The organism is Amycolatopsis sp. NPDC102522 (genome assembly GCF_055584485.1).
In genome coordinates, this window is the sequence record NZ_JBVJLY010000020.1 from 1 (window position 1) to 114,678 (window position 114,678).

The following is a 114,678-nucleotide window of genomic DNA, read 5'->3' on the forward strand; positions in this document are numbered from 1 at the left end:
AGATGTGTTCTCGGTCACAGATGGAGCCCTTCTGGGTCGCGTTCGACGACCCGATCTTGGTCCATCCATGGCTTACACGGTTGTCATGACACGGCCCGCTGCGCCAGGGTGTTCTCCCCGACCGCATAGGCGCCGACCTCGCCCGCGAGGAACGCGTGTGTGCCGCACTCGGCCAGCGCGACCACCCGCGCCTTCGGGAACGCCGACCGGTTCCTGCCCGATCCGGCATAGCCGAACTCCCCGGCATTGCCCGGAGTGTCGGGCAGATCGACCTCGAACCCGTCGATCGCCAGCAATCGCCACCCACGCAGCCACGCGCCACGGGTGTCCAAAGTCGCCACCGGCGCGGCCACACCCTCGAACACCTCACTCATCACCCTCGGCCCCAACCGTTTCCGGGCCTGGGTGATCCCGCTCGCCGTCGGAACAGTCCACGACGCGTCCCAGCATCCCCACCGTGACAACGAACCCGTGACCTTGGTCGCGACCTCTTCGTAGTCATCATCGGGAAACAAACACATCGCCATCGTCAAATACGCCACCACATGCGGCGGCAGCTTCCCGTCCGACCGCTTCGCCCCCGCCCCGCACGCAGCGACAGCAGCGTCGATCACATCCCGGTCAACAGCCGCCACCAGCACACCCAGCGACACCTGATCCGGACCGGCCGTCACACCAGAGCTCATGACCGACGATCAGAACAGCTCAACCCGGACCAGCCCCGCCGCCACGCCGAAACCCAACCCCACCAACATGATCAACTTACGCTACGCGGCATTGGGTTCTAACCATCCTTATCGCTCACGACCCACCTGTTTCTGAGGCTTCTCTGCTGTATTTATTGGCGCTTTTCTTTCGTGCTTCACCTAAACGTGTAATAGAACATCTGTTCGACTGCGGGTAATGTTGATCTCGTGGCCATCGACAGCGCATCCCCGACGACACCCGCCGAGTGGTGGCGCGTCGACACCGCGATGTTGCATGCCCGCAAACAAGAGTTGGAAGTCCTCAAGCGTCAGCTGGATGCCGAGCAGAACGCGATCCTCGCCGAAATCAACACCCGAGGGATCCGCGGCTGCTCCGGACATTCAACGCTGGCGGCGCTGATCTACGAAGACTTCCTGGTGACAGACAAGGAAGCCAACGACCGTGCCGACCGTGTCCTCGCCCTCCACCCCGGCCCCACCATCGGCGGCGACCCAACCCCACCTCTCGCGCCCCTGACCGCCGATGCGGCCGCGGAAGGCGCGATCGGTGGTTCGCAGATCGACGCGATCATCCGCACCCTCGCCCGTATCCCCTCCACAGTGGCGGAAGGCAAGATTCGAGACGGCGAAAAGATCCTGGTTGATCTCGCTCGTCATACCGGGCCTCGTGCCATCGCCCGAGCCGGACGGCGCTTGTTGGACAGCCTCGATCCCGACGGGAAGGAACCCCGTAATGAGGATCCCAAGGATGTGCGGCCGGAGTTGCGGTTCGTCAAACACCGCGACGGCACCCTCGGCCTCAAGGCGACGCTTGACCTGGAAACCTACGCCCGCCTGAAGTCTGACCTGGATCCCATGGCCAAGCCCCACAAGGCCATCGACGGCATCCGGGACCCCCGCACCCAAGATGAGCGCTATGGGGATGCCTTCACCGACTATGTGCGCCTGAAAACCACCAGCCGCAATTTGCCCGGCCAGGCAGGCGAGGCCACCCACATCCTCGTCACCATGTCGTACGAAGACCTGATCAACGATCTCGGTGAAGCTCACCTGGATCTAGTCGGGCCGATCAGCGCCACCGACGCCCGCATCCTCGCCTGCGACGCTCGTGTCAGACCCGGAGTCCTCGGCACCGCGGGCGAACCCCTCGACATCGGCCGCTCCAAACGCACGGTGTCGCTGGCTCAGAAGTACGCACTCACCATCCGCGACGGAGGCTGCGCGTTCCCTGGCTGCGATATGCCGGTGCCGCGTTGTACGGCGCACCACATTGTTTTCTGGCGTCATCACGGCGAAACGAAAATCGACAATCTCGTGCTCCTCTGCACGAGACATCACCGCCTGATCCACCGCAGCGAATGGAAAGTCCGGATAGCCCAAGACGGACTTCCCGAATTCACCGCGCCCGCCTACCTCGACCCGACAGGAGAACCCAGGCGCAACACCATGCACCTCAGGACATAGGCCGAACCCTGTGAATCCCCAGAACCGAGACGTTCAAGGTGGTCGTGGGTAGGTCGGCGGCCCTGCGCGACGCTCGCTTCTGAGACACCGGCTGCGTGGATTTTGTAGCGTTGGATGATCCGAAATCCACACAGTCTCGCGCTTGTCGTGCCGACCCCCAGGTGGGAGCTGCCTCAGCCGAAGCGCGGCAGGCGGCCTCGCCGATCGCGTTTCGTCGGCTATTGGCTGCCCGTCTCCCGAAGACCCAGAACCTCAACCGCGAGCGGAAGGAAAGGAAGGCCATCCGTGCGGCTTCTCAAGGATCTCGATGGTCGCCTGGTCGACCAGGAAGTACTGCCCGCCGTCCTCGCGGGGGTTCGTGTAGGCCGCAGTCGCGACCAGGCGCTCGAAGTCGGCCATCACCGCGATGGGATAGCCGCCGTCGAAGACCTTCCCGTGCGCGGCTGTCGCGACGGTCCCGGTCTCGTACCAGGTCACGAAGTACTGGGCGGGACCGACGGCGAACACGCGCAGCGTCTTTTCCTTCTGCCGGACGCCGGTGAAGTCGCCGGACACGCCGGTCCAGATCATCGTCGTCCTGTCCGCGTAGTGCTGCTCCAGCACGTTCCCCGAGCCGTAGTGGAAGTTCGCGCGCAGCCCGACGAGGTCGTTGCTGAGCTGATGGGTGCCGGTCACGGGGAAGAAGCGGACATCGAGTTCCACGGGCTGAACCTCCGGAAGGATCGCTGTTTCCGAAGGTTTAGCACCGGGACCTTCCGGAATCGTTGTCCGGCAAGGCAATCCTGTTGTCGGAGAACGCGGGGCTCAGCCGAACATGCCAGGCTGGTAGTCGCCCGCCGGGGTCCCTGCGATGACGTTGAGCCGGTTGTAGGCGTTGATCGTGGCGACCAGCGAGATCAGGGCGCCGATCTCGTCGTCGTTGTAGTGCTTGCGGACCTGGGCCCAGGTCTCCTCGCTGACACCGCCGTGTGCGTCGGAGATGCGGGTGCCCTCCTCGGTGAGCGCCAGTGCCGCGCGCTCCGCGTCGGTGAACACGTTCGCTTCCCGCCAGGCGGCGACCAGGTTGAGGCGCACCGAGGTCTCGCCGGCGTGTGCGGCGTCCTTGCTGTGCATGTCGGTGCAGAAGCCGCAGCCGTTGATCTGGCTGGCGCGCAGCTTCACCAGTTCCTGCGTCGAGTGCGGCAGCGAGGACTCCTCGATCGGGCGGCTCGCGGCGCCGAGACGCTTGACGAACTTGGCGGCGACCTCGTTCTCGAACAGGTTGAAACGCGCTTCCATGATCTTTCCTCTCCGTCGGTTTCTGAACACATGACGATCGGGACGGGGAGGTTGTGACAGCCTTCGAAGTGACGCCGGTCACCCGTGGAGGAGGTCGGCGAGGATCTCCGCGCCGTCGACGACGCGGGGGCCCGGCCGGTTGAAGTAGGCCGGTCCGTCCAGGATGTGCACGGCGGGGATGTCGTCCCAGCCGGGCAGGCCGGTCAACAATGGAAGCTCTGCCTCGGTCCGTTCGGGCGGGAAGCCGCACGGGATGAGCAGCAGCACGTCGGGTCGTGCCTCGACGACGGCGTCCCACGGGATCGGGCGGGTGTGTTCGCCCGCGGCGGCCAGCAGCGGGATGCCTCCGGCGGCTTCGATCTGCTCCGGGACCCAGTGCCCGGCGGGCCAGAGCGGATCGAGCCATTCGATGGCCGCCACCCGCGGGCGAGGCCGTCCCGCGACCCGGGCGCGAACCGCCGCCAGGCGTTCCTGAAGACGGCGAGTCTCAGCGGCTGCCCGTTCGGGGACACCCAGCACTTCGCCGAGCGTGGTCAAGCAGGTGAAGACGCCATCGAGGGTTCGCGGTTCGAGGCTGATGACCCGGGTGTCGCCCTCCATCGTCCGCACGGTCTCGGAGACCTGTCGGTAGGAGACCGCGCAGACGTCACAGAGGTCCTGGGTGAGGACGACGTCGGGCCTGGCGGCGGAGAGCAGGTCGGCGTCGAGGGAGTACAGGCCCGAGCCGCGATGCTCGCCGCCGACGGCCGCCGAGATCTCCCGGCTCGACAGCACGTCGTGGTCGATCGCGCTGCTCGTCACCACCGGGACGTCGTCCAGGGCGCCCGGCGGCCAGTCGCATTCGTGGGTCCGGCCGGCCAGTGACGGCAGGAGCCCGAGGGTCGCGACGAAGTCCGTCGCGGCCGGGAGCAGCGAGACGATTCGCATCCGTCCACGGTAGGCGACCAGCGCATCCTGCACATCTGCGCGGAACATTTGCGTGAAAGTGCGCTAATAGAGCATTGACGTTGCACAAAACTGCACCTAACGTGACAGCTACTGCGCACAACTGGCACGGATGGGGAGTTCATGAGCGGGACCTTCATGGCGGCGGAGATCGCGAGCCAGCCCGGACGATGGCGGGACGCGGCGGCACTGGCCTCGGCGAACAGTGAGCTGCTGCCGCAGCCGGGCGCGCGGGTCGCGATCGTCGGCTGCGGCACGTCGTGGTTCATCGGCCAGGCGTACGCCGTCCTTCGCGAGTCCGCGGGGCTCGGCGAAACCGACGCCTTCGCCGCGTCGGAGTTTCCGGAGGGCCGTGGCTACGACCACGTCGTGGCGCTGACCCGGTCGGGTACGACGACCGAGGTCCGCGCCCTGCTGGCGAAACTGCGGGGGAAGACGCCGACCATCGCGATCACCGGTGTTCCCCGCGAGATCGAGGACGCCGCGGACACGATCGTCGACCTGTCCGTCGTGGACGAACGCTCGGTCGTGCAGACCCGCTTCGCCACGACGGCGCTGGCGATGCTGCGCGCGCACCTCGGCGAGGATCTGACCGTGGTCGCCGACCAGGCGGAACGCGTGCTCGCCGAACCGCTGCCCGACGAACTGGTCGGCGCGGAACAGTTCAGCTTCCTCGGCACCGGCTGGTCGGTGGGCATCGCGAACGAGGCCGCGCTCAAGTTCCGCGAGGCCTGTCTACTGTGGACGGAGTCGTACCCGGCGTGGGACTACCGGCACGGCCCGATCAGCATCAGTGAACCCGGCCGCGTGACCTGGATGTTCGGGCAGGCGCCGGAGGGCCTGGCCGAAGACGTCGCCCGCGCGGGCGGCCTGTTCGTCGAGAGCGGCCTGGACCCGCTCGCCGACCTGGTCCGCGCGCAGCGCGTCGCCGGGGCGATCGCCGCCCGCAAGGGGCTCGACCCGGACAACCCCCGCAGTCTCACCCGTTCCGTCGTCCTGACCTGAGGCCGCCATGATCGTCACCGTCACGCCGAACACCGCGCTGGACGTCACGTACACAGTGGACGGTCTCCGGTCAGGTGGGGTGCACCGGGCGAGGAACGTGCGGCACCGGGCGGGTGGCAAGGGCGTCAACGTCGCCCGCGTGCTGCACACGCTCGGCGCCGACGTCCGCGCGATCCTCACGGCGGGCGGCGCGACGGGAGTCGCCGTCGAGGGTGACCTCGCGGCGGCCGGTATCCCCGCCGACATCGTGCCGATCGGCGGGGAAACCCGGCGTACCACCACGGTCCTGGCGGACGACGGATCGGTCACGCTGCTGAACGAGCCCGGGCCGCGGCTGACCGAGGCCGAGTGGCAAACGCTTGCGGCGGCCGTCCGAACCCGGACACCGGACGTGCTCGTCTGCTCGGGCAGCCTGCCGCCGGGCGCCGGGGGTTACGCCGGACTGCTCGGCGACACACCATCCATCTTGGACACTTCTGGCGAAGCGCTGCTCGCCGGGCTCGCCGCAAAGCCGTCCGTCGTCAAACCGAACGCCGACGAACTGCGCGAGGTCACCGGCCTGCGGGATCCGGTGGCCGCCGCGATGGAACTCCGCAAGGCCGGGGCAAGTGCTGTCGTCGTCTCGTTGGGCCCAGAGGGGCTGCTGGCGGTGACCGGATCCGGCACCTGGCACGCGGCACCGTCCACTGTGCTCACCGGCAACACCACCGGCGCGGGTGACGCCGTCGTCGCGGCGCTCGCGCTGGGACTGAGCCGCGCCGAAGCCTGGCCGGACATCCTGCGCCGGGCCGTCGCCCTGTCCGGGGCGGCCGTGCTCGGCCCGCTCGCCGGGGACGTCGACCTCGCGCACTACCAAGCGGAACAGGGGCTGGTCGCCGTGCGCGCCCACCCGGATTAGGAGAAACAGTCATGCCTCTGGCAGGAACCGGGGAGATCGTCGGAGCCGCCGCGGCGGCCCGGTACGGCTGCGGCGCGTTCAACGCGATCCAGCTCGAACACATCACCGCGATCATCGATGGCGCCGCCGCGGCGGAAGCACCGGTGATCGTGCAGCTGAGCCAGAACGCCGTGAAGTACCACGGCTCGCTGGCGCCGGTCGGCACGGCGGCGCTCGCCGCGGCCAGAGGAGCCGCCACGCCGGTCGCGGTGCACCTCGACCACGCGGAATCGGTCGACCTCGTCCGCGAGGCCGTCGCGCTCGGGTTCGGTTCCGTCATGTTCGACGCGTCCAAACTGGACTACACCGACAACGTGCGCGCGACCCGCGAAGTCGCCGCGTACTGCCACGACCACGGAGTGTGGGTCGAGGCCGAACTCGGCGAGGTCGGGGGCAAGGACGGCGTCCACGCGCCCGGCGCGCGCACCGATCCGGACGAGGCCGCGGAGTTCGTGGCGTCCACCGGCGTCGACGCGCTGGCGGTGGCCGTGGGCAGTTCGCACGCCATGCTCACCCGTGACGCCGCCTTGGACTTCGAGCTGATCGGACGGCTGCGGGAACGGGTGCCGGTGCCGCTGGTGCTGCACGGCTCGTCGGGCGTGCCCGACGACGGGCTGGCCGAAGCGGTGCGAGCCGGGATGACAAAGATCAATATCGCCACCCAGCTCAACAAGGTGTTCACGGCGGCCGTCGCGGACGATTGGCGTGCCCATCCCGAGCGCGTCGACCCGCGGAAGTACCTCGGTGCCGGACGTACCGCTGTCGCCGTCGAGGTGCGGCGGCTCTTGGGAGTGCTCAAACTTTGATCATGTTGAACCGGTCAAGGTGACGATTGAGCAGACTTTGCGCGATTGAGTGTTGACATGTGCGTGAAACCTCACAAAACTGCGCAAGAACAAGCAGAACTTGTGTGATCTTCGATCCAGGTGGTGGCGGATGCGGGTAGGCAAGCTCACGGCATTGACGGCAGGGGCGGCGCTCCTGCTCGCGGGATGCGGCGGCGGGGACGCGGCCGGAGGCACCGGCGAGAACGCGCTCCCGGGCGTCGACCAGTTCCTCAACGCGCCCTGTCCGGAAGCGGGGGTGAAACCCGCTACGGACAAGGAATTCACGTACTGGTCCATGTGGACGGCCGACGAGCCGCAGGGCAAGGTCCTGCAGAAGGCCTTCAAATGCTTCCAGGAGAAGACCGGCGTGAAGGTCGACGTGCAGTGGCTGGGCCGCAAGGCCTACACCCAGAACCTGGTGCCCGCGCTGAACACCGACGCCGTGCCGGACCTGTTCGACCAGGACGTCAGCAAGGTCGGCGCGGCGATCATGACGCCGGGTGGCACGCAGAGCGTCGACGACGTGTTCGCGATGAAAGTCGGCGAAGGCGACAAGACCGTCAAGGACGTGCTTTCGCCCAGCTCGTACGACTTCCCGCAGAACAAGGACCGCGAGGGCCACAACTTCATGGTCCCGTACACGATCCAGTCGAGCGCCTGGTGGTTCAACAAGGACACCGCCGGTGACGTCCAGCAGCCGAAGACGATGGACGAGCTGATCGGCCTGTTCGACAAGGCCAAGACCGACGGCAAGTCCGCGATCAGCCTCGACGGCGACATCCCGTTCTACAACATGTACTTCTACACCCAGCTCGCCGAGCGGCACGTCGGCGCGGGCGGGCTCTACAAGGCGGCGACCGACAAGACCGGCCAGGCGTGGAAGACCGAGCCCGGTTTCCTCAAGGCCGCCACCGAAACCGCGAAGCTGCCCAAGCACTTCATCGACGGCTGGGACGCGGCGAAGTTCCCGCAGGTGCAGCAGCGCTGGGCCGACGGCGACTCCCGCTTCCTCTACGTGGGCAGCTGGGCGCCGAGCGAGACCCGTGAGTACCTGGACAAGCAGGGCGCCGGGACCAAGATCAACTACGGTTCCTTCCAGTTCCCGATGCCGGCCGGCGCGACGCACGACACCGTCGAGCAGATGTCGATCGGTTTCTCGGTGACCAAGAAGGCCAAGCACGCCGAGGCGGCCAAGGCGTTCATCGCCTACTTCCTCAACAAGGACCTGCTTTCCGGGATCCCCGCGGTGGCCGACAATCTCGTGCCGCGCGCCGACCTCGCCGTGCCGGACGACCTCAAGCAGGTCAAGGCCGCGCTGGACGACCCGAAGAAGGAGCACGTCCTGCAGTACGACGGGATCGACGGCATCGCCGGCGGCAAGTGGCAGACCGAAGTCTTCGACCCGGCCGACATCGCCCTGCTGAAGGGGCAGCTCACTCCGGAGCAGTTCGTGGACCAGCTCGCCACCAAGGGCGCCGAATTCTGGAGGAACCAGGGCTGATGGCCACGGTCACGACCAAGTCGGCGCGGGCCTTGAAGGCCGGGGCTCACTTGCAACGCAAGAAACGGCTGTTCTGGCCGTTCGCGGCGCCGGCGCTGGCGCTGTACCTGGCCTTCCTGGTGTTGCCGACGATCGCGACCGTGGTCCTGAGCTTCACCAGCTGGGCCGGGGCGGGGGACACGCCGAAACCCAACGGCGTCACCAACTACACGCAGATGGTGTCGAGCGACTCGTTCCAGTACGCGTTCGGCAACACGCTGATCTACGTGTTCCTCGGCGGGATCGGCACGTTCGCGCTGGCGTTCCTGTTCACCATGGTGCTGCGGGACATGAAGGGCGGGAAGACCGTCCGCGCCATCCTGTTCTTCCCGAACATCGTGGCGCCGGTGGCGCTCGGCATGTTCCTCGGCTTCGTCTTCAAGTACCAGCCGGGGAAACAGGGCCTGGCGAACTACGTGATGGAGAGCCTCGGCGCCGACGCGGCGAAGTTCCTCGCACCGTCCAATGTGACCGGTGTGGTGACGGCTTCGCTGATCTGGGCCAGTTCGGGCTTCTACATCACCATCCTGATGGCCGCGGTCGACCGCATCCCGCCGTACCTCTACGAGGACGCGGAACTGGGCGGCGCGTCGCCGTGGCAGAAGTTCAGGAACATCACGCTGCCGATGACCTGGGACGTCGTCGGTGTCGCCGGGGTGCTGTGGACGATCAACGCGCTCAAGATCTTCGAGCTGGTGTTCGTGCTGGCCGGGCCGGGCACCTACGCCCCGCCCAACGAGGCGTGGACGCTGGGGATCTACGTGTTCGACCGGACCTTCGGCTCGAACGGCACCCCGGACTTCGGTGCCGCCTGTGCCTGCGCGGTGGCGATGATCGCGCTGGTGTCCGTGCTCGTCGTCCTGCTCCGTCGTTTGATGCGCCGTGACGCGATCCAGTTCTGAGGGAGACCCCATGTCCGTCACCGACGTCGAGGCGCCCGCCCGGCGAGCGGCGAAACCGGTGCGCAAGCCGCCACGCAAACCGCGTCCGGCGCCCGGCTCGAAACGGTTCAGCCCGTTGCGCGTCCTGGGTTCCACGATCGTGTGGCTGTTCACCGCCGGCAACATCCTGGTGCTGTACTGGCTGCTCACGGCGTCGTTCAAGACGCCGGTGGAGATCTTCACCAAGCCGTTCGCCCTGCCGTACCAGTGGTTCCATGTCGGCAAGCCGTTCCGGAACTTCATCTACGCCTGGAACAACGCCGGTTTCGGCGACGCCGTGCTCACCACGGTGGTCCTCGTCGGGCTGGCGACGGTCGTCACGGTCGCCGTCTCGGCGCCCTGCGCGTACGCCCTGACCCGCCTCGGTGTCCGCGGCGCCGGGCCGATGACCAACGTCGTCGCGATCGGGATGGGCGTGCCGTTCCAGACCGTGATCATCCCGCTGTTCGTAGTGCTCAGCAAGATCCACCTGGACAACGAGTACGGCCTGTTCGTGCTGTACGTGGCGCTGTCCATCCCGTTCACGGTGTTCCTGATGACCGGCTTCTTCCGGTCGCTGCCGGACGAACTGGAGGAGGCGGCCGCGCTCGACGGCGCGTCGCCGATGCGCACGTTCTTCTCGGTCATGCTGCCGCTGACGCGCGGCGGCATGATCACCGCGCTGACGCTGAACGCCATCGGCCTGTGGAACGAGACGCTGCTGGCGATCGTGTTCCTCAAGGACCAGGCGCATTTCACGCTCTCCCGCGCGCTCTTCACCTTCTACGGGGCCGCGAGTTATCAGTCGGAGTACGGCGGCCTGATCGCCGGTGTGGCGATCGTCGTGCTCCCGATGCTCGTGCTCTACCTCGTGCTCGCCCGCCGGATCATCACCGGCCTGACCCTCGGCGCCGGAAAGTAGGACCTGATGGCCACCGTGACCTTTTCCGACACCACCCGGTTCTACGCGGGGGTGGAACGCCCGGCCGTCGATGGCCTCGACCTCGAGGTCGCCGACGGCGAGTTCTTGGTGCTCGTCGGCCCGTCCGGCTGCGGGAAGTCGACCACGCTGCGGATGCTGGCCGGGCTGGAAGGCGTCGACGACGGCTCCATCCACATCGGCGACCGCGACGTCACCGAGCTGCCGCCGAAGGACCGGGACATCGCGATGGTGTTCCAGAACTACGCGCTCTACCCGCATATGACGGTGGGGGAGAACATCGGCTTCCACCTGAAGCTGGCGAAGATGCCCAAAGACGAACGCGAACGCAAGGTGCGCGAGGCCGCGGCCGTGCTCGACCTGACCGAGTACCTCGACCGCAAGCCCGCGAAGCTGTCCGGTGGTCAGCGGCAGCGGGTCGCGATGGGCCGGGCGATCGTGCGCGAGCCGAGTGTCTTCCTGATGGACGAACCACTGTCCAATCTGGACGCGAAACTCCGCGTGCAGACGCGGACCCAGATCGCGTCGCTGCAGCGGCGGCTGGGCATCACCACGCTCTACGTCACGCACGACCAGGTCGAGGCGATGACCATGGGGGACAGGGTCGCCGTGCTGAAGGACGGGCTCCTGCAGCAGTGCGACACGCCCGTCGGGCTGTTCGCCAAGCCTGTCAACGTGTTCGTCGCCGGGTTCATCGGCTCTCCGGCGATGAACCTGCTGGAGACCACTGTGGACACTGACGGCGCCGTCGTCGGCGGCACGCGGCTGCCGCTGACCCCGGCACAGCGGTCGGCGCTGACCGGTCCCGGCATCGTCGTCGGCGTCCGGCCCGAGGGCTGGACGATCGGGGACGGCGGCTTCGAGGCCGTCGTCGAGGTCGTCGAGGAACTCGGCAGCGATCAGTACCTCTACTGCCGGGACGGCGACCGCGTGCTGACCGTGCGCACGCCGGGGATGGCCCCGTGGCAGCGCGGTGAGCCGATCTCGCTGGCGCCGCAACCGGGCGCGGTGCACCTGTTCGACGCCGCCACCGGCGATCGGCTCCCGGACGCATGACCCGCCTGTACCGCACCGGGCTGGTGCTCCCGGCCGCCGAGCTGGGGCCGGAGAACCCGCTGCCGCCGCTCCGGAAACCCGAAGCGGTGGCCAAGGTGTCCAATGTGGACGAGCTGCCGCCGGATCTGGCGGAGAACATCGGGTACGGCCGCCTGGACACCACGTTGCCGTGCCTGCTGCAGGACGGCTACACCCGGGAGCGCACGGAACGCGAGCTCCCGGCTGTGGTGCTGGAGAACGACCAGCTCCGCGCCACGGTGCTCCCGTCGCTGGGCGGGCGGCTGTATTCACTGGTCCACAAGCCGTCCGGCCGCGAACTGCTCTACCGCAACCCGGTGTTCCAGCCCGCGAACGTCGCGCTGCGGGACGCGTGGTTCGCCGGTGGTGTCGAGTGGAACCTCGGGAGCACCGGGCATACGACGCTGACCTGCGAGCCGATGTTCGCCGCGGAGATCGAGGGCCCGGACGGCACGCCGGTGCTGCGGCTGTGGGAGTGGGAACGCACCCGCGACCTGCCGTACCAGATCGACTTCTGGCTGCCCGACGAATCGGACCAGCTGCTCGTGGCGGTGCGGGTGCGGAACCCGCATCCCTACGACGTCCCGGTGTACTGGTGGTCGAACATCGCGGTGCCGCAGAACGCGGAGACCCGCGTGCTGGCTCCGGCGGCCCAAGCCTGGCACTACGGCTATTCGGGGCGGCTCGACCTGGTCGACGTCCCCGGCGAGCTGACTTACCCGGCCCGTGCCGAAGCCGCGGCGGACTACTTCTTCGAGGTGACCGGAAGGCCGTGGGTCGCGGCCGTCGAGAGCGACGGGACGGGACTGGCCCAGCTGTCCACCGGGCGGCTGCGCGGGCGGAAGCTGTTCCTGTGGGGCGAGTCCTCCGGCGGACGTCGCTGGCAGGAGTGGCTGGCGCCCGAGGCAGGCGGCTACCTGGAGATCCAAGCCGGTCTGGCCCGCACCCAGCTGGAACACCTGCGGTTGCCGCCGGGGGAGAGCTGGGATTGGCTGGAGGCCTACGGTCCGGTCGCCGCGGATCCCGCCGCGGTGCACGGTGACGATTGGGACGTGGCTCGCGAGGCCGTCGTCGCCGGTCTGCCGTCGGCCGAGACGCTGGACGAGTACCACGAAGCTTGGCGGAAGATCGCCGACGTCACCCCGGAATCCTTCCTGGCCACCGGTTCCGGCTGGGGAGCGCTGGAGAACCGGCGGGCGCCGATGTGCCTGCCCGGCACGCCGTTCCCGGACGATTCGCTGGGGCCGGACCAGGAGCCGTGGCTCGCGTTGCTCGACGGGACACCGCCCGACGGGGATCCGCTCGCCGTGCCGCCGCCCACGCTGGTGAACCGGTACTGGGCGGATCTCATGGAGTACGCCCCGAAGAACTGGCTGACCTGGTACCACCGCGGCGTCGCACACTGGGCGGCCGGACGGCAGTCGGACGCGGTCCGCGCCTGGCGCGAGTCCGTCTCGGCGGACGAGAATCCTTGGGCGCTGCGGAATCTCGCGGTCGCCACGTCCGGGCACGAGGCCGCCTGGCTGTACCGGCGAGCGGTCGCTCTCGCGCCGTCGCTGCGTCCGTTGGCGGTCGAGGCGATAGCGGCGCACCTCGCCGCCGGGCTGCCGGACGAGGCGAGCGCGCTGCTGGAAGGGCTTCCCGTGGAAGGGCGGATCGCGTTGCTGACCGCCCGCACCCGGCTCGCCCGAGGTGACCTCGCCGGGGCCAAGGCCGTCTACGACAACGGTTTCGAGGTCGCCAACATCAGGGAAGGGGAAACATCTCTTTCGGACACCTGGGCGGCGGTTTCCGATGAACCGCTGCCGGAACACCACGACTTCCGAATGAAGTGAGCGGCCGGGCCATTCGACCGGCGTGCCGCTCGCGGTGGACAACCGCGATGCAGCATACTGCTCGAAACAGTGGCCAACAGCGCAACGTCATGCGCGATAGGTCGCGGCGAGCTAGGAGGGGCGCGGATGGCCCGGCACGAACGGCTGAGCACCCTGCTGGACCTGCTGGGGCAGCGGGAGAAAATCGACGTCGAGGACGTGGCGGAGGAGCTGAACGTCTCCGCGGCCACGATCCGGCGCGACCTCGATCATTTGGCGGAGCAGCAGTTGCTCACCCGCACCCGGGGTGGCGCGGTGGCCAACGATCTCGCCTACGACCTGCCTTTGCGGTACAAGACCGCGCGGCACGTGCCCGAGAAGCAGCGGATCAGTGTCGCCGCGGCGTCGCTCGTGGCGCAGGGCATGGTGGTCGGCCTCAACGGCGGGACGACGACGGCCGGGGTCGCGCGTTCGCTGGCCACGCGGTCGGATCTGGCGAGCCTGCGTGATTCGCCGGGGCTGACGGTGGTCACCAACGCGCTGAACATCGCGCACGAACTCGCGGTGCGGCCGCATGTGAAGATCGTGGTCACCGGTGGTGTCGCGCGCCCGCAGTCGTTCGAGCTCAGCGGTCCGCTGGCCACCCGCGTGCTCAGCGAACTGACGATCGACCTGCTGTTCCTCGGGGTCGACGCGTTCGATGCCGAGGCCGGCGCCTTCGCACACCACGAGGGTGAAGCGAGTATCAACCGGCTGATGGTCGAGCGCGCGGAACGCGTCGTCGCCGTCGCCGACGGGTCGAAGCTGGGCCGCCGGGCGTTCGCGCGGATCTGCGCGACCACGCAGGTGCATGCCCTGGTGACGGATTCCAACGCCGATCCGAAGGTGCTGCGGGCCTTCGAGGCCGCAGGGGTCGAGGTCCAGGCGGTCTGACTTCTCGTCCAAGTACATGAAGGCCCCCTTCCTTGCGCCTGGGTACAGGAAGGGGGCCTTCATGTACCCAGGCCTTGTTGTGACATAAGGATCTTCGAACGACCCGACGAAAGTCGGCAGCACCGCTTCGGCGGATGACTTTGCGCGAACCGTGCGCTATACAGAGACCCTATTGCGTATTCATGCGCGAAAGGTGTCTTGAATGAGCAGAGTTGCGCAATCCCTGAGTAGTTTGGCCGCAGTGGCCCTTCTCGGGCTTTCCCCGGTCGCCGCCCACGCCGATCCGGCCGCCGCGCCGTCCGGCAAGCTGGGCGATCTGACCGGGATCTCCGCCGAAGGCCCCACGATCACCCTGAATTCGGGAAGCGCCGCGGTCCGCGTCAGCTTCCCGGCCGAAGGCGCCGTCCGCGTCTGGCTGGCGCCGGACGGCCAGTTCACCGACCCGGCCGGGAGCAAGATCGTGCTGCCGCGCACCGGCGAGGTCACGCCGAAGAAGACCGACAAGGGGGACTACTGGGCGGTTTCCACGGCCAAGGCCACGCTGCGGGCGTACAAGCACCCGATGCGGCTCGCGCTGTACGACGGCGCGGACCGCAAGCGGCTCTGGGAGGAATCGGCGCCGCTGTCCTGGACCGACAAACAGACCACGCAGACCCTGGCCCGGACGGCGACCGAGCAGTTCGTCGGCGGAGGCGAGCAGAACGGCCGCTTCAGCCACCGTGACCAGACGATCCGGATCTTCGCCGACTACAACTGGAACGACGGCGGGGCCCCGAATTCGCAGCCGTTCTACGCTTCCACGGCGGGATACGGCGTGCTGCGCAACACCTTCGCGCAAGGCAGTTACGCCTTCACCGAGCCGGTGCGCACCACCCACGACGAGCGCCGCTTCGACGCGACGTACGTGGTCGGCAACGGGCTCAAGGACGTCATCACCGGCTACACCGATCTGGTCGGAAAGCCGTTCCTGCCCCCGCTCTACGGGTTGGAGCACGGTGACGCCGACTGCTACCTGCACAACGCCAACCGCGGCGAGCGGCACACGCTGGACGCGGTGAAGGTCGCGGAGGGGTACACCGAGCACGGGATGCCCAACGGCTGGATGCTCGTCAACGACGGCTACGGCTGCGGGTACGAAAACCTCCAGCAGACCGGCGAAGGCCTGCGCAAGAACAACATGCAGCTCGGGCTGTGGACCGAGAACGGCGTGCCGAACCAGGTCGAAGAGGTCAAGGCCGGGGTCCGGGTCCGCAAACTCGACGTCGCGTGGGTCGGCCCGGGGTACCAGTTCGCGCTCGACGCGTGCGACACCGCGCACAAGGGCATCGAGGACAACAGCGACGCGCGCGGCTTCGTCTGGACGCCGGTCAGCTGGGCGGGCGCACAGCGCTGTGGCGTGCTGTGGAGCGGCGACCAGGCCGGTTCCTACGATTACATCAAGTGGCAGATCCCGACCTACGCCGGCGCGACGACTTCGGGGATCGCGTACAACACCGGCGACATCGACGGCATCTTCGGCGGCAGCCCGCAGACCTACGTCCGCGACCTGCAGTGGAAGGCGTTCCTGCCGGTCTCGATGACGATGGACGGCTGGGCCGCGTCGGACAAGCAGCCGTGGAAGTACGGCGAGCCGTTCACCTCGATCAACCGCAAGTACCTGCTGCTCAAGGAGCGGCTGCTGCCTTACACCTACAGCCATTCGGTGGAAGCGCATCAGACCGGTGTGGGCCAGGTCCGTCCGCTGGCGCTCGAATACCCCGACGACCCGAACGTGTGGAGCGAGAAGGCGAAGTACGAGTTCCTGTCCGGCAAGGACTTCCTCGTCGCGCCGGTGTACGAGAACTCCACCGTCCGGAACGGCATCTACCTGCCGAAGGGCACCTGGGTCGACTATTGGAGCGGCAAGACCTACACTGGACCGACCACTGTGGACGGTTACGACGCGCCGCTCGACACACTGCCGCTGTTCGTCCGCGCCGGTGCCGTGGTGCCGATGTGGGCCGAGGGCACGAAGTCGTGGCAGACCCGGGACAAGGGCGTGCTCGACCTCGACGTCTACCCGCAGGGCAAGGGCTCGTTCACGCTCACCGAGGACGACGGCGTGACCAGGGCGTACAAGAACGGTGACCAGGCGAAGCAGACGTTCACCGTGGACGCGCCGCAGTCGGGGCTGGGCACGGTGACGGTCGGGATCGGCGCGAGTTCCGGTTCCTACGCCGGAAAGCCCGCCTCACGGAACTATCAGGTGGCCGTCCACTCGGGAAGCAAGCCCGCGATGGTCCTTGCCGGGACGTCGATCCTGCGGCAGTACGGCAGCAAGGCCGAACTGGACGCGGCGCCGTCGGGCTGGTGGTTCGATCCGGCCACCGGTGGGGTCGCGCGGGTCAAGACCGGCAAGGTCGGCGCCGGTGACCGGCAGGACGTCCGGCTGTTCGGCACCAGCGCGGTCGGCGGGATCTTCCCCGAAGACCGCAATGGTTCGGTCGCCCTGTCCGTACCGGCGGTCGCCGGTCCCGGGCAGACCGCGACGGGCACGCTGAGCTTCACCAACGGCACCCCGCTGCCGGTCCGGGACGTCACGTTCTCCCTGCCCGCCAACGGCTTCCGCGTCGAGGTGCCCGCTGGGCCGCGACTGGTGATGCCCGGCAAGACCGTGCGGGTCCCGGTCAAGGTGACGCCGGACGCGGGGATCAAGCCGGACGACTACCAGCTCACCGCGTCGGCGTCGTACAAGGCGCGGCTCGGGGAGAACCGGGTCACCGACTCGGTGACGGTCACCGTCCCGCACGGTTCGCTGGCCGCGGCTTACGGCAACGTCGGCGTCACCGACGCGGCCCACGTCGCGGTGGGGGACATCGACGGCGGCGGAAGCAGTCTCCGAGCCGAAGGTCTCGCCGAAGCCGGTCTCAAGCCCGGAGCGGGCTTCACCGCCCTCGGAGCGCAGCTGACCTGGCCGGAAACCGGCACCGGGCAAAAGGACAACGTCCTCGCGTCCGGTCAGACCGTCGCGCTGCGGGGGACGGGCGCCAAGCTGGTGCTGGCGGGAACAGGCACGGGCACGGCGAAGGGCACTGTCGTCGTCCGCTACGCCGACGGCAGCACGAGCCAGGCCGAACTCGGCTTCCCCAACTGGTGCTGCGCCGATCCCGCCCAGTACGGCGCGACGACGGTGGCGACCGTGATGGGCAAGAACACCCGAACCGGGGCGGCCTACCCGACCACGCCGTACCGGGTGTTCGCGAACTCCGTCCCGCTGACCGCGGGGAAGGAGGTCGTCGCGGTGACGCTTCCGTCGAACACCGCGATGCATGTGTTCGCGGCGGGAATCAGCTAGGTAGCCGTTGTCCGTGAAGGACTCCTTGAGGGACCCAGGGACCCTCAAGGAGTTCTTCACGGACTCGCGCCCACGGCCGAGGCGACGAGCGTCATCGGCCAGCGGGCGTCGCCGGTCCGGCGGGCGAGGAAGACGTCCAGCCGTTCACCGGTGAGCCTGCCGCCTGCCGCGATGCATTCCCGCACCAGGGAACGCGTCTCGTCGTCCGCGAAGTCCGGCCCGTGGTCCCGTTCCCAAAGCTTGAGCGCGTGCAAGGCCGCGCGTTCCGGCAGCTTCGGGATCGTCGCGTACCAGTGGCCGCCCATCCTGCCCGGCGGTGGACCGTCGCCCGACGGCAACCGCCTGCCGAGCCGCTTTTCCTTCGAACGCGCGTTTTCGTAGTCGGTGACCTCCGCCCGCCACGCCGCGCGGCTGGCTTCCAACGCCTCCAAAGCACGCAACAGAGCCTTCTCGTGCCGTTGGTAGGGCCCGGCCAATTCCTCGAGAAAGCTCAAGGTCGCCCGGTGGCCGATCGGGTGGTACCGGCTCACGCACGAACACAACGCCGCGACCCGGCGGCCGTGTGCCAGCTTCTCGTTCCGCACCCTGCGCGCCCGCTCGCTGAACCCCATCCGCCCAGATTAAACCTCGTGAGTGGCAGGGACGGTTCTAACCGTCCCCGCCACTCACGACCCCCGCATGGGCGGCCCGCGCTCAGGCCGCCACCGGTGCCCACAGTGCGTCGATGGCTCGTTCGGCTTCGGCCTGGCTGGCTTCGGCCAGCGGGAGCAGGTCCGCCATCGCCGGATTGACCTTCGCCATGGTCAGCTCGGCGGTGACGAACCGCGGTTCGAGCCCCGTCAGCGAAACGCCGTGAGGGATCCAAGACTGCGCGTGGTCCCAGCCTTCGCGCGGGGTGCTTTCGCCGTAACCGCCGCCGCGCGAGGCCAGGACGATGAAGTCGCGTCCGCCCAGCAGACCCTGGTTGGTCTCGGGGTCGATCGACAGTCCAGGCGCGATCAGGTGGTCGACCCAGGCCTTGACCGTGCTCGGCGGGCCGAAGTTGTACAGCGGCAGGCCCAGCAGGACCGTGTCCGCCGCCTTGACCTCGTCGACCAGTTCTTTGATGAGCCGCCAGCCCGCGGCCTGCTCCGGCGTGTGCTGCTCAGGCGGCAAGGTCCTGGAGAAGTGGGTCGCCGCGTCCAGATGCGGCAGCGGCTCGGCACCCAGGTCGCGGTAGGTGACGGTGCCCTCCGGATGCGCGGCGCGCCAGGCCGCGGCGGCCCGTGCGGTGAGACCACGGCTGGTCGAGTGCTCGCCGGTGATGCTCGAGTCGATGTGCAGCAGATGCGTCATGTCTATTATCTTGCACAGATAGTTTGTGTAACGCAAACCATTGGTGCTGTGGTGGTCATCATGTGAGAACGTACACTTGACCTGTGTCCGAACTCCCGGTCGTGAACCAGCCCCCGCACCGCTGCGGCGCGCTGCTCGACCACGTCACCCGCCGGATCCGGCTGCGTAGCGAGTCGGTCCTGGCCCCGCTCGGCCTGCGCCCCCGGCACCTCGTCGCGCTCACCGTGCTGCGTGACCTCGGTGGCTGCTCGCAGCAGGACCTGGCGAAGACGCTGGAGATGGACAGCACGAACGTCGTCGGGCTGCTCAACGACCTCGAGTCCGCGAACCTGATCGAACGCAAGCGGTCCCAGCAGGACCGGCGGCGGCATACCGTCGAACTCACCGACGTCGGCATCAAGCAACTCGTCAAAGTCGAGTTCGCCCTCGCCGCGGTCGAGGACGAGGTGCTCGGCGCGCTCGACGGCGATCAGCGCGAGGCGCTGTACAACCTGCTCTATCAGGCGGCGGGCCACGCCGAGGCCGGCGCCTGTGCCGAAGCGGTCCACGACGACAACTGCTAGACCCCGAGATCGAACAGGTCGTAAAGCTGCTTCGTGGCTTCGGAGCCGTACATGACGCTCCCGACCGGAACCGCTTTCCCCACGGCGTCGATCACCCGCGCCGTCCACACGGGACCGAACGCGCCGCACAGCTCGATCAGTTCCGCTCCTTCGGCCACGAGCCGCTCGGCCGCGGCCACGACCTGGTCCACCTCGCCGACGCCGATCAGCACCGTCAGGCATTTCCCGGTGTCCACCCGGGACACGTCCCGCGCCGGGTCACAGCCGTCGGCCAGGTACACGAAACCCCACTGTCGCATGGCAATTCTCCTTCGTCCTCGAACACCGTGAGGTAATCGCGAAACGAGGAACGTTGTCCACGAGGTGGATCCGAACGGCCGTCCGGGATCGCCGAACAGGGGAGGCCGAGCGGGCGGGCCGTGAATCCGTTGTGGGCGCCGTCATAGCAACGCCGCGATCCGATCCGAAGACTCGTGCGCCGGGTCCCACACCAGCGCGTGCCGGACGACGGGCGCCTCTCGCAGCGGCAGCCAGCGCAGACCTTCGGCCCGTTCTTCGTGGGGGCGCAGGGCGACGACGTCACCGCCGTGCCGCAACTCGGCGACGAAAAGTGACCGCCGAGGCGGTCCGGTCCGCACCCGAGGCGGCCGCCAGCCCACCGCCGCGAGCAGCGCGTCGTGATAGCCCGGGGCCAGGTTCCGGTCGTACAGAAGGAGATCCATCCGGGTGAGGTCGTCCCAGTCAGCCTCGTCGAGCCGGGCCAGTGGATGGGCGTCGGAGACGAGCACCCCCAACGGCCTCTCGCTCACGACGACGACCCGCAGGCCGTCCACTTCTTCCGGTAGGGCGAGCAGACCGGCGTCGAGCGCGCCACGGTGCAGGAGTTCGAGCTCGGCCTCTTCCAGTATCCGGCGGGCGTGGGGGAGCAGTGCCAGCGCGGCACCGGTGGGTGTCATCCCGGCCTGGGTCCGGAGGAACAGGGTCACGTCCAGCTCCCGTTCCAGCGCGATGATCTGCTGGCTGAGCGACGACGCCCGGATGCCGAGGCGCTCCGCGGCGCGAGTGAGATGCCCTTCTTCCACCACCGCGCACAGATATCGAAGTCGTCGTAACTCCACATCCGCACAGTAGCCGTAGGAGAATGGCAAGGTGAGTGACACGAGCGCGCGAGGGCGCGACACCACGCACGACTGGGCCGGTTCCGTGGACCACGACCATCTGAGGGGCATCCGCCGGAACGCGGCCGAATTCGTTCCCGGCGGGGTCGCGCATCTCGTCCTCGAAGTGCTCGCCTATGCGGCGGAGGAGGCGGACAGCACCGGCGGCGGGCATGCCACCGTCACGGTCCATCCCGACGGCTCGGTCTCCGTGGCGGACAAGCGGTACGAACGAGGCGTCCCGGTCACCGCTCTGACACCGATCGCGGACGACGGCACGACCGGTACGACGGTGCGATTCCTGCCCGGTGAGGAAGCCGGGCCGGTTCGGCTGCCGGACCTCGACGGGTGGCCGTCCTTGAGCGTGGAGATCGTCCGATGAGAAAGTGCCTGACGGCCGTGGTGGCGGCGGTCCTCCTGCTCTCCGGTTGCTCCGGCGGGCAGGAGCAACCACCCGCGAAACCCGTGTACGACCTCCCCGTGCGGGAGGTCCGGCCGGACGAGACCGCGCTGCACCTGCCACCGGCGCTCAACGGCGAGACCGAGTTCTCCGTCATCGGACTGGCCGCCGGGCTGCCCAGTCTCACCGGCAGCCACGCCGAGTTCGACGCGAAGGGCCAGTTCGTCCGGCTCCGGTTGGTGGTGACGGGAAAGGGCGTGTCCGGGATCCTCTTCGACACCCGGCGCCAGCAACTCGTCACCGATTCCGGTGCCGTGATCGCGGTCGACAACCAGGCCATGACGATCAAGCGGCAGCCGGACAAGTTCGAGCTCGGACGTGGCGTCCGGGTCGAGTTCGACCTCTATTTCGATCTTCCCAAAGAGGTGAAACCCTTGGTGCTGCGGGCTTTCGGCGGTCCGACGCTGACCGACATGAAGAACCTCACCGGAACCGACATCAAGCTGGGCTGAGCGGCAAGTCGTGCTGTCGGTGCGGGGTGGTCGTGAGTGGCAAGGGTCGTTCTAACGCTCTTTACCACTCACGACCCCTGATGCGAAATGGACATATAAGCATCAGGTGGACATGTGCTCCGCAAGAATTGTCCCTTGTGGACACTCGACTGGCGAAAAAGCTCCTTCGCGACCGAGGCTGGTCATGCACCCTTTGATGTGTCGTCCAGGTCTCGCGACCACGGCACGTTTGCCCTCTACCCAAAAGAAAGGGCCCCGCCGCGAAAGCGACGGGGCCCTTCCCAAAAGGCGTCAGACGCCGAGGTCGCCACCGAGGTAGGCGGCCCGCACCTGCGGGTCGTCCAGCAGCTCGGCACCGGGAGCGCTCTTGACCACTTCACCGGTCTCGAGCACGTACGCGCGGTCGGAGAGCTTCAGCGCCTGCTGCGCGTTCTGCTCCACCAGCAGGACCGTGGTCCCGCGCTTGTTGATCTCGCGGATGATGTCGAAGATCTGCGCGATCAGCATCGGCGCCAGGCCCATGGACGGCTCGTCGAGCAGCAGCACCTTGGGCTTGGTCATCAGCGCGCGGCCGATGGCGATCATCTGCTGCTCGCCACCGGACATCGTGCCGCCGAACTGGGTCTTGCGTTCGTTCAGCCGCGGGAACAGCTCGTAGACCTCGTCGAGGTCGGCCTTCAGGTCGTCCTTGCGGGTGTAGGCACCCATCAGGAGGTTTTCCTGCACCGTCATACCGGGGAACACACCCCGGCCTTCCGGTGACTGGCCGATCCCGAGTTCGACCCGCTTGTGCCCGGGTGTCTTCGAGATGTCCTTGCCGTCGAAGAGGATCCGGCCGCTGGTCAGCGGACGCAGGCCCGAGATCGTCTTCAGCGTCGTGGTCTTGCCGGCGCCGTTGGCCCCGATGAGCGAAACGATCTCGCCCTCGCCGACCTCGATGCTCATTCCCTTGAGCGCGGCGATCTTCCCGTAGTGGACGTTGATGTCCTGAACCTCAAGAAGCATCTTCCGCCACCCCCAGGTAAGCCTCGATCACCTTCTGGTTGTTCTGCACCTCTTGGGGGAGCCCTTCTGCGATCTTCTGGCCGAAGTCGAGCACGGCGAGACGGTCGGCGATCTGCATGACCAAGCCCATGTCGTGCTCGATGAGCAGCACGGTCCGGCCGTCGTCACGGATCTTGCGGATCAGCTGCTGCAGCGAGTTCTTCTCCGCCGGGTTCATGCCGGCGGCGGGCTCGTCGAGCAGCAGCAGCTTCGGGTCGGTCGCGAGCGCACGCGCGATCTCCAGACGGCGCTGGTCGCCGTAGGAGAGGTTCTTCGCGGTGTTGTGCTCGACCCGTCCGATCCCGACGAAGTCCAGCAGATCCCTCGCCAGCTCGCGGCCCCGCTTCTCTTCCTTGCGGTGCACGGGCAGGCCCAGCGTCGCCGAGATCGCGCCGGTCTTGTGGTGCGAGTCCGCACCGACCATCACGTTCTCGAGCGCCGACATGTTGTGGAACAGCCGGATGTTCTGGAACGTGCGGGCGATCCCGGTCTGGTTGATCTTGAACCGCTTCATCCCGCTGACCTTGGCGCCGCCGAAGCGCACCTCGCCCTCGGTCGGCTGGTAGACACCGGTGATCACGTTGAACACGGTGGTCTTGCCCGCGCCGTTCGGACCGATCAGGGCGAAGATCTCACCCTGGTTGATGGTGAGGTTGACTTCCTTCAAGGCCGTGACACCGCCGAAGCGCATCGTCACGTTGTCGAATTCGAGCAGCGCGCTCATTTCGTCACCTCCGCCGAAGCCTCGGAATCCGGACCCGCGACCTCGGCGCCCATCGCACCCATCCCGCCTGTTCCTTCACGTAGTTCCGCCTTGCGCTGCCGCGACGGCAGCAGCCCCTCCGGCCGCAGCGCCATCATCAGCACGAGCACACCGCCGAAGATCAGGATGCGGTACTCGGACAGGAAGCGGAAGCGCTCCGGGAGCCAGGCGACCAGGAAGGCACCGAGGACCACGCCGGGCAGGTTTCCCGCGCCACCGAGCACGACGGCCGCGAGAATGGTCGCCGACAGGATGAACGGGAAGTTGTTCGGCTCGATGAAGACGGCCTTGCTGGCGTAGACCACACCGGCCATGCCGCCGATCATCGCGCCGATGGCGAACGCCAGCAGCTTGAACTTGAACGTCGGGACGCCCATCAGTTCGGCGGCGTCCTCGTCCTCGCGGATCGCCGCCCATGCCCGGCCGACGCGGCTTCGGTGCAGCCGCACCGAGAACACGATCGCGATCGTGATCGCCGCGAGGATCAGGTAGTAGTACGGCGCCGGGTCGAGCAGGAACTCGATACCGAACATCGTGTCCGGGTGCGGGACGTTGGTGATACCGCGGGCGCCACCGATGGAGTCGGTGTTGGTCGCGGTGATCCGGACGATCTCACCGAAGCCGAGTGTCACGATGGCCAGATAGTCACCGCGCAACCGGAGCGTCGGAGCGCCGAGGATCACCCCGGACATCGCCGCCAGGAAGATGCCGAGCACGAGGCATCCCCAGAAACTCCAGCCGTACTTGGTGCCCATCACGGCGAGCGTGTAGGCGCCGATCGCGAAGAACGCGACGAAACCGAGGTCGAGCATGCCCGCGTGACCGACGACGATGTTGAGGCCGATCGCCAGCAGGATGTAGACCCCGATCGGGAAGATCAGGACGGTGGTCCAGTCCGCGTCCGGAGACATGAACGAACCGATCGCGGGTGCGGGCAGGATCAGCGCGCCCACGATCAGGAGAAGGTAAACGCCATAACGCTGCCAATGCGGAGCGTCAGCCCACCAGTCCCGGAGGCCGTCGATGGGGTGGAACCCGGCGCGCGCGGGAGTTCCGTTCTCTGAGGACTTTTCAGCCACTTCTTCGTTGCCCTTCATGCGCGTGCCCGCTGTAGCGATTCACCGAGGATGCCGGTGGGACGGAACATCAGGACCAGCACCAGTACCACAAAGGCGGTGACGTCCTTCCATTGTGAACCGAAGAAGATGGAACTCCAGTTCTCCACCAGGCCGAGCACGATGCCACCGAGTAGAGCGCCGCGCAGGTTGCCGATACCTCCCAGCACGGCCGCGGTGAACGCCTTGATACCGAGGAGGAAGCCGATGCGGTAATCGGTGTTCTCGTACTCCATGACGTACAGCGCGGCGGCGACGCCGGCCATCGCGCCACCGAGCAGGAAGGTGAGGCGCACGATCTTGTCGATGCTGACACCCATCAGCACGGCGGCTTCGGGATCCTGTGCGGTGGCACGGATACCGCGGCCGATGCGGGTGCGGCTGACCAACTGGTCGAGGGCGATCATCATGATCACGGCGCCGACGACGACGAACACGTGGTCCGTGCGGACCACGCCGTTGCCGATGTGGAACAGCTCCTCGTGCGGGATGAAGCGCGGCGCGTTCTGCTGCACACGGCCGGATTTCCCGGTGATCCATTCGATGATCTCGAGGCCGAACAGCTCCTGCAGGAACAGCGAGGCGCCGATGGCGGAGATCAGGGCGGCCAGGCGGGTCGCGCCCTTCTTGCGGAGCGGCCGGTACGCCACTTGCTCCAGCAGGACGGCCGCGCCGCCGGATACGGCGGCCGAAGCGATGATGATCAGCAGCAGCACGGCGATCATCCCGAACACGCCGAGCGTGATCGGGGCGGTGCCGCCCGCGATGGTGATGAGGACGAACAGGGACGTGACCGTCCCGATCATGAAGATCTCGGAATGCGCGAAGTTGATGAGCCGGAGCACGCCGTAGACCATTGTGTAGCCGAGGGCGATGAGGGCGTAGATGCTTCCGGCGACCAGCCCGCCGATGGTGCTACCGAGGAACTGGGCTTGCAGATCTTGAAGCATGACGTGGATGCCTTACGGGACGGGGCGAGGACTATTTCGCCACATTTACGGGAAGCGGGGGAGCTGTGCTCGCACAGCGCCCCCGCTTCCGTTAGGTGTTCCTACCTGCTCCGTCAGCCGTTGAGCTTGGCTTCGGTCGAGATGCCGAGGTTCTTGAGAACGCCACCGGTGACCTGGTAGACGTTGATCGCGTCCGTCGACGGTTCGCCGTTCTCCTTGAACTTGATCTGCTTCGAAGCACCCTTGAAGTCGATCGTCTTGAGGGCCTCGTTGATCTTCTCCGCGGTGGTGTTGCCCGCCTTGACCGCGTTGATGATGGCGGTCGCGGCGTCGTAGCCCTCGCTCGAGTAGATCGCCGGGTCGACCTTGTACGCGGCCTTGTACTTGGTGCTGAACTCGTCGCTGGAGCCCGGGTCCGGGATGTTGCAGGGGCAGCCGACGACGGCCTTCTCGGCGGCCGCGGCACCCGCACCGCTGATCAGCTGAGCGTCGAGCGACCCGTCGCCGGTGGCGAAGGTGGCGGTCACCTGGCTGTCACGCAGCTGCTTGAGCAGACGGCCACCCTGGGCGTAGTAGCCACCGAACAGGATGATGTCCGGGTTCGCGGCCTTGACCTTCTGCACGGTCGAGGAGTAGTCCGACGCGTCCTTGGCGAACTTGTCGCGGTCGGTCGGGACGTTCTTTTCCTTCAAGGTCTTCTCGAAGTTGTCGGCCAGGCCGACGCTGTATTCCTGGTCGTCCGAGATGACGTAAGCCTTCTTGGGCGACTTCGCCGTGATGAGGAAGTTGGCGATGGCCGGGCCCTGGCTGGCGTCGCTCGCGACGACGCGGTGCCAGTACTTCCAGCCGTTCCCGGCCAGTCCCGCGTTCGTCGCCGACGGCGAGACACTCGGGATCTTGTTCTGCTCCAGCTGACCACCGATGGCCTTCGACTCACCGGAGAAGGCCGGGCCGATCAGCGCGGTGATCTTGTCCTGGCCGACGGCGGTCGCGATCAGCGACGTCGCCTGCTCGGGCTTGCCCTGGCTGTCGTATTCCTTGAGCTCCAGCTTCGTCGCCGGGTTCGTCTTGTTGTACTCGTCGATAGCGAGCTTCGCGCCGTTGCGGGGCGGGATCACGATCCCGGAGTTCTCACCGGTGAGGTCACCCATGAACCCGATCTTCAGCGTGCTGCTGTCACCGCTGCCGGACGAGCTGCTGCCGCCCGCGCAGCCCGCCAGCGCCAGCGACGCAGCCGCCGCGACGGCGAAAACCCGTCCAAAACGCACTCCTGACACCGACTACCTCCCATGACCAACCAGCCGCCGGTAGGCGTTGCCCCCGACACAGGGGCTAGGTTAGGGCAGGAAGATATCCCCCTCCGCCATGATCTGCACAGACGCCCATCACTCTGTGTCCACATCGTGACGGTCGAAACCAGAACGAATTGCACGAAAAGGCGAATGTTGCCTGTTGACAAGTCTTCGCTGGTCACGCTGGGGATTCACCACTACCACGTCGATCATGCTCGTGGGTGAGGATCACGTTTCGGGCGCGTATCTTGCGCTTTTTCACCACCTTCGAGGGCGGCCGTTCGTCGTAGCAATGCTGCCCCAAAGGGCGTCAACCGTGCCCTCCCTTCTCTTCCACCACGACAACCGATGGTTGTCATCGCGGTCCGAACGGCTGTTGGATCCCGGCCCTGACCTCGCGGTTAGCTGTTCCCAGAGCCGGAAACACCGAGAAAGACCTGGGAGAACATGACGATGAGCGTCGAACTGAGCGGAGCGATCGAGGGCGTGGCGGCGGGAGTCCCGTTCGTGGCACTGCCGCCGTCGGACCAAGCACGTCCGGCACCGCTGGTGCTCACCTGGCATCTGCTGGGCGCGCCGTTCAGCGAGGCGGCGATGGCGGCGGCGCTGCCGATGCGGGAACTGCACGCGTGGCGGGTGCATCTCGGGTTGCCGCTGACTGGGAAGCGGTTCCCCGAAGGCGGTTTCGAGGGCTTCTTCCGCCTCGCGAGCGAGGACAACGTGCTCAACGTCGTCGAGCCGCTGACCAGGCAGGTCGAGGCGGAATTCCCGGCGGCGGTGGCGGAGCTGCGCTCGCGCCTGTCCATTGAGGACGGTCCGGTCGGGCTGGTCGGCGGCTCGCAGGGCGGCGGGGTCGCGCTGCAGATGCTGACCCACGCCGAGATTCCCGTGGCGGCGGCCGCGCTGGTGAACCCGGTGACCCAGCTGGCTCCGGTGATCGCGGCGAACGAGCGGGTCTACGACGTCACTTACCACTGGTCGGACCGGTCCCGCGCGGTCGCGAACGAGTACGACTACGTGCGGCGGGCGGAGGAACTGACCGCGCCGGTGCTGCTCGTCATCGGTGAGGAGGACGACGTCTCGATCACCGAACCGGCCGCGGCGCTGCACAAAGCGCTGGGGGAGGGGCGATCCGAGCTCGTCACCATCCCGGGGATGGCGCACGGGTTCGCCGAGTCGCCGGGGCTCGAACCCGCTCCGCAGACGGAACACGCGAAGCTGGTCGATGCCGAGCTCACGCGCTGGTTCGCCCGGCACCTAGCTGTCTGAGGTCGTCGTCCGGCAGCCAGGATCTGTCGGGATCGTAGGTGCACCAACCTTCTTCGTGGCTGGTCCGGCCCGCGAGCGCCAGCAGGCGCCGCAGGGCCGGGCCTTCGCCGCGTCGCCACACGACCGACCACGGGAACAGCGGTGACGGCTCGAAAGGCAGGACTCTCAGGTTGAGGTCCGAGGCGAGGTCCATATCGGCGCCGGCGAGAGTGACCCGCTGCTTCCCGTAGCGGGTCTGTTCCAGAGTGTGCCGGAGGTCGTAACTGACTCCGGAGTCGTCGATCGGGACGTCGAATTCTTTGCATAGGCGTTGCAAATAAGAAAGCCATTCGACCGGGCCGCCCAATTGCGGAATCCAGATGCCGTCACTCCGGAGATCGGACAGTTTCAGGACATCATTGCCCGCCAGTGGGTGCTCCGGCGCGAGAAGGGCGACCAGCGCTTCGAGCCGGACGAGCCGGTGCTCGAGTTCCGCGGGCACTTCGCGGCCGAGGTCCGCGACGCGGCCGAACGCGAGGTCGATCTCGCCCCGGACCAGCGGGTCGAGGGCGTTGGCCAGTCCGCGCCCGGCGACGCGTTCGACCACCAGCGCCGGATCCCGCTGCGCGATGCGCCGCAGCATGTAGAGGGGAGAGAGGCGTGGGTCGATGACGTCGAGGCGGGGCGGGCGGTCCTGCAGGCCCATCGCGGCGACGGCGGCGTCCGCCGCGCGGATCAGCTCGCGCGCGTGCGGGAGGAAGCGGTCGCCGTCGGGAGTCAGCTCGACGGACCGGTTGGTGCGCCTGAAGAGCTGCACCGACAGGGTGTCCTCAAGCTTCCGGATCCGCTTCGACAGTGCTTGCTGGCTGAGGAACAGGGATTCTGCCGCGCGACCGAAATGACCGTGGTCGGCGGTCGCGACGAACGCCCGCACCTGAGCCGTGTCGAGATCCATATGGGGTTGTGATCAGGCGCCCGGCGGCCGTTCCCGCACCACACAGGTCAGCCGCGCCGTGCATGAGCGGCGCCCCTGGTCGTCGGTCAGCACGATCTCGGCGGTGACGGTCCCGCGACCGACGTGCACCGGGGTCGCGACGCCGGTGACCCGCCCGGACCGGACCGCCCGGTGGTGGGTGCACGAGAGTTCGAGCCCCATCGTCGCCTTGTCGGTGCCGGCGTTGAGGGCGCAGACCATCGAGCCGAGCGCCTCGGCGACGACGGCGTTCGCCCCGCCGTGGAGGAGGCCGTACGGCTGGAGGTTGCCCTCGACCGGGATGCTGCCCACGACGCGTTCGGGCCCGAATTCGCTGATCTCGAGCCCGAGCTTGTCGTTGAGCTGCTGGCCGGCGTAGGCCGGGTCGGTCCCGGCGAAGGATTCGAGGGCTTGTTCGGTCACGCAGAGCTCCTTAAACGACACGACAGGTAGGACTGTCAGACCCTCACCCTAGACTCGCTCCCGTGAGCCCGAGTGAGAACACGACCGTTGCCAACGCCACACCCGCCACCGCACAGGCCGAGCGGCCCAAACTGCTGCTGATCGACGGCCACTCGATGGCGTATCGCGCGTTCTTCGCGCTGCCCGCGGAGAACTTCAAGACGAAGACCGGGCAGACGACCAACGCGGTGTTCGGGTTCACCTCGATGCTCATCAACCTGCTGCGCGACGAGGCGCCGACCCACCTCGCGGTGGCGTTCGACCTCTCCCGCAAGACGTTCCGCTCGGAGACGTTCGCGGAGTACAAGGCCAACCGCAGTGCCACGCCGGACGAGTTCAAGGGCCAGGTCGGGCTGGTCGAGGACGTGCTGAAGGTCCTCGGCATCCCGGCGCTGACCAAGGAGAACTACGAAGCCGATGACGTCATCGCCACGCTCACGACACAGGCGACCGCCGAAGGCTTCGACGTCCTCATCTGTACGGGTGACCGTGACGCGCTCCAGCTGGTGACCGACCAGGTCACCGTGCTGTACCCGAAGCGCGGCGTGTCGGAGATGACCCGCTTCACGCCCGAAGCGGTCGAGGAGAAGTACGGCCTCACCCCGGCGCAGTACCCGGATTTCGCCGCGCTGCGTGGCGACCCCTCGGACAACCTGCCCAGCATCCCGGGTGTCGGCGAGAAGACGGCCGCGAAGTGGATCAGGCAGTTCGGCTCCTTCAACGAGCTGATCGACAGGGTCGACGAGGTCAAGGGCAAGGTCGGCGACGCGCTGCGCGAGCACCTCGGTGCGGTGATGCTGAACCGTCAGCTCACCGAGCTGATCCGCGACGTCGAGCTGGAGCTCGGCCCGACAGGTCTCGAGCTGCGTCCCTGGGACCGCGAGGCCGTCCACGCGCTGTTCGACGAGCTTGAGTTCCGCGTCCTGCGTGACCGGCTCTTCGCCACCCTGCAGAGCGCCGAGCCCGAGGCCGAAGAGGGCTTCGAGGTCAGCGGCGCGAAGCTCGCTCCGGGCGCGCTCACCGAATGGCTGTCCGCGCACACCGGGCAGGACGCACCAGTCGGCCTGGCGTTCCGCACCACCGGTGCCTCGGTCCGCTCGGACCTGAGGGCCATCAGCTTCGCGGCGGCGGACGGCGAAGGCGCGTACGTCGACGTCACAGCGATGGACGCCGAGGACGACAAGGCGCTCACAGCCTGGCTCGCCGACGAGAAGATCCAGAAGATCGGCCACGAGCTCAAGGTCGCGCTGCACGCCGTCCAGGCGCGGGGCTGGACGTTCGCCGGGCTCGTCATGGACACCGCGCTCGCGGCGTACCTGGTCCGTCCGGGCCAGCGCACCTTCGAGCTCGACGACCTGGCCCTGCGGTACCTGCACCGCGAGCTGCGTTCCGAGGCCGACACCGGGGACGGGCAGCTTTCCCTGCTCGACGGTGGCGGCGCCGAGGATCTGGAGCTGAAGGAGATCCAGGCCGAGCTGGTCAAGGCCCGCGCGGTCGCGGAACTGGCGGGCGCGCTGACCAAGGAGCTCGAGGAACTCGGCGGCGCGCAGCTGCTCGTCGAGCTGGAACTGCCGCTGCTGCAGGTGATCACCGGACTCGAGGCGGCGGGTATCGCCGTCGACATCGAGCACCTGACGAATCTGGAATCGCACTACCTCAGCCGGGTCACCCAGGCCGCGGACGAGGCGTACGCGGTCATCGGCAAGCAGGTCAACCTCGGTTCGCCGAAGCAGCTCCAGGTGATCCTGTTCGACGAGCTCGGCATGCCGAAGACCAAGCGCACCAAGACCGGGTACACCACCGACGCCGAGGCGCTGCAGAGCCTGTTCGAGAAGACCGAGCACCCGTTCCTGCAGCATCTGCTGGAGCACCGGGACGCGACCCGGCTGCGCACCACGGTCGAAGGCCTGATCAAGGCGGTCGCCGACGACGGCCGGATCCACACCACGCTGCTGCAGACGATCGCCGCCACCGGACGGCTCTCCTCGGTCGACCCGAACCTGCAGAACATCCCGATCCGCACCGAGGAAGGCCGCCGCATCCGCGACGCGTTCGTCGTCGGCGACGGATACACCGAGCTGATGACGGCGGACTACAGCCAGATCGAAATGCGGATCATGGCGCACCTCTCGCAGGACGAGGGGCTGATCCAGGCCTTCAACAGCGGTGAGGACCTGCACACGTTCGTGGCGTCGCGCGCGTTCTCGCTGCCGCCGGAGGAGATCACGCCGGAACTGCGGTTCCGGGTCAAGGCGATGTCGTACGGCCTGGCGTACGGGCTTTCGGCGTACGGGCTTTCGCAGCAGCTGCGGATTTCGACCGAAGACGCCAAGGAACAGATGGAGGCGTACTTCTCCCGCTTCGGCGGCGTGCGCGACTACCTCCATTCGGTCGTGGGCGACGCGGCGAAGGTCGGTTACACCGAAACGATCTTCGGCCGCCGCCGGTATCTGCCCGACCTCAACAGCGACAACCGCCAGCGCCGCGAGATGGCCGAGCGGATGGCGCTGAACGCCCCCATCCAGGGCAGCGCGGCCGACATCATCAAGGTCGCCATGCTGAACGTCCACAAGGCGCTGACAGAGGCGAAGCTGAAGAGTCGCGTGCTGCTGCAGGTCCACGACGAACTCGTCCTCGAGGTCGCCGACGGCGAACGTGAGCAGCTGGAAGCGTTGGTGCGCCAGGGAATGGGCTCGGCGTACGAGCTGGCCGTGCCGCTGGAGGTCTCGGTCGGGTACGGCCGGTCTTGGAACGACGCCGCACATTAAAGCGCGCATTAGGCCTCGTGAGTGGTAATGACGGTTAGAACCGTCATTACCACTCACGATCGGTAGGGTCCTTCGGGTGACTTCCGAGCGCAGACGCTGGCGGGTGCGGCTGCGCGATCACCGTGGGCGGATCCTGGGCGCCGGGACCATGCTCGACGGCGAACACCTCCTCACCTGCGCTCACGTGATCGAAGGCCACGACGGCGTCACCGTGGATTTCGTGGCGCTTCCCGGCGTGGAGCCCGGAATCGCCACGATCGTCGCGCAGGCGGAGCCCATCGGCGACGACGGCGGGGACGTCGCGCTGCTCCGGTTGCGCGACCCCGAGGAGCAGATCACCGGGGCCCCGCTGCACCGGACGGCTCTCGAAGACGATCAGCACGTGCGCGCGTACGGCTTCCCGTGTGGTTCGGACGGCATGTGGTCGCTGGCGACCGTCGTCGGCGACGGCGGGCACGGTCTCGAGCGCGTCCAGCTGAACCGGAGCCCCGACGCCGAGCCGATCACCCACGGCTTCAGCGGTTCCGCGGTGGTCGCCGACAAGACCGGGCACGTCGTCGGCATGGTCGCGACCCGGTACGCGACCGAGGCCGCCCGCGTCTCCTGGATGATCCCGGTCGAAACCATGCTCGGCTACCTGCCGCAACTGCGCCGCTGGGCCGAGGGCAGCCCGGCGATCGACCCGAGTTTCGTCCAATACCCGGAACCGCCCGCGATCGACGTGCTGTTCGCCCGCGAATTCGCCCGGTGGCTCGGCGGGCACGGCCGGTCGGACGTCCGGGTGATCATCATGGGCGAGGACGATTCGGCCGTCGCCGCCTCGTTGCGCCGCGCTGTCGTCCTCGGAGATCGCGAACACGGCGCGGGCCGGAGCGCGTCAGGCCCGACGGTGCCGCCGGTGGGCAGTGTCGTCCTCGCCGTCGACGCGGTCGGCAAGACCGCCGACGCGGTCCGCCGCCGCATCTCCGAGAGGCTCGACGTCGCCGCGGACTCGCCCGCCGGCCGTCACGGGTCCGCCCGGACCGTCGTCGTCTACGGCGTCGACGAAGCGGCCGAGCCCGACGAACTCGTCGGTGAGGTGCTCGTACCGCTGGCCCAGCGCGCGCACGAACTCGGGCTGCGGCTCGCGCTGGCCTTCCGCGAGGAGACCTCGCCGGGGGTGGACGTGGTCCGGTCGAGCACCGATGTCCTGCCCGCCGCCGAGGACGACATCGAGGGCCGTCTCGCGCTGCTGGAGACCAGGCTGGCCGAACTCGACCGGCTGGAGAAGGACAATGTCGGCGACGCGCCCCGCTTTTCCGACGCTCCGCACGTCCATCCCAAGGCCCGACGGTTGAGAGGCGCTGTGACGCAAGTGCGTTCGGCGGAGCGGGACGGTGAAGCCGATTGGGTGAAACGGCAGCTTCCGGTCTGCGAGCGAGCCGTGGCCAAAGCCGTCGAGCGTGCCCGTGACCTGCGCCGTCTCCTCGACGAGAACCTCGCCCGGCGCGCGGAACTCCGCGCCCGGCTCGACGCGTACGGGGAGATGGCCCGTAACAGCGGCCTCGTCGAAGACGTCGAACTGGATGCCGCCTACGCACCCGCGTGGCGGATGCTCTTCGAAGGACCGTGCGACCTCGGGGCCGCGGCGGCCGCCGTCGAGCGGTACGCGGACACCGTACGGAAACGGATCGACGGATGACAGCCTGCGGGCGGGACGGCTGCCCTGGCGTGCTGGGCAAGACCGGCTTCTGCAAGGTCTGCGGGCTGCCGCCCGGGATCCCGGAAGAGCCCGCGCCGGCGGAACGGCCGACGCTGGTGATCCCCGGCCCCGGCGTGCCGACCAGGATCACCGACACGGTGGTCACCCGTTCCCAGCAGATCGCGGGCCACGCGACCGCGGACGAGCGGGTCCCGCTGCCGGTCGTCGAACTCCCCGACGTCGCCGGCCGGCTGCTGACCGAGCCGCACGTCCCGGAAGAGGAACGGTTCTGCGGCAAGCACGGGTGCACCGCCACCCCGGTCGGCCGCTCGATCGGCGGCGGGCCCGCGCCGTCCGAGGGCTTCTGCCCGGTCTGCCGGACGCCGTTCTCCTTCTCGCCCAAGCTCGCGGCGGGTGACGTGGTCGACGGCCGCTACCACGTGCTCGGCTGTGTCGCACGCGGCGGACTCGGTTTCGTCTACCTGGCAACGGATTCCGGGCTCGGCGACCGGTACGTCGCGCTCAAGGGCCTGATCAACACGAACAACACCGCCGCCGTGAAGATCGCGGAAACCGAAAGCCAGGTGCTCACCGCGCTGGAGCATCCGAACGTCGTCCGGATCCTCGACGTGGTCGAGCACGACGACTTCCGCTACATCGTCATGGAGTTCGTCGACGGGCTTTCCCTGCGGGAGGTCAAGAACCGCGGCCGGGCCGGGCTGGATTCCAGCGAAGGACGACTGCTGGTCGAGCACGTCGTGGCGTACGGGCGGGAGATCCTGACCGCGCTCGACTACCTGCACGGCGAGGGCCTGCTGTACTGCGACATGAAGCCGGACAACGTGATCCACGGCGAGAAGCGGATCAAGCTCATCGACTTCGGCGCCATCCGCAAGATCGCCGACGACGAAAGCCCGATCGTCGGGACCGAGCACTACCAGGTGTCCCCGCGGGAACGGGCGAAACACGGGCTCACCGTCCGGTCCGACATCCACACCGTCGGCGTCACGTTGCGGGAACTCTTCCAGGCCAGCGACGGCTGGTCGGTCACCACCGACGCGCGCGGCGTCCGGTTCGGCATCGAATCGTTCCTCCGCGTCCTCGACCGCGCGACGGCCTCGTTCGAGCAGCGGTTCGCGACCGCGCGCGAGATGCTGGTCCAGCTCGACGGCGTACTCGGCGAGGTCCTTTCCTTGCGAGACAAGCAATCCCGACCCGCCGGATCGACGCTGTTCGCCGAGGGGGCGGTCCTGCTCGACGCGGGACTCGGCCAGGCGCCGCCGCTGGAGCACTGGACGCGGAGGACACCCGTCTCGCTCGGCGCGCGCCCGACAGCCGCGGAGATCGCCGTCGGCCTGCCGCTGCCGCGCGAGGATCCGGAGGATCCGCAGGCGAACTTCCTCCGTGACGTCCGGGCTCCCGACGCGGCGCGGCTGCTGAAGAAGCTCGACAGGGTGTCCGGTTCGGTCGAGGTGGAGTTCCGGCGGTGCCGGGCGCGGCTGGAACTCGGGGCGGGTGTCGAAGGCGCGCTGGCGGTGGCGGAGGCCGAACGGCTGCTCGGCGAGCGCGCCGCCCACGACTGGCGAGTGGCGTGGCATCGGGGGCTACTCGCGCTCGGCGCGGGTGATTTCGCCGCGGCCAAGGAGAAGTTCACCGCCGTGTACCGCGACATCCCCGGCGAGGAGCCGCCGAAACTCGCTCTGGGCCTGTGCGAGGAGCACCTCAACGGCGCGGCCGCCGCCGAGCGGTACTACGACGCCTTGTGGGTGCGGGACCGATCCCAGGTCAGTGCGGCGTTCGGGCTCGCGCGGGTCCGGCTGCTGCGGGGCAACCGCGCCGCCGCCGTCGAGATCCTCGACCAGGTCCCGGAATTCTCGCGCTACGACGAGGCCGCGCGGATCGCCGGGGTGCGGGTGCTGTCCGCGCCGATGCCGGGGACGGGGGACCTCCCGGCGTCGGCCGAACTCGACGACGCCGTGGTCCGGCTGTCCGCTTTGGATCTCGACGGCGACGCCCTCGACAGGCTGGTGACCGCCGTCCGTGAGACCGGGCTGGCGGCGGTGCTCCTCGGGCAGGACGGGATCACCGACGGCGAGATCCTGCGCGCGGACGAGACGGGCGCCCGCACGGTGCTGGACCGCTCGTACCGGCGGCTCGCCCATCACGCGCCCGCGCCGGAACCGCACGACGTCCTGATCGACCTCGCCAACGCGGTGAGACCGGTGACCCTGGTGTGAAAGAGGACTGATGACGCAGCCGAGGCTGGGGCTCGAAGTGCACCAGAACAAGTTCTTGGCCGAGGGCGACCGGGCGATGACCGCGATCGTCCGGGTCGTCTCGCGCGGCGGCGAAGCGACCGTCGCCAGGGCGGCCGCCGAGGTCCTGATGATCGACTGCTCCAGCTCGATGCGCTTCCCCAGCACCAAGATCGGTGAGGCCCGGCGAGCCGCCGCGGCGGCCATCGACGTCCTTCCCGACGGCGTCCGCTTCGCCGTCATCCAGGGCACCGAGCACGCGACGATGATCTACCCGGCCGAGGACGGCCTGGTGCCGGCCTCCGAGCGGACCCGGGCGGAGGCCCGTGCCGCCGTCGAGCACCTCGCGGCGGTCGGCGGCACCGCGATGGGTGCCTGGCTCGCCAAGGCACGCGATCTCTTCGAACGCGAGCCCGACGCCGTCCGGCACGCGATCCTCCTCACCGACGGCCGCAACGACTCGCAGACCAGGGCCGCCCTGATGAGCGTGCTGAACAGTTGCGAGGGCCGGTTCGTCTGCGACGCCAGGGGAATCGGCGATGGCTGGGAGCCCGCCGAACTCACCCAGATCGGCCGGGTGCTGCGCGGGAACGTCGACTCGGTGGTCGACGACGACGAACTCGCCGAGGACTTCCGGCAGCTCGTCGAGAGCGCGATGACGAAGGTGCTGCCCGAGGTCCGGCTGCGCATCGGCACCATGCCGTTCAGCAGGCTGCGGTCGGTCAAGCAGGTGTTCCCGGACGAGTACGACCTCACCGACCGGTGCCAGGAGACCGCCGTCCGCGAGCTGGAGCTCTCGCTCGGTTCTTTCGCGGGCGACGAGACGCGCGACTACCAGCTGATCCTCGACCTCGACCCCGACCTCGAACCCAGCCACGGACAGGACCGTCAGCTCGCGTGGACAGAACTCGCGCCCGTTCCCGGGGCGACGACCGAGGAAGACGCGCTGGCCATCGCGGGGCGGTGGACACACGACCCGATCCCGCCGACGCTGATTCACCCGATGGTCTCGAAGTACGCCGCCCAAGCCGATCTCGGCGAGGCGCTGACCGCGGGCGGCGACGCCTACGCGGCGGGTGATCAGGCAGGTGCCGAGCGGGCCTGGGGCCAGGCGGCCGCCCTGGCCACCGCCGCGGGCGACGAAGAGACGCTCAGCCGTCTTTCGGGGGTCGTGGAGATCATCGACGCGGAGAAGGGGGTCGTCCGCCTGCGCCCGGACGCGACGCGCAGTCACGCGTTGCACGTCGTCATCCCGTCGAGGGTTTCGGAAATCGCTCTTCCGCAGGAAGATCGGCCGATGTCCGAAGCGTCACCGGTGGCGTGCGCCGCCTGCCCCGCGCTTTCCCCCGCCGGGGCGAACTTCTGCGTCGGCTGCGGAAGCCCGTTCGGCGAGGCGGTTCCGTGACGCCGACCCGGGTACGGCTGGTCCGGCTCCGCACCGCGCTGCTGGCGCTCACCCTCGCGGTCCTGGTGGTCTCGCTGTGGGCGTTCCACAGTGTCCAGACCACGGCGGAGACCGTCCGCGACCGGACTTCGCAGGCGGTGCTCGAAGTGACCGCCGCCCGCGCCGCGCTGGTGGCCGCCGACGCCGCCGCGATCTCGAGTTTCGCCTCCGGCGAGGCGAAACTCGCCGGCCCGGGGCAGGAGTACGCGAATCAGCTGGCGCTGGCGAGCCAGAGTCTCGCGCGGGTCGCGGAGTTCAACCAGGCGGGTGAGGACGGCGGCAACGCGCTGCAGGTGGTGGAAAGCCAGGTCGCGGCCTACTCGGGCTCCATCGGACAGGCCGACGTGCACTTCCGCCAGCCGGACGCCGCCGTGCTGGGCGCGGTCGATCTCTGGCACGCGTCACGGCTGCTGCATGCCTCCGGCGGGGTCCTGGACGAACTGGAAAGGCTGCAGGCCGGGCAACGTTCGGCGCTGGACCGGCAACTGTCGTCGACCGGGATGAGCCTCGCGCTGCTCCCGCTGTGGCTCCTGCCGGTGCTGGCCCTCCTGGCGCTGCTGGTGCTCACCCAGCTGTACCTGAAGAAACGCTTCCGCCGCGTGGCGAACGTCCCGCTGCTGGCGGCGACCGTGCTCGTCGCCGCCATCGGGGTCGCCCTGGTGTTCACCCTGATCAGCCGCGACCGGCTGGATTCGGTCGGGGAGCGGCTCGACGGTGTCACCGCCGCGCGGGGCGCGCAGGTCCAGGCGGCCGACGACGTCGGCCAGCGACGGCTCGCCGCCCTGCTGACCGAGTACTGCGACGAGGAGCAGGGATGCGGAGTGACCGCCGACGAGTTCCGGGAACGGGCCCGACGGACCACCACGGTGGAGACGGACAACACGCGAGTGGCCACGGCGGGCGCGAAGGCGGTGGCGGCAGACGCCTCCGACGCGGCCGAGTCCGGCGGACGGGAGTTCCTGATCCCGGCGGGCGTCCTGCTCGCGGGCGGGCTGGTCCTGCTCGGGCTGCACGCCCGGATCGACGAATACCGGTACCGCCGGTGAAACGCCTGCTGGCCGTGGTGATGGCGCTGTCGCTGGTCGCGGGCGGCTGCTCGGCGTCGGCGCAGGACGGGACGGTCGTCGTCCTCGCGTCCTGGAGCGGGGACGAGGAGCAGGCGTTCCGGCAGGTCCTGGAGGCGTTCAAGGCCGACACCGGGATCGAGTACCTCTACCAGGGCACCCGGGCCGTCGACCAGGTGCTCGCTTCGGACGTCCAGCGCGGCACCCCGCCGGACGTGGCCGTCCTGCCCAACGCGGGAGTGCTGGCGAAGTACCAGAAGTCGGGCGACCTGCTGCCACTCGACGACGACCTTTCCACCGTCGTGAACCGGTCCTTCAGCCCGCAATGGGTGAGCCTGCAGAAGATCGGCACCGAGAAGCTGTACGCGGTCGCGGTGAAGGCCGACCTCAAGAGCCTGATCTGGTACAACCCGGCCCGGCTGACCGGGATCCGCCCGACGACGTTCGAAGGTCTTCGCGCGTTCTCCGCCGGGCTGACAGCGACGGGCGGCACGCCCTGGTGTGTCGGGATGGGCGCCCCGCCCACTTCGGGCTGGCCGGGAACCGACTGGATCGAGGACATCCTGCTGCATTCGGCGGGGCCCGAGAAGTACTGGCAGTGGGCGTCCGGCAGCCTGGCGTGGACCTCGCCCGAGGTCAGACAAGCTTGGCTGGACTGGGGTTCCGTGCTCGAACCCGCCGCGATCCGCGGCGGTTCCGCGGCCGCGCTGCTGACCGACTTCGGTGACGCGGGCAAGCCGATGTTCACCGACCCGCCGGGCTGCGCGCTCGAACACCAGGCGTCGTTCATCATGAGCCGGTACCAGAACTTCAAGCGGTCCGACGAGTCGTTTCCCAAGCCGGGCATCGATTTCGACTTCCTCTCCTTCCCCGGGCGTGATGTCTCCGAGGTCGCGGCCGACCTGGCGGGAATGTTCAAGAACACTCCCCAGGCGCGGAAGCTGATCGAGTACCTGGCTTCGGAGAAGGCGCAGCGGATCTGGCCGTCGATTCCCCGCGCGAACGCGTTCTCGGCCAACCGGAAGCTCGGTCTCGACGTCTACCCGGACGGGGTGAGCCGGAGGGTCGCGGACACGATCACGTCGGCGTCGGCCCTGTGCTTCGACGCCTCCGACCTGATGCCCGCGTCGATGACCGGCGCGTTCCACCGCGCCGTCCTGGAGTACCTGAGCAACCGGGACCGGCTGGACATCCTGCTGAAGCAGCTCGATGACGTCAAGAAGAGCATCCAGCCCGGCGAGTGGCTGAAAATCCCCTGTGGACAGTGAAGGAGCACCGGTGAACGACCTGGCGCGGTTCCCGCTCGAAGGCGGCGGTTCGGTGATCGTCGAGATCGACCCCGTCCGCGGCACCTCCCGCGTCTCCCGGCGCGACGACCTGATCGAGGACACCAAAGGATCCTTCGAGGCGGCACTGGCGAACGTGCGGGACGCGGCCGCGGCGGCGCTGGACACCTTCCGCTCGATGGCCAAGGGACCGGACGAGGTCGAGCTCAAGTTCGGCGTCAAGCTGACCGCGCAGGCGGGCGCGGTGATCGCGAAAACGGGGCTGGAGGGGAACTTCGAGGTCAAGCTGAAATGGGTCCGGGAGACCGGGGAAACGCCCTAGCGGCCGAGGCCCCGGATCAGCACCATCACCGATTCCCGCACGTCGGCCCGCGTCCGCGCCGGCTGGAACACCTGCCAGTCGAGGGCGACCACCAACATCGTGCCGAACAACCCGGCCGCGGCCGTCGGGATCTGGACGCCGTCGGGCAGCCGCCCGGCGGCGTCCAGCCGGTCCAGCTGGTCCCGCACGATCGAGATGATCTGCTCGCGCAGCAACGTCAGCGTTTCGTGCCAGGTACCGGGCGTGCGCCACATCTCGCTCACCAGGATCTGCGAAAAACCGGGGTATTCGGCGATGAACTCCAGCGTGCCGTCCACCTGTGCGGAGATGACGTCCATCGGATCGCCGTCGCCGGTGGCCGCGCGCAGCCGGTCCGCGAGCACGCCGACGCCGTAGCGCAGCAGTGCGTCGACAAGACCGTCTTTGCTGCCGAAGTTGTAGTAGACGGTGCCTTTGGCGACCTTCGCCTCGGCCGCGATGTCGTCCACCGTCAGCCCGACGAGGCCGCGGCTGGCGGACAGCCGCAGCGTCGCCTCGAACAGCTTCTGCTTCGTCGCCTCACCCCGGGTGGTCACAACGCCAGCTCGGGTTTCAGCGCCGAAACCGTCCAGGTGCGCCGTTTCCGCGCCGCCAGGGTCGAAACGAGGATCGCGCCGACGAGATACGCCACCAGGACACCGATGTCACCCAGGATCTCCATCGAGGCGCCACTGTAGAGCAGGTGCCGGAACCCGTCGATCGCGTAACCCATCGGCAGCACGATGTGCAACGGATACAGCGCGTCCGGGATGGTCTGCCAGGGGAACGTGCCGCCCGCGCTCACCAGCTGAAGCACCAGCAGGACCAGGCCGAGGAACTTCCCGACGGCGCCGAAGAACGAGTTGAGCGCGTGCACCACGGCGGTGAAGGTGAGCGACACCAGTACGGCGAACCCGATCGCGCCGAGCGGATGCGCGACGTCGATGCCGACCAGCCAGGTCACCGCGCCGAACAGCACGATCACCTGCGCGATCCCCAGCAGCGCCGAGGACAGCCAGCCGCCGAGCGCGACCTTGAACGGCGACGCGCCGGCGGTCAGGGCGCGGGTGGAGAGCGGGCGCAGCAACAGGAACAGCACGAACGCGCCGATCCAGGTGGCGAGGGAGATGAAGAACGGGGCGAGGCCCGCGCCGTAGGTCCCGGCCGAGGCGACGCCGGAGGAGTTGACCGCGACCGGGTCGGCGATGGTGTTGGCGGTCGCCGCGCGGGTGGGGTCGTCCGGGTTCGGGATCTCCTTGAGCCCGGCGGCGAGCCCGTCACGCAGTTTCACCGCGCCGTCGGCGAGCTGGTTCGTCCCGGTGACGGCGGACTTCTCGCCGTCGTTCAGCTTCGAGGCGCCGTCGCGGATCTGCGTCGAAGCGTCGGCGGCCTGCGCGATCCCGCTGGTGAGCTGCGGCGTGGCCGAGGCAAGCTGGTGCGCGCCGTCGGACACCTGCCGCGCGCCGGAAGCGAGCTGGACGAGCTGGCTGTTCGCGCCCTGGATCTTCGTGTTCGCCTGGTCGACGGGCGATCGGAGGGTGTCGAGGCGGCTCAGGATCTCCTGCACCTTCGCCTCGGGGACCTCGGCGGCGCGCAGATCCTGCGCGAGCTGAGTGCGGTAGCCGTCGAGTTTGCCCTGGATGTCCCCGGACGCCGTCGCCGCGAGCGAAGCCGCGTCGGAGACCTTCTGGTTCCCGTCGGCGACCTGACCGGCGCCGTCGGCGAGTTTCTGCGTCTGGGCGGGGAGCTGGGCGGTACTGGATTTCAGGGTGCCGAGCCCGGTCGCGAGCTGGGAGCTGCCGGACGCGAGCTGATCGGCGCCGTCCGCAAGCTGCTGCTGGCCCGTCTTGAGCTTGCCCGCGCCGTCCGCGAGCTGCGAAGCACCTGTCGAGGCCTCCTGGATCTTGCCGTAGATCGTGGAGAAACCGACCAGGAACTTGTCCGCCGCCTCGCTGCCGACCTTCTCCGCGATCGTCTTGCGGACCTGTTCGGCCACCTGTTTCGCGATGGTGCCCGACAGATAGTTGTTGGCGTCGTTGGTGGTCAGCGTGATCGTCGCCTGCTGGGGCTGGAAGTTGCCCGAAGACAGCAGCGCCGTGGAGAAGTCGCGCGGGATGCCGATGGCGAACGAGTAGTTGTCGTTACGGACGCCCTTGAGGGCCTCGTCCTGCGAGACCTGGTGCCACTGGAACGTGCCGGACTTGACCAGTTCGTCGGTGACCTCGTTGCCGATGTTGCGTTCCGCGCCCGCTGAATCCTTCGCGCCGGCGTCGGAGGTGAAGACGGCGGCGGGCAGCTTGTCCAGGCGGGAGTACGGGTCGTAGTTCGCGTAGAGATAGAAGGACGCGTAGAGCAGCGGCACCAGGACGAGCGCGACCATGGCGAGCTTCGGCAGGGCGCCGCTGCTCAGCCGGCGCAGCTCGTTGGCGGCGATCCGGACGGGGTTCATTCCTGGTCTCCTGAAGTCTTCTCGGTTTCGTCCGCCACGGTCGCTTCCAGCGTCGTCTCCGCCGGGGTTTCGACGGGAGCGCAGCGCACCGGATCGGGTTGCTCGAGAGCGCCGCAGAGGGCGGGCTTCTCGGGCAGGGCCGAAACCGGGGTGGTGGCGGTCAGCACGATGACGGCGAGGCCGCGTTCGGCGTACTCGCGGGCGAGCCGCGCCCAGCTGTCGACGTCGCTGGTGTGCCTGTCCGGGGTGTCGAGCACGAGGACGCCGACGTCCTTGCGGCCCGCGGCGAGCGCGGTGAGCAGCCGGGTGCGCGTCGCCGCCTCGATGTTCTCGAAGCGGGTGGTGGCGAAGGCGGCGGCGTCGTGCTCGGCCAGCCAGCTCGCGACGGCGGCCTTGTTCGCCGGGCGCTTCGCCAGTTCGAGTTCCTCCCCGACGACGACCTGCAGCGACAACGCGCCGTCCGGTTCGCTCACGCCGGGGGCGTCGACGACCGCGACGACCTTGTGCGCGTCGCCGCCTTCGACGGTCACCGTCCCGGTCGCGGGCTTCAATCTGCCCGCCAGCGCCAGCCCGAAGGCGGTGACGCCGACTCCTGGCTCGCCGTGCACTATCGCCAGCTCACCGCCCGAAACGGTGAGCGAAGTAGGCGACAGCAACGTGCCGTGGGGTCCGGTCACGGACACCCTGTCGGCTTGAACCCGCACGAAGAACTCCCAGGTCGGTGACTCGCGGAACTTTTAAACTGACTGGTCAGTTCAAAAGTTAACCCTGACCTGGGAGCTGCACAACCGTGGGGGGCCCACGTCACACGCAAGAGTGACGAAACCTCCGCAAACCGGACGGCTGACTGTGCATTTCGGCTAACGCAGGGCGGAAGCCGGGTGGACCTCCCAGGACGTCCACAGTGGACGATAACCCTGCCGGTGCCAGAACACCGAAGAGAGCGGGTTGGTCGGGTTGTAGTAGAGGTACGTGCCGTCCGCGCCGTCGGCGGAGAACTCCTTGTGCACCACGGCCATCAGGCCCCGGCCGAGCCCGCTTCCGCGCAGGCCCGGCACGGTGACCACGTTGTTGACGTACCCCCAGCGGCCGTGGGGGAGCAGTTCGGCCTCGGCGGACCCCGGTGACGAGGTGATCCAGGCGGCGTGCGCGAACGCGGCGATCTCGCCGTCCCGTTCGGCCAGCCACAGCAGCGGCGTGTCCTTGTCGAGGGCGCGTTCCAGCGCCGGGGCGAGCAGTTCGGCGGCGTTCGGGCGGTGCCGGGTGGCGACCTGGCCGATGTAGTCGTGGGTCGACACGGCCATCGCGAGCACGTCGTCGAAGTCTTCCTTCCTGGCCCGGCGGACGGCCGCGCCGTCGTCGGCGGGGTCTTCGCGGTGGCATCCGGTGCGCACGGCGAGCGCGGACATCGGTACCAGCCCGTGGTCGAGGAAGGCGCGGATCGCCTCGGCGTCCCGGCTCGGCCAATTCACCACGCAGGACGAATCCTCGCCGGGTGATTCGGCGTCCATCCACGTCCGCCACGCGCGCAGCAGCACGTCCATGCCCTCGGTGCCGGTGTTCCCGACGAAGGGGAACAGCTGGCGCACGTCGGCGGCGGACCAGAGCAGGGGGACGTCGTCCGGACCGTGCAACTGGCGCTGGATCACACCGGTGACCTGGACGCCCGACGCCGTGGCGGCGTCCACCCGTTCGCCGACGACCGGGGGCGGGGCCGCTTCGGGCAGCAGCCTGTCGACCGTCGCGAACCGTGTGCGGTGCGCGTCGAGCACCGTCTTCTCGATTTCCATCCCGTCCCCAGGGTCGGCCGCGCCCGTCACCACTACCGCAGGGCCGCGGCGGGACTCGCCGCCCACGTCGTCCACAGAGGACGATAACCCTGCCGGTGCCAGAACACCGGCGAAAGCGGATTGGCCGGATTGTACGAGACGAAGGTACCGCGCGACGACGGCGAGAACAGCTCGTCGTGCGCGACGGAAGTCAGCGCGCGCCCGATCCCGCGTCCCCGCGCGGCCGCGGTGACCGCGAGCGTGCCGAGATAGCCCCACTCGCCGGGTGGAAGGCGTCCGGCCAGTGAGTCGCCGGGGATCGGTGAGCGCTTTCCGCTGGTCACCATCCCCACCGTCACGCCTTCCTCTTCGGCGATCCAGACGCGGCCGCCGAACTGCAGGCCGCGCCGCACCTCCTCCGCGAGCAGGGCCTCGGCCCCGGGCCGGACGACACCGTGGCCGACGAACGAGGTGTAGCGAAGTTCTTCGAAACGAAGAGCGACGATCTCTTCCAGGTCGCCGCCGGTGGACTCCCGGACGAGCACGCCGGGAACGGAGTACGCCTCGCCCCCGGCGGGCGCGCGGACGGCCAGCGCCAGTTGCGGTGCGAGCCCGTGGTCGAGCAGGGCCCGCGCGACCACGACGTCACGGCTGGGCCAGGTGAGGACGCACGACGAATCGGGTTCGGCGTCGGCGTGCCCAATCCGCTCGCGCCAGGCGGAGAGCAGCGCGCTCATCCCCGCGCCGGCGTCGCGGGGGAGGACCGCGGAGAGGATCTGCAGATGCGCGGGGCTCCAGAGCCGTTGCCAGGAACCCGCCGCGAACCGCACGTGTGCGATCGTCCCGGCGGCGCCACCCGCCGCGACGGGCACGCCGGGCGGGAGCGGGGACGGCGGTGGGAGCAGCGGGTCGAGCGCGGCGAACCGGGCCCGTTGCGACTCCGCCGCCGAGGTCATCCCCGTTGGGTGCAGAAGATCGCGGTGCCGGGGAAGAGCTTGCCGCGCAACGGGCTCCACTGTCCCCAGGTGCGGGTGTGGCCCTCCGGCCAGGCGGGCTCGATGAGGTCCGTGAGCGCGAAACCGGCGTCGGCGAGCGCGCGGACGTAGTCGCCGATGGTGCGGTGATACTCGACGTAGGTCGCGACGCCCTCTTCGTCGACCTCGACGTAGGGCGTGCGGTCGAAATACGGCTGGGTGACGGTGAGGCCCTGCGGCCCGGGGTCGTCGGGGAAGATCCAGCGCATCGGATGGGTCACCGAGAACACCCAGCGGGCGCCCGGCCGGAGTACCCGGTGCACTTCGGCGAACACGACGTCGACCGACGCCACGAACGGGACGGCGCCGAAGGCCGAGCACGCCGCGTCGAAGCTGGCATCCGCGAACGGGAGCGACTCCGCCGTCGCCTGCACGAGCGGGACGGGGGTGCCGGTGCGCTCGTTGCCCTCCCTCGCGTGCCGCAGCATGCCCGCCGACAGATCGGTCGCCACCGCCTCGGCGCCTTGTGCGGCGAGCCAGCGCGCCGAGGCCGCCTGCCCGCAGCCGACCTCGAGGATCCGCTTGCCGCCGACTTCACCCAGAAGTGCGACGTCGGCCTCGCGGACCCCCTCCGGGCACCAGACGAAGTCCGCGTCGCCGAGGAAGCCGCCGTGGGTCGCTTGGTAGTCGTCGGCGTCGGCGTCCCACCACGCCAGGTTCGCGGCCGTCGCCTCCGGTGCCGAGACCGCCCGATAGGCGACCCCCGTGGTGCCGAGCCGTTCCTCGGCCTGTGCGTGCCGTTCGGGCTCGGTGACGGACTGCTGACTCAAACCGATATCCTTTCCCCAGGTCAGGGCTGCGAAGGAGAGCTTATCCGCCCGCTGTGATCGCGGTAGGCACCCTGATTGTGCCGTGTACAGGGGGCCGCGTAGGATATCTGTTAGCGCAGTGGGTTCGCGCTACTCTTTCCCCCGGTTCGCTCAGCGTCCGGGTCAGGGGGTCGCGTACCGGATGCGGTGATGCTCGCGGTCGTTCCCTGTGGACGTTTGCAGATGTGGTCGCCTCATGCCGGAAGAGCCCATGGTGCCCTAACCGCAAACCCACTACTTCCCATCCACCGGAGCAACCCGCCTAATGACGACCGACACCGCCACCGCCCCGACCGCCCCCACTGGGGCCCCGCAGGTCGCTATCAACGACATCGGGTCGGAGGAAGATTTCCTCGCAGCGATCGACAAGACGATCAAGTACTTCAACGATGGCGACATCGTTGAGGGAACCATCGTCAAGGTTGACCGTGATGAGGTCCTGCTCGACATCGGCTACAAGACCGAGGGTGTCATCCCCTCGCGTGAGCTATCCATCAAGCACGATGTCGACCCGGCTGAGGTTGTCACCGTCGGCGATGAGGTCGAAGCTCTTGTTCTCCAGAAGGAGGACAAGGAAGGCCGTCTGATCCTGTCCAAGAAGCGCGCGCAGTACGAGCGCGCCTGGGGCACGATCGAGGAGCTCAAGGAGAAGGACGAGCCCGTCAAGGGCACCGTCATCGAGGTCGTCAAGGGCGGCCTCATCCTGGACATCGGCCTGCGCGGCTTCCTGCCCGCGTCGCTGGTCGAGATGCGCCGTGTGCGCGACCTGCAGCCGTACGTCGGCCGCGAGCTCGAGGCGAAGATCATCGAGCTGGACAAGAACCGCAACAACGTGGTCCTGTCCCGCCGCGCGTACCTGGAGCAGACCCAGTCCGAGGTGCGCAGCGAGTTCCTCAACGCGCTCGCCAAGGGCCAGGTCCGCAAGGGCGTCGTGTCGTCCATCGTCAACTTCGGTGCCTTCGTGGACCTGGGTGGCGTCGACGGTCTGGTGCACGTCTCCGAGCTTTCCTGGAAGCACATCGACCACCCCTCCGAGGTCGTCGAGGTCGGCCAGGAGGTCACGGTCGAGGTTCTGGACGTCGACATGGACCGCGAGCGCGTCTCGCTGTCGCTGAAGGCGACCCAGGAAGACCCGTGGCGTCAGTTCGCCCGCACCCACGCGATCGGCCAGATCGTGCCGGGCAAGGTCACCAAGCTCGTTCCGTTCGGTGCGTTCGTGCGCGTCGAAGAGGGCATCGAGGGCCTGGTGCACATCTCCGAGCTGGCCGAGCGCCACGTGGAGATCCCGGAGCAGGTCGTCCAGGTCAACGGCGACGTGATGGTCAAGGTCATCGACATCGACCTCGAGCGTCGTCGCATCTCGCTGTCGCTGAAGCAGGCGAACGAGGGCGTCACGCCGGAGACCGAGTTCGACCCCACTCAGTACGGCATGGCCGCCGAGTACGACACCGAGGGGAACTACATCTACCCCGAGGGCTTCGACCCGGACACCCAGGAGTGGCAGGAAGGCTTCGACAAGCAGCGTGAGGAGTGGGAGCGTCAGTACGCCGAGGCTCACACCCGCTACGAGGCTCACATGAAGCAGGTCGTCAAGGCCGCCGAGGCCGACGCCGAAGCCGCGGCGGACGCCGCGACCGGTGTCACCTCCGGTGACTCGGGCGAGCAGAGCTACACCTCCTCGGCTCCGGCCGAGGCCAAGAGCGGTGGCACGCTCGCCAGCGACGAGCAGCTCGCGGCTCTCCGCGAGAAGCTGTCGGGCGGCGCGTGATCCAGGCGCTCAGCCAGTAGCTGACAGACAGCGGCCCCGGTCCACTCGGACCGGGGCCGCTGTCTTTGTCCGCATTCAGTCCTCTGAACGCGCGCGAGAAACCCCGCATTCAGAGGACTGGATGCGGGGTCGGGGGAGAAGAGAGACTAGGAAGTGGCGGGCCGGACGGCCGGCACCCAGATGCGTTCGAGAGCCGCGGCGCGGGCCTTGCGGCGGAGTCCGGCGAAGCTGTGCTTGGCGGGAACCAGGAGCGCGCTCAGCCACGTGCGCCGGTACTCGGCGAGGGCCTCGGCGACGGGACGATGGAAGACACAGTGCACCAGCCCCGGCGATCCGAGCCGGTGCCTTCCGACGTGCTTGCTGTCTGCCATCTTTCCTCCGTGTGGGCTACCTTCGCCGCGCACGGTACGCAATCGAGTTGCCAAATCCGCGTAACCGCCCGGCGTGTCACTCGAAATGGTTGAGTCGCGCGTCACGATGATCTTGCCTTTTGCATCCTTCTGTGCCGGATGTACCCATTCGGTGACCCTGCGCGGTCGCCCCTGATTGCGCCACCAGGTCGTGTCCCATCGAACAGACTCACAGGACACGACCTAGGCTGATCGTCATGCTGCGTGTGGGCCTGACCGGCGGGATCGGCGCCGGAAAATCGACGGTGGCGAACCGGCTTTCCGAGCACGGCGCCGTCATCGTCGACTCCGACAAGATCGCCAGGGAGGTCGTCGAGCCGGGGACACCCGGTCTCGCCGAGCTCGTCGAGGCGTTCGGGGAAGACATCCTCGCTTCCGACGGTTCGCTCGATCGCGCCGCGCTCGCCGCGAAGGCGTTCGCCGACGAGGAGTCCCGCAAACGGCTGAACTCGATCGTCCACCCGCGGGTCGGCGCGCGGACGGCCGAGTTGATGGCGGCCGCGGCGCCGGACGCGATCGTCGTCCACGACATCCCGCTGCTGGTCGAAGGCGGCCTCGCGCCGATGTACCACCTCGTCGTCATGGTCGACGCGCCCGAAGAGGTCCGGGTCCGCCGTCTGGTCGAGTCACGGGGGATGCCCGAGCCCGACGCGCGCGCCAGGATCAAGGCGCAGGCCACGACCGACCAGCGCCGGGCGGTGGCCGACGTCTGGTTCGACAACAGCGGAGCACCCGACATCGTGCTCGCCGACGTCGACGCGCTGTGGGCGGACAGGCTGACCCCGTTCGAGGCGAACGTGCGGCTCCGGAAGCCGCGTGCGCCGATGTCACCCAAGATCGCGCAGTACGACCAGACGTGGCCGGTGCAGGCCGAAAGGGCGCTCGCGCGGATCCGCGTGGTGGTGGGCGGCAACGCCGTGCGGGTCGATCACATCGGTTCGACCTCCGTGCCGGGGCTGCCCGCCAAGGACATCCTCGACCTCCAGCTGACGGTGTCCACTTTGGACAAGGCCGACGAGCTGGCCGACGCGCTCTCCGACGCCGGGTTCCCGCGCGCGGAAGGCGAGTGGTTCGACGACGCGCACGGAGAAGAGGGCACCTTGCCGAAGCGGTTCCACTTCGGTGGCGACCCGCGCCGTCCGGTCAACCTGCACGTCCGCTCCCAGGAGACGCCGGCCTGGCGGCTCGCGCTGCTGTTCCCGGAGTGGCTGCGACGGAACCCGGACGAACGCGACGCCTACGCGGCGGTCAAGAACGCCATGGCCGCGAAGCACGCCGGCGATGGGACCGTCGAGCGGTACACCGACGAGAAGCAGGTCTGGGTCGACGCCGCGTTCGCGCGGGCCGACGCGTGGGCGGCTTCGACGGGCTGGACCCCGTAGGGTTCAGTCCCTGTTCAGACCCGGAATTCCCGCAGTCCCGGCCACGCGGACTCCCAGGTTTCGGTCCGGCCGGTGACCAGCCAGATCGGCATCCCGCGGCTCACGTTGCGGACGCCGAGAGCGTTGTCGACCCGGGAAACGATCCGGGCGTCGGTGAACGAACGCCGCAGCCGCGCCGGATCGGGTCCGACGAACAGGACGTTGTCCGCGGTCTCGGGTGGCCTGCCGAAGTACCAGAACCCGCGGCTCGGGCTGTACGCGCTGGGAAGCCCGTAGTCGGGGCCGTACCTGTCGAGCGCTCCGGCCTGCCAATACCCGGCCGTGACGAGGGTGGTGCGCGCCTGCTGGTCCGGCGGGAGCCGGTGATAGGCGTCCGCGACCGACCGGGCGAGGTCCGGCCAGCCGATCTCCTCCAGCGCGTACGCCGGACGCGGGACGTCCCGCCCTTCGGCGATCCAGGTGACGGGCCACACCGGCAGCGCGTAGGGGAGGGTGTACAGCGCGGAAAGCACGAACACCGGCCAAGTCGGGATCCAGCGGAACCACAAGGACGGCTTCAGCTGTCTGAAGTGGACGGAGGCGCCCGCCCAGAGGACGCCGAACATGCCCGCCGCGTAGTAGTACCGGCCGTTGGACAGGATGAACAGCGCGATCACGCCGACGGCGGCCCAGCCGAGGAAGCGGAACTCCCGCAATCTCGCCGAGAACAGCAGGACCCAAAGTCCATAAAGGACGCCGACGACGCCGATGCCGAGACCGGCCCCGGTCAGCAGGGCGGGCAGGAACCCGGCGCGGCCGCTCCAGCCGCCGGTGGTCTCGTGCGCGATGACGTCGCCCATCTCCAGTTGCGGCCAGCCGTTCGCGGCCTGCCACCAGAGGGTGGGTATCAGCGAGAGCGCGGCGATACCCGCGCCGATCCAGAGTTTGGTCCTGCGCAAGAGATCCCGGGGCCCGAAGAGCAGGATCGCGACTCCGGCGGCGACCCAGAACGTCGCGATGAGGAGTTTGACGTTCAGTGCGACGGCGGTGGCGACACCCAGCCACAGCAACAGGTTGTCGTCCCGCGTCCGCATCCACCGCACGAGCAGCCACGCGATGAGCACCCACAAGGCCGGGTCGATCGTCGAGGTGGCCAGATAGTGACCGCTCCCGAGGAACTGGCCGCAGATCGCGTACGCGGCGGCGGCGCGGGTCTGCGCCCGGCGATCGCCGCCCATCTCGTAGGCGATGAGCCCGGTGAACACGACACCGGCCGCCGTCGCGAGGACGGCGGGGAGGCGGAACACGAAGACGTTGCCCGGCGCGAGCGAATCCATCGCCAGCGCCAGGAAGGGGAGTGCCGGCGGCTGGTCGGCGTACCCCCAGGACAGCCGCTTTCCGGCGGAGAGGAAGTACAGCTCGTCGCCGAAGTAGCCGTATCGCCCCGCCGTCGCCAGCAGGAGCGCCGCGGCCGCGGCGGCGAGCAGCGCCACCGGGAGCCGGGCGAACGCCGCGCTGGACGCGGTCGGTGTTTCGGCCGCGCTGGCGGCTTCCATCCATTCCTCGCAGATCCCTCGGGTGCCGGTCCTCTCGCACCCTACGTGCCACCGGCGTGGCGCGTCGGTCGTGAGAGGACCGTGGTGAAGTACGGCACACCAGCCGTCAGTGGCGCCGCCAGCCGAGCGCGATGTCCTTTGTGGACAGCCAGCCGCGCAGGTCGTGGCCGTGGGCGGCCAGTCCGTCCACGGTCCGGTGACTGACGTCGAGCGCTCGTTCGCCGTCGGCGGGGGAGAGCAGGCCGGAGGTGACCGCGGCGAGGAGTTCGTCGATGTCGATCACCTGGACGGATTCCTTGTCCTTCAGGACGAGATCGAGATAGAGGTCCGTGGCGACCCAGACACCGTCCTCGCGGCGGACGTCGGCGACGTCGAGGTAGAAGTCCTGATCGCGTTCGTGGCCGGGGTTGAACCAGAAGTCGGTGATCCGCAGGCCGAGGTCCGGCAGCAGCCAGGACTCGAGATAGTGGAACTGCCTCCGCCCCGGGGTCGGCCGCGCCATGTAGAGACCGAAGGGCTCTTCGCGGTATTCCTCGACGTCCCTCACGATCCCCTTGGGGTCCGTGTTGGTCTTCGCGGCCGGATCGAAGTACTCGACTTTGGGCGGATGCAGCGCGGTCATGCGCCCATCTTGGAAGGCCCCGGCGTCCGCGGCCACCGCCCAACCGGGTGGACGATCACGGTTTCAGGGTTCCGCAGGAGTAGAGCCGCCCGGCCGGATAAGGTGCGCTGGTTCCGCCATTGGGGTGAGTGGGAGTCGACATATGTTCGGGATCATCAGGCCGTGCCGTCATCGGCTTTCCGCAGGTCTGCACGCGGATTGGCTCGCCCATCTCTGTGGGCTCTGCCTGGCGTTGCGGGACGAACACGGACATCTCGCCCGAATGGTGACGAACTATGACGGCTTGATTATCTCCGCATTGGTCGAGGCCCAGTCGCCGCGTGCGGAGGGACGGCGCGACGCCGGTCCTTGCCCGCTCCGGGCGATGAAGGGAACGTCGGTCGCGAAGGGCGGAGGTGCCCAGCTCGCGGCGGCGGTCTCGCTGGTGTTGGCGTCGGCGAAGATCAGCGACCACGTCGAGGACCGTGACGGCGCCTTCGCGCGGCGCTCCGTCGCACTCGCCGCGAGGCGGGTGGCGACGCGCTGGGCGGACCAGGGGAGCCGTACAGGCATCCGGATCGGCTTCGACACGGCGGTGCTGACCGAGGCCGTCGACAGGCAGGGCGAGATCGAGCGCGCCGTCCGTCTCGGCGATTCGGCCGTGCTCGCCACCGAACCCGCCGAACTGGCGACGTCGGCCGCGTTCGCACACACCGCCACGTTGGCAGGCCGCCCGGAGAACGCCGCGCCGCTGGCCGAGGCCGGACGCCTGTTCGGCAGGGCCGCGCATCTGCTCGACGCCGTCGAGGACCTCGCCGAGGACGAAGCCGCCGGCGCGTGGAACCCGCTGACGGCCACCGGCACCGGGCTCGCCGAGGCGCGACGGCTGTGCGACGACGCCGTGCTCGGCGTCGAACTCGCCCTTCGCGAGGTGAAGTTCGACCAGCCCAAGCTCGTCCACGCGCTGCTGGTGCACGAACTGCGTCAGGCCGTCCGGCGTTCGTTCGGGCACGGCCTCATCGGTCACGGTCACGGCCCGCAGCAGCCACCGCCGGGCTGGATCGGGCCCGGGCCACTGCCGCAACAGCATCCACACCAGCCCCAGCAGCCCCAGCAGTACCCGCAAGGCGGCTATCCGCAGGGCGGCCACCAGGCACCGCCCCCGCCGCCGGGCGCTCCCGGTGGCGGAGGTCCGCCCCAGGAGCCGCCGAAGAAGAAACACGGCGGCCCGCCGACCGACGGTCAGGGTGGTTGCTGCTGGACGCCGAAGTTCCGGGTGCCCGCCCAGCCGAGGGGGTTCTTCTTCGGCTGCGCGGCGGCCACCTACATGTGCTGCTCGTGTCAGTTCTGCTGTCGTGATCCGTTCCCGGGCCCGTGGAGCGGGAAGCCGCACGAGGCCGTGTGCAACAACTGTGACGGTTGTGACTGCTGCGACTGCTGTTCCTGCTGTGACTGTTCCTGCTGAGCCGACCAGGCGAAACGGAAACTGTCGGACCCAGCGCCTACTCTGGTGGACGTGGCTTTCGCAACCGAACATCCCGTACTCGCCCAGTCGGACCACCGGCCCGTCACCGACATCCCCCGGACCGGCGGCCGGTTCGAGGTCGTCAGCGACTACAAGCCCGCCGGTGACCAGCCGGCGGCCATCGACGAGCTCGAACGCCGGGTCAACTCGGGTGAACGGGACGTCGTGCTGCTGGGTGCCACGGGTACCGGCAAGTCGGCGACGACGGCCTGGCTGATCGAGCGCGTCCAGCGTCCGACGCTGGTGATGGCGCCGAACAAGACGCTCGCCGCGCAGCTGGCGAACGAGCTGAGGGAGCTGTTCCCGCACAACGCGGTCGAGTACTTCGTCAGTTACTACGACTACTACCAGCCCGAGGCGTACATCGCGCAGACGGACACCTACATCGAGAAGGACTCGTCGATCAACGACGACGTCGAGCGGCTGCGGCACTCGGCGACGATGAACCTGCTGTCCCGGCGCGACGTCATCGTGGTCGCGAGTGTCTCGTGCATCTACGGCCTCGGCACCCCGCAGTCGTACCTGGACCGCTCCTCGGAGCTGAAGGTCGGCGAGCAGCTCGACCGGGACGTCTTCCTCCGCGCGCTGGTGGACGTGCAGTACACCCGCAACGACATCGCCTTCGCGCGCGGCACCTTCCGTGCCCGCGGCGACACGGTCGAGATCATCCCGGCGTACGAGGAGCTGGCGATCCGCGTCGAGTTCTTCGGCGACGAGATCGAGAAGCTGTATTACCTGCACCCGCTCACCGGCGACATCGTGAAAGAGGTCGACGAGGTCCGCATCTTCCCGGCCACGCACTACGTCGCGGGCCCGGAGCGGATGGAGAAGGCCATCCACGGCATCGAGGCCGAGCTGGAGCAGCGGCTGGCCGAGCTGGAGAAGCAGGGCAAGCTGCTCGAGGCTCAGCGGCTGCGGATGCGCACCGCGTACGACATCGAGATGATGCGCCAGGTCGGGTTCTGCTCCGGCATCGAGAACTACTCGCGGCACATCGACGGCCGCGAGGCCGGGACGGCGCCCGCCACGCTGATCGACTACTTCCCGGACGACTTCCTGCTGGTCATCGACGAGTCGCACCAGACCGTCCCGCAGATCGGCGGCATGTTCGAAGGCGACATGTCGCGGAAGCGGAACCTGGTCGAGTTCGGTTTCCGGCTGCCCAGCGCGGTCGACAACCGGCCGCTGACCTGGGAGGAGTTCACCGACCGGATCGGGCAGACGGTGTACCTGTCGGCGACACCGGGGCCGTACGAGATGGGGCAGGCGGGCGGCGAGTTCGTCGAGCAGGTCATCCGGCCGACCGGTCTCGTCGACCCGAAGGTGGTCGTGAAGCCCACCGAGGGCCAGATCGACGACCTGGTGCACGAGATCCGCGAGCGGGCGGAGAAGGACGAGCGCGTCCTCGTCACCACGCTCACCAAGAAGATGTCCGAGGACCTCACCGACTACCTGCTCGAGCTGGGTATCCGGGTGCGGTACCTGCACTCCGAGGTGGACACCCTGCGCCGGATCGAGCTGCTGCGGCAGTTGCGCGCGGGCGATTTCGACGTGCTGGTCGGCATCAACCTGCTCCGTGAAGGTCTCGACCTGCCCGAGGTCTCGCTGGTCGCGATCCTCGACGCGGACAAGGAAGGCTTCCTCCGCAGTGGCACGTCGCTGATCCAGACGATCGGCCGCGCCGCGCGAAACGTGTCGGGCGAAGTCCACATGTACGCGGACAAGATCACCGACTCGATGCGGCACGCCATCGACGAGACCGATCGCCGCCGCGAGAAGCAGGTCGCCTACAACGAGGAACGCGGCGTCGACCCGCAGCCGCTGCGGAAGAAGATCGCCGACATCCTCGACCGCGTGTACAGCGAGGCCGAGGACTCGGAGGAGACAGTCGCCGTCGGCGGTTCGGGCCGGAACGCGTCGCGCGGCAAGAAGCCCGAGCAGGGTGACCGGGTGCGCAGCTCCGGGATGCTCGTCGACAAGGACGTCTCCGGGATGCCGCGCGCCCAGCTGGCCGACCTCATCCAGCAGATGACCGACCAGATGATGCAGGCCGCGCGCGACCTGCAGTTCGAGCTGGCGGCCCGGCTGCGGGACGAGGTCTCGGACCTCAAGAAGGAGCTTCGCGGAATGGACGCGGCCGGCATCAAGTAGCCCGCGTTTCGTCCTCTCGATGCGGTCCTTGCGTGTGCGACTACCGCATCGAGAAGACGAAATGGGTGAGGGTCAGAGGCGCGGGCGGTGCTCCAGGCTCAGGTCCGCGTCGAAGTCCGGGAACCCGGCAGGGACCGAACGCGTGCTGACGCCGGGCGAAATCGGGGGCAGCCCGGCCCATCGCCGCACGGTGTTCGTCGCTTCGGCGGCCTGGGCCGCGGGAAGCTGCGAGATCCGGGCGCCGTGGTTACCGCCCGGCACGGTGTAGCTGTAGGAGTCCTTCGTGCCGAAGCCGAGCTGGAACGGCTCCGCGCCCCACGGGTCGTTCCCGCCGTAGACGAACAGCAGCCGCTTCCCCTGCGACTTCACCCAGAAGTCGATGTCCGGCATCGCCAGGTAGTCGAACCGGGGGATGTCGACGGACCCCGGCACGAACGTCCGCGACACGTTGCGGCCCGGGTAGCGCAGCAGGTCCCGGAGATAGTCTTCGTAGGACTCGGGGGAGCCGAGCTGGTAGGCCGCCTGGAAGTAGTAGGGGATGTAGATCTCGAGGTTCTGGTCGGAGTAGGTGTTGAGGCTCTCGACGCGTTCGAACCAGGCGTAGACCTGGGCCGCCGGAGCACCGGCCTTCGGGACCGTCGCGCAGTCCGCCTGCTTCTGGTACTGCCAGAAGGCGAAGTACGAGTCGATCACCGAGATCTCCAGTGACACGTCGGCCGAGCCGACGGTGGTGAACGTGTAGCCGTTCTTGGCCGCGTCGGCGGCGGCGAGTGCCGTGAACTCCGAACGCCGGGTCAGCACGTCACGCTGGATCGCCTTGAGCGCCGAACGGCAGGCCGGGTCGTTGCCGACGTTCGACAGGAACCGGTTGTAGCGATCGTGCGAGTTGATGACGTCGTTGGGCGCGACGTAGGGGACCGTCGCGTCGACGTCGTTCGGGAAGAACCTACGGAAGTAGGTCGCCGTCATGCCGCCCTTGCTGCCGCCGGTCGCGAGCCACTTGCCCGGATAGATCCGCTTGAACGCCTCGACCGCGCGGTGCTGGTCGGCGGCGGCCTGCCAGATCGTCAGCTGCTTGCCCCAGTTCGGCCGCTCGGGCCGCGAAGGGGTGAAGAACCGGTACTCCATCGACAGCTGGTTGCCGTCGACGATCTGAGTCGGCTCCGAGCGGTTGGCCGCTTCCGACACGTTGTACCCGCTCGTGTACACCACGGTCGGCGAGCGGAATTCCTTGTGCAGCAAGGTGAATCGCTGCTGGAAGGTGCCGGCGCCCGGCTTGCGGTGGTCGACGGGCTGGGTGTAGGTGAGTTTGAAGAACCGGTACCCGGTCGGTGCCGGATTCTCCGAGACGACGGTCAGGCCGGGGATCCGTCCCAGCGCGTCCTTGATGTCCTCGGGTGCCGCCTGCGCGGCCGGGGTCAACCCGGCCAGTGCGAGAACGGTGATCGCCAGAACCGACCACGCGGCCGTGAGCTTCCGCATCCATGCCCTCCCCATCGGGACCTGTTGAGCGGTCGGATACTCACAGAGTCCCCGTCGGTGGGCAATCACCTATCCGGACGGTGTCCCGATCATCGGGACACCTCACTTCGCGCCGCGGAGCACCCTGCCGACGTAGGCCTTGATGGCGGCGAGCGCCTCGGGGAAGCTCCACAGTTCGAGGACGTGGGCGTCGTCGCCGGTGCGGTGTTCGGCGATCCGCTCGTGGAACGGCCGATGCAGCTGTGCCTTCGTGTGCGCGTACGCGGCGGAGGGGATCTCGGCGAGCTTCCTGGCGACCTCCACCGCTCGCCCCACGACGTTCGCGGGCTCGGTCACCTCGTTCACCAGGCCGAGCCGGAGCGCGTCGGCCGGCAGGTGGGTCTCGCCGAGGAACGCGAGTTCGGCGAGGATGTCGGCGCCGAACCCGGAACGCAGGATCTCCAGTGCCGCCAACGGGAACGGCACGCCGACGAGCAGTTCGGTGATCCCGATCCGGCTCGGGCCGTCGGCGAGGACGCGGCGGTCGCAGGCGGCGGCGAGCACCGCCCCGCCGGCGATCGCGTGACCGTTGACGGCCGCGACCACCGGGCCGGGGAAGCCGAACACCGAAAGGAACGCGTCCGACAGCGCGGGCAGGAAGTCCTCGATGTAGCCCGCGCCGCCGTCGTGCACCCGCCGCAGGTCGACGCCCGCCGAGAAGATGCCGCCGGTGCCGGTCAGCACGACACCGCGACAGCCGCCCAATTGGACGTCTTCGAGCTTGACGATCAGTTCCTGGCAGAACTCCGTGTCGAGGGTGTTCGCCTTGCCGTGCTGCAGGGTGACGACGGCGATCCCGCCTTCGTCGTCCACGCGGATCGAAGAGGTGGCCATGAGCCCGACCGTACCCGAGCCGGTGGAGATCTACAGTGGACTGCTCAGTCCGGGAGGCGCACGGTGATCGTCGGGCTGAAGGACCGCTTGCGGTTCCAGCCGGACTCGGCGCCGATGCTCAGCTGGATCGCCTTGTCGGCGGGCGCCCAGTAGCCGGTGCGGACGAAGTACGCGTCCATCGCGCACAGCCTGCTGCAGGACTTGCGGTTGCAGATGGTCTCCCAGCCCCACTGCCTGCCGCTCTCCTCGACGCCGTTGCGGCGGACGAACAGATGGGGGTTGCCGATGTCGCGGCAGTAGGTGCTGCCCTCGGAGATGTAGAGGACGCCGTCGATCTTGTAGAACCGCTTGTTGTCGAGCAACGTCACCTGACCCGTGGCGGCGAATCCCACCCTGCCGCCCTTGTCCGCTGTCATCGTCCAAGCAAGAGAGAATTCCTGGACCGGGATCTCGAGTGACTGGGTCATGGTCACGTCCCCGCTTTCTGCTCGCTTCGGCACCTTTCCCCTGAAGATAAGGATTTCCCGGAGGTCTCCGAAGATGAATGCGAACTTTTCACCCAATGAGTCGATGATCGGAAAAATCAATGGTCTCATGCGCATGAAACACCGATTACCGGCGCTAATGGGTGAAGGTCGCCACGGCCAGTGAAAACCGGGGCCCACCAAGGAAGAGGATTTCGTCTTCCCGGTGGACCCCCGTGGTTTTCCGGTACGGAAACGCTCTCAGCTGGTGATGTCCTTCGTCGCGAACCGGCGCCCGGCCAGCAGGAAGAACACCGTGCCGTATAACGCCGCCGACAGCATCCCGTTGGCCATGTTCGTCCAGTCGATGTCGGTGGAGATGAGATCCATCCACGAGAACGCGAAATGCGTCGGCAGATAGTCCCGAAGCCCTTCCAGCGCGGTGATCTGGTCGAGGATCTGCGAAACGATCGCGACGATGACCGCGCCGCCGACAGCACCCAGCGGGGCGTCGGTGGCGACCGAGAGCAGCATCGCCAGACCGGCCACCCAGGCCAGCTGCAGGATGATGTAGATCGTCGCCAGCCCCATGGCCACGAGGCTGTCGCTGAACGAGACCGCGTCGCCGGTCGGGCTGATGGCGTCGCCCGCGCCGTACCAGATGACGCCCACCACCAGCGCCACCAGCGGCAACAGGATCAGCGCGACCGCGGAGAGGATGCCGGAGACGATCGCCTTCTGCCGCAGCACCCGATGCCGGGGGACCGGCATCGCGAGCAGGTACTTCAGGCTCGACCACGAAGCCTCGCTCGCGATCGTGTCGCCGTAGAACAGCGCCACGATCATCGGGAGCAGGAACGTGCCGGAGACGAACAGCGCGAGCACCACGAAGTTCGGCGCGCTCGCGGTGGCGAGGTCGACGAACCCGCCGCTGCGGCGGTTCGGGTTGGCCTGCCCGATCTCGAACGCGATCACCAGGATGAACGGCAGCAGCGCGACGAACCCCAGCATGAGCTGGGTCCGCCGCCGTTTGAGCTGCCGCTTCAGTTCGACGCCGAGCCGCAGCGTCCGGTCGGCGCGGTATCCCGCCACCGCCCCGTCCGGGCCGACCTCGGTCCGCTCGTGCGACGCGACCTCGGTCAGCTCCAGCAGGGCCGCCGGGTCGGTGTGCACTCCGTGATCCGCCCGGGTCACCGGGGAAGAACCGTTGGTCTTACTCACTCTTGGAGTCCTCTCCGACCAGCTGCAGGAACGCGTCTTCCAGCCGTCGCCGCGGCCCGGCCTGCTCGACCGCGACCCCGGCCCGCACGAGGGCGGCGACCGCATCGGCGCGGGCGAGGCCGTCGAGATCCGCGTGGACCAGTTCACCGTCGACGTCGACGCCGGAAACGCCGCCGACCTTCCGCAGCGCTTCGGCCGCTTCGTCGGGCTTGTCGACCCGGAACGTGGCCTCGCCGCTGGCCGCGGCCAGTTCGCCGACCTCACCCGAGGCGACCAGCATGCCGCGGTGCATCACGACCACGTGCGTACAGGTCTGCTCGACCTCGGCCAGCAGGTGGCTCGAGACCACCACGGTGCGTCCGGTCGCCGCGTAGCGCTGGAGCACCTCGCGCATCTGGTGGATCTGGGGCGGGTCGAGCCCGTTGGTCGGTTCGTCGAGCACCATGAGCTCCGGCAGGCCGAGCATCGCCTGCGCGATCGCGAGCCGTTGCCGCATGCCCTGGCTGTAGGTGCGGACCCGCCGGTTCACCGCGTCGCCGAGCCCGGCGATCTCCAGTGCCTCGGCGAAATGCGCCTTGTCCCTCGGACGGCCCGTGCTCGCCCAGTACAGCTCCAGGTTTTCCTTGCCGGACAAGTGCGGCAGGAAGCCCGAACCCTCCACAAAGGACCCGATCCGGGACAGCACGGGCGCGCCGGGCGCGATCAGGTGACCGAATACGCGGATGGTGCCCGCCGTCGGCGTGATGAGGCCCATCAGCATGCGCAGCGTCGTCGTCTTGCCGGCGCCGTTCGGCCCGAGCAGACCGAGCACCTGACCGGATTCGACCCGGAACGACAGGTCCTTCACCGCGACGAACCCGCCCGCGTAGGCCTTGCGCAGTCCTTCGATCACCAACGGCGTCTTCGCCAGGCTCTCGTCGACGTCGTGCGCGCGGCGGCGGCGGAACGCGGCGATCACCGTGATCGCGATGCCCGCGAGCAGGGTCCCGGCGATCCCGAGCAGTTGCGCGGTGGGCGCGCCCGCGCCGACCGAGGTGCCGTGGACGACCGGGACGCCGAGCTGCCCGCCGTCCGCCAGTTCGACGCGGAACACCGCGGGTTCCACCGGCGTCGCGAACGCCTGGTCCGTCGTTCCGACGACCAGCCGGAGCGTGTGCCCGGCCTCCAGAGGCCGCACGATGCCCGGCAGGGTCACCGTCACCTCGACCGGACCGCCGTCGGCGGGCAGACCGGAAACGCGGAAGGGTGCGACGGCGTTGGCCGGAAGCGTGCGGACACCCTCCGAGTTGACGTCGTAGAGCTTCGCGAACAGGACGGCTTCGGGCTGCGGAGCGGTGGCGGACGGATCCGCCGAGACTCGCAGGCGGACCGTGGACGAACCGGCCGCGATCGTCTGCGCGTCGAGCGGCGGCGTCGCGAACTGCGCGGCCTGACCCGGTGGGTCCACACTGAACAGTCCGGACAGCCGGGACGAACCCGCCACCGCCCCGTTCAAACCGGGGATCCCGCTCACCGCGGCCGGGTTTCCGCCCGCGGGCCGGACGACCTGCTGGGCCGGGCCCGCCAGCGTGAACCGCCGCCGTTCGGTGGCGTCCCCGGTGGCTCCCGGGTACGCCGGTGCGGTGACCGTCCGGACCGAGGGGGCGCCGTTGGCCCGCAGCGTGCCCTGGATGTCGTAGCTGAAGCCGGTGCCGGGATCGGTGCCCTGCCCGGTGAGGGAGAACTTGAGGAAGTCGGCGATCTGCGCCCGCAGCTTCTGGCCGGGCTTCCCGCCGTCGTGGCCGCCGGTGTACCAGACCGTGCGGACCTTGCCGCCCGCCGCGGCGATCTGCCGGGCGGTCGCGTCGGACTGGTCCAAACCGAACAAGGTGTCGCTTTCGCCCTGCACCAGCAGGGTCGGCACGGTGATCTTGTCCGTCACGGACGCGGGGGAGACGCGGCGGAGCAGGTCGACGGTCTTCTGGCTCGCCTTGCCGGTGGTCGCGAGTTCGGTGTAGGCCTGGCAGACGTCGGCGGTGAACCGTCCACACGGGTCGGCAGGGCCGGGCGTAGGCCGCTGGCCGTTCGGGCCGCCGAGCGGCAGGGACTGCGCCGCGGCACCCGCCGCGCCCGTGCCCTGGGAAGCACCGGATTCGCTCGTCTCGTCACCGGCTTCGGGCGCGTCGTTGGCGGGGGAGCCGCCCTGCGCCGCGCCGGAACCGGCGGAGAAGAAGATGCCGGCCCACGACCTCTTGAAGACGCCGTCCGCGGTGAACGCGCCGGCGGCGGGAGTGGTCGCCGTCGAGGGCGCGGCCGAGGCGGCGTTCGGGAAGAGCCCCTGAGCGAGGTCGTTGTAGGTGATCACCGGCGCGATCGCGTCGACCCGCTTGTCGGTCCCGGCGAGCAGCAGGGAAAGCGCGCCGCCGTACGAAGCGCCGGACACGGCCACCTTCGGGTCGCCGTTCTCGCTGAGGACTTCGGGCCGCGAGGCCAGGTTGTCGATCAGCTTCCTGGCGTCGGCGACTTCACGGTCGGGGTCGTTCAGCGCGATCTTCCCGGTGCTGCGGCCGAAGCCACGCGCGGACCAGGCGAGCACGACGAAGCCCTTCTCGGCCAGCTCGCGGGCTTCGGTGGCGACACTGTTCTTGTCACCGCCGAAACCGTGGGCGAGCAGGACGGCGGGAGCCGGGGTCCGCTCGGGGAGGTACGTGGTCGTGTCGATCTTGACGACCGCGGACGAGCCCGGTATTTCGGGCAGGTCAAGGGTCGCTTCCTGGGTTTTCACTGCGGACGGCGCGGGGTCGCTGTTCGTCCACACGACGGCCGCGGCGGCCAGGACCACCACGACCGCGGCGAGCGCGGTGAGCTTCGCGCCTCGCGTGCGAGGGAGCGGGATTCGGGGCACGGAATGACCGTATTTCACGGAACCTGAGAGTCGCCTTCCCGGCACACACAGACCACACAAGCGTGGTGTCAGCCGTCGCCGGAACGGGTACCCGACGTGGGAGAAGAGGTGAGTGTGACGGGTGTTACGCCACCATCTTGGTGACAAGGGCAACCTTAACTGGCGTCATGCGTACAGACAGGTCAAACTAGACCAGCTGTGAGGGGAGTATTCCTTCGCGGCGGTGTCGTCAGCACGGTGGTCTTCGCAGGCCCCCGGCACCGTCGGCCGGTCTCGTACCGGCGGAAGAGACCTCCGGTTAGTTGCTGCTGTGCACTATCCGGAGGGTTGGTTACATGTCTGTTCCCCTGTGGCTATGGATCGCCACCGTCGGCGGTCTGCTCGCGCTGATCGCACTCGACCTGGTCATCGTCGATCGCAAGCCGCACGAGGTCACCACCGGCGAAGCCGCGCGGTGGGTCGTCTTCTACGTCGCCGTGGCCGTCGCGTTCGGCATCGGTGTCTGGGTCTTCGGGGGACACGACCCCGGCGTCGAGTTCTTCACCGGGTACATCACCGAGTACTCGCTGAGCGTCGACAACCTGTTCATCTTCATGATCATCATGACGTCGTTCAAGGTGCCCGCGATCCACCAGCACCGCGTGCTGCTGATCGGCATCCTGCTCGCGCTCGCCATGCGCAGCGTGTTCATCGCCGTGGGCGCCGCGCTGATCGCGCAGTTCGTCTGGGTCTTCTTCCTCTTCGGCGCCATCCTCATCTGGACCGCGGTCAGCATGATCCGCAACAAGGACGAAGACGAGGAATACGAGGAGAACGCGCTCACCCGCTGGGTGCGCAAGCTCTTCCCGGTCACCAACGAGTGGCACGGGCACAAGTCCTTCGTGAAGAAGGACGGCAAGCGCTGGATCACCCCGATGTTCCTGGTGATCGTCGCGATCGGCAGCGCGGACCTGCTGTTCGCCGTCGACTCGATCCCGGCGATCTTCGGTATCACGCAGGAGGCCTTCCTGGTCTTCACCGCCAACGCCTTCGCGCTGATGGGTCTGCGCCAGCTGTACTTCCTGCTCGGTGGCCTGGTCACCAAGCTGGTGTACCTGTCCTACGGCCTCGCGGTGATCCTCGCCTTCATCGGCGCCAAGCTGTTCCTGCACGCGCTGCACGAGTACGGCGCCGTGCCGGACTGGCTGGACATCAACAACTGGGTCTCCCTGGGCGTCATCATCGTGGTCCTGACCGTGACGACGCTGGCCAGCCTCTCGAAGGCGAAGAAGCTGGAAGCCGCTGAGCAGGACTCTTCGATCAGTAGTTAGAACTGCTAAGGATCGGGTACCGTCGGGGCCGTGCGTCCCGTTGACATCGAAGCCCTGACGGTCCCCGGCCTCCCCGCGCTGCGCGGCGACCTGCTGCTCACCGCGGTGAGCAGGCCTGATCTGAAGACGAACAGCTACCGCGGCGGCCTGCGCCGGGTCGACCCGGGCGGTGCCGGGGAAGGGCCTTGGACCCACGGGACCAAGGACTCGGCCCCCGTCATCTCTCCGGACGGCCGGTGGGTCGCCTTCCTCCGCGCGGGGGAGGGCCCCGGGCGCCAGGCCAAGCCGCAGGTGCACGTCATCGCCGCGGCCGGTGGTGACGCGAAGCGGATCACCGACCTGCCCCTCGGCACGGGCGCCCCGGTCTGGGCGCCCGATTCCCGCCGGATCGCCTTCGTCGCCCGCGTGCCCGAGCAGGGCCGTTACGGCACGGAGAACGCGGACGGCGAAACCTTTGAGCCGGGCGAAGAAGCTCCGCGGCACATCACGAACCTCTTCTACCGGGTCGACGACGCCGGCTTCCTCAACGACCGTCCACAACGTCTGTTCGTAGTGGACGCCGTCGCCGCGCTTGACGAGACAGCGCCCGCCGCTCTCACGCCGCTGACCGACGACCGGGCCGACGTCGAACATCCCTCGTGGACGGTCGACGGCGAGGCCGTCCTGATCGTCGCGCCCCGTGACTGGGCCGTCGAGGACACCGTCCGCTCGGACGTCTACGCCGTGCCCGCCGAGGGCGGAGAACCCCGGCTGCTGGTCCGGACCGCGGGCACCGCGGCCAAGCCGGTCTCCACTCCGGACGGTTCGATCCTGTTCTACGGCACCGAATTCCCCGCGCTGGAGGAGATCGCCCGCAACACCGGTCTCTGGCACGCGCCCTGGCCGTCCGGTGACGAGCCCTCGTCCGCGCGGCGGCTGACCGACGTCGAAACGGTGGACTGCGACAACGCGGCGGGCCCGCCGTCCGTCCTCGGCGACGAGGTACTCGTCGTGGTCCGCACCCGCGGTGCCGCCGAGTTGCGCGCCGTCCCGCTCGACGCCGAACTGGCCGAGCTGAAGTCGTTGCGCTACCTGGCAGGCGAGTTCGCCGCGGTGAAGTCGTTCGTCGTCGACGGCGCGCGGATCGCCGCGGTGATCGGGACGCCCGAGAGCTCCGGCGAAGTCGTCCTGCTGTCGGACGAGGAACCCCGCGTGCTCACCGACTACTCGAAGCCGTTGCGGGACATCGGGATCCTGCCGCTGGAGGAGTTGGACGCGACCGCGCCCGACGGTTATCCGGCGCACGGCTGGATCGTCCGGCCCGAGGGCGAGGGGCCGCATCCCGTGGTCCTGATGGTCCACGGCGGACCGTTCGCGGCGTACGAATGGAAGGTCTTCGACGAGGCGCAGGTGCTCGCCGAGGCGGGCTACGCCGTCGTCCTGGGGAACCCTCGCGGCTCCGCCGGCTACGGCGAAAGCCACGGCCGCGAGATCGTCCACGGCCTCGGCACCGTGGACACGGACGACCTGCTGGCGCTGCTGGACGAAGCGCTGAAACAGCCCGAGCTGGACAGCGACCGCGTCGGCGTGATGGGCGGCTCGTACGGCGGCTTCATGACCAGCTGGCTCGCCGCGCACCACGGCGGCCGGTTCCGTGCCGCGTGGAGCGAGCGCGCGGTCAACGACTGGGACTCGTTCACCGGCAGCTCCGACATCGGCTGGTTCTTCTCGGGGGGCTACGCCGGCGACGATCACGAAGAGCTGCGCAAGCGCAGCCCGCTGACCTACGCGGGGAAGATCGACATCCCGTTCATGGTCGCGCACTCCGAGCAGGACTGGCGATGCCCGCTGGAGCAGGCGCAGCGGATGTACGTGGCACTGCGGCAGAACGGCGTCGCGGCGGAATTCCTGCTGTTCCCCGGCGAGGGGCACGAACTCACCCGTTCGGGGCAGCCGCGGCACCGGGTGCAGCGGTTCGACGCCGTACTGGAGTGGTGGGGCCGGCACCTCTGATCTTCGGGTCACCGGATGTTATGAATGGGACTTTCATCGCAAATTTTGCGATGAAAGTCCCATTCATAACATCTCTCAGCTGAGAAGCGTGTAGTTCAGCTCTTCGCACACCCGGCCCAGCGGGACGTCGAGCCCCGGGTGGTCCAGGGGGAGGAGCACGTCCGGCGCGACCGGCAGCGAGTTCCCGGCGGGCGGGTCCCACAGCGCGAGCGCGGGGCCGCCGGAGTCCATGGACGACCGGTACCAGACACCGTCGAGGTCGCCGAAGGCGGCGCGGATGGCGCGAGCCCAGGCTTGCGTGATCTTCTTCGGCCCGCTGGAGATCTCCTGCGAGGCGCCGACCCGGGTCGGCCACAGGCCGGCGAGGTCGAGCAGCCGCAGCGTGCGGGTCGGCCGGACGACGACCAGGCGCGGACCGCGGGATTTGCGGTCGACCGTCGAGGTGGTCTGGAAGACCTCCGCGATGCTGGTGCGCACGGTGAGGCCGAAGTACAGGACGCCGTTGCCGGGGTCGGTGACCGGGCGGCCGCCGCGACCCGGCGTCTGAGGGTCGAAACGGCCGTGCGGGAGCGGGCCGCTGTAGCGGAACGTGTTCCACTGCTGGGGGTGGTTGCCGTGCGCGGTGAAGATCCTGACCAGCCTGGTGCCGGGATGCACCGTCACCACGTCGTTGGTGCGGTGCAGCTCCTTGACCAGGACAGAGCGCGCGGGCGGCAGGGGGAGCCGGGCCATACCTCGGGAGTCGTCCGTCCTTGTCGGGTGATCTTGCTCGATGGGGTCAGCCTACGGCCTACCCCCGACTGAAATTTTCCGTCGTCGGGCAGAACACCTTAGAACGGGGAGCCCAGCGTGGCCACCAGTCTTGCAACATGTTCGGGATCTCCGCCGGAGAGCAGCCACTGCCGCGGGGTGGCGGGGTGCTCGTTGATCACCAGATCGGCCTGCGGAGTACTCATGAACGCGGCGACGACGAGCGCGGGCTGGTCCTCGGGGACGGCACGCAGCACGACCTCCAGGCCGGGCAGCACCCCGGAGCCGGTGAACTGCCAGGAGGGCAGCCGCCAGCCCTGGTCCTTCCAGCCGGTGAGCCTGCCCTCCTTCAGGCGGTGGCGGATGCGGCTGTCATCCACGCCGAGTGCTTTCGCCGCCTCCAGCACGCTCAGCGCCGAATCGGCGAGTACGGCGTGCGCGGCGACCGTGCGGGCACGGAAGTCCGGTTCGTCCTCGCTGCGGGGGGAGAGGTCCAGGCCGACGTCGGTGAGCGCGGCCCGCTGGTCCGCCGAGAAGTAGTGCGACGGGTCGGGGTTGGGCGGGGAAAGCCTCCGCGCGGCGTCCTCGACGAGGGTCAGGAACTCGTCGGCGTCGACCTTCAGGCCCGCCTTGGCGAGGACGTTCTCGAGCGCTATCGACATAGCGCCTAGAGTAACGCGTTTGTGCGGGTTCGTGCGGTCTCATCTCGGTTTCGTGGGGGAATTCACCAGAGATGAACACGGAGTGCACGGAATCAAACACGCGCAGTAGGCAATGTCGCAACAGTGTGCCCGTATCGGGCGAGCTTGTCCACACCTCGGCTTGACAGGTCGTAGGAGGGAATTTACCTTCCGAAAGGTAATCGATTTCTTCCCACCGCTTCGGAGAACCCGGCTGGCGTGGGGCCGGCTTGGGGGAACAAGGGGGTGGGGCGTTCCTGGGCGGCCGGTGCGAACCGGTCGCCCAGGCACGTCGTGCATCCGGGATCTCCGACGTCAGTCGCGCCGTGAACTACGGCGCACGATCAGCTTCGCCTGCAGAGTGGTCGTCGTGGCCTTGCGCGTGCTGTCGCCGATCCGGGCGAGCAGCAGCTCGGCGGCGACCCTGCCGACCTCGTTCGCGGGCTGCGCGACCACGGTCAGCGGCGGATCGATCAGCGTCGTCCACGGCGCGTCGTCGAACGACACGATCCCCACGTCCTGTCCCGACCGCAGGCCGCGCGAGGCCAGCGCCTCCAGGACGCCGATCGCCATCGTGCTGTTGCCGACGAGCAGCGCGTCCGGCGGCTCGGGCTCGTCGAGCAGGCTGAGCGCGGCGAGCCTGCCGCCCTCTGCGCGGAACTCGGCACGTCGGGTGAGCGCGTTCTCCGCGCCGACGGCGTCGGTGTAGCCCGCCAGCCGGTCTTCGGCCGTGCGCACCCCGGGTGGCCCGCTGACGCAGGCGACCCGCCGGTATCCGCCGTCGAGCAGATGCCGCGTCGCGTCGCGGGCGGCGAGCCGGGTGTCGACCAGCACCTGGTCGCCGGTGTTCTCCAGCAGCGGCCTGTCGACGGCGACCACGGGTGTGCCGCGCTCGGTCAGCCTGTCGACGTTCGTGGCCCGGCCGGTGGGGGAGAGCACCACGCCGGCGACCCGTTCCTGGAGGGCGACGTCGATGTAGCGCCGCTCCTTCTCCTCGTTGTCGTCGGCGTTGCACAGCACCACCGAGTAGCCCGCGGTCTGCGCGATGTCCTCCACGCCGCGGGCGATCGCGGTGAAGAACGGGTTCTCCACGTCGGAGATGATGAGCGCGAGAACCGCGGTTTCCTGACGGCGCAGATTTCGCGCGAGCCCGTTCGGGTGATATCCCAATTCCGCGGCGGCGGCCTGTACCCGTGCCGCGAGAATCGGGTCCACAGTGGACTTACCGTTGAGCGTCCTCGACACGGTCGCCGTCGAAACCCCGGCCTTCGCCGCCACGTCGTTGATGGTGGCCACCGTGACCTCCCCTTCTGCAGGTGTCTTGACACCTTCGCACGGGAAGAATAGCTTGACCGACAATCGTTACCATCCGCTGATCGCGCTACTCGCGCTTGAAAGTTCGGGGGTGTCGTGGGCGACCCGGGCCTGGTGCTCGGCATCGACATCGGCACCTCGAGCTCGAAAGGTGTCCTCGTCGATTCCCGGGGCACCGTGGTGGCACGAGCATCCCGTCCGCACGATACCTCACGGCCGCGTCCCGGCTGGTTCGAGCACGACGCCGAAACCGTCTGGTGGCAGGATTTCCTGGTACTGGCAAGGGAACTCTCGGCAGGAGCCGGGGATCATCCCATCATCGGAGTGTCGGTCAGCGGGATCGGGCCGGTGCTCCTTCCCGCGGACGATTCCGGGAAACCGTTGCGCCCGGCGATCCTTTACGGCGTCGACACCCGCGCACTCGACGAAATCGGTGAGTTGAACCGGGAATTCGGCGAAGAATCCATTGTGGAACGTGGCGGGAGCGCGCTCGGCTCGCAGGCCATCGGGCCGAAGTGGCGCTGGCTGGCCAAGAACGAACCGGAGGTGTTCGAACGGTCGAGGCTGTTCCTGATGGCGAGTTCGTTCCTCGTGCTGAGGCTGACCGGTGAATACGTCCTCGATCATCATTCCGCGAGCCAGTGCGACCCGATGTACGACCTGCGCGAGGCCCGGTGGGCGCCGGACAGGGCCGCCGCGGTCGCTCCCGGCGTCGAGCTGCCCAGGCTCGCGTGGCCGACCGAGGTGGTCGGCTCGGTCACCGCCGAGGCGGCGGCGGAAACCGGCTTGCCGCAAGGGATCCCGGTGACGGCGGGCACGGTGGACGCCTGGGCGGAGGCGACCAGCGTCGGTGTCGTCGCGCCCGGGGACACGATGCTCATGTACGGCACCACGATGTTCCTGATCCAGACGCTGTCCGATCCCCGCCCCGGACCGGGGTTGTGGACGACCCGCGGCGCGTTCCCCGGTACCTATTCACTGGCGGCGGGCATGGCGACGTCCGGCGCGATCACCGACTGGCTGCGCGAACTCGTCGGCGGGGAGTTCGGGGAACTGGCCGCGGCGGCGGGCGAGGTCCCGGCAGGCAGCCGCGGATTGCTGATGCTGCCGTACTTCGCCGGAGAGCGGACACCGATACCGGATCCGGACGCGCGCGGCGTCATCGCCGGGCTCACCACGTCCCACGGCCGTGCCGAGCTGTACCGCGCGGCGCTGGAAGGCACCGCGTTCGGGGTGCGGCACAACCTCGAGGCCATGCGTGAAGCCGGTGGCGGCACCCGCCGGTTCGTCGCCGTCGGTGGCGGGACGCGGGGCGGCGTGTGGACGCGGATCGTCAGCGACGTCGCGCGGATCGAGCAGGAGATCCCCGCGGAAACCATCGGTGCCGCGTTCGGTGACGCCGTTCTCGCCTCCTTCGCCCTGGGGAGGGAACCGGATATCGAAGCCTGGAACCCGGTCACCGAGATCGTCCGCCCCGGCGCGGACGCCGATGTCTACGACGAGTTCTATCCGCACTACCGTGCCCTTTATCGGTCTACAAAGGACATCTCGCACTTTTTGGCACGGAAGAACTCCCTCGCCTGAACCCCGGCGAATTCCCGGCAATCCCGGCTCAGATGGGCTTGATCGGCGTAGCCCGCCGAGAACGCCAGCGAGGCGAGATCGGGCGCCGTCCCCGCGAGGCCGATGGCGCGCTGGAACCGGGTGACGCGCAGGTAGGTCGCCGGGCCGTAGCCGACCGCGAGGGTGAACCGCCGCCGCAACTGCCGTTCCCCGGTCGTGAACCGCTCCAGCGCGGCGGACACCCGGGGGACTCCGCCGTCGAGCCTGGCGATCAGCGCCGCGATCTCCCTGTCGGGCCGTCCGGTTCGGCGTTCCGCGACGACGTCCGCCAGCGAGGCTGCGCCGCGGAGCACCCGCTCGGCCAGCAGTTCGCCTTCCTTGCCCCAGAGATCGCCGAGGGGGACGCGCTGATCGCGCAGCTCGTCGGCGCCCAGCCCCAGGACGCCGCCCGCGCCGCCGGGGGCGAACCGCACGCCACGGACCCGGACGCCGGGCGGTGTCTCCCAGGTCCAGGCCGTGGTGTCCGGCCCGGCGACGAAGACCTCGCCGCCGCAGTCCACCAGGTCGACACAGCCGTCGGGCACGATCCGCTTCGGCGCCTGGCCCGTGTCTTCCCACAGGCAGCGCACCACGTCCCGCAGCCCGCCGGGTGCCGTCGTCTCCCGATACACGGTTGCCATGATGCCCCCGGGCTACGACAGAATCGGACCGTGTCCGAAGCAGAGATCGATTCACTGGCCTGGATCCACGTCCGCGACCGCCGTCTGCTGTCGGTGCGGACCGAGGGGAAGGCCAAGTTCTACCTCCCCGGAGGCAAACGCGAGCCGGGGGAGGGCGACGTCGGCGGGCTGTGCCGGGAGATCAGGGAGGAACTCGGCGTCGAGCTCGACCCGCGGAGCTTCCGGTTCTTCGCGGTGCTGAACGAGCAGGCCGACGGCTACGCGGACGGCCGCCGCGTCCGGATGACCTGTTACACCGCCGAGCACCGCGGCGAGCCCACTCCGGGCAGGGAGATCGCGGAGTCCGCCTGGCTGTCTTCGGCCGACGCCCATCGCTGCCCGCCGGCGGGGCGGCGGATGCTCGGGCTGCTCGCCGACGCGGATCTCGTCGATTAGATCACTCAAAGTGAGCTGTTCGGCTCACTGTGTTTACGCCAACCGCCCTATGACCAGGCACTCTGCAGTCACTGGGACACCCAAAAGGGTGAATATCGGGTTTCTTCCCGATAACGGCTAACGCGGAGTCACTTTCGAGCGAGAAGTAGTCGACGCACTCGACGGAAGTGCGCTCGGACGAGAGAAGACCTCTCCATGGGTGTTCCCACCGCGACCCCTCCGGCATCGGCGCCGGGGCAGGGTGCCCCCGGCAGGCTGAAGCCGCTGGGGACCGTCGTGGTCGTGCTGGGGGTGATGGCCGTCGCCGTCACCCTGACCGGTTACGTGCTGCCGAAGGCCTCCCGTCCGGTGCAGAGTCCGCCCGCCCCGCGGGTCGAACAGGCCGCGGCCGCCGTGCGCGCCGTGACGCACTCGGTCGTCTACGAACTTTCCGGCGCGAAGGGCGCTCAGAACGTCACCTACGTCGCGCAGGGCTCGGAGCTCATGCAGAAGACCGAGGTGGCGGCGCCGTGGAGCGCCACCTTCGAGCGCGCGAGCCAGGAAGGCCGCGACGAGTTCTACAGTCTCTCCGCGCAGGGCTCGGGTAGCGGCGCGCTGCGGTGCCGGATCCTCGTCGACGGCGAGGTCGTCAGCGACCGCACCGCTTCCGCCGAGGGCGCGCCGGTGACCTGCACGTCCTAGAAGTTCTGCGGCAGGATCAGCCGAAAGGCGACTGAAGATGTGACGTGTCGTTGAACCGTCGCACCATCCAGTCTTCGCCCGACACCACCAGGTGCGAGATCGAGCCGTTGTCCGCCCCGAGGAACGCGAACCGGTTTCCCGCGGCACTGGCCTGCGCGAAGACCTCGCCGATGACGCCGCCGTGGGTGAACACGGCGATCCGCCGGTCCGGGTTGGCCGCCGCGAGCCTGCCGATGGCCGCCTTGATCCGGCCGCCGAACGACTCCATCGACTCCGCGCTCGGGATGACGTCCCAGCGCTGTTCCCGCCACAGCCGCTCGACGATCGGGTGACCTTCGTGGGTGTAGCGCCGGAAGAGCCCGTTTTCCCAATTCCCGAGGTGGATCTCCCGTAGGTCGACTTCGACCTCCGGCGTGAGCCCGAGCTTCGCCGCCAGCGGTGCCGCGGTCTGCGACGTCCGGCGCAGCGTCGTCACGTACAGGGCGGCGATCCGCTCGTCCGCCAGCCGGCGGCCGACCCGCTCGGCGTGGTCGCGGCCGTCCGGCGCGAGGTCCGGATCGGCCTGCCCGTCGACGAGGTCGAACGGTGCGTCGCCCTTCGCCGGGGCCGATTCGCCGTGGCGGACAAAGAAGATCTCGGTCGCGCCGGGCGGGGGAGAGAACCGGTGCTGACGGTATTCGACTTCCTGCTCAGGGGTGCTCATGACCGCCGACGATACCCAGCTAGCCCAGCTGTTTGTCCACGAAACACCAGCGCCAGGTCTCGCCGGGCTCGTGGCTGCGCATCACCGGGTGCAGGGTCTCGTGGAAATGCTCGGTCGCGTGCTTGCCCGGTGAGGAGTCGCAGCAGGCGACGTTCCCGCATTTGACGCATTCGCGCAGGTGCACCCAGGTCATCCCGTTCTCGACGCAGACGGCGCACACGTCGGGCGAACCGATCTCGACGGCGGGCCAGTCCTTGGTCAGATGCTTGCAGGATCCCGCCGTCGCGGCGGGGGTGCGCAGTTCCCGATCGGAGTCCGGCACGGTCTCCTCCTCCCTGTCCAGCATGGATTCCTCGATGTCGAGGCGTTCGAGGATCCGGCGCAGGACATCATCATCGGCCATCCCGGAGTCACGCGCCTCCAGGAACTTCTCCCGTTCGACTTCGAGCAGTCTCAGCCGCAGGCGACGGTAGGCGTCGCTCGGCGTTTCGGTCAGCGCGCTCTGCCTGCCGAGCTCCTCCCAAGCCGAGTCCGAGCGGTGCTGGAGCCGGCTGCGCAGGCGTTCGACGATGTCGTCCGGATCGTCGACGGTCCGGATCTTCTCCAGTTCGTCGAGCGCGGCCCTGGTCATGTTGTTGAGCACGGCCGCCTCCTGCAACGCGTCCTCGGCCGGGTCGGGCGGCGGCAGCTTCAGGCGCCGGACCAGGACCGGCAGTGTCGTCCCGTGCAGCAGCAGCGTTCCCGCCACCACGACGAACGCGACCAGCACCAGCACGGCCCGCTGCGGGGTGTCCGCGGGCAGCACGAACGCCGCCGCGAGCGTGACGACCCCGCGCATCCCCGCCCAGGCGATCACCGCCGAGTACCGCCACGGCCAGGCGTGACGGCGGAACGTCCGCCGCGCCAGGCCGATGCCGACCATCCAGATGATGCGGGCGACGATGGTCGCGGCCAGGGTGGCGGCGCAGATCAGGACCAGGTCCAGCGCGCTCAGCCCGCTGTCGCCGACCTCGGTCATGATGCGGCGGACCTGCAAGCCGATCAGCAGGAAGACGATGTTCTCCAGCAGGAACTGGATGGTCTGCCAGTTCAGCCTGCTGGCCAGCCGGGAGCGGCCCGAGAGCATGCTCGGCGCTTTGTGCCCGAGGATCAGCCCGGCGATGACCACGGAGATCACGCCGGAACCGTGGATGGCCTCGGCGGCCAGATAGGCGACGAACGGGACCACCAGCGAAAGCGCGGTGTCGGTGACCGGATCTTCGAGGCGGGTCCGGATCAGCGCGGCGAGCGCGCCGACGGCGAACCCGATCACCAGTCCGCCGCCCGCGGCCAGCAGGAAGTCCCCGCCCGCCTGCAGCAGGCTCACCGAGCCCGCGATGGCCGCGATGGCTGTCCGCAACGCGACCAGCGCGGCCGCGTCGTTGAACAGGCTTTCGCCCTCCAGCAGCCTGGTCAGCTTGCGCGGCATCCCGACCTTGCGGGCGACGGCGGTGGCCGCGACCGCGTCGGGTGGGGCCACCACCGCGCCGATCGCGAGCCCGGCGGCGAGCGGCAGACCGGGGATCACCAGCCACGCCACGACGCCGACCGCGGCCGTGGTGAAGATGACGAGCCCCACCGACAGCAGCAGGATCGGCCCGCGGTTGCGGCGGAAGTCGATCAGCGACGTGCGGATCGCGGTCGCGTAGAGGAGCGGGGGCAGCAACCCCAGCAGGACGACCTCCGGGTCCAGTTCGTACTCCGGGATCCCCGGGATGTACGAGGCGACGACCCCGACGGCGATCAGGCACAGGGGCGCCGACCAGTCGAGTTTCCGCGCCGCGGCGGTGACCAGGAGGACGGCCACCACCAGTGCCACGAGTTCTACCGCGATCTCCACGCCGCTCATCATCACCCGAGAGCCTCGGTGCGCGCGCACCGAGGCCCGACTAGCGTTGTTCGATCCGTACCAGGTTGCCCGCCGGGTCGCGGAACGCGCAGTCGAAGGCGCCGTAAGGCTGCTTGAGCGGCTCCTGGACGACGTCGGCGCCGGTCGCCTGGATCCGGTCGAAGGTCTCGATCAGGTCCGAAGTGGACAGCAGGATGGCCCCGTAGGTGCCCTTGGCCATCAGTTCGGCGACTGTGGCGCGTTCCTCGTCGGTGATCTCCGGACCGGCGGCAGGCGAACGGAGCACGAGCGACGTCCCCGGCTGCCCGGGCGGTCCGACGGTGGCCCGGTGCGGGCCGTCGTCACGCACCTCGAAGCCCAGGATGTCGCGATAGAAGGAAAGGGAAGCCTCGAGATCGTCAGCGGGGAGGAAGGACGCGTGAATCGAGAGGATCATGCGACTCAAGGTAGGTCGGGGCGCGGGGAGGCCGCTTCTTTATTCCTGATCGGTCGCATGACCTGTTTGACGACGCAGCCGGGCATGCCGCGGCCCTCTTCCGCCGCCTGCTTGCGGTAGGCGCTCGGCGAGATGCCGACCAGCTCGGAGAACCGCGTGCTGAAGGTGCCCAGCGACGAGAAACCGACGTCGAAGCAGACCTCGGTGACCGACATGTCCCCGCGCCGCAGCAGCATCATGGCCCGCTCGATCCGGCGGGTCATCAGGTAGCTGTAGGGCGATTCGCCGTACGCGGCGCGGAACTCGCGGCTCAGGTGCCCGGCCGAGACGTGCACGCCGCGTGCCAGCGCCTCGACGTCCAGCGGCTGCGCGTAGTCGCGGTCGATCCGGTCGCGGACACGTCGCAGCAACGCGAGGTCGCGCAGGCGCGGGCCTGGGTCACGCTGTCCGGTCACCCGGAAAGCCTAACCCACGCCGGAACGGGAGAGGCCCCCTTCGCCGGGTGGCGAAGGGGGCCTCGGGCGACTCCCGGGTCAGAGGGTGATCTTGTCGACGTTGGGGCCGCCGTTCGCCGTGGTGGCGACCGCCTTGATCTTGTTCGCCCCCGCCGCCAAGGTCATCTTGACGGTTCTGGTCGTCCAGTTCGGCCAGGCGCCGGTGGCGCCGAAGCCGACACCCGACGCGCTGATCGAGCCGTTGACGGAGAAGTCCAGCGGCCGGTCCGTCGTCGTCCCGTTGGCGTACCGGACGACGACGTCGTAGGTGCCCGCCGAAGGGACGTTGACCGTCCACTCGACCGAGCTGCCCGCCACGTTGTCGTAGTTGACGAACCCGCTGCCGGTGAACCCGGCGTGGTTGGACTCCACCGCGCCCTGGACGACCGTGGCGTCTTCGGCCTGGTAGTCGACCGGGTTGGTCGGACCGGGGCCCGAGCCGTCGGCCGGAACGGTCTGCGTGCCGGTGTTCCAGCCCGAGACCCGCACCGAAGGCTTGGAGCCCTTGAGGTCGGCCGTGCGGTACTTCGCGGTCAGCGTGGTCGTTTCACCCGGCCACAGGCTCACCGCGTTGTCGTTCCACTCCACCGGGAGTACCGGTTTGCCCGCCGCGTCCACGACCTTCGAGTCGACGTAGAACGCCGGGAGCTTGCCGCCCGAGGTGTTCTTCAGCGTCACGGTCGTCGTGGTGGTGCCGTCGGAACCGGCGGCCGACTTCGCCGTCGCGCTGACGGCGGACTGGCCGAGGTTCTTCAGCCCGGACAGATCGGCGTAGGCCGACTGCGGCGTGTAGTACCAGTCGCTGCCGCCCCAGTTCAGGGTGTCCGCCTTGGTGGACAGCCAGTACACGTTCCGGCTGACCTCCTTGCCGGACGAGTCGGTGAGCACCAGCTTCGCCAGGTAGGTCGTCGAAAGCCCGCTCACCGCCGGGACGGTGACCGCGGTGGCCTTTGCGCCCAGCGCGCCGACCGAAAGTCCGGTCTTGGTGTTGCTGTACTTCTCGGTTCCGTCGAGGTTGTACAGCTTCGTGGTCGCCGTCAGCCCGCTCGCCGCGTTCGACGTCTGGTTGATCACCACGACCGAGCGATTGTCGTGCGAGTACTGGATGTGCAGCGGCTCGTTGGCCTTCTTCGCGCCGTAGTACGCGCCGTTCTGGTCCATGTAGGCGTCGAACAGCTGCCAGTGCAGCGAAGTCCACGGGCTGTTGAGCATCCAGTAGATCAACCCGGTCGACGGGTTGGTCGAGTCCGTGTAGTTGCGGGAGTGGGACTCGAATTCCGCCCGGACGTTCTCGTACTGCGCGAGCTGCGACTTCCGCACGAAGTCGGTCAGGTCCGCCGGAGCGCCGTAGCGCTTGGTGAGGGCGTTGCCGAACAGCTTCAGGTTGCCGAAGGTCTCCGACGACGAGCGGTGGTACTGCGCGGCCGACGGGTTCTTCCACATCGTCTCGAGTTCACTGGCCGACATCATCCGCTTCAGGGTGTCCATCGTCGGGATGTCGACGCCGGCGCTGGTCTCGGAGTTGAAGCTCCACGCGCCGCCACGGTCCTTTTGCGACTTGTCGTACCAGTACACCGGCGGCACGTAGTCGTACGGGCCGTTCATCTTCATGCCGGACGCGCCGGTGATCGGGGACGGCCTCGCCGACGCCGCCGGGATCACCGGCGGCTGGAAGTCGGCGGCCTTCATCGCGTCGAGGTAGCCCTGCTCGATCCGCTTGTCCGGCGCGAAGTCACTGCCGATGTGGAAGGAGATGACGCTCGGGTGGTCACGCAGGCGCTCGGCTTCGGAGAACATCGACGCCTTGGCGATCGGGTAGTCCGACTCGACCCACGGCTCACCCTTCTCCTCGCCGTTGACCTGGCCTTCCCACTTGTCGCAGCATTCCCAGCCGGGCATGGTCAGCACGCCGAGGTCGTCGGCGATGTCGAAGAACTCGTCCGGCTCGATGTGGCCTTCCAGCCGGACCGTGTTGAGCCCGAGGTTCAGCACGTACTTGAGCTTGTCGGCCGCCGCGGTCTCGTTCCAGCGCAGGAACAGGTCCGGCGTGTAGCCGCCGCCGCGGATCAGCAGCGGTTTGCCGTTGACGCTGTACTGCCGTCCGCCGCTGGAGTTCAGCGTCGCCTTGACGTCACGGACACCGAACTTCGACTTCGAAGCGTCGGACGCCGTACCTCCGACACTCGCGGTCAGGTCGAGTTCGTACCGGTTCTGGCCGCCCATACCGGCGGGCCACCACACGTTCGGGTTGTCCAGGCCGACCACGCCGAAGGTGACGGTCTTGCGTTCCTTCGCGGCCAGCGAAACCGTCTGGCTGACCGGCTTGCCCGCGACCGTGCCGGCGACGGTGGTCTGCACCGCGTTCGCCGAGTCGTTGCGGACGTCGGCCTTCACCGTGAGATCGGCGTGGCTGAGCGACGGGTTCAGCTTCTGGACCACGTGGGCGCTGCGCAGCGCCACCGGGCCGCCGCGCCGGACGAGGACGTCACGCACGATGCCCATGTTCTGGTCCGGCGGGGTCTGCGCCCAGTCGATCCAGCCCATCGAGAGGTCGTTGTTGGGATCGTTGGGGTAGACCTTGAACGCGATGCTGTTGGCGCCCTGGCGAACGTGCTCGGTGATGTCCAGGTCGTGGCGGGTGTAGGCGCCGTTGACCTGGTCCTTCGTCGCGATCTTGGTGCCGTTGACCCAGACGTCGGCCTTCGAGAGGACGCCGCTGAAGTCGAGGTAAGTCCGCGACGAGGTGTCCGCGACGTTCAGGTCGGTGCGGTACCACCACGGCACGGTGAACTGCGCCGTCGGGACGTTCTTCATGTTCGTCGAGTAGAACGGGTCGGCGTACTTGCCGTTCTGCAGCAATCCGGCGTAGACCGTCGAGCGCGACGACACCGGGTACCAGCCGGTGGTGGGGAAGCCCGGCTTCGACACCGCCGAGTCGTCGCTGACCTGTGCCGAAGACTGGATCGCGAAGCCGGGGATCGGGCTGGTGTTGCCCGCGGCGGCGCCGACGGACAGCGGCACGGCCACTTCCGCGCCGGTGGCGGCGGGAGCGGTGGTCACCCCGCAGACCGCGGCGGCCAGCGCGGTGACGGTCATGGCCAGTAACGGGATCCGGGTTCTCTTCTGCCGAAAACTCACGAGCGCGCCTCCTTGGGCACACGGCGGCGGACCTGGGCGGAAATCGTTAAGAAAGTTCCCTAACAATGTTGGGGGAGATGGTAGCCGCCACTTCTCGTCAGGACCAGACCCTTGCACCGGGTTCGTCAGCGGTGGCCGGTGCGCGCGGCCGCCCGGTCAGCTGACGGGTGCCACGTAGATCCACCGTCCGCCGGCGCGGACGAAAGCGCTGTTCTCGTGCATGCTGCCGGGCCGGCGATCCTGCCGGTAGTGCGCCCGGAACTCCACGGTGCCCTCGTTCTCCAGCAGGCCGCCGCCGGTCTTGCCGAGGATCTCCAGGAACGTCCAGCGCTGCCCCGGGTCGAGTTCGAGGTCCGCGGGCCTGGTCTTCGGATGCCAGGTCTCGGTGAGGTACGCGGTGTCGCCGACGACGAACGCGCTGAACCGCGACCGCATCAGGAGTTCGGCGGTCGGCGCCGCCGCGGTTCCCCGGTGGAAACGGCCGCAGCAAGCGCCGTAGGGCTCGCCGAGGCCGCACGGGCAACGGGATTCGTCGGTGATCGCAGGCACGCCGCCGATTGTGTCACCGCTTCTTTTGTCACCGCGCCGTCGTGGGGACTTCGAGGTCTCGTGCCTGCTTGAGCCAGCCGGTGAACAGGTCGGCGTCGATGTCTTCGACCGAGCGCAGCTTGACGTGCGCCATCTCCCGCGCGCTCGGCTCGAGCCTGCCGGACTCGTCGTCGACGAGCTGTCCCTTCCAAAGCGCGAAAGTGACGTAGGAGGAGTACGCCTTCACCAGGCAGACGAGGTTCTTGCCCGCGGCTTCGCCCGCGCTCCAGGTGGGGGAGCCGTGGTACATCGCCTCGATGGAGCCCGGCAGGGCGGCGTTGACGATCGGGCGCAGTGCGGTGGCGACCTCCCGCAGGCCCTCGGGCAGGGCGGCGAGGTAGTCGTCGACGTTCGCGAACTTGGCCATGATTTGTTCCCTTCGATCGGTGTGCGCTCAGCTAACCGTCCGAAGGTTCAAGTTGTCAAGACAAAAAAATTATTCGGTGGCTGGATTGTCGTTCCCGTCGTCGAGCACGCCCCACCAGAGGAAGTCGCGGGCCCGGGTCGCCGCGACCAGGTGCTGCCTGCCGCGCAGCTCACGGTGCTCCTCGTCGGCCTGCGTCCCGGTCACGCTCTCGCGGGTGCTCTCCAGCGCCAGCACGGCCTGGAAGTCGAGCCCCTTGGCGCGGTGCACGGTCCCGACCTTGAGCTTGCCGTCGGCCTCGCCGGTGTACTTCTCCAGCGCCAGCGTGGGGATCCCCGCCTCGCGCAGGATTTCGGTGCACCGGCTCAGATCCTTGTGCTGGAAGACGATCAGCGCCGAATGGTCGCGGCGGACGGGCAGCCCGCGGACCGCGTCGACCAGTGCACCGGGAAGAGCGCGCGAGGTGCCCCGCCAGGTGTCGGTGGTCCCGCCCGCGCTGGCCGATTCGGCCGCGCGCAGGGCGACCCCGTCGGCGCCGTCGAGGTCGTCCACCCGGTTCGTCGCGTCGAAGCGCTGTGCGAAGCCCAGCACCTCGGCGCGGTTGCGGTAGTTGACCTTCAGGATTTCGCCGCGGCCCTGGATCGGGATGCCGGCGTCGGACAGCCGCCAGCCGCCGGGGTAGACCTGCTGCTGGCCGTCGCCGACCAGCAGGAGCTTGTTCGGGCCGTCGCCCGCCAGTTCACGGAGCAGCCGCAGGCCGCACAGCGGGATGTCCTGGACCTCGTCGACGACGACCGCCGCGTACGGCGTTTCGAGCGGCCGCTTCACGAGTTCGGCGCGGCCCAGTTCGATCAGATCGTTGTAGTCGTGCGCTTCCTTGTCCGCGAGTCCTCGCTGGTAATGCTCGTACAAGCCCCAGACGAGTTCTTTCTGGCTCCCGGTGAGCGGCAGGATCCGGCCCCGGCGGGCGACCGCGAGGTAGCCGTCGAACGTCGTGATCCCGCGGCCTTTGATCACTCGGTCCAGTTCCGTGCGCCAGTAGTCGACGTTCGGTTCGATGGACTTGAGCTGGTCACGGAAGGCGATCCACGCGAAGCTGAACGCGTTCTCGATCTGCGCCCGGTCCACGTTCACGCGGACATCCCGTTCGGTGAGGAACCGGCGGACCCAGGCGTGCAGATTCGTGAACTCGGCGCGACCGTCGAGTTCCGGGGCCAGCCGATCGAAGGACGTCTTGATCACCGGCGGCAGCGAGCGGACGTAAGTGGTGTAGAGCAGTGGACCGGTGCTGAGGCGGGCCAGATGCCTGAGCCGGTGCAGGGCGACGACCGTCTTGCCGGTGCCCGCCGGACCGCTGATCCGCGCGGGACCCGAGTAGTCACGTTTGACGATCGCGTTCTGCCGCGGATGCAGGAAAGTGAGCCAGGAATCGAACGGTCGTCGCTGAGCCGCGCCGAGTTGGTCTTCGATCAGCTCGCCGGCGTCCAGCAGGCCCGCCGAATCCGGGGCGCGATCCGGCTGCTGGACGGCCAGCGGACGGTAACCGCGCAGCCGTCGTTCCGCCTGCTCCGCGATGAGCGCGACCAGCCGCCTGTCGAGGTGGAGCGCGTCGCGCCGGAAGATCCGGTCGAGGCTGGCTTCGGTGAGCGACCAGTAGACGCCGTCCTGACGGGGATTGCCCGCGCCCGAGCCGATCACCACGAGATGGATCGCGCTCTCGGCCAAGGAACGGCCCTGCGGTCCGGGTATCCCGGCGAAGCGTTCCTTCGCGTGGCGCAAGACCTGGTTCGCGGTCTCGCCGTCCGGGCCCCTGTCGGTGATCAGCAGCGCGAGGACGCCGGTGCGCCCGATCAGGAACGCGTCCGCGCTCCGGCCGTCGTCCGACGGCAGCGCCGTTTTGACCAGGAGCCGCCAGCCCACGCCTGTCCGGCTGAGCAGGGCGGTGAGGACATTGCGGTGCAGCGAGTCCAGGCCGGTGAAGGTGTTCTCGAGAAGCTGCCTCGCTTGGGTTTCAAGCCGCCTTCTGGCGTGTTCGCTCCTGCTCACGGTGGTCCGTTCCGTCGGTGGCGGTTTCTAGGGTGCGGGAAACTCGACGGCGACTTCGACGGCGGTCTCCAACGTCGCTTCGCTCGGCCGTCCGGAGGCGGGTGCGGACTCGGCGATCACGAGCAGTTTCTTGGCCAGGCGGGAGTCGTAGTTCTTGCCCGTGAAGCGAGTTCCGTGCCGTACTTCGCCGTAGAGCGCGACATTGCCGGTGCCGTCCTTGTCGATGAGCCTTTTCAGCTCGCCGGCCTCGCTCGCTTTCGGCATCTTCACCCACGCGACGGACACGGCGATAGTGTTCCCGGCTCCGTCGTCGACAGTGACGATCATGCGATCGAGATCGACGCAGGGATGACGCAGGAAGAACCGCTGGACTTCACCGAAGGAATGCGGTCCGCAGTTCAGTTCCCGCTTCGCGTTTTTCTTGAGCTGGCGCCAGCCCAGACGTTGCCAGGCCTCGGAATGACGGCCCTTCTGTGCGGATTTCTTACTGGAGCTCTTGCCTTTGAGGGCTTGACCCGCTGCGGAATCCAGAGAGGCGGCACCACCTCCACCAAGTCCGCTCGTCGCGGCCATGACCACTCCCACTGTGGCCACCGCGCCCGCGCCGAACTTGTATTTGACCCAGCGACCGTCCGGTCCACGTGGCTGATTCACCATGATGCGTTCCGTCCCCTCCCAAGTCCGGAACGGAAGATCTTGCTCCGGGGGAGGAGAAGGGAACGAGAGCTTCCGCGCGAATACGCCCGAATGGCGCAGTCGATCTTCGGTTTTCCGCCGGTACTGAACAGTTCCGGGCGGGACGACGTTGCCAACCCAGCGCGCTTACCCACGGGGAGGGAATGGCGAACCGTCCTTCGTTCTCTCGCGGGCATGCCGAGGGGCCCGTCGCCGTGTTGGCTGGCGGGCTCCTCGGGTCATGCAGGGGTTCAGACGCGGGTGTTGCGCCGGGATCTGCGTAACGGATCCAGATACTGCGGCGGAATGAACTCCGGTAGCCCATCGGCCGCCATCCGGACTTCCCAGTCACCGTGGTGGATCAGCCGGTGATGAAAACCGCACACCAGCACCAAGTTGCGGAGATCTGTGGGTCCGCCGTCTGCCCAGTGATGAATATGGTGGGCGTGACAGTTCTTGGGTCGTCGATGACACCCAGGGAACGCGCAACCCCGATCACGAATGTTCAACGCCCGGCGCTGACCTGGGGTGACGAACCGTCGTAGGCGCCCCACATCGAGGGGTTCTCCGGCCGCGTTGAGCACGATGGGGAGCATGAGGCAGTCGCAGGCGGCCATGCGGGCTTCGCGGGCGGTCATGGTGCCGGCGAAGTCGAGGCAGGCTTTCCCGATCCCGGACTTGAGCTCCTCCAGGCCGATGGTGACGTGTAGGAGGGTTCGGTAGCCGTTGGTCCCGGGCTGGTCCGGGCACGCGATCGCGAGGTCGAGGAGTTCGGCCCAGGCATCGCCTTGGCGTTCGTCTTTGGACCGTGGATCCGCCTGCCCGAACTCATCCACCGGACGAGGCTTCGCATACGCCTCCAGTGCGGCGGCGGTGCGGGCGCCTATCTCGTCGTCGAGGAGGCCGTTCAGCTTCCAGAACCCGTCCTTACGGCGCTCCAGGGTGACTTCGCGGCGCGGCTGCTTCGGCTCAGGCTCCTTCGGCTCGTTCCCGTCCGGGTCGAGCCAGCCCATGATCTGCTGCTCGGCATCCGCCACCTGCCGAGGACCCGCACCACGAGCCAGATCGGCCAGGATCTTCTCCGCACTCACCCGATCTTCGACGGACGTGTCCGGCGGGATCCGTCCCAGGATCTCCAGGATCTGGGCGATGCGCTCAGCCCCGATCATCCCCTCCGCAGCGAGAGCACCCGTAGCGGGCGCCAATGCCGGGATCTCCGTGCCGTCCAAAGCCCGGGTCGGGTTCACCGCGATCGCCTGAGCCACCACCGGCCGAGCCTCACCCCAGGAAAGCCCCGCCACATCAGCAAACCACGACACAGTAGAGCCGTACCCGAACAAGTCTTTGACGCCCCGAGACTCGACCTCCGCCAAGTACTGCCCCAGTCCGGCGGAGGCGACCCGCATCACCTGCAGGAACTGTTGCACGCCATGGGCAAGCTCCAGCTTGCCAGCGCGCCACAACTCTTGCGGCAACTCGGGAACGAAGGTCTCGGACACCCCTCCATAATACGCCACATCAGTCGAACATGTGTTCGTAATTTTAAGTGACAATAAAACGGAGCGCCGACAACTAAAGAGTGATTCGGTGAAATAAGGCGAACGCGGAGCGTGCTGTTCGAGTCTGGCTACGCATTTAGAGCGTGTCTTACGTGGTGATCGATGCTTCCTGAGGCACGATCTTGCTCGTGGTTGATCGGTTGTCGCTGCGGTTGGTGCCGGATGAGTTGTGGGAGCTGGTTGAGCCGTTGGTTCCGGGGTTCCGGCCGCGTCCGCAAGGAGGCGGAACGGCTCCGGTGGAGGCTCGTGCGGTGTTCACGGCGATCGTGTACGTGCTGACCAGCGGCTGCGCGTGGCGGGATCTGCCACCGTCGTTCGGGGTGCCGTTCCAGACCGCGCACCGCCGCTTCAGCCAGTGGACCGAAGATAGGCTCTGGCGCCGAGTGCACCGTTCGGTGCTGGACGAACTCGGCAGTCAGGGTCTCATCGACTGGAGCCGCGCGATCGTCGACGGTGCCTGTGTACGGGCCAAAAAAGGGGATCTCTGACCGGTCCCAGCCCCGTCGATCGAGGCAAGCCCGGCTCGAAAATCCACGCCCTGTCCGATCGCGCCAGGCTACCGCTGGTCGTGGCCATCTCGGCAGCCAATACCCACGATATCCATGCACTCAAGCCCCTGGTCATGGCAACCCCGGCGATCAAGTCCCGGCGCGGCCCACGCCGGCGCAAGCCCGCCAAGCTGCACGCCGACAAGGCCTACGACCAACCCGCCCTGCGCCGCTGGGTCCGAGACTGCGGCATCAAGGTCCGCATCGCCCGCAAAGGCATCGAGACCAGCAAGAAACTCGGCAGGCACCGCTGGGTCATCGAACGCACCATGGCCTGGTTCACCGGCTACCGCCGTCTCACCCTGGCAAAGCCGAGCACTTCTTCGCCTTCCTCCTCGGCGCAGCCCTCATCTGCCACAAGAAACTCCGCAAACTCACCACATGAGACGAGCTCTTAGTCCTCTGATTGCGTAGTGGTGAGCGGCCGTGATCCGTCAGGGAACCTGGTGAGCGCCCAAAGAGGACCGGTCGCTTAGCATCGGCATCATGACGACAGTCGAACTGACCCGCTTCAAAGTCTCGGCAGACCGTGCGGGCGATCTGCTCCAAGCCCGCCCCGCGATGCTCGCCGACTTCCGGGCGGACCGGGAAGGTTTCCTCGACGCCCAGCTGATCCGGGTCGACGACGAGACCTGGCTCGACGTCGTCTGGTGGCGGTCCTCCGAGGACTTCGCCGCGTCCCGGGAGAAGGGCGCGAACCTGCCCGGGATCAAGGCCTTCTTCGCGCCCATCACCGAACTGGTCTCCGCCGAGGAGGGCGTCACCGAGGACTACAACGCCTAGTCCACATACCGGGACACGAAATATCGCCACCGGCACATCGTTGACCTGGGAGGACGACCAAGGTCACGGAAGGGATCGGCGATGAGCACAAGCCTGGACACGTTCACGCAGGACTGGCAGGGCTGGAAGACCCAGCGCGAGCGCGATCTCGCCGCCCCGCTCGGCTGGCTCGCGCTGGTCTCGCTCGACTGGCTCGAGGACAAGCCCCGCGCGTACGAGGGCCTGCCCGGCCTGTGGTGGCAGGACGCCGACGCGGCTTACCTCGACCCACAGGGCGCGGACCTCTCGTACGACGGCGAGCGGGTGACCGGCGTCCGTCGCTTCGAGCTGGTCAACAGCGGTGCGACCACCAGGGTCGTCGCCGGGGACGTCGAGGTCGAGGTGGCGCGCCGCGGTGGGTACCTGATCCGCACGCACGACCCGAAAGCCCCGGTGCTGAACGCTTTCCGCGGTGTCCCGGCGTACGAGCCCGACGCGGCCTGGGTGCTGTCCGGCACCTTCGAGGCCTTCGACGAGCCACGGCCGACAACGGTCGGCGCGGTCGTCGAAGGCCTCAGTCACGTCTACGTCTCCCCGGGCATCGTGCGCTTCGAACATGACGGCGAGGAGCACACGCTCACCGCGTTCAACGGCAAGACGGACGGCCTGCTCATCCTGTTCACCGACGCCACGAGCGGCGTCACCACCTACGCGGCGAACCGGTCGCTCGCGGTGCCCCCGCCCGCCGAAGACGGGTCCGTCGTCCTCGATTTCACCCGCGCGACGAATCTGCCGTGCGCGTTCACCGATTTCGCCACCTGCCCGCTGCCTCCGGCGGGTAACGACCTGCCGTTCGCCGTGGAAGCGGGGGAGAAGCTGCCCTACGAACGGGAGGACTGAACCGTCGAGAGCGCCGTCATAGCCTCCTGTTCGCGCTGAGCCAGCTCGGACAGGACGGCGGACGCGTCGGCCAGCGGCCGGGCGTCGCCGGTTTCCCCCGCCTGTGTGACCAACCGTGCGACCTCAGTCCACAGTGGAGTGATCTCGCGGTACTTCTCATACGCGGTGCGGAGACCGGCGTCGTCGACGAGCGTCGTGCATTCTTCGAGGAAGTCGCGGTAGATCCGGCGGAAGAGCGCGCCGCCGGTCCCAGCCCGTTCCATCAGGACGGCGGCCTGCGGGAGGTCGCGGGCCGGATCGCTGCTGCGGTCCAGCCATTTCCGCACCTGGACGGAGGCCTTGCCGATCCCGCGATATCCGAGGTTGGCGATGGGCGGGTTGAGGAACTCCGCCGCGTTGGCCCGCACAGCCGTGCGGATGGCGTCGGCGAGCGGAACCGGAGGCGAGTCCGCGCCGATCGTGAACGAGCGGTTCTTCGCCGTCATCGGTCCCTTCTCAGCACGAGCGCGTTCCAGGCTCACCAGCGACGTCGACACGGAACCACCCTGCTGCACGGTGTCGACGAGGAAGGCACTCTCTTCGTCATAGCCGTACAAGGCCGCGAAGTGCCCTCCGAAGTGGACTTTCGAGGTGAAGTACTCGAGGTGGTACGAGTCGAGTTGCAGGCCGACAGGGATACCGGCGTCGACCTGCTCGGCCACGTTCCGCCACGCCGTGCGCGGCGACGTCGTTTCCTTGACCCGCAAGGTGAGTCCGAGACGATCGGTCAGCTTCCGCGTGATCTCGGCGGGTTTCGAGCGTCCGCCGAGGAACGGGAACGGCAGGTTCTTCCCGTCCCAGTAGATGAAGCCCAGGCCTTCGCCGAGCCCGAACAGCATCGGCTCGGAAAGCTCGACCCCGGCGTGCCGCAGGAGGACGTCGAGAGTGCTGGTCTCGCAGTGCTCTCCGCCCTCGGTTTCGATGCCGTCGAGGATCACGCGGTCACCGGCCAGGCGATCTCGGTGCGGTAGGCCTCGGGCGCAACTGACGGGCCGGGCGCCACCAGGTACAACTCCTCGGCGGGGCCGGTCGGGACGCGGTCGCGTTCGGCGATCCAGCGGCCCAGCGATCGGTACGCGGTCTCGACGTCCTCGTAGCCACCCTCGTGGATCGTCGCCGCGAGCAGACCACCGGGAAGCTCGGAAGAACCGATCTCGCCGTCGTCCCGCACCGGCCCGTCCACCGGGACGAACAGTTCGACGGTCAGCTCGTCGGGATCGTCGGTGCGATAACGGGTTCCAGGCGGCCCGGACGGCGTGACTCCTTGCGCGTCGAGCGCCGCGAACAGGCGCGCGTAGGCGGGACCGATCAGCTCGGCCAGGCCGCTCAGCGGGGTCTGGATCGTCAGACGGGCGATCGGCTGCGGCGTGCGCACGCGCTCGTAAACATGCAGCCAGCGCGTCGGCTCCGCGAGCACGGAGTCGAGCCCGCCGCTGATCGCCGCGAGTTCCGCGGCCCGCGCCGCCACCCGGTCGTGATGCCGTTTGATCGCGGCCTTCACCTCGTCCGGCGTCCCCGCGTCGAGGATCTCGGCGATCTCCGCCAGCGGGACTTCCAGTTCCCGCAACCGCCGGATCAGGCCCGCGCGGGCGAACTGCTCCAGCGAGTACCGGCGGTACCCGGTGCCGGAGTCGATCCTGGCGGGCACCAGCAGCCCGAGCCGGTCGTAGTTCCGCAGCGCCCGGACCGACAGCCTGGTGGCGTGCGCGAACACGCCGATCGGCATCAAGGTCGTCATGGGACCAGCCTGAACCCTCTCCCGGGGAGAGGGTCAAGCCGGTACCTCACCCCAGTGACAGCCGATCGAGATCCGGGGCGGACGCGTGGTCGTTGGACAGTTCGATCGTGTTCGCCCCCGCCTTCAGCTCGACCGGCAATGACGTCGTGAGCTGGGTGTTGTTGCCGGCACCGTCGACCTTCACCTCGACCGGAGTGCCGCCGTTGACCGTGACGAAGTACGAGCGCGGCCCGTTGACGGTGAAGTCGAGGTAGAGGGTGTAGCGCCTGGTCTCGGGCACGGTCACGTCGTCGAAGCGCACGGACGCGTCCGGGTCGCCGCCGATGTTGCGGACCTTCTGCCCGCCCGAGCACACCCCGCAGTTCGTGACGCCCGCGCTGCCGACGTCGTTCGCCGAGTCTTCGGCCTCCCGCATGAAGACCCGGTCCGCCGGCCGCGGGCTCACCCGGACCGGCTTGCTCACCGATTTCGCCCGGCCGAGCAGGTCGAACGACGCGGTGACGGGGATGTCGGCCGCGGTCACGCCTTCGGGGGAGACCAGCGTCCACGAGGCTTCGAGCTCGTTCCCGACGCGCATGGACGCGGCCGTGGCAGGAGCGCCTTGCAAGCTCCAGCCCGCCGGGACGACCGGCGTCATGCTGACCTCGCCGATCGTGTCATCGGCGTCGAGCCGCAGCTTCGCGGTCACCTTCAAGGACTGCTTCCCCGGCGAAAGCCATTGGACGCCACCGGGTTCGACGGTCAGGGTCGTCTTCGGCGTGTAGGACGACGGCGGCAGGGGAGCGAGCGCGATCCGGTCCAGGCCAGGCCCCGAAGTGGCGTTGCTGAACACCTTGACCGTGTTGGCGCCGGCGTTCAGCGCGACGGGGATCGCCGTCGACACCACGGTTCCCGGCGTGCCGGCGTCGATCGCGGTCTCGACGGGAGCACCGCCGTTGACACTCACCGCCACCGACGTCGCGGGCCCGCCCGTGGTGTCGAGCTGGAGCCGGTAGGTCCCGGCTTCCGCGACCGTCACCCCCGGATAGGTGACCGCGTTGCGCGGGCCGCCGCCGAGCCCGGTGACCTGGAACGATCCGGAGCAGGAGGAGCACCAGCCGAGGTGGGCGCGGCCGTCGTGGTCGTTGCGGAAGGCCTCGGCCTCAAGCGGGACCTGGGCACCGAAGATCGAACTCGGGTAGCCGGACGCGACCTTGACCTCGTCGATCGCCAATTGCCGGTAGAAGGGTTTCGCCTGCGGCCCTGACCAGGTGTTCAGCACCTCGAGCTTGACGAAGCGGGTCTGCCGTTCGCCGAAGTCGATGAACTGCACGCCGCGGGCGCTCGGCATCGCCCCGGTGCGGACAGGCTTGCCCCAGCTCCGGCCGTCGTCACTGACGTAGACGCGATAGTCCTGGATCCGGGACGAGTCCTCGGGCCTGCCGAACGATTCGCGCGCGTGCGTCGGTGACATCTCGCGCTGGTTCACCGCGAGGTAGGCCGCCGTCCGCCGCCTGCCCAGATCCAAGGTCAGTGAGACCGGCTCCTTGCCGTCCGCGTCCCAGTAGTTCTCGAAGTCGCCGTCGACGAGATTCGACGCCGGATGCCCCGCACGCGAGGACGAAGCGGTCGCCTTGATCGTGCGTGAGTCGAGGAAGTGCCGCTGCCCGGCGGTTTCCACCTTGAACACCGTGTCGTAGGTGTCCCAGTCCTTGATGTCCACAATGGTCAGATAGCCGGCGGACTGACTGAAGCTCAGCGGCTTCCCGGTGCGTACGTCGGACACCCCGGTCACCTTGTACCCGTTGTCGCGGAGACGGAGCAGGTCGGTGCTCGGGCGGGTGACCACATGGAGGTACTGCGTTCCCGCGCCGGGCTCGACGGTGATGACGCCGTGCGCGCCGTCGTTCCAGAAGCCGGGCTGCATCCCGCCGTACATGTACCCGCCGCCCTCCTTGCCCTGCAAGGAGGATTTGATCGGCGGTACCCAGCTCGCCATGAAGTTGTTGTACGCCTCCTGCTGCGGCGGGAACTTCCCGTTCACCATCGGGGTTTCGGCCATCAACGACTTCATCGACGAGCCCGCGTTGGTGATGTAGCGGCCGGTGGACAGCCGGAAGTCGACGGCTTGATCGGTGCCGTCGTACCACCAGCCGCCGTTGGTCGGCAGTTTGTAGTCGGCCTCGGTGAGCCGCGGCATCGGCGTGAACGCGGCCTGCGGATAGTCGTACGGCGGGGTGATGCCGGTCTTCTGCTCGTTGCTGACGGTGTCCATGATCGGCGTGTCCTCGTTGTTGTTGCTCAGCAACCAGGACGGGCGCTTCTCGCGGATCTGCTCGTAGAGCTTGTTCTTCTCCCAGTACTCGTTGTCGTTGTCGATCCAGAACCCGGCGAGGTCCGAGTAGCGGTCCATGACCTCGTGGAAGAGGTCGTAGCTGTACTCGCCGAAGCCGGGGCGGGTGGTCAGGTCGACCTGCTTGCCCTTGTAGGCGGAGTATGCGGCGGAATCCAGCGATTCGACGCCGGTTTCCTTGTGCCATTGGGGGTCGTCGGTCATGTAGAGGATCGTCCGGACGCCCTTGGCGTTGCCGGCCTTGACGAGTTCGCCGAGGAGGTCGCGCTGCGTGGCGCAGCTGCCGGGGATCGCCGACGGCCACGGCCGCGCATAGCCCAGCCTGCTGTGGAAGGTGGCGAGCACGATGTAGGAGGCGCCGAGCTTGCGGGCCTCGTCCACCCAGTAGTCGGCGCTCCAGCCGCCGTCGGTGACGGCGCGTTCCCAGGCGGCGCAGTCGGTCTGGCGTGGCGAGGTGAACATGCCCCAGTGGAGGAAGAGCCCCGCGGTGGCCTCGCGTAGCCACTTCTGGCGGGGATGGTGCACCTCCGCGCTCGCCGACGGCGTGGTGAGCAGTCCCGCCAGCAGGGCGAGGACCAGGGCGAGCCAGGCGGTGCGGTGCGCTCGAACTCTCATGACCATCCGCTCTCGATCCAGGGCGTGGTTGCCGAGAGATCCGATGATTGCGGCTGATATCTGATGGGTCAAGCCCCGTTGAGTGGGACACGGCTGTAGTCGTCGGAGGTATCGCGAGACGAAGCCCCCTCGCCTGCAGTGCGAGGGGGCTTGCCGGTCGTGACTCAGATGTTGAAGCCGGGGTGGGTCGCGAAGGCGTTGTCGATCACGAGATTCCCGCGCTGGCGGGCTCGTTCACGCAGCGCCGACGTCGTCCGGGCGCCCTGGGCGTAGAACCACCACAGGTAGAGCGCGCCGTACATCCAGGCGCCCTCGTAACCCCACGTGGAATCGGCGCCGCTCTTGCCGGCGCCGTAGATCGAACCCGCCGGGAAGTTCGCGTTGTGCGGCTTCCCGCCCTGGTGCCGTGATTCGTGGACCAGCGTCTCGGCGCGGCTGGGAACGTCGCTGGAGTACCAGAAACCCAGGTACAACTCGATCCGGTCGTCGGTGAACGGACCTTTGAACGACGTGGCGATGGCGGTGCCGTCACCGCAAAGCGAGCGGAGGTCGTCGCAGTTGTCGCGGACATAGCGGCGTGCCCAGTTCAGCATCGCCCCGGAGTAGGCGTCGTTCTGGTAGTCCTGCGCCGAATAGGTCAGGAGGTAGCACGCGTTGAACGTCCGGGCCAGCGGCTTGTCGGTGTTGCACGCGTCTTCCCAGCCGAAACCGTCGTCCCAGTAGTCCTTGTTGCCCGCGAATCCGTAGGTGTTCCAGAAATAGTCGATGTAGGTCTGGTTGCAGATCGAGGCGCCGTAGAAATTGTCCCCGGTCACGTTCTTGTCAGGCACGGTGTAGCTGCAAGTGGCCATCGGAGATCACCTGTCTGTAGAAGGAATTCGTTCGATTCAGGAGCGCGGGGGTTCGGGCGGCGGCACGTCGTCGGTCCGCGTTTCCTTCAGGTAGCGGCCGCCGACGGCCTGCGGGACACCGCGGACGTCGACCCGCCGGATGTTCAGCAGACGCTCGTCCTCGGTACCGCTGAGTTCCTCGCGCACCCGGGCGGTGAGTTCGGTGTCACCGGCCTCGGCGATGGCCTGGACCGCCGCGCGCCGCACCGTGAACACGTCGTGCCGGACCTGCCGAAGCAGCAGCTCTTTGGCCGCGCTGTCCCCGGCGGATGCCAGGCGTGCCAACGCTTCCACAGCGGTGGTGCGGATGATGACCTCTTCGCCGACGGTGCTGATCCCGTGTGCCGGGTCGTCGGAACGCTCCGGCGGGATCGGCCGGCGCAGCACGTTTTCGAGCGCCGGAACGGCGGCCGCGTGCCGCAGGTCGGTGAGCAGCTGGACCAGGCCCCAGCGCTCCAGGTACTGGTCCTCGGACAGGGCGTCGTACTGCGCGCCGAGCGCCGGGACGACGTCGTCCGCGCGCTCGCGGAGCCTGTCGAGGCTCCGCTGGTAATTGCGTTCGGCGTCCTCACCGGACGCGGCCATGGTTTCGGCGGCCTGGGTCACCAGTTCGCCGATTTCGCTGTTCGAGAAGCTTCCCAGACCCGAACTTCCGGGGCCCGCTTCGAGGTTGTCGCCACCCGGGCCCAAGGACGGGGTGTCGGGGTTGCGTGGGGTCGGCATGCGGTTCTCCTTCGCAGCGGCGATGATGCTGACGGAAGGAAAGAACGCGATACCGGGCGGCAGATACCTGGATTTCCGAAACTTCGCCCCTTGGGGCAGATCGTGATTTTCGGCGCGGGAATCCGAAAAGGATTTCGCTCACCGGAAACAGTGTGGTGGACGAAAAGCCTTCACGGATTCCCGCTCGTGATCAATGGCGGACGTCGATGACGACGCGGTTCGGCGAGGTCAGCGTGAACACGGTGACCGGTGTCCTGGACCGGACGCCGAGACCGATGGACAGGGTGCCTTCGTAGTCGCCGGTGACCGCGACCGCCATGACATTGCTCAGATTCCGGGTCCGGAACTTCTGCGGACCCGGATAGGTCGGATTACCGGCGTCGTCGTGCGCGGCCGCCGGAGTCGCGGCGACCGCGATGAAGTACTCCCCGGTCAGCCAGACGATCTCGCCCGAGCCGTCGGCGATCAACTCGTCGACGAGCTGGTATCGGACGGCGGGGGCGGGCCCCGCGGTCAGATCGAGCACGACCCGGTCGAATCCGGGGTTCTGGCCGGTGCGGATCCCCGTCATCGCGGGGATCGCCTGGGCCGCGCCGGAAGCCGGTGCGACAGCGGCGATGGCGCCGGTGAGCATGAGGGCGGTGGCGGCGAGTACGCCGAGGGTGCGTCGGAAGGTGGGGACCATGGCGATGACCTCCTGCCGGAGAGTTGGTTCCGTGAAGACGCCCGGGACGACGAGGAGGTTGTATTCTTCGCGCTATCGTTACTGATCGCCGAACAGTCGTCGAGCGATCTCGAAATCGGCGGGGAAATGGTTTCTCACCCGCTGCGCGAGCAAACGCATGTAGTGGAGATCGCTTTTCGCGGACGCGATGAGATGCGTGAATCGCTGAGCGACCGCAACGTCTTCTCTGAAGGTGTCGTGCTGCGAGCCGAAGACGCACTGCACGTCCGTGGTGCGGCCGCCCCAGCACAGTGCGCCGAGCAGATACTGTTCGACGACGAGGTTGTAGTCCTCGAGCGGCGCGATCCGTTGCCAGGCGGCTTGATTCTCGGCCGACTCCACCATGCGGATACCGAGATCGGCGTAGCGGCGGAGAAGGGAAACCGCCGTACCGCCGACGATTCCGGTGCACAGCGCGGTTTCTCCGGTGTACTCGCTGAATTCCTCGGGCAGGAACCCGCCGGTGCTCCGGATGGCCGCGGCGACGGCGGACGGACGGTAGTAGCCGGAATCGGACACCGGTGCGTGCTCCGGGTTCTGTGCGACGATCTCCCCGTCGAGCCCTGCCGCCGGGAATCCGGGCCAGAGGAACACGTCGTTGTCGATGTGCAGGAACGGTTCGCGCTGCTCGCGATACGCGTGCAGCTTCCCGAGCGCCCACCAGGACGGGTCCTGGCCGGTGAGGTCGTTCAACTTCAGCGATATGTCGCTGAAAGGCAGACGAAGCCTGTCGACGAGCAGTTCGTGGCCCCAGTCGTCGGTCACCAGTGCCGTGGTGGGGAAGAGGTGGGACGCGAGGCGGAACGAAAGGATCCAGGAAAGCGCGTGGAAGAAGTCGCTCGGCCAGTGCCTGCCGTGCTGGCGCTGGTACGGGGTGCTCCAAAAAGACCAGACCGCCCGGCGGATCGGCCGCGCGACCTTGTCGCCCGGACGGACTACTCGGACGCGCGGTGGACGCCAATCCGGTTCGACGATTTCGCCGTAACCGCGGTGTTCCGGGGTAGCGGGTGCGAGCAGATGGCCGCCGATGGCGACCGCGGGGAAGGAGCCATATCCGTAGTACGGCATCGCGGTGTGGTTTCGGGTCGTGGCGTGGGAACGTTACGGCGGGATCAGCGGCGGAATCCGCTGAGGTAGAGCACCGCGACCACTGTTGCCGTGCCGAGCGTCGTCACGACGAAGGATCCGGTGAGTAAATAGAGGCCGCCGACGCCGGCCAGCGAAGTCTTGATCAGCTTGACAATTCCCTCGTGTTCTCTGCCGGAGCCGTTTTTGGTCATTGTCGAACCCTCCGTGTGTGGTGTACTAGTACACCGTAGGGCGCGACGACCGGCGAAAACTCTCGCCGGTTCTGATCTTTCACGGTCAGGAGGAGTTTCTTGTCGTCGAGGGCGGGCTCTCCGATAGCCGGCCGTTGTCCTGCCGCGCCGCGAATTGTCGATCATTGCCGCGAATGGTGGAGGGCATCGTGACAATCCAGCTGGAGAGGGACCGTGTTTTCTGTTCTGTGGCCGTCGTCGAAGCCGCGCTGCGGTGGCTTGCGGTCCGCAAGGACGGAAAGCCGCTCAGGTTCTTGCGGTACGCGATCGAAGACCCGGCGAGCGAGTCGGCCGCCGTCCTCGGTTGCCTGGTCCGGCCGACGGAGTCGATGATCACGGCGTCCCCTGAGGTGCGGGCGCTCGCGGTCTGGGGTCTGATGCTCGATGAGATCGAGAAGATCGGCTCGACGAACGAGTCCCGGCGCCGCAACGTCTTGGCCGCCGCTTTCCGGTTGGGCCCGGCGGCGTGGAGGTCGACCCTCGATGACCGTTTCGGCCAGCTGAAACACCTGCCCGGGGTTTTCGGGGATCCGCCGCCGAGCACTACGACGCCCATGCACAAGGCCTGGCGACGCGCGGTGAGCGACAAGCTCGCCCCTTGCCTGGCAAGAAATCTGGAGGTTCTCGAGGGTGAAGCCTGGCGGGCTTATGTCGACATCGCCCGTGACTCGAACGCGTTCCCGGAACCACGGACGCCTCGCGGCCGCGTGCCGTCGGACGGAGCTCAGCCCGTGTTCGTGGAACGCTTGCTGGTGGCCGTGGAAATGCGGCGCAGAACGGCGTATCGCCGGCTGACCGTGCGGAACATCGTCGCTCGGGAGGACGGCGTCGATGGTTACATGGCGCGGGCTCTCACCGGAGAGGACGATGGCCTCGCGTCGATCCCGATCAAAGCGATCTTCGGTTGCCACGTCGAGACTTCGCTCGGGGCGCAGCCGGGAGATCCGCTGGTCGTGGAGTTGCGGTTCCCGAAACCGCTGCGAAAAGGCGAGCGTCACGAGTTCATCTCCCTCGCCTGCGATGACGATCTCGACGAGGAGCGAAAATGGATCAACGTCGACGTCGACCATCACGGAATCGCGCCGGGTGTGGTCGATGGTGATGGCAGGGTGACCGGCGGTCTGAGCATCAGCGTCACGTTCGACGAGTGCGTCCCCGATGCTTGCTGGTGGTACGCGGAACAGACCGAGTACGAACGCATGGTCCGGCCGCCCGCCGGTGATCGGCATCTGCTCGAAATCCGGCGAGGAGTCGTCGAGCACACGTTCCTCGAACCCTGTCATCCGCGAGAGGAGTACGGCATTGCTTTCCGTTGGCCGCTCGAAGCGGGGCCACATCGGAGCCCGACGTGGCCCGCCTCGGTCTCCGGCTAGTTGCCGGTGTTTCCGCCGCCCTTGCCGTCGTCGCCGCCGCGCATCGTCATCGAGAACCTCCTTGGATCAATGGATGTGAACGCGGCAAAACTACATACAGTGACCGTAACGTAAAGTAGCGGGTCGTGTCTTTACGTGATCCGGGATCCGCTACTGTGGCGACGTTTCCCCTCTGGACCTCGGCCGCCTGGACCCCGCGGCCCTGCCCGGGCGCTACTCGATATCCCAGAACACCTCACGGGTCTTCCACTGGGAGCCGGTGACGCTCCCGACGACGCGGCCCCGGTCGTTGATGAAGAGGGCCTTACTCTCCTTGTCGCCGGGCATGCCGGCGAGCCGCCTGCGTTCGCCGTTCCGGAACCAGACGGTCGCCCGGCCCTGGATGCTGCCGACCACGGTGCCTTTCGCGTCGACCCCTTCGACGGCGGCGCTCAGCTGGTCGTCCGGCAGGACGGTGAGGGTGCCGTCGGGGGCCCACAGCAACAGCCAACGGTCGGCCGGGGGATAGCGATTGTTGCTCCCGATCACATAGCCGGTGCTGCTGACGGCGTTGATCCAGAGCAGCTGGTTTTCCCTCCATTCCAGACGGCGCATCGTGCCGTCGCGATCCCAGGTCACCGGCGTGTCGCGGGCGCCGAGGTTCTCGCTGATAAAACCCGCGGAGACACCGTGCCCGTTTGTCCGGTCCGGCGAGCTCGCCAGGTAGTCCGGCGCCAGCCGGGTCATCGGCCGGCCGTCCACCCAGCGGACGGCATGATTGACCCTGTCGTGACCGGCGGCCACGCCCGTGATGATGCGGCCGTCATCGGAGATGTCCTTGGCCCAGGTCCAGTCGCCGCCGGGCAGCGTGCCCAGGTCCGTGACCGTGCCGTCCGGGTCCCAGCGGAAGCTGCCCATCCAGTAACCCGACGTGATCCAAGTGCCGACGACGACACCGTTGTCGCTGATCGCCCTCGGGGCGGCACCGTAATAGCCGGGCGGTAGCTGCATCGTTGTCACCCTGCCCTCGGCGTCCCAGCGGGCAGTCGCGGAACCGGTCGGAGCTGCCGCGATGCCCGTGGAAACCCCGTATCGGTTGAGGTGGCTCACGATCCCTTGGCCGTCGCCCTGTGTCGGCAGCGCGGTGATCCTGCCGTCGGCGTCCCAGCGCACCGGGTGACTGACCCGCGGATCGCGGCCCTTGGACGACAACCCCACCATCACACCGGCGTCGTTGACCGCGCTGACCGAGCTGTAGTCGTCGCCGGGCAACGGATCGAGCGCCACCGGCCCGACCGTGTCCGCCTGCGCGGTCCCGGTCAACGTGCCGGTGGACATGACGAGAGCCGCCAACAGCGACAACCCCGGTCTTCGGCGGCCGTGCACACGATTTCTCAACATGATTTCTCCCTGAGTCGGATGTGGTCATCCAGGTCCGAAGAACGGTAACGCAACCGCTTCGTGAGTTGCGCTCACGTGGCGATGGTCCACACGAAAAGACGACGCACTTTCCTTGCTGTCCAAGGCTTTGTGGTTCAGGTGAGCACGTTGTGAGGAGGAAAAAAGCACCTGGAACAAGGGAGAGCTGGTGAATGTGAAGGATGTCGCCGGAAAAGGTGAGGATAGGTCGGCGGTACGCGAACTTCGAGAAATATCGGTGCGTCACGGCAACAAATCAGGCGGTGCGACTCAGTGAGCCACACGTGGCTACGCTTGTGGCATGAAGGCGATCGGTCAGCGCGAGGACGCCGTCGAGCCAGGCGAGGAGCTCGTCCGACGGCATCGAGGGTTGCCCAAGGTCGAGGCCGCTCGGATGCGGCGGGAAACCGATGAGTTCTTCGGCACTGAGGACCGTGTGGACTCTGACGACACCGGGTAGTCACAGCGATGCCGTGTGAAGGCCCCATTCGGGACGTTCATCGTCTCAATGGGGTCTTCAGGACCGTCCGGGGCAGGCACGCTCGGGATGAACGCTGTTTCCAGCTCACCAGCCGCGTTCGCGCCATTCCGCGAGGTGTCCCCGCTGCTCGCCCAGCGTCGAGTCGTCCCCATGACCGGGGTAGAACCAGGTCTCGTCCGGCAACTCGCCGAAGATCCGCGACTCGACATCGTCCAGCAGCGACGTGAAGTCCTCCGGCGAACCCGTCTTCCCGACGCCACCCGGGAACAGCGAGTCGCCGGTGAACAGGTGCGGGTGCCCGGCCGGGTCGCGGTACAGCAGCGCGATGGAGCCTGGAGTGTGACCACGCAAGTGGATCACATCGAGGACGACCTGCCCGACCTTGACCGTGTCGCCGTGCTCGACGAGGAAGTCCGGCGGGATCGGCAGTGGCTCGGCGTCCAGCGGGTGGGCGGCGGTGTTCGAGCCGTTCGCGCCGGCGACGGCGCCGAGGGCCTGCCAGTGGTCCTGGTGCTGGTGGGTGGTCACGACGGTCCTCAGCGCGGGACGGTCGGGGCCGTGGCCGACGAGGTCGGAGATCCGTTCCGGATCGTTCGCGGCGTCGATCAGCAGCGCTTCGTTCTCGGCGCGGCAGACGAGCAGGTACGCGTTGTTGTCCATCGGGCCGACCGACAGCTTCGTGATGGTGAGCGCGTCCAGGGTACGACGGGCGGCGTCGCCGCCGGGGTCGACATGCCCGGTGTAGGTCTCGACGATGTTCACAGCGCACACGGTAGTCGTTCGCCTGCAATCGGTTCCACCCGCACAGGTGCCACACAGGGGCAGGACGTAGGCTCGCGTCGCCCTGCCAGCCGAGCCACAGGACCCCCGTGCCCGACGCCTCACCGCGCACTCCGCGCAAGATCAGCTGGGACGTCCTTCGCGTGGTCGCCGTCTTCGCGGTCATGCTCGGGCATGTCACCCATCAGGGGGCGCTTCTGCACCCGGAACTGGTGGGGTACCCCTTTCGGGTCACCGCTCAGTTCGGTGCGGCCATCCTTTTGGTGATTTCCGCTTTCTTCGTGTGCGCGAGCCTTCGAAAGGGTGAACCTCGAAGGTGGCTGTGGAACCGGGTCGCGCGGCTGGTGCCCGCGTACCTGGTGGCCGTCGCCGTCACCTACGTCATCGCCCGGTACGCGACGATCCGGTTCAGCGGCCTGCCGTTCCCGCCCGGCCTCTCCGGCTTCCTGTTCGGCGTTCCGCAGGGGCCGCCGTCGGATCCGTCGCCGTGGTACATCCCGACCGGCGCCGATCTGCTCGCCAACCTGGGCATGGTCCAGGAATGGGGCTGGCGGTACGAACTCTTCTACTACCTCGACGGTGCCTACTGGACGTTGCCGGTCCAGCTCATCGCGTTCACCGCCGCGGCCTTGCTGTGGCCGCGGCGCTGGCGGACCCATCGGCTCACCGTCGGGCTGCTCTGGGCACTGATCCTGGTCCCGATCTTCCTCCGGTTCGTCGTGTTCGACCCGGCTTCCACACCGAAGCTCGTGGAGACCTTCTACTACGGCCTCGGCCTGCACCGCGTCCATGTCTTCGCCATCGGGATCGCGATCTGGCTGTGGGCGAAACGGCGGCTGGCGCATTGGCACGTCGCGCTCTTCGTGCTCGCCGCCTGCGCAGCCCAGGACCTGCAGGTCTTCCCGTTCCACCAGGCCCTGCCCAACGATCCCGAGCGCTGGCCGTCGGTCATCGGCTTCGCGATCATGCTGCTGCTGGTGTGCCTGGCCGCACGTGGGCCGGACTGGCGGTTCCCCGGTCTCTCCAGGATCGCCCCGGCTGTCACCTGGCTCGCGGGCATCTCGTATGGTCTTTATCTGGTGCACCAGGAACTCGGTTACATCCTGGCCCGTGCCCTGCTGAACCTCGGCGTCCCCGGCTGGCTGCGGCTGCCTCTCGTGCTTGCCGCCGCCGTACTCGGGGGCTGGGCGATCACAGCGGGCGTGGAACGGCCGGTCCACCGGTGGCTCACCGCTCGCCGGGATCGACGCAAAAAGCCTGGAAAACCGCAGGTCAAGGACTCGGAACCAGTTTCTGTCGGTGGTGCCTCGTAGCATGGAAGCGGCCGCCCGTGCAGCTATCGACCGGGCCGGCGACCGCAGCAGAGAATGAAACCTGAAGGGACCCTGGCGTGGCTGATCGCCTCGTTGTTCGCGGCGCCCGCGAGCACAACCTCCGCGGAGTGGATCTCGACCTGCCCCGCGACAGCCTGATCGTGTTCACCGGTCTGTCCGGGTCCGGAAAGTCGAGCCTCGCCTTCGACACCATCTTCGCCGAGGGGCAGCGTCGTTACGTCGAGTCGCTGTCGGCGTACGCGCGCCAGTTCCTCGGCCAGATGGACAAGCCGGACGTCGACTTCATCGAGGGCCTCTCGCCCGCGGTGTCGATCGACCAGAAGTCCACCTCGCGCAACCCGCGCTCGACCGTCGGCACCATCACCGAGGTCTACGACTACCTGCGTCTGCTCTACGCCCGCGCCGGCAAGGCGCACTGCCCGAAATGCGGCGAGGCGATCAGCAAGCAGACCCCGCAGCAGATCGTCGACCAGGTGCTCGCCATGGAGGAGGGCACTCGCTTCCAGGTGCTCGCGCCGGTCGTGCGCGGGCGCAAGGGGGAGTACCTCGACCTCTTCGAGAACCTGCAGCAGCAGGGCTACGCGCGTGTCGTGGTCGACGGGACGATCCATCCGCTCACCGAGCCGCCGAAGCTGAAGAAGCAGGAAAAGCACCAGATCGCCGTCATCATCGACAGGCTCTCGGTGAAGACGAGCTCACGGCAGCGGCTCACCGACTCGGTCGAGACGGCGCTCCGGCTGGCCGACGGCCTGATCGAGCTGGAGTTCGTCGACCTGCCGGAGAACGACCCGCATCGCGTGCGGGGCTTCTCCGAGAACCTGGCCTGCCCCAACGGCCACCCGCTGGCGATCGAAGACCTCGAGCCGCGCTCGTTCTCCTTCAACGCGCCCTACGGCGCCTGCCCCGAGTGCTCCGGTATCGGCGTCCGCAAAGAGGTCGACCCGGAACTCGTCGTCCCGGACGACGAGATGTCCCTCGCCCAGGGCGCCATCGCGCCGTGGGCGGGCGGTCAGAGCGCGGACTACTTCATCCGCCTGCTCGAATCGCTGTCGGAGACCGTCGGCTTCCGGATGGACACCCCATGGCGCAAGCTGACGGCGAAGGTCCAGAAGGCCGTCCTGCACGGCGTCGACGACCAGGTCCACGTCCGCTACAAGAACCGCTACGGCCGTCAGCGTTCGTACTACGCGGCCTTCGAGGGTGTCATCCCGTTCCTCGAGCGGCGCCAGGAGCAGACAGAGTCCGAGTTCATGCGCGAGCGGTACGAGGGCTACATGCGCGAGGTGCCGTGCCCGGCCTGTCAGGGCACGCGTCTCAAGCCGGAGATCCTCGCGGTCACGCTGGAGCACAAGACGCAGGGTGACCGCTCGATCGCCGAGGTCTGCGCCCTTTCGATCGCGGAGGCGTCGCAGTTCCTCGACGAGCTGGAGCTCGGCAAGCGTGAGCAGGTCATCGCCGGCGCGGTGCTCAAGGAGATCCAGGCGCGGCTGCGCTTCCTCCTCGACGTCGGGCTCAACTACCTCTCGCTCGACCGCGCCTCCGGGACGCTGTCCGGCGGCGAGGCGCAGCGCATCCGGCTCGCCACGCAGATCGGGTCCGGTCTGGTCGGCGTGCTGTACGTGCTGGACGAGCCGTCGATCGGGCTGCACCAGCGGGACAACCACCGGCTGATCGAGACGCTGGTCCGGCTGCGCGACCTCGGCAACACACTGATCGTCGTCGAGCACGACGAGGACACCATCCGCTCCAGCGACTGGGTGGTCGACATCGGCCCCGGCGCGGGTGAGCACGGCGGCCACATCGTCCACAGTGGACCGTACAAGAAGATCCTGAAGAACAAGGAATCCATCACCGGCGCGTACCTTTCGGGCCGCAGCAAGATCGAGGTCCCGGCGATCCGGCGCCCGATCGACAAGAAGCGGCAGCTGACCGTCGTCGGCGCGCGTGAGCACAACCTGCGCGGGCTCGACGTGTCGTTCCCGCTCGGCTGCCTCGTGTCGGTCACCGGGGTCTCGGGTTCCGGGAAGTCCACGCTGGTCAATGACATCCTCGCGACCGTGCTGGCGAACAAGCTCAACGGCGCGCGTCAGGTCCCGGGCCGCCACACCCGCGTGAACGGGCTGGCCGCTGTCGACAAGCTGGTCCGCGTCGACCAGTCGCCGATCGGCCGCACCCCGCGGTCCAACCCGGCGACGTACACCGGCGTCTGGGACCACGTCCGCAAGCTGTTCGCCGCGACCACCGAGGCGAAGGTGCGCGGCTACCAGCAGGGCCGGTTCTCCTTCAACGTCAAGGGCGGCCGGTGCGAGGCCTGCGCCGGCGACGGCACGATCAAGATCGAGATGAACTTCCTGCCGGACGTCTACGTCCCCTGCGAGGTGTGCAAGGGCGACCGGTACAACCGCGAGACCCTCGAAGTGCACTACAAGGGCAAGACCGTCTCCGACGTGCTGAACATGCCGATCGAGGAGGCGGCCGAGTTCTTCGAGCCGATCAAGGCGATCCACCGGCACCTGGCCACCCTGGTCGACGTCGGCCTCGGCTACGTCCGGCTCGGTCAGCCCGCGCCGACGCTGTCGGGTGGCGAGGCGCAGCGCGTCAAGCTCGCCAGCGAACTGCAGAAGCGGTCCACCGGCAAGACGGTCTACATCCTCGACGAGCCGACCACCGGTCTGCACTTCGAGGACATCAGCAAGCTGATCGGCGTGATCAACGGCTTGGTGGACAAGGGCAACACGGTGATCGTCATCGAGCACAACCTCGACGTCATCAAGACCTCGGACTGGATCATCGACATGGGTCCCGAGGGTGGTTCCGGCGGTGGCACCGTGATCGCGGAGGGCACGCCGGAGTACGTCGCCGCGGTGGAAGAGAGCTACACCGGCGAGTTCTTGAAGACCGTTCTCGTGTAGCGACTCGTGAGTGGTAAGGACGGTTCTAACCGTCCTTACCACTCACGAGGTCCAGCACCGGTGACGCGGGCCCGTAGTAGAAGGCGCGCAGCCGGTACGAGGCGCCCGCTTCGCCCGGCATCGAGGCGAGCCCGGCCGACGTCGTCCCCGGATCCGAGACCTCGATCGGCACGAACCCGTCCGCGCCGGGTTTCTTGATCTCCACGAGGAATCCGTCCTCGTCGCTGGAGCGGTCGGCCCAGCTGAACCGCACCATCTCCTCCGGCGCGGGCTCGGCACGGAACGCGGCCGGAGCGGCTGCCTGGCCGCTCGTGCGCAGTGAGACCGGCGGCCCGGCCGAGCCGCCGACGGCGGGCCCGGAAACCGTGACAGCGTCCGACACGGCACCGTAGAAAGGCCGGATCCGGTAGTAGAACCGCGTTTCCGGCATCAGATCCGGATGCCGGTAGGCCGTCTGCCGGGGCGGCACGAACTGCAGGATCGTGTACGCCCCCTGCGGATCGGTCGTGTACTCGACGATCCTGCCCGCGACGTCCGGATCGTCGTCGGGCCAGCTCAGGTCGACGTTCACCGGATCCGTCAGCGTCGCGCTGAATCCGGGTTCTTCCGCGCATCCGGCCGCGAAGGCCACCGCCAGCAGGACGACCGCGAGTTTCTTGCGCACGCCTCCACCCTTCCGGGAATCGGGCGGCGGCGGAATCCGGAGGCGTCAGCATACGAGCGCGTCCGGTGATCGACAAGACCCGGTTGAACCGCATCGCCGCGCCGTCCGTGTGGGAGCCAAGAGGAGGCGGCCATGGAGAACCGAGGAGAGGCCGGTGCCGATGCACAGTTCGATCGCGGCGCGTGCCGAACGATCCACTCTGCCCCTGCGGGTTGCAGTACTGTCCTCGCCGACCCAGAAGACCGTCGGGAGGACACGAGTGGCGATCGGAGGCTGGCGGCCCAAAAAGGCCAAAGGCGAGGACTTGGTCCGGCACTTGTACGCCGAACACGGGCGAAGCCTGCTGGCGTACGCGACGAGGCTGACCGGGGACCGCGCGGCCGCGGAGGACGTCGTACAGGAGACCTTGGTCCGGGCGTGGAAACACGCCGAAGACCTGGAGAACGACGCGAAAGGATCGGTGCGGGGCTGGCTGCTCACGGTCGCCAGGAACATCATCACCGACCGCGCGCGGGCCAGGGCGGCGAGGCCGCCCGAAGTGCCGGAGCCCGAAGAGGGCGCGCCGACTCCGGCAGTGGAAAAGGACCATGCGCAGAGCGTCGTGGATTCCATGGCCGTGCTCGGGGCGATGGACGGTCTTTCCACGGAACATCGTGAGGTCCTGGTGGAGATCTACTACCGGGGCCGGACGGTGGCCGAAGCGGCGCAATCCCTGGGCGTGGCCCCGGGTACCGTTAAGTCGAGATCTTATTACGCGTTACGGGCGCTGAGAGCCGTGATGTCGGGAACCGGGAAGGAGGTAGCGCGATGAGTGCGGTGGGACACGACCAAGGCCAGCTCGCCGCCTACGTCCTCGGCGGGCTCACCCCGGCGGAAGCGGCCACGTTCGAGACACATCTGGCGAGCTGCCCCGCGTGCCGTCGCGAGGTGCGCGAGCTGTCGGAGCTGCGGTACCACCTCGACGAGGTTCCGCCCGAGGCGTTCCTCGAAGGACCTCCCGACGGGGGAGACCTGCTTCTGCAGCGCACGCTGCGTCAGGTTCGCGAAGAAGAAGGCACTCAGGAACGCAAGCCCCGTCGGCTTCTCGCCGTCGCCGGCGCGGCCGTCCTGGCCGTCGTGGCGCTGGGCGCGGGCGTGCTGGTCGGACGGCAGACGTCGCCCGAACCGTCGACGGTGGCCTTGCCGGTGCCGACGGCGACAGCCGCGGTCCCCGGCACCCGCGATATCGCGGCGACGAACCGGGACACGGGCGCGCAGCTGGCGGTCCGGGTCGTTCCGGCGGTGGGCTGGATCCGGCTCCACGCGAAGGCGGAAGGCGTCCGTGAGGGCGAGAAGTGCCAGCTCGTCGTGGTGACCAAGAGCGGTGAGCGGGTCAACGCGGGCAGCTGGCTGGTTTCGGCGAAGGGCGAACGCGAGGGCACCGGGATCGACGGCTCGGCACTGGTCGCCCCCGGCGACGTGGCCTCGGTCGACGTCGTGACCATGGACGGCCGGAACCTGGTGTCGGCGCAGGTATGACGGGCTCGCTCACGGGTCGTGGAGGCGGTCGATACCGCTTCCACGACACGTGGGTGCTCCCCGCCTCGCCCAAGGCTGTCTTCGACGCCGTCGTCGACCTGGCCGCGTATCCGCTGTGGTGGCGCGACGTCCGTTCGGTCAGTCAGGTCGACGAGGACACCGCCGAACTCGTCTGCCGGGCCAGGCTGCCGTACGCGCTGACAGTGCGGATGCACCGCGACCGGCAGGACGAGCACGAAGGCCGGGTGCGGGTCCTGCTCAGCGGTGATCTCGAAGGGATGCTGGCGGGCACCCTGACCCCGGTGGGCGGCGGCACCAGACTGGAGATCACGCAGGAGGTCGAGGCGCGGAAACCGTTGCTGCGCAAGCTCGATCGCATCGCCAGGCCGGTCTTCCGGATCAACCACGCGCTCATGATGCGACGGGGGCAACACGGATTGCGGGGGTATCTGGGGGCTTCGGCGGGCTAGGCTCCGCTCATGCGTGTCGCCACCGTGCAGCCGTTCACCGTCCCCGCGGACCTCTCCGCGAACATCGCCGAACACGTGAGGCTCCTCCGGAGCGTGGACGCCGACCTCTGCGTCTTCCCCGAACTTTCCCTGACCGGCTTGGAGTTCGAGGCGCTCGCCGCCGATCCCGGGCTCTGGCTGGCGCAGGACGACCAGCGCCTCGAACCGCTCCGGGAGGCTTGCCGGACCGGCGGTGTGCACGCCGTCATCGGGCTTCCGCTCGTGGAGGACGGCCGCAGGTACATCGGTTCGCTCGTCCTCGGTCCCGACGGGGAAACCGTTGCCACCTACGCGAAACGCAATCTGCACAACAGTGAGGAAGAGCTCTTCGCACCGGGCACACGCCAGGTGATCATCGAGGTCGGGGGCAGGCGGCTCGGTCTCGCGATCTGTCTCGACGCCGCGAATCCGGACCACTCCAGGGAACTCGCCGAAGCGGGCGCCGAGGTCTACGTCCTCAGCGCGCTTTTCAGTGACGGCCAAGAACAGCGGCTGCTCGACCAGGTCGGCGTCGCGGCCGGGCACGGGATGTGGGTGGTGCTCTCCCAGTATTCCGGCAAGACCGGCGGGATGGCCGCGTTCGGCGGGAGCGGGGTCTGGAAACCCGGAGGCGCCGCCGAAGTACGCCTCGGCGGCGAAGTCTCCGAATGGGCCTACGCGACGATCACCTCCTGAGCCTTCCGGCCATTCTTTCCCCAGGTGACGCCTTGGTGCATCACTTGTAACAGCGCCCATCTTGTGTGACTCTGTTCCCTGCCGGAAGGAGGCACTTCCATGTCCCAGGGGAACACCGATGTGACCGCGCGGGCCAGCGTGGTCGACCCGGAAAAACTCGAGGCGTGCACCGTGCTCGAGGTGATCAACCGGATCAGCGGCAAGTGGGCGATCGGCATCCTGCTGGAGGCCACGCGCGGTCCCGTGCGGTTCACCGAACTTGAGCGGTCGGTGACGGGAATCAGCAGGCGGATGCTCACCCTGACCCTGCGGAACCTCGAACGCGACGGCCTGCTCGTCCGCACCGTGTACCCGACGGTGCCGCCGAAGGTGGAGTACGAGGCCACGGAGATGGCGAAGGAGTTGTACGCGTCGCTGAGCGGTTTGCTGAGCTGGGCCGAGCGCCACCGCGACTCGATCGCCGCTTCTCGCGTCGTTTACGACGACAAAGTCAGCGCCTGACGGCTGTCGCGTGCACGGCTCGCTGGACGTGCGAGCACAGCAGGTCGAAGTACATCTTCTGGAACGGCAGGTCCGTACTGTTCTTCGCGGACCAGCTCTCCCAGAGGCCGCCAGGTCGCAGATAGCGCGACGTGTAGGCCGTCCTGAGGTCGGCGTCGACGTGGTGCAGGGCCGCGAGCGCCCACGCCTGGTCGTAGCGCAGGTCCGGCCGCGCGAGGTAGCGGTCCAGATAGGACACGAGGATCTCGGCGTCGGCGAGGGTGCCGAACCGGGCCAGTGCGAAGCAGTAGCCCTGCCCGGCGAAGACCATTCCGCTCTCCAGGAGGAGTTCCCGGAGGCGTCCGCGCCACGCCGTGCGGCGGCCGGTGCCGATCAGCCAGGCGGCGGTGATCCGTTCCCGCCACCCGTGGTCGAGAAGGAACTCCAAGTCCTCGTCGGTGATCCGCGACGCGTCCTCGGCCAGGTCCCGCAGGAAGGTCTCGCCTTCGGGGCCGCTCATCATCCCGGCGAAGTTGCCGTGCAGGAGCTTCGAATACCGCGCGGGCACGTAGTGGTCGATGGCGTCCGGCATGCCTTGGAGTTTTCCAGAAAAGAAGAACCGCGGTGCGAGGACGGGGGACCCTCGCACCGCGGTTCCGGTTTCTCGCCGGGCGCTACGCGTGCGCCACGGTCTTCTCCCTGTCGCCGTCAGGTTCCGGGGAGGTGTCGGAGTGGTCGTCGATCAGCGTGGCTTCGTCGAACGGGGTCTGACCGCTGAAGACCCGGTTCGCCTGTTCACGGTCGAACTCCTTGGTCCACGTGCCGACCAGGACGGTCGCGACGGCGTTGCCCGCGAAGTTCGTCAGCGCGCGGGCCTCGGACATGAACCGGTCGATGCCGAGGATGAAGCCGACGCCGTCGACCAGTTCCGGCCGGTGCGACTGGAGGCCGCCGGCGAGGGTGGCGATGCCGGCGCCGCTCACGCCCGCCGCGCCCTTCGACGCGATGATCATGAACAGCAGCAAGGAGATCTGCTCGCCGACGCCCAGCGGCTGGTCCTGCGCGCTGGCGATGAACAGCGTCGCCATCGTCAGGTAGATGGCCGTGCCGTCGAGGTTGAACGAGTACCCGGTGGGCACGGTGATGCCGACGACGGGCTTGGAAACCCCGAGGTGCTCCATCTTCGCGATCAGGCGCGGCAGGGCCGATTCGGACGACGAGGTCGAGAGGATCAGCAGGAATTCGCGGCCGAGGTAGCGGAGCAGCGTGAAGATGTTGACCCGCGCGCCGAGCCACAGGACCGTGCCGAGCACACCGAAGACGAACACCAGGCAGGTCAAGTAGAAGCCGATCATGATGACGGCGAGGCTGCGCAGCGCGCCCCAGCCGGTTTCGCCGACCACCGCGGCGATCGCGCCGAACGCACCCACCGGCGCGGCCCACATGATCATGGCGAGGATCCGGAACACCAGTCGCTGGATGTGCTCGATGCCGCGGCGGATCGGCTCGCCCTTGGTGCCCAGCTTCTGCACGGCGAAGCCGGCGAGCAGCGCGACCAGCAGCGTCTGCAGCACCTGGCCTTCGGTGAACGCGGAACCGAAGCTGGTCGGGATGATGCCGAGCAGGAAGTCGACGGTGCCCTCGGCGCCCTCGGCCTGCGTGTGCGCCTTCGCGGCGGCGGCCGGGTCGAGGTGCAGACCCTGACCCGGGTGCAGGAGGTTGCCGACGACGAGGCCGATCGCGAGCGCGAAGGTCGACATCATCAGGAAGTAGCCGAGCGACAGCAACCCGACCTTGCCGACCTTCGCGGCCTTCGCCACCGATCCGATGCCGAGCACGATGGTGCAGAAGATGATGGGGGAGATCATCATCTTGATCAGGTTGACGAAGCCCGTGCCGAGCGGCTTGAGCTCCTTGGCCAGACCCGGCGCGGCGAACCCGACGATGACGCCGAGGACGACCGCCGCGATCACGGCCAGGTACAGGTAGTGCATCTTGTCGCGGCGTCGGGGCGCCGCTTCCGGCGTTGTAGGCACCTTTGCCTCCAGCTCAGGGGGTGTCCGTGGGATTGCCGGTCACTATCACCCGGGCAGGTGAGCTGGGTCACGGTTGTGTTCATTGAGTTCGCGCGAGTGGTTTCCGGGGAATTCCGGCCAGGCGCGCTGAGCGGCCCCCACACCGGTGTGCTGGTATGAGCGGGTGCCCTCGACGACGCGGATCCGGACCAGGCGCGGCAGTCTTGCCCGCCAGCTGCTGATTCTCCAGCTCGTGGTGCTTTTCGTGCTCGTCGCGGCGGGCGTGACCTTCGCCTATCTCGATTCCGTCCGGGCCACCGGAGACCGGGCGAGGGACCGGGTGACCGCTGTCGCCGAAGCGGTGGCGGACGCGCCCGGCGTACTCGCCGCACTGTCCACATCGGAGCCCAGCCGGGCACTGCAGCCGTTCGCGCAGAGTGTCCGCGCGGACACGGAAGTGGATTTCGTGACCATCATGGACACGAACGGGATCCGCTACACCCACCCGAATCCGGAGCTGATCGGGCAGCCGTTCATCGGGAACATCGGCGAGGCGCAGCGCGGCGGCAAGGTCGTCGAGACCTACGCCGGTTCGCTCGGCCCGTCCGAACGCGTCGTGGTCCCGGTCCACGGCGCCGCGGGACAGGTCGTCGCGCTGGTTTCGGTCGGCATCACCGTCGAGGCGATCGACGCCGAACTACGCGAACGGCTGTGGCCGCTGATCGGGGTCGCCGTGGCGGTGCTGGTGGTCGGCGGGATCGGCAGCTATCTGGTCAGCGCCCGGCTCCGGCGGCAGACCAGGGGGATCGCGCCCGGGGAACTGAGCAACCTGTTCGAGTACCACGAAGCCGTCCTGCATTCCATGCGCGAGGGACTGCTGCTCGTCGGCGGCGACGGGCGGGTGGTGCTGTGCAACGACGGTGCCAGGGCGCTCTTGGGTGTCGCCGCCGATCCGGTCGGCCGGGAACTGTCCGCATTGGACATGCCCGAAGATCTCGTCGAGGCGTTCACGTCAGGGGAGGAGCGCACCGACGAACTCCACCTCACCGAAGCCAGGGTGCTCGTCGTCAGCACGGCGCCCGTGCGCTCGCGAGGGGAGGCGATGGGCACTGTCGTGATCCTGCGCGATCACACGGAACTCCAGGCGCTCACCGGCGAACTGACCACGGTGCGCGGACTGGCCGAGGCGCTGCGGTCGCAGGCGCACGAGGCGGCGAACCGGCTCCACACCGTCGTTTCGCTGGTCGAGATCGGCCGCCCCGAACAGGCCGTCGAGTTCGCGACCGAAGAACTCGCGCTGGCGCAGGAACTCACCGACAGGGTGGTCGGCGCGGTCGCCGAACCGGTGCTCGCGGCGTTGCTGCTGGGCAAGGCCGCGGAGGCGAGCGAACGCGGCGTCGAGTTCACGATCACGCCCGACACCGTCATGGAGGACTCGGACACCGGCGTCCCGCCGCGGGACCTGGTGACCATCCTCGGCAACCTGATCGACAACGGGATCGACGCGGCGGCGGGGAACGCCGGCGACGGCGGACGGCCAGGGGTCGAGGTCACGGTGCGGTCCGACGCCGAGGAGTTGGTGCTGCGGGTCGCCGACACCGGCCCGGGCGTGGACGACGTCGAGGACGTCTTCCGGCGCGGCTGGTCGACCAAACCGGAGGACGGGCACGGGCTCGGTTTGGCGCTGGTGGGTCAGGCGGTGAGACGGCACAGTGGGACCATCGACGTCGGCCGTGACGAGGGCGCGGTGTTCACTGTGCGCCTGCCGCTCAAGACGCCGCAAACACCCCTGTCGCCGAAGGAGCCGACACGATGATCAAGGTGCTGGTCGTCGAGGACGAACCCGTGGCCGCCGACGCTCATCGGGTGTACGTCGAGAGAATGCCCGGTTTCACCGTGTCCGGTGTCGTCCACTCCGGCGCCGACGCGCTGCGGTTCTGCGAACGCGAACCGGTCGACCTGGTGCTGCTGGACTTCTACCTCCCGGACACGCATGGTCTCGCGGTCTGCCGGTCGCTGCGCGCGGCCGGTCTCCCGATCGACGTCATCGCGGTGACCTCGGCGCGTGATCTGGCGCTGGTCAAGGCCGCCGTGTCGGTCGGCGTGGTGCAGTACCTGCTGAAACCGTTCACTTTCGCTTCCCTACGGGAGAAATTGGAACGCTACGCCGAGTTCCACGGAACTTCGGGCGAGGTCAGCGGGCAGGCCGAGATCGACAGGGCGCTCGGCACGCTGCGCACCACCGAGCGGCAGGCCCTGCCGAAGGGGATGAGCGGGCAGACCCTGGAAGCGATCACCGAAGTCCTCGCCTCGGCCGCGGACGGCCTGTCCGCTGGGGCGGCCGCGACCGCGATCGGCGCCTCCCGCGTCACCGCGCGGCGCTACCTCGAATACCTCGCCGACAACGGCCTCGCCCAGCGTGAACCCCGCTACGGCCAGGTCGGCCGCCCCGAGGTCTGGTACAGGCCGAAGACCGTATAACGGTTTATATGTAGCCCTGATCGGGTTGGATCTCATATCGAGGGTAACGCCAGCCGATCTTGATGAGACTGACGCAGTATGACCTTCATAGAGGGAGTACTGCTGTGCCCAAGCAAAGATCGACCATCATTGGCGAAGTAATCGAGCAACAAGTTGAGAATTTGCTGACATCGAGCGCGTATGGCGCTTGGGAGTCTGAACAGACCCTAAACTGGGGCGACCTGGTTGTGTTCAATAATTCATTCTTGTTTCGTGATCGAACGGGAACAACTAAAAGTGAAAAATACCTAGCCCTTCGAATGGAGGAGGGTAGACGTCTCGCGTCGCGCCCACAGGTTATTTATGACCTCGGCTCCGTGATAAAGGATGTTAAGCGATTTAGTGGTCAACAAATTCTTGATGGTCAATGTCACGGCCTTCGAGATGAGATAAATGTAGAGCGCCATCGTCTCGGCTATATTGCACTTGCACTGGCGGCGGGTGTGCGGCCAGATGAGGGGGCTGCTGTCGAGGTTGACGGCGCCAATGTCGGTATCGATTACTTGGAGTACGATCCTGAACAGGAAGAACTAGTTGAAATTGCTGGTGATCGATTGGTTGTAAATCAGATCGACAACTCTGACCTCCTCTGGCATGCTATATTGGACGGTTCTGGTGAATTTAGAGAGGCGCAAGGATTTGAATTCGTGTTTCGGCGCGCGCTTGCGAGATTGAGAAGTGATGTGCATGTCTCTGTTTCAATTGACAATATCGCCGGGGGAAGCTCAAGTGTTTTAGCTAGGGTCATTGATCGACTCGAGCGGCAGGTTGCTGACTATGAAGCAGCGCTGATACGGCATCGGAAGAGCTTGTCTGATGTGGATGCGAAAAATGAGCTTCTGCGCATCGCATATAACTTTGCGGACGGAGCACAAAGTCTTATTAAGCTAGTTGTAGGAATATCCGATCTTAAGCCTATTGTGTTTTGGATGACTATAAGCTCGCAATGGAATCTGAAGTCTGCATTTGACGAGATACCGCTGAATCTATCGGGTAATGCGAAACCTTCGTTCGGTAAGTATCGAACTGTAATAGCCAATGCTAGAAATCAGGTATTCCATGATATATTTTCTCTTGGGAGAACCTTCAAGGCAAAGCTACCTCCTGAGGCGTTTTCTGGGGCTGAAGTGGTCATATTTAGGGACTATGCGGATAAAAATTCTCCTGCCTTGAACTTTGACGATAGGCAGATAGTGGAACTACTTGAAGGGCTGACTCGTACTACGGAGGAGGTGGTCCCATATGGTTTTTGGGAAGCAAATTTGGGAGTAATGAGTGGTACGGTCGAGGTAGTTCGTTCTCTTCTGGATGCGTTGCTAATTCTGGGGGGTGAGCGCGCATGACAATGTCGACTGTGAACTTGCTGTAGGACTAAATTTCACTTCGGGATCGAGTTTGTGTACAACGGATATGTTGTATATGGCTTTTTGTGGTTATTATGATGAAGTGAAGATCGGCGAACTCGCACGGAAGACCGGGGTCAGCGTCCGTGCGCTGCGCTATTACGAGGAAGAGGGCTTGATCAGCCCCGGCAGGGAAGGCAACGGCTATCGCGACTTCTGCGACGGCTCGATCGAGGCCGTCCTGCAGATCCGCGGGATGCTCGACGCGGGCCTGCCGGTCAGGCTGATCCGCGAAGTCCTCCCGTACCTCGACGGGCCGGGGGACGTCCGGCCGAAAGTGCCGTGCGAGTACATGATCGACGAGGTCGCGCGGCAGCGGGAAGTACTCGATCGCCGGATCGCTCTCATGACCAGGAATCGGGACGCCCTCGACGCGTACCTTCGCGACTTGACCCTGACGCAAACGTGAGGGTTTTAGCGTGCGGACATGACTTCGATGCGCGCTCTGCGACAGGACTCCGCGAACGGTCCTGAAGATCTCCGCCTGATCACTGGTGCACCGGTTCCGGCGCCGGGACCAGGCGAAATCCTGGTGAAGGTCGCCGTCGCCGGCGTCAACTTCGCCGACGTCATGCAGACGCGGGGGACGTACGAAGACGGCCCGAAAGCGCCGTACATCGCCGGATTCGAGGCCGCCGGAGTGGTCGTGGCCGTCGGGGAGGGAGTGACCGCGCCTGCCCTGGGCGACCATGTCGTCGGGACCGGCGGCGGGGCCTTCGCCGAGTACATGGTCATGTCCGCGGCCGGCGCGGTTCCGGTACCGGAGGCCTGGTCGGCCGATCAGGCGATCGGGCTGATCCTGAACTGGGTCACCGCGCTCGCCGCGCTCAAACCGTTGGGGCGGTTGGCCGCTGGTGAGACCGTGCTGGTGCAGGCGGCGGGCGGCGGGGTCGGTCAGGCCGCGGTCAGGCTGGCCAAGCACTACGGCGCCACCGTCATCGGCACCGCTTCGCCCGGCAAGCACGACTCGGTGCGGGCGCTGGGCGCCGACAGGGTTCTCGACTACGGCGCGGAGACGGGAGAGGCGGACCTCGTGCTCGAATCGGTCGGCGGCCCGGGGTTCGCCGCGAGCCTCGCCGCCGCCAAGCGGGTCACCGGGCGCGTCGTGGTCTACGGCGTCGCCGGGGGAGAGGCCGCGATCACCAACCGTGACTTGAACTTCCGGCACCAGATCCACGTGATCGGTCTGCATCTCGGCGTCCTGATCGAGCAGGCGCCGGTGATCTTCGCGGAGCTGATGGACGAGCTGCGCGCGCTCGTCGCCGCCGGTGTCTGCGTGCCGGGGACCCCGACGGTGTACGACCTCGCGGACGGCCCGAAAGCACTCGCGGAACTGGAGGCGCGAGCGACTTCGGGCAAGGTCGTGCTGCGGCCCTGAGCGCGATGGGCCGTGCATAGTCGTATGCGAACGTGTGCATGTCAATAGGGCGAAAGTGTTGGTAAATCACCAGCTGGCTGACGCGACGAAAGTCGGTGCCGAGTCGCGGCCGAGGCTCCTAAATTCACGAACCATTCCGTTGTCCTCACAAGGAGTGGGTCCATGGCAAGGAAGTTCTTCGTCTCCGCGTCCGTGAGCTTGGCGCTGCTCGCCGTCCCGGTCACCGCCGGTCAGGCCGCGGCGGTCGAGCCTGCTCAATCGACCGCGGCAGTGACCACGGTCTACTACGACGCCTCGGGAGCGCCCAGCTTCCGTGCCGCCATCCAGGCGGGCGCGGCGAACTGGAACAACTCGGTGTCCAACGTGAAGCTGCAGGAGAGCTCGTCGGGGGCCACCCTGCGCTACACCGAAGGCAACGACCCCTCGGGTTCGTACGCCGAGACCGACGGTCACGGCCGCGGCACCATCTTCATCGACTACTCGCAGGCACAGCAGTACAACCAGACGCGGATCGCCGCGCACGAGACCGGCCACGCGCTCGGCCTGCCGGACAACTACCAGGGTCCGTGCTCCGAACTGATGTCCGGTGGCGGCCCCGGCCCGTCCTGCACCAACGCCAACCCGA

General features: G+C 68.0%; 104 protein-coding genes and 1 pseudogene (1 of these 105 only partly in view). 49 read left to right on the forward strand and 56 right to left on the reverse strand.

Going from position 1 to position 114,678, the window contains the following annotated elements:
* Positions 1–83 precede the first annotated feature (83 nt).
* Positions 84–686: a transposase domain-containing protein gene (locus ACZ6YV_RS33305; protein WP_465513396.1), complete on the reverse strand. Its 603-nt coding sequence runs from the start codon at positions 684–686 to the stop codon at positions 84–86.
* Between the two features lie 228 nt (positions 687–914).
* Here ACZ6YV_RS33305 and ACZ6YV_RS33310 point away from each other — a divergent pair, with 228 nt between their 5' ends.
* Positions 915–2,171 (forward strand): HNH endonuclease signature motif containing protein, encoded by a 1,257-nt coding sequence (locus ACZ6YV_RS33310; protein WP_465513397.1) that lies wholly within the window; start codon positions 915–917, stop codon positions 2,169–2,171.
* Between the two features lie 252 nt (positions 2,172–2,423).
* Here ACZ6YV_RS33310 and ACZ6YV_RS33315 read toward each other — a convergent pair whose 3' ends face one another.
* The 3 genes from ACZ6YV_RS33315 to ACZ6YV_RS33325 all read right to left on the reverse strand — a co-directional run bounded on the left by ACZ6YV_RS33315 (position 2,424) and on the right by ACZ6YV_RS33325 (position 4,376).
* Positions 2,424–2,873: a MoaF C-terminal domain-containing protein gene (locus ACZ6YV_RS33315; protein WP_465513398.1), complete on the reverse strand. Its 450-nt coding sequence runs from the start codon at positions 2,871–2,873 to the stop codon at positions 2,424–2,426.
* Positions 2,874–2,975: 102 nt separating this feature from the next.
* On the reverse strand, positions 2,976–3,449 hold the full coding sequence (locus ACZ6YV_RS33320; protein WP_378242165.1) for a carboxymuconolactone decarboxylase family protein: 474 nt from the start codon (positions 3,447–3,449) through the stop codon (positions 2,976–2,978).
* 78 nt (positions 3,450–3,527) lie between these two features.
* Complete coding sequence (locus tag ACZ6YV_RS33325; protein WP_465513399.1) at positions 3,528–4,376, reverse strand: cobalamin-binding protein; 849 nt, start codon at positions 4,374–4,376, stop codon at positions 3,528–3,530.
* 141 nt (positions 4,377–4,517) lie between these two features.
* Between ACZ6YV_RS33325 and ACZ6YV_RS33330 the strand changes: the two genes are divergently transcribed.
* From ACZ6YV_RS33330 to ACZ6YV_RS33375, 10 genes are all read left to right on the forward strand, one after another.
* Positions 4,518–5,399: an SIS domain-containing protein gene (locus ACZ6YV_RS33330; protein WP_465513400.1), complete on the forward strand. Its 882-nt coding sequence runs from the start codon at positions 4,518–4,520 to the stop codon at positions 5,397–5,399.
* 7 nt (positions 5,400–5,406) lie between these two features.
* Positions 5,407–6,297, forward strand: a complete 891-nt coding sequence (locus ACZ6YV_RS33335; protein ID WP_465513401.1) for a 1-phosphofructokinase family hexose kinase — start codon at positions 5,407–5,409, stop codon at positions 6,295–6,297.
* Positions 6,298–6,308: 11 nt separating this feature from the next.
* Positions 6,309–7,142 carry a class II fructose-bisphosphate aldolase gene (locus tag ACZ6YV_RS33340; protein ID WP_465513402.1) on the forward strand — a complete coding sequence of 278 codons (834 nt, stop codon included), beginning with the start codon at positions 6,309–6,311 and terminating at the stop codon, positions 7,140–7,142.
* A gap of 130 nt (positions 7,143–7,272) precedes the next feature.
* A complete protein-coding gene (locus ACZ6YV_RS33345; protein WP_465513403.1) occupies positions 7,273–8,664 on the forward strand; it encodes an ABC transporter substrate-binding protein in 1,392 nt (463 codons plus the stop codon).
* The gene (locus ACZ6YV_RS33350) at positions 8,664–9,605 is read left to right on the forward strand and encodes a carbohydrate ABC transporter permease (protein WP_465513404.1); all 942 of its coding nucleotides are present in this window, start codon (positions 8,664–8,666) and stop codon (positions 9,603–9,605) included. The genes ACZ6YV_RS33345 and ACZ6YV_RS33350 overlap by 1 nt, the downstream gene beginning before the upstream one ends.
* Positions 9,606–9,615: 10 nt before the next feature.
* Positions 9,616–10,545, forward strand: coding sequence for a carbohydrate ABC transporter permease (locus ACZ6YV_RS33355; protein ID WP_378242157.1), 930 nt, complete (start codon positions 9,616–9,618; stop codon positions 10,543–10,545).
* Between the two features lie 6 nt (positions 10,546–10,551).
* Positions 10,552–11,619: an ABC transporter ATP-binding protein gene (locus tag ACZ6YV_RS33360; protein WP_378242156.1), complete on the forward strand. Its 1,068-nt coding sequence runs from the start codon at positions 10,552–10,554 to the stop codon at positions 11,617–11,619.
* Positions 11,616–13,472 carry a DUF5107 domain-containing protein gene (locus ACZ6YV_RS33365; protein WP_465513405.1) on the forward strand — a complete coding sequence of 619 codons (1,857 nt, stop codon included), beginning with the start codon at positions 11,616–11,618 and terminating at the stop codon, positions 13,470–13,472. The genes ACZ6YV_RS33360 and ACZ6YV_RS33365 overlap by 4 nt, the downstream gene beginning before the upstream one ends.
* A 126-nt stretch (positions 13,473–13,598) precedes the next feature.
* Positions 13,599–14,384 (forward strand): DeoR/GlpR family DNA-binding transcription regulator, encoded by a 786-nt coding sequence (locus ACZ6YV_RS33370; RefSeq protein WP_364019976.1) that lies wholly within the window; start codon positions 13,599–13,601, stop codon positions 14,382–14,384.
* Between the two features lie 241 nt (positions 14,385–14,625).
* The gene (locus ACZ6YV_RS33375; RefSeq protein WP_465513406.1) at positions 14,626–17,718 is read left to right on the forward strand and encodes a TIM-barrel domain-containing protein; all 3,093 of its coding nucleotides are present in this window, start codon (positions 14,626–14,628) and stop codon (positions 17,716–17,718) included.
* Positions 17,719–17,774: 56 nt separating this feature from the next.
* Here the strand turns inward: ACZ6YV_RS33375 and ACZ6YV_RS33380 are convergent, their stop codons facing one another.
* Together ACZ6YV_RS33380 and ACZ6YV_RS33385 are read right to left on the reverse strand one after the other, a co-directional pair.
* Positions 17,775–18,329 carry a hypothetical protein gene (locus tag ACZ6YV_RS33380; protein ID WP_465513407.1) on the reverse strand — a complete coding sequence of 185 codons (555 nt, stop codon included), beginning with the start codon at positions 18,327–18,329 and terminating at the stop codon, positions 17,775–17,777.
* Positions 18,330–18,411: 82 nt separating this feature from the next.
* On the reverse strand, positions 18,412–19,053 hold the full coding sequence (locus tag ACZ6YV_RS33385; RefSeq protein WP_465513408.1) for an FMN-dependent NADH-azoreductase: 642 nt from the start codon (positions 19,051–19,053) through the stop codon (positions 18,412–18,414).
* Between the two features lie 83 nt (positions 19,054–19,136).
* Here ACZ6YV_RS33385 and ACZ6YV_RS33390 point away from each other — a divergent pair, with 83 nt between their 5' ends.
* Positions 19,137–19,616 carry a MarR family winged helix-turn-helix transcriptional regulator gene (locus ACZ6YV_RS33390; RefSeq protein WP_465513409.1) on the forward strand — a complete coding sequence of 160 codons (480 nt, stop codon included), beginning with the start codon at positions 19,137–19,139 and terminating at the stop codon, positions 19,614–19,616.
* On the opposite strand, the gene ACZ6YV_RS33395 is transcribed toward ACZ6YV_RS33390, so the two are convergent.
* Both ACZ6YV_RS33395 and ACZ6YV_RS33400 read right to left on the reverse strand, forming a co-directional pair.
* Positions 19,613–19,915: a DUF6506 family protein gene (locus ACZ6YV_RS33395; protein ID WP_465513410.1), complete on the reverse strand. Its 303-nt coding sequence runs from the start codon at positions 19,913–19,915 to the stop codon at positions 19,613–19,615. The genes ACZ6YV_RS33390 and ACZ6YV_RS33395 overlap by 4 nt on opposite strands.
* Positions 19,916–20,056: 141 nt before the next feature.
* Entirely contained in the window at positions 20,057–20,734 is a 678-nt protein-coding gene (locus ACZ6YV_RS33400; RefSeq protein ID WP_465513411.1) for a LysR family transcriptional regulator, read from the reverse strand.
* Positions 20,735–20,765: 31 nt separating this feature from the next.
* On the opposite strand from ACZ6YV_RS33400, the gene ACZ6YV_RS33405 reads away from it, so the two are divergent.
* The gene (locus ACZ6YV_RS33405; RefSeq protein WP_465513412.1) at positions 20,766–21,155 is read left to right on the forward strand and encodes a hypothetical protein; all 390 of its coding nucleotides are present in this window, start codon (positions 20,766–20,768) and stop codon (positions 21,153–21,155) included.
* Entirely contained in the window at positions 21,152–21,685 is a 534-nt protein-coding gene (locus ACZ6YV_RS33410) for a hypothetical protein (protein ID WP_465513413.1), read from the forward strand. The genes ACZ6YV_RS33405 and ACZ6YV_RS33410 overlap by 4 nt, the downstream gene beginning before the upstream one ends.
* Positions 21,686–21,976: 291 nt before the next feature.
* Here the strand turns inward: ACZ6YV_RS33410 and ACZ6YV_RS33415 are convergent, their stop codons facing one another.
* From ACZ6YV_RS33415 to ACZ6YV_RS33435, 5 genes are all read right to left on the reverse strand, one after another.
* Positions 21,977–22,690, reverse strand: coding sequence for an ABC transporter ATP-binding protein (locus ACZ6YV_RS33415; protein ID WP_465513414.1), 714 nt, complete (start codon positions 22,688–22,690; stop codon positions 21,977–21,979).
* A complete protein-coding gene (locus ACZ6YV_RS33420) occupies positions 22,680–23,453 on the reverse strand; it encodes an ABC transporter ATP-binding protein (RefSeq protein WP_378247895.1) in 774 nt (257 codons plus the stop codon). The genes ACZ6YV_RS33415 and ACZ6YV_RS33420 overlap by 11 nt, the downstream gene beginning before the upstream one ends.
* Positions 23,450–24,589, reverse strand: coding sequence for a branched-chain amino acid ABC transporter permease (locus tag ACZ6YV_RS33425; RefSeq protein WP_378247893.1), 1,140 nt, complete (start codon positions 24,587–24,589; stop codon positions 23,450–23,452). The genes ACZ6YV_RS33420 and ACZ6YV_RS33425 overlap by 4 nt, the downstream gene beginning before the upstream one ends.
* Positions 24,586–25,557, reverse strand: coding sequence for a branched-chain amino acid ABC transporter permease (locus tag ACZ6YV_RS33430; protein WP_007028137.1), 972 nt, complete (start codon positions 25,555–25,557; stop codon positions 24,586–24,588). Before ACZ6YV_RS33430 ends, ACZ6YV_RS33425 begins: the two co-directional genes overlap by 4 nt.
* Before the next feature lie 113 nt (positions 25,558–25,670).
* Positions 25,671–26,825, reverse strand: a complete 1,155-nt coding sequence (locus ACZ6YV_RS33435; protein ID WP_465513415.1) for a branched-chain amino acid ABC transporter substrate-binding protein — start codon at positions 26,823–26,825, stop codon at positions 25,671–25,673.
* Positions 26,826–27,296: 471 nt separating this feature from the next.
* Here ACZ6YV_RS33435 and ACZ6YV_RS33440 point away from each other — a divergent pair, with 471 nt between their 5' ends.
* The gene (locus tag ACZ6YV_RS33440; RefSeq protein WP_465513416.1) at positions 27,297–28,118 is read left to right on the forward strand and encodes an alpha/beta fold hydrolase; all 822 of its coding nucleotides are present in this window, start codon (positions 27,297–27,299) and stop codon (positions 28,116–28,118) included.
* Here the strand turns inward: ACZ6YV_RS33440 and ACZ6YV_RS33445 are convergent.
* Positions 28,084–29,052 carry a LysR family transcriptional regulator gene (locus ACZ6YV_RS33445; RefSeq protein ID WP_465513417.1) on the reverse strand — a complete coding sequence of 323 codons (969 nt, stop codon included), beginning with the start codon at positions 29,050–29,052 and terminating at the stop codon, positions 28,084–28,086. The genes ACZ6YV_RS33440 and ACZ6YV_RS33445 overlap by 35 nt on opposite strands.
* Positions 29,053–29,064: 12 nt before the next feature.
* Positions 29,065–29,493 (reverse strand): PaaI family thioesterase, encoded by a 429-nt coding sequence (locus ACZ6YV_RS33450; protein WP_465513418.1) that lies wholly within the window; start codon positions 29,491–29,493, stop codon positions 29,065–29,067.
* A gap of 62 nt (positions 29,494–29,555) precedes the next feature.
* Between ACZ6YV_RS33450 and polA the strand changes: the two genes are divergently transcribed.
* The 7 genes from polA to ACZ6YV_RS33485 all read left to right on the forward strand — a co-directional run bounded on the left by polA (position 29,556) and on the right by ACZ6YV_RS33485 (position 40,352).
* The gene (gene polA, locus ACZ6YV_RS33455) at positions 29,556–32,300 is read left to right on the forward strand and encodes a DNA polymerase I (RefSeq protein WP_465513419.1); all 2,745 of its coding nucleotides are present in this window, start codon (positions 29,556–29,558) and stop codon (positions 32,298–32,300) included.
* A 76-nt stretch (positions 32,301–32,376) separates the two neighbouring features.
* Entirely contained in the window at positions 32,377–33,981 is a 1,605-nt protein-coding gene (locus tag ACZ6YV_RS33460) for a S1 family peptidase (protein WP_465513420.1), read from the forward strand.
* Positions 33,978–36,218, forward strand: a complete 2,241-nt coding sequence (locus ACZ6YV_RS33465) for a serine/threonine-protein kinase (RefSeq protein WP_465513421.1) — start codon at positions 33,978–33,980, stop codon at positions 36,216–36,218. Before ACZ6YV_RS33460 ends, ACZ6YV_RS33465 begins: the two co-directional genes overlap by 4 nt.
* 10 nt (positions 36,219–36,228) lie before the next feature.
* Positions 36,229–37,641, forward strand: a complete 1,413-nt coding sequence (locus ACZ6YV_RS33470) for a VWA domain-containing protein (RefSeq protein ID WP_465513422.1) — start codon at positions 36,229–36,231, stop codon at positions 37,639–37,641.
* Positions 37,638–38,726 (forward strand): hypothetical protein, encoded by a 1,089-nt coding sequence (locus tag ACZ6YV_RS33475; RefSeq protein WP_465513423.1) that lies wholly within the window; start codon positions 37,638–37,640, stop codon positions 38,724–38,726. Before ACZ6YV_RS33470 ends, ACZ6YV_RS33475 begins: the two co-directional genes overlap by 4 nt.
* Entirely contained in the window at positions 38,723–40,012 is a 1,290-nt protein-coding gene (locus ACZ6YV_RS33480; protein ID WP_465513424.1) for an ABC transporter substrate-binding protein, read from the forward strand. The genes ACZ6YV_RS33475 and ACZ6YV_RS33480 overlap by 4 nt, the downstream gene beginning before the upstream one ends.
* Before the next feature lie 10 nt (positions 40,013–40,022).
* Positions 40,023–40,352, forward strand: a complete 330-nt coding sequence (locus ACZ6YV_RS33485; protein WP_465513425.1) for a CU044_2847 family protein — start codon at positions 40,023–40,025, stop codon at positions 40,350–40,352.
* Here the strand turns inward: ACZ6YV_RS33485 and ACZ6YV_RS33490 are convergent.
* The 6 genes from ACZ6YV_RS33490 to ACZ6YV_RS33515 form a co-directional block, all read right to left on the reverse strand.
* On the reverse strand, positions 40,349–40,927 hold the full coding sequence (locus ACZ6YV_RS33490; protein ID WP_465513426.1) for a TetR/AcrR family transcriptional regulator: 579 nt from the start codon (positions 40,925–40,927) through the stop codon (positions 40,349–40,351). The genes ACZ6YV_RS33485 and ACZ6YV_RS33490 overlap by 4 nt on opposite strands.
* Positions 40,924–42,819 carry a YhgE/Pip family protein gene (locus tag ACZ6YV_RS33495; protein WP_465513427.1) on the reverse strand — a complete coding sequence of 632 codons (1,896 nt, stop codon included), beginning with the start codon at positions 42,817–42,819 and terminating at the stop codon, positions 40,924–40,926. Before ACZ6YV_RS33495 ends, ACZ6YV_RS33490 begins: the two co-directional genes overlap by 4 nt.
* On the reverse strand, positions 42,816–43,523 hold the full coding sequence (locus ACZ6YV_RS33500; protein WP_465513428.1) for an ABC transporter ATP-binding protein: 708 nt from the start codon (positions 43,521–43,523) through the stop codon (positions 42,816–42,818). Before ACZ6YV_RS33500 ends, ACZ6YV_RS33495 begins: the two co-directional genes overlap by 4 nt.
* Before the next feature lie 156 nt (positions 43,524–43,679).
* Entirely contained in the window at positions 43,680–44,609 is a 930-nt protein-coding gene (locus ACZ6YV_RS33505) for a GNAT family N-acetyltransferase (protein WP_465513519.1), read from the reverse strand.
* Between the two features lie 32 nt (positions 44,610–44,641).
* Positions 44,642–45,544, reverse strand: a complete 903-nt coding sequence (locus ACZ6YV_RS33510) for a GNAT family N-acetyltransferase (protein ID WP_465513429.1) — start codon at positions 45,542–45,544, stop codon at positions 44,642–44,644.
* Positions 45,541–46,392, reverse strand: a complete 852-nt coding sequence (locus ACZ6YV_RS33515) for a class I SAM-dependent methyltransferase (RefSeq protein ID WP_465513430.1) — start codon at positions 46,390–46,392, stop codon at positions 45,541–45,543. Before ACZ6YV_RS33515 ends, ACZ6YV_RS33510 begins: the two co-directional genes overlap by 4 nt.
* 304 nt (positions 46,393–46,696) lie before the next feature.
* Here ACZ6YV_RS33515 and rpsA point away from each other — a divergent pair, with 304 nt between their 5' ends.
* A complete protein-coding gene (gene rpsA / locus ACZ6YV_RS33520; protein ID WP_465513431.1) occupies positions 46,697–48,199 on the forward strand; it encodes a 30S ribosomal protein S1 in 1,503 nt (500 codons plus the stop codon).
* Between the two features lie 146 nt (positions 48,200–48,345).
* Here the strand turns inward: rpsA and ACZ6YV_RS33525 are convergent, their stop codons facing one another.
* The gene (locus ACZ6YV_RS33525) at positions 48,346–48,570 is read right to left on the reverse strand and encodes a hypothetical protein (RefSeq protein WP_465513432.1); all 225 of its coding nucleotides are present in this window, start codon (positions 48,568–48,570) and stop codon (positions 48,346–48,348) included.
* Between the two features lie 236 nt (positions 48,571–48,806).
* Here ACZ6YV_RS33525 and coaE point away from each other — a divergent pair, with 236 nt between their 5' ends.
* Positions 48,807–49,991 (forward strand): dephospho-CoA kinase, encoded by a 1,185-nt coding sequence (gene coaE / locus ACZ6YV_RS33530; protein ID WP_465513433.1) that lies wholly within the window; start codon positions 48,807–48,809, stop codon positions 49,989–49,991.
* Positions 49,992–50,005: 14 nt separating this feature from the next.
* Here coaE and ACZ6YV_RS33535 read toward each other — a convergent pair whose 3' ends face one another.
* Both ACZ6YV_RS33535 and ACZ6YV_RS33540 read right to left on the reverse strand, forming a co-directional pair.
* Positions 50,006–51,526 carry an ArnT family glycosyltransferase gene (locus tag ACZ6YV_RS33535; RefSeq protein ID WP_465513434.1) on the reverse strand — a complete coding sequence of 507 codons (1,521 nt, stop codon included), beginning with the start codon at positions 51,524–51,526 and terminating at the stop codon, positions 50,006–50,008.
* Between the two features lie 106 nt (positions 51,527–51,632).
* Positions 51,633–52,148, reverse strand: a complete 516-nt coding sequence (locus ACZ6YV_RS33540) for a ribonuclease FAU-1 family protein (RefSeq protein WP_465513435.1) — start codon at positions 52,146–52,148, stop codon at positions 51,633–51,635.
* A 142-nt stretch (positions 52,149–52,290) separates the two neighbouring features.
* Here ACZ6YV_RS33540 and ACZ6YV_RS33545 point away from each other — a divergent pair, with 142 nt between their 5' ends.
* Entirely contained in the window at positions 52,291–53,592 is a 1,302-nt protein-coding gene (locus ACZ6YV_RS33545; protein WP_465513436.1) for a DUF5685 family protein, read from the forward strand.
* Between the two features lie 51 nt (positions 53,593–53,643).
* A complete protein-coding gene (gene uvrB, locus ACZ6YV_RS33550; protein ID WP_465513437.1) occupies positions 53,644–55,803 on the forward strand; it encodes an excinuclease ABC subunit UvrB in 2,160 nt (719 codons plus the stop codon).
* Positions 55,804–55,875: 72 nt separating this feature from the next.
* Here uvrB and ACZ6YV_RS33555 read toward each other — a convergent pair whose 3' ends face one another.
* From ACZ6YV_RS33555 to ACZ6YV_RS33575, 5 genes are all read right to left on the reverse strand, one after another.
* Positions 55,876–57,285, reverse strand: coding sequence for a S28 family serine protease (locus tag ACZ6YV_RS33555; RefSeq protein ID WP_465513438.1), 1,410 nt, complete (start codon positions 57,283–57,285; stop codon positions 55,876–55,878).
* A 102-nt stretch (positions 57,286–57,387) separates the two neighbouring features.
* Positions 57,388–58,158 (reverse strand): enoyl-CoA hydratase/isomerase family protein, encoded by a 771-nt coding sequence (locus tag ACZ6YV_RS33560; protein ID WP_465513439.1) that lies wholly within the window; start codon positions 58,156–58,158, stop codon positions 57,388–57,390.
* A 44-nt stretch (positions 58,159–58,202) separates the two neighbouring features.
* A complete protein-coding gene (locus ACZ6YV_RS33565) occupies positions 58,203–58,625 on the reverse strand; it encodes a hypothetical protein (RefSeq protein WP_378247852.1) in 423 nt (140 codons plus the stop codon).
* A 258-nt stretch (positions 58,626–58,883) separates the two neighbouring features.
* Positions 58,884–59,843 (reverse strand): ABC transporter permease, encoded by a 960-nt coding sequence (locus ACZ6YV_RS33570; protein ID WP_465513440.1) that lies wholly within the window; start codon positions 59,841–59,843, stop codon positions 58,884–58,886.
* On the reverse strand, positions 59,836–62,745 hold the full coding sequence (locus ACZ6YV_RS33575) for an alpha/beta fold hydrolase (RefSeq protein WP_465513441.1): 2,910 nt from the start codon (positions 62,743–62,745) through the stop codon (positions 59,836–59,838). The genes ACZ6YV_RS33570 and ACZ6YV_RS33575 overlap by 8 nt, the downstream gene beginning before the upstream one ends.
* A 317-nt stretch (positions 62,746–63,062) precedes the next feature.
* Here ACZ6YV_RS33575 and ACZ6YV_RS33580 point away from each other — a divergent pair, with 317 nt between their 5' ends.
* Positions 63,063–64,037, forward strand: coding sequence for a TerC family protein (locus ACZ6YV_RS33580; protein WP_378247846.1), 975 nt, complete (start codon positions 63,063–63,065; stop codon positions 64,035–64,037).
* 30 nt (positions 64,038–64,067) lie between these two features.
* Positions 64,068–66,029 (forward strand): S9 family peptidase, encoded by a 1,962-nt coding sequence (locus ACZ6YV_RS33585; RefSeq protein ID WP_465513442.1) that lies wholly within the window; start codon positions 64,068–64,070, stop codon positions 66,027–66,029.
* Between the two features lie 75 nt (positions 66,030–66,104).
* On the opposite strand, the gene ACZ6YV_RS33590 is transcribed toward ACZ6YV_RS33585, so the two are convergent.
* The 3 genes from ACZ6YV_RS33590 to ACZ6YV_RS33600 form a co-directional block, all read right to left on the reverse strand.
* Complete coding sequence (locus tag ACZ6YV_RS33590; RefSeq protein WP_020629720.1) at positions 66,105–66,761, reverse strand: RES family NAD+ phosphorylase; 657 nt, start codon at positions 66,759–66,761, stop codon at positions 66,105–66,107.
* Positions 66,762–66,859: 98 nt separating this feature from the next.
* Entirely contained in the window at positions 66,860–67,441 is a 582-nt protein-coding gene (locus ACZ6YV_RS33595; RefSeq protein ID WP_378247842.1) for a DNA-binding protein, read from the reverse strand.
* Between the two features lie 333 nt (positions 67,442–67,774).
* A complete protein-coding gene (locus tag ACZ6YV_RS33600; protein ID WP_465513443.1) occupies positions 67,775–68,755 on the reverse strand; it encodes a LacI family DNA-binding transcriptional regulator in 981 nt (326 codons plus the stop codon).
* Positions 68,756–68,869: 114 nt separating this feature from the next.
* On the opposite strand from ACZ6YV_RS33600, the gene ACZ6YV_RS33605 reads away from it, so the two are divergent.
* Entirely contained in the window at positions 68,870–70,357 is a 1,488-nt protein-coding gene (locus ACZ6YV_RS33605) for an FGGY-family carbohydrate kinase (protein ID WP_465513444.1), read from the forward strand.
* Here the strand turns inward: ACZ6YV_RS33605 and ACZ6YV_RS33610 are convergent.
* Positions 70,300–71,016, reverse strand: a complete 717-nt coding sequence (locus ACZ6YV_RS33610; protein WP_465513445.1) for a DUF6597 domain-containing transcriptional factor — start codon at positions 71,014–71,016, stop codon at positions 70,300–70,302. The genes ACZ6YV_RS33605 and ACZ6YV_RS33610 overlap by 58 nt on opposite strands.
* A gap of 30 nt (positions 71,017–71,046) precedes the next feature.
* Here ACZ6YV_RS33610 and ACZ6YV_RS33615 point away from each other — a divergent pair, with 30 nt between their 5' ends.
* Positions 71,047–71,451: an NUDIX hydrolase gene (locus ACZ6YV_RS33615; protein WP_465513446.1), complete on the forward strand. Its 405-nt coding sequence runs from the start codon at positions 71,047–71,049 to the stop codon at positions 71,449–71,451.
* A gap of 195 nt (positions 71,452–71,646) precedes the next feature.
* The gene (locus ACZ6YV_RS33620) at positions 71,647–72,132 is read left to right on the forward strand and encodes an MmpS family transport accessory protein (RefSeq protein WP_465513447.1); all 486 of its coding nucleotides are present in this window, start codon (positions 71,647–71,649) and stop codon (positions 72,130–72,132) included.
* A 16-nt stretch (positions 72,133–72,148) separates the two neighbouring features.
* On the opposite strand, the gene ACZ6YV_RS33625 is transcribed toward ACZ6YV_RS33620, so the two are convergent.
* The 10 genes from ACZ6YV_RS33625 to ACZ6YV_RS33670 all read right to left on the reverse strand — a co-directional run bounded on the left by ACZ6YV_RS33625 (position 72,149) and on the right by ACZ6YV_RS33670 (position 83,963).
* A complete protein-coding gene (locus ACZ6YV_RS33625) occupies positions 72,149–72,835 on the reverse strand; it encodes a histidine phosphatase family protein (protein ID WP_465513448.1) in 687 nt (228 codons plus the stop codon).
* A gap of 19 nt (positions 72,836–72,854) precedes the next feature.
* Entirely contained in the window at positions 72,855–74,723 is a 1,869-nt protein-coding gene (locus tag ACZ6YV_RS33630; RefSeq protein WP_465513520.1) for a Na+/H+ antiporter, read from the reverse strand.
* Positions 74,724–74,763: 40 nt separating this feature from the next.
* A complete protein-coding gene (locus ACZ6YV_RS33635) occupies positions 74,764–75,159 on the reverse strand; it encodes a VOC family protein (RefSeq protein ID WP_465513449.1) in 396 nt (131 codons plus the stop codon).
* A gap of 5 nt (positions 75,160–75,164) precedes the next feature.
* Complete coding sequence (locus ACZ6YV_RS33640) at positions 75,165–75,614, reverse strand: helix-turn-helix transcriptional regulator (protein WP_465513450.1); 450 nt, start codon at positions 75,612–75,614, stop codon at positions 75,165–75,167.
* Between the two features lie 78 nt (positions 75,615–75,692).
* A complete protein-coding gene (locus ACZ6YV_RS33645) occupies positions 75,693–78,791 on the reverse strand; it encodes a glycosyl hydrolase 2 galactose-binding domain-containing protein (protein WP_465513451.1) in 3,099 nt (1,032 codons plus the stop codon).
* Positions 78,792–78,947: 156 nt separating this feature from the next.
* Positions 78,948–79,340, reverse strand: a complete 393-nt coding sequence (locus tag ACZ6YV_RS33650) for a YchJ family protein (RefSeq protein WP_465513452.1) — start codon at positions 79,338–79,340, stop codon at positions 78,948–78,950.
* 28 nt (positions 79,341–79,368) lie between these two features.
* Positions 79,369–79,746, reverse strand: a complete 378-nt coding sequence (locus ACZ6YV_RS33655) for a DUF1801 domain-containing protein (RefSeq protein ID WP_465513453.1) — start codon at positions 79,744–79,746, stop codon at positions 79,369–79,371.
* A 69-nt stretch (positions 79,747–79,815) separates the two neighbouring features.
* A complete protein-coding gene (locus tag ACZ6YV_RS33660; RefSeq protein ID WP_465513454.1) occupies positions 79,816–81,789 on the reverse strand; it encodes a UvrD-helicase domain-containing protein in 1,974 nt (657 codons plus the stop codon).
* 27 nt (positions 81,790–81,816) lie between these two features.
* Entirely contained in the window at positions 81,817–82,362 is a 546-nt protein-coding gene (locus ACZ6YV_RS33665; RefSeq protein WP_465513455.1) for a hypothetical protein, read from the reverse strand.
* A gap of 353 nt (positions 82,363–82,715) precedes the next feature.
* On the reverse strand, positions 82,716–83,963 hold the full coding sequence (locus ACZ6YV_RS33670) for an HNH endonuclease signature motif containing protein (protein ID WP_465513456.1): 1,248 nt from the start codon (positions 83,961–83,963) through the stop codon (positions 82,716–82,718).
* 188 nt (positions 83,964–84,151) lie between these two features.
* On the opposite strand from ACZ6YV_RS33670, the pseudogene ACZ6YV_RS33675 reads away from it, so the two are divergent.
* From ACZ6YV_RS33675 to ACZ6YV_RS33685, 3 genes and pseudogenes are all read left to right on the forward strand, one after another.
* Positions 84,152–84,956: pseudogene (locus ACZ6YV_RS33675) on the forward strand (IS5 family transposase).
* A gap of 101 nt (positions 84,957–85,057) precedes the next feature.
* Entirely contained in the window at positions 85,058–85,354 is a 297-nt protein-coding gene (locus tag ACZ6YV_RS33680) for an antibiotic biosynthesis monooxygenase (RefSeq protein WP_465513457.1), read from the forward strand.
* A gap of 81 nt (positions 85,355–85,435) precedes the next feature.
* A complete protein-coding gene (locus tag ACZ6YV_RS33685) occupies positions 85,436–86,233 on the forward strand; it encodes a DUF1684 domain-containing protein (protein ID WP_465513458.1) in 798 nt (265 codons plus the stop codon).
* On the opposite strand, the gene ACZ6YV_RS33690 is transcribed toward ACZ6YV_RS33685, so the two are convergent.
* The 8 genes from ACZ6YV_RS33690 to ACZ6YV_RS33725 form a co-directional block, all read right to left on the reverse strand.
* Positions 86,215–87,210: a BtrH N-terminal domain-containing protein gene (locus tag ACZ6YV_RS33690; RefSeq protein WP_465513459.1), complete on the reverse strand. Its 996-nt coding sequence runs from the start codon at positions 87,208–87,210 to the stop codon at positions 86,215–86,217. The genes ACZ6YV_RS33685 and ACZ6YV_RS33690 overlap by 19 nt on opposite strands.
* Entirely contained in the window at positions 87,207–88,010 is an 804-nt protein-coding gene (locus ACZ6YV_RS33695) for a MerR family transcriptional regulator (RefSeq protein WP_465513460.1), read from the reverse strand. The genes ACZ6YV_RS33690 and ACZ6YV_RS33695 overlap by 4 nt, the downstream gene beginning before the upstream one ends.
* Before the next feature lie 46 nt (positions 88,011–88,056).
* A complete protein-coding gene (locus ACZ6YV_RS33700) occupies positions 88,057–90,963 on the reverse strand; it encodes an alpha-L-fucosidase (protein ID WP_465513461.1) in 2,907 nt (968 codons plus the stop codon).
* A gap of 158 nt (positions 90,964–91,121) precedes the next feature.
* Entirely contained in the window at positions 91,122–91,808 is a 687-nt protein-coding gene (locus ACZ6YV_RS33705) for a hypothetical protein (RefSeq protein WP_465513462.1), read from the reverse strand.
* 36 nt (positions 91,809–91,844) lie between these two features.
* Positions 91,845–92,570, reverse strand: a complete 726-nt coding sequence (locus ACZ6YV_RS33710) for a HEAT repeat domain-containing protein (RefSeq protein WP_465513463.1) — start codon at positions 92,568–92,570, stop codon at positions 91,845–91,847.
* Positions 92,571–92,760: 190 nt separating this feature from the next.
* Positions 92,761–93,255, reverse strand: a complete 495-nt coding sequence (locus ACZ6YV_RS33715; RefSeq protein WP_465513464.1) for an AMIN-like domain-containing (lipo)protein — start codon at positions 93,253–93,255, stop codon at positions 92,761–92,763.
* Between the two features lie 78 nt (positions 93,256–93,333).
* Positions 93,334–94,362: a DUF6734 family protein gene (locus ACZ6YV_RS33720; RefSeq protein WP_465513465.1), complete on the reverse strand. Its 1,029-nt coding sequence runs from the start codon at positions 94,360–94,362 to the stop codon at positions 93,334–93,336.
* Between the two features lie 44 nt (positions 94,363–94,406).
* Positions 94,407–94,574 (reverse strand): hypothetical protein, encoded by a 168-nt coding sequence (locus ACZ6YV_RS33725; RefSeq protein ID WP_465513466.1) that lies wholly within the window; start codon positions 94,572–94,574, stop codon positions 94,407–94,409.
* Between the two features lie 173 nt (positions 94,575–94,747).
* Here ACZ6YV_RS33725 and ACZ6YV_RS33730 point away from each other — a divergent pair, with 173 nt between their 5' ends.
* Complete coding sequence (locus ACZ6YV_RS33730) at positions 94,748–95,986, forward strand: hypothetical protein (RefSeq protein WP_465513467.1); 1,239 nt, start codon at positions 94,748–94,750, stop codon at positions 95,984–95,986.
* Positions 95,987–96,199: 213 nt separating this feature from the next.
* Here ACZ6YV_RS33730 and ACZ6YV_RS33735 read toward each other — a convergent pair whose 3' ends face one another.
* Positions 96,200–97,366: an HAF repeat-containing protein gene (locus ACZ6YV_RS33735; protein WP_465513468.1), complete on the reverse strand. Its 1,167-nt coding sequence runs from the start codon at positions 97,364–97,366 to the stop codon at positions 96,200–96,202.
* Positions 97,367–97,685: 319 nt separating this feature from the next.
* On the opposite strand from ACZ6YV_RS33735, the gene ACZ6YV_RS33740 reads away from it, so the two are divergent.
* Positions 97,686–97,844, forward strand: coding sequence for a hypothetical protein (locus ACZ6YV_RS33740; RefSeq protein ID WP_465513469.1), 159 nt, complete (start codon positions 97,686–97,688; stop codon positions 97,842–97,844).
* A 105-nt stretch (positions 97,845–97,949) separates the two neighbouring features.
* Here ACZ6YV_RS33740 and ACZ6YV_RS33745 read toward each other — a convergent pair whose 3' ends face one another.
* Entirely contained in the window at positions 97,950–98,627 is a 678-nt protein-coding gene (locus ACZ6YV_RS33745; RefSeq protein WP_465513470.1) for an MBL fold metallo-hydrolase, read from the reverse strand.
* Between the two features lie 107 nt (positions 98,628–98,734).
* Between ACZ6YV_RS33745 and ACZ6YV_RS33750 the strand changes: the two genes are divergently transcribed.
* Both ACZ6YV_RS33750 and uvrA read left to right on the forward strand, forming a co-directional pair.
* On the forward strand, positions 98,735–99,958 hold the full coding sequence (locus tag ACZ6YV_RS33750) for an acyltransferase family protein (RefSeq protein ID WP_465513471.1): 1,224 nt from the start codon (positions 98,735–98,737) through the stop codon (positions 99,956–99,958).
* Positions 99,959–100,035: 77 nt separating this feature from the next.
* Positions 100,036–102,891, forward strand: a complete 2,856-nt coding sequence (gene uvrA, locus ACZ6YV_RS33755) for an excinuclease ABC subunit UvrA (protein ID WP_465513472.1) — start codon at positions 100,036–100,038, stop codon at positions 102,889–102,891.
* A gap of 25 nt (positions 102,892–102,916) precedes the next feature.
* On the opposite strand, the gene ACZ6YV_RS33760 is transcribed toward uvrA, so the two are convergent.
* Complete coding sequence (locus ACZ6YV_RS33760; protein ID WP_465513473.1) at positions 102,917–103,555, reverse strand: fibronectin type III domain-containing protein; 639 nt, start codon at positions 103,553–103,555, stop codon at positions 102,917–102,919.
* Between the two features lie 259 nt (positions 103,556–103,814).
* Here ACZ6YV_RS33760 and ACZ6YV_RS33765 point away from each other — a divergent pair, with 259 nt between their 5' ends.
* From ACZ6YV_RS33765 to ACZ6YV_RS33785, 5 genes are all read left to right on the forward strand, one after another.
* Positions 103,815–104,366, forward strand: a complete 552-nt coding sequence (locus ACZ6YV_RS33765) for a sigma-70 family RNA polymerase sigma factor (RefSeq protein ID WP_378247434.1) — start codon at positions 103,815–103,817, stop codon at positions 104,364–104,366.
* Positions 104,363–105,073, forward strand: coding sequence for an anti-sigma factor family protein (locus tag ACZ6YV_RS33770; RefSeq protein WP_465513474.1), 711 nt, complete (start codon positions 104,363–104,365; stop codon positions 105,071–105,073). The genes ACZ6YV_RS33765 and ACZ6YV_RS33770 overlap by 4 nt, the downstream gene beginning before the upstream one ends.
* Complete coding sequence (locus ACZ6YV_RS33775) at positions 105,070–105,543, forward strand: SRPBCC family protein (protein ID WP_465513475.1); 474 nt, start codon at positions 105,070–105,072, stop codon at positions 105,541–105,543. Before ACZ6YV_RS33770 ends, ACZ6YV_RS33775 begins: the two co-directional genes overlap by 4 nt.
* Before the next feature lie 9 nt (positions 105,544–105,552).
* On the forward strand, positions 105,553–106,257 hold the full coding sequence (locus tag ACZ6YV_RS33780; protein ID WP_465513476.1) for a carbon-nitrogen hydrolase family protein: 705 nt from the start codon (positions 105,553–105,555) through the stop codon (positions 106,255–106,257).
* 99 nt (positions 106,258–106,356) lie between these two features.
* Positions 106,357–106,758 carry a winged helix-turn-helix transcriptional regulator gene (locus ACZ6YV_RS33785; RefSeq protein WP_465513477.1) on the forward strand — a complete coding sequence of 134 codons (402 nt, stop codon included), beginning with the start codon at positions 106,357–106,359 and terminating at the stop codon, positions 106,756–106,758.
* On the opposite strand, the gene ACZ6YV_RS33790 is transcribed toward ACZ6YV_RS33785, so the two are convergent.
* Positions 106,748–107,329 (reverse strand): DUF6000 family protein, encoded by a 582-nt coding sequence (locus ACZ6YV_RS33790; RefSeq protein ID WP_465513478.1) that lies wholly within the window; start codon positions 107,327–107,329, stop codon positions 106,748–106,750. The genes ACZ6YV_RS33785 and ACZ6YV_RS33790 overlap by 11 nt on opposite strands.
* An 82-nt stretch (positions 107,330–107,411) precedes the next feature.
* The gene (locus ACZ6YV_RS33795) at positions 107,412–108,731 is read right to left on the reverse strand and encodes a cation:dicarboxylate symporter family transporter (RefSeq protein ID WP_465513521.1); all 1,320 of its coding nucleotides are present in this window, start codon (positions 108,729–108,731) and stop codon (positions 107,412–107,414) included.
* A 205-nt stretch (positions 108,732–108,936) separates the two neighbouring features.
* On the opposite strand from ACZ6YV_RS33795, the gene ACZ6YV_RS33800 reads away from it, so the two are divergent.
* The 6 genes from ACZ6YV_RS33800 to ACZ6YV_RS33825 form a co-directional block, all read left to right on the forward strand.
* The gene (locus ACZ6YV_RS33800; RefSeq protein ID WP_465513479.1) at positions 108,937–110,568 is read left to right on the forward strand and encodes an ATP-binding protein; all 1,632 of its coding nucleotides are present in this window, start codon (positions 108,937–108,939) and stop codon (positions 110,566–110,568) included.
* Positions 110,565–111,233: a response regulator gene (locus ACZ6YV_RS33805; protein ID WP_465513480.1), complete on the forward strand. Its 669-nt coding sequence runs from the start codon at positions 110,565–110,567 to the stop codon at positions 111,231–111,233. Before ACZ6YV_RS33800 ends, ACZ6YV_RS33805 begins: the two co-directional genes overlap by 4 nt.
* Positions 111,234–111,337: 104 nt before the next feature.
* Entirely contained in the window at positions 111,338–112,615 is a 1,278-nt protein-coding gene (locus ACZ6YV_RS33810; protein WP_465513481.1) for a hypothetical protein, read from the forward strand.
* Between the two features lie 103 nt (positions 112,616–112,718).
* Positions 112,719–113,084 carry a MerR family transcriptional regulator gene (locus ACZ6YV_RS33815; protein WP_465513482.1) on the forward strand — a complete coding sequence of 122 codons (366 nt, stop codon included), beginning with the start codon at positions 112,719–112,721 and terminating at the stop codon, positions 113,082–113,084.
* Positions 113,085–113,102: 18 nt separating this feature from the next.
* On the forward strand, positions 113,103–114,053 hold the full coding sequence (locus ACZ6YV_RS33820; protein ID WP_465513483.1) for an alcohol dehydrogenase catalytic domain-containing protein: 951 nt from the start codon (positions 113,103–113,105) through the stop codon (positions 114,051–114,053).
* A gap of 162 nt (positions 114,054–114,215) precedes the next feature.
* Positions 114,216–114,678 carry the 5' portion of a snapalysin family zinc-dependent metalloprotease gene (locus ACZ6YV_RS33825; RefSeq protein ID WP_465513484.1) on the forward strand. 83 nt of this gene lie beyond the right edge of the window, so the window shows 463 of its 546 coding nt (coding positions 1–463); its start codon is at positions 114,216–114,218; its stop codon lies beyond the right edge, outside the window.

Bases quoted from the DNA above. Each gene is read 5' to 3' on its own strand.
- ACZ6YV_RS33610 (WP_465513445.1), bottom strand. From the start codon at position 71,016: ATGGCAACCGTGTATCGGGAGACGACGGCACCCGGCGGGCTGCGGGAC.
- ACZ6YV_RS33425 (WP_378247893.1), bottom strand. From the start codon at position 24,589: ATGAAGGGCAACGAAGAAGTGGCTGAAAAGTCCTCAGAGAACGGAACT.
- ACZ6YV_RS33445 (WP_465513417.1), bottom strand. From the start codon at position 29,052: ATGGATCTCGACACGGCTCAGGTGCGGGCGTTCGTCGCGACCGCCGAC.
- ACZ6YV_RS33335 (WP_465513401.1), top strand. From the start codon at position 5,407: ATGATCGTCACCGTCACGCCGAACACCGCGCTGGACGTCACGTACACA.
- ACZ6YV_RS33410 (WP_465513413.1), top strand. From the start codon at position 21,152: ATGAGAAAGTGCCTGACGGCCGTGGTGGCGGCGGTCCTCCTGCTCTCC.
- ACZ6YV_RS33590 (WP_020629720.1), bottom strand. From the start codon at position 66,761: ATGGCCCGGCTCCCCCTGCCGCCCGCGCGCTCTGTCCTGGTCAAGGAG.
- ACZ6YV_RS33525 (WP_465513432.1), bottom strand. From the start codon at position 48,570: ATGGCAGACAGCAAGCACGTCGGAAGGCACCGGCTCGGATCGCCGGGG.
- ACZ6YV_RS33510 (WP_465513429.1), bottom strand. From the start codon at position 45,544: ATGACCTCGGCGGCGGAGTCGCAACGGGCCCGGTTCGCCGCGCTCGAC.
- ACZ6YV_RS33635 (WP_465513449.1), bottom strand. From the start codon at position 75,159: ATGATCCTCTCGATTCACGCGTCCTTCCTCCCCGCTGACGATCTCGAG.
- ACZ6YV_RS33565 (WP_378247852.1), bottom strand. From the start codon at position 58,625: ATGACCCAGTCACTCGAGATCCCGGTCCAGGAATTCTCTCTTGCTTGG.
- ACZ6YV_RS33320 (WP_378242165.1), bottom strand. From the start codon at position 3,449: ATGGAAGCGCGTTTCAACCTGTTCGAGAACGAGGTCGCCGCCAAGTTC.
- ACZ6YV_RS33360 (WP_378242156.1), top strand. From the start codon at position 10,552: ATGGCCACCGTGACCTTTTCCGACACCACCCGGTTCTACGCGGGGGTG.
- ACZ6YV_RS33715 (WP_465513464.1), bottom strand. From the start codon at position 93,255: ATGGTCCCCACCTTCCGACGCACCCTCGGCGTACTCGCCGCCACCGCC.
- ACZ6YV_RS33695 (WP_465513460.1), bottom strand. From the start codon at position 88,010: ATGACGACCTTGATGCCGATCGGCGTGTTCGCGCACGCCACCAGGCTG.
- ACZ6YV_RS33535 (WP_465513434.1), bottom strand. From the start codon at position 51,526: ATGGAAGCCGCCAGCGCGGCCGAAACACCGACCGCGTCCAGCGCGGCG.
- ACZ6YV_RS33325 (WP_465513399.1), bottom strand. From the start codon at position 4,376: ATGCGAATCGTCTCGCTGCTCCCGGCCGCGACGGACTTCGTCGCGACC.
- rpsA (WP_465513431.1), top strand. From the start codon at position 46,697: ATGACGACCGACACCGCCACCGCCCCGACCGCCCCCACTGGGGCCCCG.
- ACZ6YV_RS33355 (WP_378242157.1), top strand. From the start codon at position 9,616: ATGTCCGTCACCGACGTCGAGGCGCCCGCCCGGCGAGCGGCGAAACCG.
- ACZ6YV_RS33740 (WP_465513469.1), top strand. From the start codon at position 97,686: ATGAAGGCGATCGGTCAGCGCGAGGACGCCGTCGAGCCAGGCGAGGAG.
- ACZ6YV_RS33770 (WP_465513474.1), top strand. From the start codon at position 104,363: ATGAGTGCGGTGGGACACGACCAAGGCCAGCTCGCCGCCTACGTCCTC.
- ACZ6YV_RS33470 (WP_465513422.1), top strand. From the start codon at position 36,229: ATGACGCAGCCGAGGCTGGGGCTCGAAGTGCACCAGAACAAGTTCTTG.
- ACZ6YV_RS33380 (WP_465513407.1), bottom strand. From the start codon at position 18,329: ATGGGGTTCAGCGAGCGGGCGCGCAGGGTGCGGAACGAGAAGCTGGCA.
- ACZ6YV_RS33370 (WP_364019976.1), top strand. From the start codon at position 13,599: ATGGCCCGGCACGAACGGCTGAGCACCCTGCTGGACCTGCTGGGGCAG.
- ACZ6YV_RS33775 (WP_465513475.1), top strand. From the start codon at position 105,070: ATGACGGGCTCGCTCACGGGTCGTGGAGGCGGTCGATACCGCTTCCAC.
- ACZ6YV_RS33665 (WP_465513455.1), bottom strand. From the start codon at position 82,362: ATGGCCGCGACGAGCGGACTTGGTGGAGGTGGTGCCGCCTCTCTGGAT.
- ACZ6YV_RS33540 (WP_465513435.1), bottom strand. From the start codon at position 52,148: ATGACCGCGCTGCATCCGCCCAAAGTCGAGTACTTCGATCCGGCCGCG.
- ACZ6YV_RS33700 (WP_465513461.1), bottom strand. From the start codon at position 90,963: ATGGTCATGAGAGTTCGAGCGCACCGCACCGCCTGGCTCGCCCTGGTC.
- ACZ6YV_RS33625 (WP_465513448.1), bottom strand. From the start codon at position 72,835: ATGAGCACCCCTGAGCAGGAAGTCGAATACCGTCAGCACCGGTTCTCT.
- ACZ6YV_RS33580 (WP_378247846.1), top strand. From the start codon at position 63,063: ATGTCTGTTCCCCTGTGGCTATGGATCGCCACCGTCGGCGGTCTGCTC.
- ACZ6YV_RS33595 (WP_378247842.1), bottom strand. From the start codon at position 67,441: ATGTCGATAGCGCTCGAGAACGTCCTCGCCAAGGCGGGCCTGAAGGTC.
- ACZ6YV_RS33805 (WP_465513480.1), top strand. From the start codon at position 110,565: ATGATCAAGGTGCTGGTCGTCGAGGACGAACCCGTGGCCGCCGACGCT.
- ACZ6YV_RS33560 (WP_465513439.1), bottom strand. From the start codon at position 58,158: ATGGCCACCTCTTCGATCCGCGTGGACGACGAAGGCGGGATCGCCGTC.
- ACZ6YV_RS33350 (WP_465513404.1), top strand. From the start codon at position 8,664: ATGGCCACGGTCACGACCAAGTCGGCGCGGGCCTTGAAGGCCGGGGCT.
- ACZ6YV_RS33735 (WP_465513468.1), bottom strand. From the start codon at position 97,366: ATGTTGAGAAATCGTGTGCACGGCCGCCGAAGACCGGGGTTGTCGCTG.
- ACZ6YV_RS33465 (WP_465513421.1), top strand. From the start codon at position 33,978: ATGACAGCCTGCGGGCGGGACGGCTGCCCTGGCGTGCTGGGCAAGACC.
- ACZ6YV_RS33330 (WP_465513400.1), top strand. From the start codon at position 4,518: ATGAGCGGGACCTTCATGGCGGCGGAGATCGCGAGCCAGCCCGGACGA.
- ACZ6YV_RS33730 (WP_465513467.1), top strand. From the start codon at position 94,748: ATGGTGGAGGGCATCGTGACAATCCAGCTGGAGAGGGACCGTGTTTTC.
- ACZ6YV_RS33785 (WP_465513477.1), top strand. From the start codon at position 106,357: ATGTCCCAGGGGAACACCGATGTGACCGCGCGGGCCAGCGTGGTCGAC.
- ACZ6YV_RS33790 (WP_465513478.1), bottom strand. From the start codon at position 107,329: ATGCCGGACGCCATCGACCACTACGTGCCCGCGCGGTATTCGAAGCTC.
- ACZ6YV_RS33420 (WP_378247895.1), bottom strand. From the start codon at position 23,453: ATGAGCGCGCTGCTCGAATTCGACAACGTGACGATGCGCTTCGGCGGT.
- ACZ6YV_RS33680 (WP_465513457.1), top strand. From the start codon at position 85,058: ATGACGACAGTCGAACTGACCCGCTTCAAAGTCTCGGCAGACCGTGCG.
- ACZ6YV_RS33430 (WP_007028137.1), bottom strand. From the start codon at position 25,557: ATGCTTCAAGATCTGCAAGCCCAGTTCCTCGGTAGCACCATCGGCGGG.
- ACZ6YV_RS33440 (WP_465513416.1), top strand. From the start codon at position 27,297: ATGACGATGAGCGTCGAACTGAGCGGAGCGATCGAGGGCGTGGCGGCG.
- ACZ6YV_RS33795 (WP_465513521.1), bottom strand. From the start codon at position 108,731: ATGCACTACCTGTACCTGGCCGTGATCGCGGCGGTCGTCCTCGGCGTC.
- ACZ6YV_RS33365 (WP_465513405.1), top strand. From the start codon at position 11,616: ATGACCCGCCTGTACCGCACCGGGCTGGTGCTCCCGGCCGCCGAGCTG.
- ACZ6YV_RS33345 (WP_465513403.1), top strand. From the start codon at position 7,273: ATGCGGGTAGGCAAGCTCACGGCATTGACGGCAGGGGCGGCGCTCCTG.
- ACZ6YV_RS33395 (WP_465513410.1), bottom strand. From the start codon at position 19,915: ATGCGACAGTGGGGTTTCGTGTACCTGGCCGACGGCTGTGACCCGGCG.
- ACZ6YV_RS33505 (WP_465513519.1), bottom strand. From the start codon at position 44,609: ATGGAAATCGAGAAGACGGTGCTCGACGCGCACCGCACACGGTTCGCG.
- ACZ6YV_RS33495 (WP_465513427.1), bottom strand. From the start codon at position 42,819: ATGAACCCCGTCCGGATCGCCGCCAACGAGCTGCGCCGGCTGAGCAGC.
- ACZ6YV_RS33385 (WP_465513408.1), bottom strand. From the start codon at position 19,053: ATGACGCATCTGCTGCACATCGACTCGAGCATCACCGGCGAGCACTCG.
- ACZ6YV_RS33720 (WP_465513465.1), bottom strand. From the start codon at position 94,362: ATGCCGTACTACGGATATGGCTCCTTCCCCGCGGTCGCCATCGGCGGC.
- ACZ6YV_RS33780 (WP_465513476.1), top strand. From the start codon at position 105,553: ATGCGTGTCGCCACCGTGCAGCCGTTCACCGTCCCCGCGGACCTCTCC.
- ACZ6YV_RS33705 (WP_465513462.1), bottom strand. From the start codon at position 91,808: ATGGCCACTTGCAGCTACACCGTGCCTGACAAGAACGTGACCGGGGAC.
- ACZ6YV_RS33545 (WP_465513436.1), top strand. From the start codon at position 52,291: ATGTTCGGGATCATCAGGCCGTGCCGTCATCGGCTTTCCGCAGGTCTG.
- ACZ6YV_RS33305 (WP_465513396.1), bottom strand. From the start codon at position 686: ATGAGCTCTGGTGTGACGGCCGGTCCGGATCAGGTGTCGCTGGGTGTG.
- ACZ6YV_RS33415 (WP_465513414.1), bottom strand. From the start codon at position 22,690: ATGCTTCTTGAGGTTCAGGACATCAACGTCCACTACGGGAAGATCGCC.
- ACZ6YV_RS33555 (WP_465513438.1), bottom strand. From the start codon at position 57,285: ATGCGGAAGCTCACGGCCGCGTGGTCGGTTCTGGCGATCACCGTTCTC.
- ACZ6YV_RS33630 (WP_465513520.1), bottom strand. From the start codon at position 74,723: ATGAGCGGCGTGGAGATCGCGGTAGAACTCGTGGCACTGGTGGTGGCC.
- ACZ6YV_RS33710 (WP_465513463.1), bottom strand. From the start codon at position 92,570: ATGCCGACCCCACGCAACCCCGACACCCCGTCCTTGGGCCCGGGTGGC.
- ACZ6YV_RS33655 (WP_465513453.1), bottom strand. From the start codon at position 79,746: ATGGCCAAGTTCGCGAACGTCGACGACTACCTCGCCGCCCTGCCCGAG.
- ACZ6YV_RS33725 (WP_465513466.1), bottom strand. From the start codon at position 94,574: ATGACCAAAAACGGCTCCGGCAGAGAACACGAGGGAATTGTCAAGCTG.
- ACZ6YV_RS33820 (WP_465513483.1), top strand. From the start codon at position 113,103: ATGACTTCGATGCGCGCTCTGCGACAGGACTCCGCGAACGGTCCTGAA.
- ACZ6YV_RS33685 (WP_465513458.1), top strand. From the start codon at position 85,436: ATGAGCACAAGCCTGGACACGTTCACGCAGGACTGGCAGGGCTGGAAG.
- ACZ6YV_RS33340 (WP_465513402.1), top strand. From the start codon at position 6,309: ATGCCTCTGGCAGGAACCGGGGAGATCGTCGGAGCCGCCGCGGCGGCC.
- coaE (WP_465513433.1), top strand. From the start codon at position 48,807: ATGCTGCGTGTGGGCCTGACCGGCGGGATCGGCGCCGGAAAATCGACG.
- ACZ6YV_RS33620 (WP_465513447.1), top strand. From the start codon at position 71,647: ATGGGTGTTCCCACCGCGACCCCTCCGGCATCGGCGCCGGGGCAGGGT.